Source organism: Kribbella speibonae, assembly GCF_004331375.1.
GTDB classification, from domain to species: Bacteria; Actinomycetota; Actinomycetes; order Propionibacteriales; family Kribbellaceae; genus Kribbella; species Kribbella sindirgiensis.
The window spans coordinates 1,361,779-1,477,121 of sequence record NZ_SJKC01000003.1 but is presented as its reverse complement, the minus strand read 5'-3'; the positions used below and the strand labels follow the sequence as shown (position 1 = coordinate 1,477,121).

Annotated in this window: 91 protein-coding genes and 2 pseudogenes (2 of these 93 only partly in view); 33 read left to right on the top strand and 60 right to left on the bottom strand. The window is 65.6% G+C overall.

Annotated features, from left to right (window positions below):
- The 21 genes from E0H92_RS28130 to E0H92_RS28030 all read right to left on the bottom strand — a co-directional run.
- Window positions 1-397 carry the 5' portion of a hypothetical protein gene (locus tag E0H92_RS28130; protein WP_131498319.1) on the bottom strand. Its footprint begins 110 nt before the window's first position, so only the first 397 of its 507 coding nucleotides appear in the window; the start codon lies at window positions 395-397; its stop codon lies beyond the left edge, outside the window.
- Window positions 394-6,924, bottom strand: coding sequence for a DUF6531 domain-containing protein (locus tag E0H92_RS28125; RefSeq protein ID WP_202873855.1), 6,531 nt, complete (start codon window positions 6,922-6,924; stop codon window positions 394-396). Before E0H92_RS28125 ends, E0H92_RS28130 begins: the two co-directional genes overlap by 4 nt.
- 860 nt (window positions 6,925-7,784) lie before the next feature.
- Complete coding sequence (locus E0H92_RS44315; RefSeq protein WP_165550071.1) at window positions 7,785-7,949, bottom strand: hypothetical protein; 165 nt, start codon at window positions 7,947-7,949, stop codon at window positions 7,785-7,787.
- A 211-nt stretch (window positions 7,950-8,160) separates the two neighbouring features.
- Window positions 8,161-8,580, bottom strand: coding sequence for a recombinase family protein (locus E0H92_RS28115; RefSeq protein WP_131498318.1), 420 nt, complete (start codon window positions 8,578-8,580; stop codon window positions 8,161-8,163).
- Window positions 8,581-8,746: 166 nt separating this feature from the next.
- Window positions 8,747-9,115 carry a hypothetical protein gene (locus tag E0H92_RS28110; RefSeq protein WP_131498317.1) on the bottom strand — a complete coding sequence of 123 codons (369 nt, stop codon included), beginning with the start codon at window positions 9,113-9,115 and terminating at the stop codon, window positions 8,747-8,749.
- Complete coding sequence (locus E0H92_RS28105; protein ID WP_131498316.1) at window positions 9,112-10,860, bottom strand: type IV secretory system conjugative DNA transfer family protein; 1,749 nt, start codon at window positions 10,858-10,860, stop codon at window positions 9,112-9,114. Before E0H92_RS28105 ends, E0H92_RS28110 begins: the two co-directional genes overlap by 4 nt.
- A 4-nt stretch (window positions 10,861-10,864) precedes the next feature.
- The gene (locus tag E0H92_RS28100) at window positions 10,865-12,268 is read right to left on the bottom strand and encodes an ATP-binding protein (RefSeq protein ID WP_165550070.1); all 1,404 of its coding nucleotides are present in this window, start codon (window positions 12,266-12,268) and stop codon (window positions 10,865-10,867) included.
- Window positions 12,265-13,704 (bottom strand): SCO6880 family protein, encoded by a 1,440-nt coding sequence (locus tag E0H92_RS28095; protein WP_131498315.1) that lies wholly within the window; start codon window positions 13,702-13,704, stop codon window positions 12,265-12,267. Before E0H92_RS28095 ends, E0H92_RS28100 begins: the two co-directional genes overlap by 4 nt.
- Window positions 13,701-14,897 (bottom strand): TrbL/VirB6 family protein, encoded by a 1,197-nt coding sequence (locus E0H92_RS28090; protein ID WP_131498314.1) that lies wholly within the window; start codon window positions 14,895-14,897, stop codon window positions 13,701-13,703. The genes E0H92_RS28095 and E0H92_RS28090 overlap by 4 nt, the downstream gene beginning before the upstream one ends.
- A gap of 13 nt (window positions 14,898-14,910) precedes the next feature.
- Window positions 14,911-15,237: a DUF6112 family protein gene (locus E0H92_RS28085; RefSeq protein WP_238173619.1), complete on the bottom strand. Its 327-nt coding sequence runs from the start codon at window positions 15,235-15,237 to the stop codon at window positions 14,911-14,913.
- Window positions 15,234-15,824: a CHAP domain-containing protein gene (locus E0H92_RS28080; RefSeq protein ID WP_131498313.1), complete on the bottom strand. Its 591-nt coding sequence runs from the start codon at window positions 15,822-15,824 to the stop codon at window positions 15,234-15,236. The genes E0H92_RS28085 and E0H92_RS28080 overlap by 4 nt, the downstream gene beginning before the upstream one ends.
- Window positions 15,821-16,585, bottom strand: a complete 765-nt coding sequence (locus tag E0H92_RS28075; RefSeq protein WP_131498312.1) for a hypothetical protein — start codon at window positions 16,583-16,585, stop codon at window positions 15,821-15,823. Before E0H92_RS28075 ends, E0H92_RS28080 begins: the two co-directional genes overlap by 4 nt.
- Window positions 16,586-16,621: 36 nt before the next feature.
- Complete coding sequence (locus E0H92_RS28070) at window positions 16,622-17,347, bottom strand: hypothetical protein (protein WP_131498311.1); 726 nt, start codon at window positions 17,345-17,347, stop codon at window positions 16,622-16,624.
- Window positions 17,348-17,396: 49 nt separating this feature from the next.
- A complete protein-coding gene (locus tag E0H92_RS28065; RefSeq protein WP_238173618.1) occupies window positions 17,397-18,467 on the bottom strand; it encodes a toprim domain-containing protein in 1,071 nt (356 codons plus the stop codon).
- Window positions 18,464-19,357 carry a hypothetical protein gene (locus E0H92_RS28060; protein ID WP_131498310.1) on the bottom strand — a complete coding sequence of 298 codons (894 nt, stop codon included), beginning with the start codon at window positions 19,355-19,357 and terminating at the stop codon, window positions 18,464-18,466. Before E0H92_RS28060 ends, E0H92_RS28065 begins: the two co-directional genes overlap by 4 nt.
- Before the next feature lie 88 nt (window positions 19,358-19,445).
- On the bottom strand, window positions 19,446-20,273 hold the full coding sequence (locus E0H92_RS28055) for a hypothetical protein (RefSeq protein WP_275670107.1): 828 nt from the start codon (window positions 20,271-20,273) through the stop codon (window positions 19,446-19,448).
- 158 nt (window positions 20,274-20,431) lie between these two features.
- The gene (locus E0H92_RS28050) at window positions 20,432-20,719 is read right to left on the bottom strand and encodes a hypothetical protein (protein WP_131498308.1); all 288 of its coding nucleotides are present in this window, start codon (window positions 20,717-20,719) and stop codon (window positions 20,432-20,434) included.
- 246 nt (window positions 20,720-20,965) lie between these two features.
- Window positions 20,966-23,641, bottom strand: coding sequence for a GH116 family glycosyl-hydrolase (locus E0H92_RS28045; protein WP_131498307.1), 2,676 nt, complete (start codon window positions 23,639-23,641; stop codon window positions 20,966-20,968).
- A 77-nt stretch (window positions 23,642-23,718) separates the two neighbouring features.
- On the bottom strand, window positions 23,719-25,221 hold the full coding sequence (locus E0H92_RS28040; RefSeq protein ID WP_131498306.1) for a glycoside hydrolase family 43 protein: 1,503 nt from the start codon (window positions 25,219-25,221) through the stop codon (window positions 23,719-23,721).
- Window positions 25,214-27,625: a beta-glucosidase family protein gene (locus tag E0H92_RS28035; protein WP_131498305.1), complete on the bottom strand. Its 2,412-nt coding sequence runs from the start codon at window positions 27,623-27,625 to the stop codon at window positions 25,214-25,216. The genes E0H92_RS28040 and E0H92_RS28035 overlap by 8 nt, the downstream gene beginning before the upstream one ends.
- A gap of 72 nt (window positions 27,626-27,697) precedes the next feature.
- Entirely contained in the window at window positions 27,698-29,746 is a 2,049-nt protein-coding gene (locus E0H92_RS28030; RefSeq protein WP_202873854.1) for a PKD domain-containing protein, read from the bottom strand.
- Window positions 29,747-29,990: 244 nt separating this feature from the next.
- Between E0H92_RS28030 and E0H92_RS28025 the strand changes: the two genes are divergently transcribed.
- From E0H92_RS28025 to E0H92_RS45820, 6 genes are all read left to right on the top strand, one after another.
- Complete coding sequence (locus tag E0H92_RS28025) at window positions 29,991-31,280, top strand: ABC transporter substrate-binding protein (protein ID WP_131498304.1); 1,290 nt, start codon at window positions 29,991-29,993, stop codon at window positions 31,278-31,280.
- Window positions 31,274-32,203: a carbohydrate ABC transporter permease gene (locus E0H92_RS28020; RefSeq protein WP_131498303.1), complete on the top strand. Its 930-nt coding sequence runs from the start codon at window positions 31,274-31,276 to the stop codon at window positions 32,201-32,203. Before E0H92_RS28025 ends, E0H92_RS28020 begins: the two co-directional genes overlap by 7 nt.
- Window positions 32,203-33,066, top strand: a complete 864-nt coding sequence (locus E0H92_RS28015) for a carbohydrate ABC transporter permease (protein WP_131498302.1) — start codon at window positions 32,203-32,205, stop codon at window positions 33,064-33,066. The genes E0H92_RS28020 and E0H92_RS28015 overlap by 1 nt, the downstream gene beginning before the upstream one ends.
- A gap of 47 nt (window positions 33,067-33,113) precedes the next feature.
- Window positions 33,114-35,411, top strand: a complete 2,298-nt coding sequence (locus tag E0H92_RS28010; RefSeq protein WP_131498301.1) for an alpha-L-rhamnosidase — start codon at window positions 33,114-33,116, stop codon at window positions 35,409-35,411.
- A 67-nt stretch (window positions 35,412-35,478) separates the two neighbouring features.
- Window positions 35,479-36,519, top strand: coding sequence for a LacI family DNA-binding transcriptional regulator (locus E0H92_RS28005; protein ID WP_131498300.1), 1,041 nt, complete (start codon window positions 35,479-35,481; stop codon window positions 36,517-36,519).
- 164 nt (window positions 36,520-36,683) lie between these two features.
- Complete coding sequence (locus tag E0H92_RS45820) at window positions 36,684-36,923, top strand: acyl-CoA thioesterase family protein (RefSeq protein ID WP_165550068.1); 240 nt, start codon at window positions 36,684-36,686, stop codon at window positions 36,921-36,923.
- Window positions 36,924-37,309: 386 nt separating this feature from the next.
- On the opposite strand, the gene E0H92_RS27995 is transcribed toward E0H92_RS45820, so the two are convergent.
- The 6 genes from E0H92_RS27995 to E0H92_RS27970 all read right to left on the bottom strand — a co-directional run bounded on the left by E0H92_RS27995 (window position 37,310) and on the right by E0H92_RS27970 (window position 45,266).
- On the bottom strand, window positions 37,310-37,945 hold the full coding sequence (locus tag E0H92_RS27995) for a TetR/AcrR family transcriptional regulator (protein ID WP_131498299.1): 636 nt from the start codon (window positions 37,943-37,945) through the stop codon (window positions 37,310-37,312).
- Between the two features lie 132 nt (window positions 37,946-38,077).
- Window positions 38,078-39,859 carry an ABC transporter ATP-binding protein gene (locus E0H92_RS27990; protein WP_131498298.1) on the bottom strand — a complete coding sequence of 594 codons (1,782 nt, stop codon included), beginning with the start codon at window positions 39,857-39,859 and terminating at the stop codon, window positions 38,078-38,080.
- Window positions 39,852-40,745 carry an ABC transporter permease gene (locus E0H92_RS27985; protein ID WP_131498297.1) on the bottom strand — a complete coding sequence of 298 codons (894 nt, stop codon included), beginning with the start codon at window positions 40,743-40,745 and terminating at the stop codon, window positions 39,852-39,854. The genes E0H92_RS27990 and E0H92_RS27985 overlap by 8 nt, the downstream gene beginning before the upstream one ends.
- Window positions 40,746-40,747: 2 nt before the next feature.
- Window positions 40,748-41,695: an ABC transporter permease gene (locus tag E0H92_RS27980; RefSeq protein WP_131498296.1), complete on the bottom strand. Its 948-nt coding sequence runs from the start codon at window positions 41,693-41,695 to the stop codon at window positions 40,748-40,750.
- Between the two features lie 2 nt (window positions 41,696-41,697).
- On the bottom strand, window positions 41,698-43,218 hold the full coding sequence (locus E0H92_RS27975) for an ABC transporter substrate-binding protein (RefSeq protein ID WP_165550067.1): 1,521 nt from the start codon (window positions 43,216-43,218) through the stop codon (window positions 41,698-41,700).
- 482 nt (window positions 43,219-43,700) lie between these two features.
- Window positions 43,701-45,266 (bottom strand): long-chain-fatty-acid--CoA ligase, encoded by a 1,566-nt coding sequence (locus E0H92_RS27970; protein ID WP_131498294.1) that lies wholly within the window; start codon window positions 45,264-45,266, stop codon window positions 43,701-43,703.
- 526 nt (window positions 45,267-45,792) lie between these two features.
- Between E0H92_RS27970 and E0H92_RS27965 the strand changes: the two genes are divergently transcribed.
- Window positions 45,793-46,134 (top strand): hypothetical protein, encoded by a 342-nt coding sequence (locus tag E0H92_RS27965; RefSeq protein WP_131498293.1) that lies wholly within the window; start codon window positions 45,793-45,795, stop codon window positions 46,132-46,134.
- Between the two features lie 45 nt (window positions 46,135-46,179).
- On the top strand, window positions 46,180-46,764 hold the full coding sequence (locus E0H92_RS27960; protein WP_131498292.1) for a TetR/AcrR family transcriptional regulator: 585 nt from the start codon (window positions 46,180-46,182) through the stop codon (window positions 46,762-46,764).
- 200 nt (window positions 46,765-46,964) lie between these two features.
- Here E0H92_RS27960 and E0H92_RS27955 read toward each other — a convergent pair whose 3' ends face one another.
- A complete protein-coding gene (locus tag E0H92_RS27955) occupies window positions 46,965-47,381 on the bottom strand; it encodes a hotdog family protein (protein ID WP_165550066.1) in 417 nt (138 codons plus the stop codon).
- A gap of 370 nt (window positions 47,382-47,751) precedes the next feature.
- Here E0H92_RS27955 and E0H92_RS27950 point away from each other — a divergent pair, with 370 nt between their 5' ends.
- Window positions 47,752-48,117: a cupin domain-containing protein gene (locus E0H92_RS27950; protein ID WP_131498290.1), complete on the top strand. Its 366-nt coding sequence runs from the start codon at window positions 47,752-47,754 to the stop codon at window positions 48,115-48,117.
- A gap of 154 nt (window positions 48,118-48,271) precedes the next feature.
- Here the strand turns inward: E0H92_RS27950 and E0H92_RS27945 are convergent, their stop codons facing one another.
- Window positions 48,272-49,546, bottom strand: a complete 1,275-nt coding sequence (locus E0H92_RS27945; protein WP_165550063.1) for a flavin monoamine oxidase family protein — start codon at window positions 49,544-49,546, stop codon at window positions 48,272-48,274.
- A gap of 545 nt (window positions 49,547-50,091) precedes the next feature.
- Here E0H92_RS27945 and E0H92_RS27940 point away from each other — a divergent pair.
- From E0H92_RS27940 to E0H92_RS27925, 4 genes are all read left to right on the top strand, one after another.
- Window positions 50,092-51,219: a thiolase C-terminal domain-containing protein gene (locus E0H92_RS27940; RefSeq protein WP_202873853.1), complete on the top strand. Its 1,128-nt coding sequence runs from the start codon at window positions 50,092-50,094 to the stop codon at window positions 51,217-51,219.
- Window position 51,220: 1 nt separating this feature from the next.
- Window positions 51,221-51,643, top strand: a complete 423-nt coding sequence (locus tag E0H92_RS27935; protein WP_131498287.1) for a Zn-ribbon domain-containing OB-fold protein — start codon at window positions 51,221-51,223, stop codon at window positions 51,641-51,643.
- 250 nt (window positions 51,644-51,893) lie between these two features.
- Window positions 51,894-53,684, top strand: a complete 1,791-nt coding sequence (locus E0H92_RS27930) for an ABC transporter ATP-binding protein (protein WP_238173617.1) — start codon at window positions 51,894-51,896, stop codon at window positions 53,682-53,684.
- Complete coding sequence (locus E0H92_RS27925) at window positions 53,684-55,531, top strand: ABC transporter ATP-binding protein (RefSeq protein ID WP_131498286.1); 1,848 nt, start codon at window positions 53,684-53,686, stop codon at window positions 55,529-55,531. The genes E0H92_RS27930 and E0H92_RS27925 overlap by 1 nt, the downstream gene beginning before the upstream one ends.
- A gap of 548 nt (window positions 55,532-56,079) precedes the next feature.
- Here E0H92_RS27925 and E0H92_RS27915 read toward each other — a convergent pair.
- From E0H92_RS27915 to E0H92_RS27885, 7 genes are all read right to left on the bottom strand, one after another.
- The gene (locus tag E0H92_RS27915; protein ID WP_131498285.1) at window positions 56,080-56,538 is read right to left on the bottom strand and encodes a hotdog family protein; all 459 of its coding nucleotides are present in this window, start codon (window positions 56,536-56,538) and stop codon (window positions 56,080-56,082) included.
- Window positions 56,535-58,343: a dipeptide ABC transporter ATP-binding protein gene (locus tag E0H92_RS27910; RefSeq protein WP_131498284.1), complete on the bottom strand. Its 1,809-nt coding sequence runs from the start codon at window positions 58,341-58,343 to the stop codon at window positions 56,535-56,537. The genes E0H92_RS27915 and E0H92_RS27910 overlap by 4 nt, the downstream gene beginning before the upstream one ends.
- Window positions 58,344-58,354: 11 nt before the next feature.
- Window positions 58,355-58,951 (bottom strand): ABC transporter permease, encoded by a 597-nt coding sequence (locus E0H92_RS27905; protein WP_202873852.1) that lies wholly within the window; start codon window positions 58,949-58,951, stop codon window positions 58,355-58,357.
- Window positions 58,952-59,208: 257 nt separating this feature from the next.
- Window positions 59,209-60,264, bottom strand: a complete 1,056-nt coding sequence (locus E0H92_RS27900) for an ABC transporter permease (RefSeq protein WP_202873851.1) — start codon at window positions 60,262-60,264, stop codon at window positions 59,209-59,211.
- A complete protein-coding gene (locus E0H92_RS27895) occupies window positions 60,257-61,816 on the bottom strand; it encodes an ABC transporter substrate-binding protein (protein WP_131498282.1) in 1,560 nt (519 codons plus the stop codon). The genes E0H92_RS27900 and E0H92_RS27895 overlap by 8 nt, the downstream gene beginning before the upstream one ends.
- A gap of 8 nt (window positions 61,817-61,824) precedes the next feature.
- Complete coding sequence (locus tag E0H92_RS27890) at window positions 61,825-63,306, bottom strand: amidase (RefSeq protein WP_131498281.1); 1,482 nt, start codon at window positions 63,304-63,306, stop codon at window positions 61,825-61,827.
- On the bottom strand, window positions 63,303-64,946 hold the full coding sequence (locus E0H92_RS27885) for a class I adenylate-forming enzyme family protein (protein WP_131498280.1): 1,644 nt from the start codon (window positions 64,944-64,946) through the stop codon (window positions 63,303-63,305). Before E0H92_RS27885 ends, E0H92_RS27890 begins: the two co-directional genes overlap by 4 nt.
- Before the next feature lie 159 nt (window positions 64,947-65,105).
- On the opposite strand from E0H92_RS27885, the gene E0H92_RS27880 reads away from it, so the two are divergent.
- The 4 genes from E0H92_RS27880 (at window position 65,106) to E0H92_RS27865 (ending at window position 71,107) form a co-directional block, all read left to right on the top strand.
- Window positions 65,106-65,777, top strand: a complete 672-nt coding sequence (locus E0H92_RS27880; protein ID WP_165550061.1) for a TetR/AcrR family transcriptional regulator — start codon at window positions 65,106-65,108, stop codon at window positions 65,775-65,777.
- Between the two features lie 1,218 nt (window positions 65,778-66,995).
- Entirely contained in the window at window positions 66,996-67,871 is an 876-nt protein-coding gene (gene purU, locus E0H92_RS27875; RefSeq protein ID WP_131498278.1) for a formyltetrahydrofolate deformylase, read from the top strand.
- 87 nt (window positions 67,872-67,958) lie between these two features.
- A complete protein-coding gene (locus tag E0H92_RS27870) occupies window positions 67,959-70,430 on the top strand; it encodes a GcvT family protein (protein ID WP_131498277.1) in 2,472 nt (823 codons plus the stop codon).
- 71 nt (window positions 70,431-70,501) lie between these two features.
- Entirely contained in the window at window positions 70,502-71,107 is a 606-nt protein-coding gene (locus E0H92_RS27865; RefSeq protein WP_165550059.1) for a TetR/AcrR family transcriptional regulator, read from the top strand.
- Window positions 71,108-71,169: 62 nt separating this feature from the next.
- Here E0H92_RS27865 and E0H92_RS27860 read toward each other — a convergent pair whose 3' ends face one another.
- Window positions 71,170-72,516, bottom strand: coding sequence for an NAD(P)/FAD-dependent oxidoreductase (locus E0H92_RS27860; RefSeq protein ID WP_238173616.1), 1,347 nt, complete (start codon window positions 72,514-72,516; stop codon window positions 71,170-71,172).
- A 298-nt stretch (window positions 72,517-72,814) separates the two neighbouring features.
- Here E0H92_RS27860 and E0H92_RS27855 point away from each other — a divergent pair, with 298 nt between their 5' ends.
- The 4 genes from E0H92_RS27855 to E0H92_RS27840 all read left to right on the top strand — a co-directional run bounded on the left by E0H92_RS27855 (window position 72,815) and on the right by E0H92_RS27840 (window position 77,576).
- Window positions 72,815-73,138 (top strand): cupin domain-containing protein, encoded by a 324-nt coding sequence (locus E0H92_RS27855; protein ID WP_238173615.1) that lies wholly within the window; start codon window positions 72,815-72,817, stop codon window positions 73,136-73,138.
- 13 nt (window positions 73,139-73,151) lie between these two features.
- Window positions 73,152-74,579, top strand: coding sequence for a gamma-aminobutyraldehyde dehydrogenase (locus E0H92_RS27850; protein ID WP_131498273.1), 1,428 nt, complete (start codon window positions 73,152-73,154; stop codon window positions 74,577-74,579).
- 31 nt (window positions 74,580-74,610) lie between these two features.
- Window positions 74,611-75,633 carry an LLM class flavin-dependent oxidoreductase gene (locus tag E0H92_RS27845; RefSeq protein ID WP_165550057.1) on the top strand — a complete coding sequence of 341 codons (1,023 nt, stop codon included), beginning with the start codon at window positions 74,611-74,613 and terminating at the stop codon, window positions 75,631-75,633.
- Window positions 75,634-76,013: 380 nt separating this feature from the next.
- Complete coding sequence (locus E0H92_RS27840) at window positions 76,014-77,576, top strand: ABC transporter substrate-binding protein (protein ID WP_131498271.1); 1,563 nt, start codon at window positions 76,014-76,016, stop codon at window positions 77,574-77,576.
- 642 nt (window positions 77,577-78,218) lie between these two features.
- Here the strand turns inward: E0H92_RS27840 and E0H92_RS27835 are convergent.
- The 8 genes from E0H92_RS27835 to E0H92_RS27805 all read right to left on the bottom strand — a co-directional run bounded on the left by E0H92_RS27835 (window position 78,219) and on the right by E0H92_RS27805 (window position 88,325).
- The gene (locus tag E0H92_RS27835) at window positions 78,219-79,067 is read right to left on the bottom strand and encodes an LLM class F420-dependent oxidoreductase (protein ID WP_131498270.1); all 849 of its coding nucleotides are present in this window, start codon (window positions 79,065-79,067) and stop codon (window positions 78,219-78,221) included.
- 110 nt (window positions 79,068-79,177) lie between these two features.
- Window positions 79,178-80,743 (bottom strand): N,N-dimethylformamidase beta subunit family domain-containing protein, encoded by a 1,566-nt coding sequence (locus E0H92_RS27830; RefSeq protein ID WP_131498269.1) that lies wholly within the window; start codon window positions 80,741-80,743, stop codon window positions 79,178-79,180.
- Between the two features lie 59 nt (window positions 80,744-80,802).
- Window positions 80,803-82,284: a N,N-dimethylformamidase beta subunit family domain-containing protein gene (locus tag E0H92_RS27825; RefSeq protein ID WP_131498268.1), complete on the bottom strand. Its 1,482-nt coding sequence runs from the start codon at window positions 82,282-82,284 to the stop codon at window positions 80,803-80,805.
- Between the two features lie 117 nt (window positions 82,285-82,401).
- A complete protein-coding gene (locus tag E0H92_RS27820; RefSeq protein WP_131498267.1) occupies window positions 82,402-83,916 on the bottom strand; it encodes a N,N-dimethylformamidase beta subunit family domain-containing protein in 1,515 nt (504 codons plus the stop codon).
- A 135-nt stretch (window positions 83,917-84,051) separates the two neighbouring features.
- Window positions 84,052-85,284 (bottom strand): flavin monoamine oxidase family protein, encoded by a 1,233-nt coding sequence (locus tag E0H92_RS27815; protein ID WP_131498266.1) that lies wholly within the window; start codon window positions 85,282-85,284, stop codon window positions 84,052-84,054.
- Between the two features lie 73 nt (window positions 85,285-85,357).
- Window positions 85,358-86,119: a 3-oxoacyl-ACP reductase FabG gene (fabG, locus tag E0H92_RS27810; RefSeq protein WP_238173614.1), complete on the bottom strand. Its 762-nt coding sequence runs from the start codon at window positions 86,117-86,119 to the stop codon at window positions 85,358-85,360.
- Entirely contained in the window at window positions 86,116-86,244 is a 129-nt protein-coding gene (locus E0H92_RS45585; protein WP_275670106.1) for a hypothetical protein, read from the bottom strand. The genes fabG and E0H92_RS45585 overlap by 4 nt, the downstream gene beginning before the upstream one ends.
- Window positions 86,245-86,249: 5 nt before the next feature.
- Entirely contained in the window at window positions 86,250-88,325 is a 2,076-nt protein-coding gene (locus E0H92_RS27805; RefSeq protein WP_238173634.1) for an acetate--CoA ligase family protein, read from the bottom strand.
- A gap of 475 nt (window positions 88,326-88,800) precedes the next feature.
- Between E0H92_RS27805 and E0H92_RS27800 the strand changes: the two genes are divergently transcribed.
- Both E0H92_RS27800 and E0H92_RS27795 read left to right on the top strand, forming a co-directional pair.
- Entirely contained in the window at window positions 88,801-89,403 is a 603-nt protein-coding gene (locus E0H92_RS27800; RefSeq protein ID WP_202873850.1) for an NUDIX hydrolase, read from the top strand.
- 427 nt (window positions 89,404-89,830) lie between these two features.
- Window positions 89,831-90,313, top strand: a complete 483-nt coding sequence (locus tag E0H92_RS27795; protein ID WP_131498262.1) for a MaoC family dehydratase — start codon at window positions 89,831-89,833, stop codon at window positions 90,311-90,313.
- A gap of 129 nt (window positions 90,314-90,442) precedes the next feature.
- Here E0H92_RS27795 and E0H92_RS27790 read toward each other — a convergent pair whose 3' ends face one another.
- Window positions 90,443-91,024: an AMP-binding protein gene (locus E0H92_RS27790; protein WP_131498261.1), complete on the bottom strand. Its 582-nt coding sequence runs from the start codon at window positions 91,022-91,024 to the stop codon at window positions 90,443-90,445.
- Between the two features lie 8 nt (window positions 91,025-91,032).
- Between E0H92_RS27790 and E0H92_RS27785 the strand changes: the two genes are divergently transcribed.
- Entirely contained in the window at window positions 91,033-91,302 is a 270-nt protein-coding gene (locus tag E0H92_RS27785) for a hypothetical protein (RefSeq protein ID WP_131498260.1), read from the top strand.
- A gap of 224 nt (window positions 91,303-91,526) precedes the next feature.
- On the opposite strand, the gene E0H92_RS27780 is transcribed toward E0H92_RS27785, so the two are convergent.
- A complete protein-coding gene (locus E0H92_RS27780; protein WP_131498259.1) occupies window positions 91,527-91,973 on the bottom strand; it encodes a pyridoxamine 5'-phosphate oxidase family protein in 447 nt (148 codons plus the stop codon).
- 1,009 nt (window positions 91,974-92,982) lie between these two features.
- Between E0H92_RS27780 and E0H92_RS27775 the strand changes: the two genes are divergently transcribed.
- A complete protein-coding gene (locus tag E0H92_RS27775; RefSeq protein ID WP_165550054.1) occupies window positions 92,983-93,507 on the top strand; it encodes an MFS transporter in 525 nt (174 codons plus the stop codon).
- A 298-nt stretch (window positions 93,508-93,805) separates the two neighbouring features.
- Here the strand turns inward: E0H92_RS27775 and E0H92_RS27770 are convergent, their stop codons facing one another.
- The 11 genes from E0H92_RS27770 to E0H92_RS45815 all read right to left on the bottom strand — a co-directional run bounded on the left by E0H92_RS27770 (window position 93,806) and on the right by E0H92_RS45815 (window position 102,210).
- Complete coding sequence (locus tag E0H92_RS27770; protein WP_131498257.1) at window positions 93,806-94,588, bottom strand: LLM class F420-dependent oxidoreductase; 783 nt, start codon at window positions 94,586-94,588, stop codon at window positions 93,806-93,808.
- An 18-nt stretch (window positions 94,589-94,606) separates the two neighbouring features.
- The gene (locus tag E0H92_RS45580) at window positions 94,607-94,864 is read right to left on the bottom strand and encodes an FAD-dependent oxidoreductase (RefSeq protein ID WP_275670105.1); all 258 of its coding nucleotides are present in this window, start codon (window positions 94,862-94,864) and stop codon (window positions 94,607-94,609) included.
- A gap of 11 nt (window positions 94,865-94,875) precedes the next feature.
- Entirely contained in the window at window positions 94,876-95,997 is a 1,122-nt protein-coding gene (locus tag E0H92_RS27760; protein ID WP_202873883.1) for a flavin monoamine oxidase family protein, read from the bottom strand.
- A 93-nt stretch (window positions 95,998-96,090) separates the two neighbouring features.
- Window positions 96,091-97,323, bottom strand: coding sequence for an acyl-CoA dehydrogenase family protein (locus E0H92_RS27755; protein ID WP_131498254.1), 1,233 nt, complete (start codon window positions 97,321-97,323; stop codon window positions 96,091-96,093).
- Window positions 97,323-98,336 (bottom strand): phosphotransferase family protein, encoded by a 1,014-nt coding sequence (locus tag E0H92_RS27750; RefSeq protein ID WP_238173613.1) that lies wholly within the window; start codon window positions 98,334-98,336, stop codon window positions 97,323-97,325. Before E0H92_RS27750 ends, E0H92_RS27755 begins: the two co-directional genes overlap by 1 nt.
- Window positions 98,333-98,494 (bottom strand): hotdog family protein, encoded by a 162-nt coding sequence (locus E0H92_RS45270; RefSeq protein ID WP_238173612.1) that lies wholly within the window; start codon window positions 98,492-98,494, stop codon window positions 98,333-98,335. The genes E0H92_RS27750 and E0H92_RS45270 overlap by 4 nt, the downstream gene beginning before the upstream one ends.
- A complete protein-coding gene (locus tag E0H92_RS27745) occupies window positions 98,491-99,162 on the bottom strand; it encodes an HAD family hydrolase (RefSeq protein ID WP_131498252.1) in 672 nt (223 codons plus the stop codon). Before E0H92_RS27745 ends, E0H92_RS45270 begins: the two co-directional genes overlap by 4 nt.
- On the bottom strand, window positions 99,159-99,917 hold the full coding sequence (locus E0H92_RS27740; protein WP_131498251.1) for an SDR family oxidoreductase: 759 nt from the start codon (window positions 99,915-99,917) through the stop codon (window positions 99,159-99,161). Before E0H92_RS27740 ends, E0H92_RS27745 begins: the two co-directional genes overlap by 4 nt.
- The gene (locus E0H92_RS27735) at window positions 99,914-100,333 is read right to left on the bottom strand and encodes a thiolase family protein (RefSeq protein WP_131498250.1); all 420 of its coding nucleotides are present in this window, start codon (window positions 100,331-100,333) and stop codon (window positions 99,914-99,916) included. The genes E0H92_RS27740 and E0H92_RS27735 overlap by 4 nt, the downstream gene beginning before the upstream one ends.
- Window positions 100,334-100,667: 334 nt before the next feature.
- Window positions 100,668-101,867: an MFS transporter gene (locus E0H92_RS27730; protein ID WP_131498249.1), complete on the bottom strand. Its 1,200-nt coding sequence runs from the start codon at window positions 101,865-101,867 to the stop codon at window positions 100,668-100,670.
- Window positions 101,868-102,015: 148 nt separating this feature from the next.
- A complete protein-coding gene (locus E0H92_RS45815) occupies window positions 102,016-102,210 on the bottom strand; it encodes an FAD-dependent oxidoreductase (protein ID WP_420843841.1) in 195 nt (64 codons plus the stop codon).
- 244 nt (window positions 102,211-102,454) lie between these two features.
- On the opposite strand from E0H92_RS45815, the gene E0H92_RS44310 reads away from it, so the two are divergent.
- Both E0H92_RS44310 and E0H92_RS27720 read left to right on the top strand, forming a co-directional pair.
- Window positions 102,455-102,619 (top strand): hypothetical protein, encoded by a 165-nt coding sequence (locus E0H92_RS44310; protein WP_165550052.1) that lies wholly within the window; start codon window positions 102,455-102,457, stop codon window positions 102,617-102,619.
- Window positions 102,620-102,637: 18 nt separating this feature from the next.
- Window positions 102,638-104,050, top strand: coding sequence for an NAD(P)/FAD-dependent oxidoreductase (locus E0H92_RS27720; RefSeq protein ID WP_131498248.1), 1,413 nt, complete (start codon window positions 102,638-102,640; stop codon window positions 104,048-104,050).
- A gap of 250 nt (window positions 104,051-104,300) precedes the next feature.
- Here E0H92_RS27720 and E0H92_RS27715 read toward each other — a convergent pair whose 3' ends face one another.
- Complete coding sequence (locus E0H92_RS27715; protein WP_238173633.1) at window positions 104,301-105,752, bottom strand: PucR family transcriptional regulator; 1,452 nt, start codon at window positions 105,750-105,752, stop codon at window positions 104,301-104,303.
- An 86-nt stretch (window positions 105,753-105,838) separates the two neighbouring features.
- On the opposite strand from E0H92_RS27715, the gene gabT reads away from it, so the two are divergent.
- Both gabT and E0H92_RS27705 read left to right on the top strand, forming a co-directional pair.
- A complete protein-coding gene (gene gabT / locus E0H92_RS27710; protein WP_131498247.1) occupies window positions 105,839-107,179 on the top strand; it encodes a 4-aminobutyrate--2-oxoglutarate transaminase in 1,341 nt (446 codons plus the stop codon).
- A complete protein-coding gene (locus tag E0H92_RS27705; RefSeq protein ID WP_131498246.1) occupies window positions 107,176-108,615 on the top strand; it encodes an NAD-dependent succinate-semialdehyde dehydrogenase in 1,440 nt (479 codons plus the stop codon). Before gabT ends, E0H92_RS27705 begins: the two co-directional genes overlap by 4 nt.
- Before the next feature lie 233 nt (window positions 108,616-108,848).
- Here the strand turns inward: E0H92_RS27705 and E0H92_RS45260 are convergent.
- A pseudogene (locus E0H92_RS45260) lies at window positions 108,849-109,033 on the bottom strand (DUF6444 domain-containing protein); the annotation flags it as partial.
- A 575-nt stretch (window positions 109,034-109,608) separates the two neighbouring features.
- Between E0H92_RS45260 and E0H92_RS27700 the strand changes: the two are divergent.
- The 4 genes and pseudogenes from E0H92_RS27700 to E0H92_RS27685 all read left to right on the top strand — a co-directional run.
- The gene (locus E0H92_RS27700; protein ID WP_131498245.1) at window positions 109,609-110,958 is read left to right on the top strand and encodes an NAD(P)/FAD-dependent oxidoreductase; all 1,350 of its coding nucleotides are present in this window, start codon (window positions 109,609-109,611) and stop codon (window positions 110,956-110,958) included.
- Window positions 110,955-112,106 (top strand): epoxide hydrolase family protein, encoded by a 1,152-nt coding sequence (locus E0H92_RS27695; protein ID WP_131498244.1) that lies wholly within the window; start codon window positions 110,955-110,957, stop codon window positions 112,104-112,106. The genes E0H92_RS27700 and E0H92_RS27695 overlap by 4 nt, the downstream gene beginning before the upstream one ends.
- Before the next feature lie 434 nt (window positions 112,107-112,540).
- A pseudogene (locus E0H92_RS27690) lies at window positions 112,541-113,600 on the top strand (IS630 family transposase).
- A 782-nt stretch (window positions 113,601-114,382) separates the two neighbouring features.
- A protein-coding gene (locus tag E0H92_RS27685; RefSeq protein WP_165550050.1) for a zinc-dependent alcohol dehydrogenase crosses the window boundary here: on the top strand, window positions 114,383-115,343 show its 5' portion. Its footprint extends 71 nt past the window's final position; only the first 961 of its 1,032 coding nucleotides appear in the window; its start codon is at window positions 114,383-114,385; the stop codon falls past the right edge of the window.

The window sequence follows — 115,343 nt, the reverse complement described above, 5'->3', positions numbered from 1 at the left end:
CGATATCCGTGGCCGAGTCGTCGTCCAGGTCCTCGGAGAGGACCTCACCGCGGATTCTGGTCCGGGATTCCAGCAGCTTGCGAGCTTCCCACTTGTTTCGCACCAGCAGTCGATATCGCGCCTCGACCCGCACGATGTCACCCTTGCCACCGACGCCCTGGCCGACGGAATCACCACGGTCCTCGTCCTCATCTGCGCCACCGAATGGGTTGCCCCACCCGGAAACGTCGAATACCGCATCGGCGTACATTCGCGCAGATTCTTGCAGCTCGCTGACGGCCGCCATCACGTCCTCCGGAGACTGAGTTGCTCTGCCCACCGATTCCGCATGCACCTTGATAGCGCGAATCAGAGCATCCGCCGACTTATCCAACTGTTTCCGAGAAGATACCATCATCGACGCCCACCCTTTTTGGGAAACTCATAATGCCTGGTGTGCAACAATTCACCATTCTTGTTGTAATAGTCTACATGGACATGGTTTCCCTTGCTGCACACCCCTCGATAGCGACACCTACCGCCAGCCTTCGCGTCCGCTTTCGCCGCAGCTTCAGCCTCTTTGCGAGTCTTGTATCTCGTTCCAGAGTTTTTGTTGCTTCTGGCCTTCCGCGGCCGATTGAGCCGCCTGTCGACGGACGCCCTGCGGCTCGCGTTGAACGCGGGATCTGAGCGGCCACCCCCTCTATATCCACCGCCCCGCGCACTCTCCGGGTATTCAGAGCGGCCCCTTACCTGCGCGCGGCTCCAGGAGAAATCTGCCCCGCGCCCCCTGCCACCCCAGTTTTCTACATTGATCCGGCCGTCGAGATCCAACCTGCCGATCGGGTCGCCGGGGTAGGTATATGCGTTGTTGTTGCCATCCGGGATCGGGTCAACCGCGGTAAACAACCCTGTCGCAGCGTTGTACAGACGGACCCCCATCAAGATGAGGTCGGCACCGGTGACGGCGCGTTCCTTCGCGCCCAGCCACCCGTAGTCCAGGATGCCGGTGTCAGCGGTGGAGCCCGTCACGTTCCCGTATTCGTCGTAGCCGTTCCAGCCGCTGATGCCACCGGCTGCAGTTCCCGCTGAGGGCAGGTCTACCGTGCTGACGATGTCGCCGTGCGGGTTCGCGAGTGTGAGAGCGGCTGCTCCCGCCTGTTCGACGGTCAGGGACAGGTCGGATCCGATGAGTTCGGCATAGCGCTGGCTGGTGGTGCCTGCCGTGATCCAGGCGGGGTTGTCGCTGGTGTCGGTGTAGTGCCGGATGGTTTGGGTGGTGCCAGATGTGTTCGTGGCCGTTTCCGTCGAGCGGCGGTCAATGGCGTCGAGGCTAAAGGTGGTTGTGGTACCGGCCTGCGTGATCGTGCGGGCCAGATCGTTGTGGTAGTACGACAGTGTGACGTCGCCGTCGGCCGGCCGAGGCGCGTCCGAGGCCGGCAACGTCAAGGTGCGCCCCAAGGCATCGTATGTATAACTGCCGGCTCCGCCAGCACCGGTAACTGGGCGATCGGCGGTGTCGAAGGCTCGGGTCACCGTGGTGGCGCCGGTGGTGCTGCAGGCGCCGTCGGCCGAGGCCGGTGCGGTGGCTTTAGTGAGCCTGTTGTCGTTGGTATCGAAGCCGTAGATGCGGGTCACGCACGCTGGTGCCTGGGCGGGGCCGGTGACGTCGACGCCGGAGGATGTGGCAGTGCGGTCGTTGACTTGATTGAGTCGGCCGGCATTGTCGTAGCTGTAGCGTCGGTCGTAGGGGATGGCGCCGCCGGTGGCCGTGGTGAAGGCGTTGCCGTCGGGAGTCCATTCGTGGGTGACGCGGCCAGAGGTGTCGTTTTCGAGAGACCAGGACAGCCAGGGCCCGTTGGGATCGATGCTGGTGGAGCCGTCACCGTTCACCGTCGTGACTTGGCCCGTGTAGCGCAGGCCGGTGGGGTCGCCGGTGTTGTCGAGATCGTTGTGCTGGGTGACGCCGCCGGGCAGTCTCTGGGTGATCAGGGTGCCGTCGGAGTCGTAAGCGCCCACCGAGGTCCAGGTGGAGCCGCCGCTGGTGACGTCGATCTTGGTGACTTGGCCGCGGTGTTCGGTTTTGCCGTTGGCGTCGGTGCCGTCATAGGTGTAGGTCGTGGTGCCGTTGGGGTCGGAGACGGTGGCGACGTCGCCTGCGGCGTTGTAGACCGTGGTAGTGGCCGCGTCACCGGAGGGCTGGTAGGAGACTTGGCGGCCCCAGGCGTCGTAGCCGGTGGTGATCGAGCCCGCGACGGTGGTGTCGGCGTTGGTCGCGGTGACAACTGTCGGTTGGCCGGTGGCCGGGTCGTAGGTGGTGGTCTTCTTGGTGTTCGGCGTCGACCCGGTCAGGCCGGTGACGGTAGCCGCGGCGGACTCGGTGCGCCCGTCGGTCTTGTAGGTCGTGGTGGTGGTGCGGGTGACGGCGCCGGAGGTCTCGGTGACTGTCTTGGGCGACAGCAGGTACGTGAAGGCCGAGGTGGCCGTTGAGGGCATGGCCGGCCCGGAGCTGGGTGCCGCGCCTGGGTAGGTCCTGCAGACCAGGCCGGCCCATTGCGGATTGCTGCCGCACTCGGAGAATCCAGTGTTAGGTGTCGTCGTGTAGTAGACGGTCTTGGTGGTTCCCGCGTCGGCGCCGTTGGAGGCGGGTTGCCGGGTCTCGATCACGCGGCCTTCAGCGTCGTAGCGGGTGAGTCTGACGATGTCGCCTGCGCTGTTGGCACCGTTGAGGTCGAAGTCGGTGACGGTCTTGCCGGGCAGGCTGCGGCCCCAGCCGTCGGCGTCGCCGGCCACGGGTGGGTTGTAGTCGGTCAGAGTCTGGCCGGTCATCTCCAGATCGCTTCCGGTGCCGGGATCCTGCGCGTACGACGTCTCGGTAGTGGCCAGCCGGTACGGCAGCGACGTGTCGAGGTTGATGCCCGCGTTCGGCGCGCCCTCGTCGAATTTCGTGTGGGTGTGGGGCCGGACCCAGGCGATGGTGCCGCTCTTGAGCGCTGCCCATCGGGCCGGGCCGTAGGTGTCGGTCACCAGCGTCCCGGCCGGAGTCACGATCGCCCCGTCCTTGGTGATGTCCGCGTTGTAGACCGTGAGGGTGGCGAGCTGGTCGGCGGATGCGGCGGTATCGATCACCTGTCGCAGGGCGCGTTCGTCGAGCTCGCGGACCGGGTTGCCTTGGTCGTTGTAGTCGGTCGCCGTGTACTGCCAGTCGCCGGCGCCGTACTTGGCGGTGTTGATTGTGTAGCCGGCGGCGTCGGTATATTGCAGGTCGGCGTACTGCCAATCGGTCGAGCCAGGTGCGCCGGTCAGTGGGTGGTCGGGCCCGAAGACCGCGAACCCGTTCGATGGCACGGCCTTCTGATTCCACCGAGCCACCGAGGTCGACGACAGATCGGGCAGCCCGGTGCCGGACAGCGGCACGTCGTACACATACTTGCCCAGCGTCGCGGTGCCACCGGCCGGGTCACCGGCGGGGCGGGCCCTGGTGACCGAGTCGAGCTTCTCGCGCTGGTCGACAGTGACGTAATTGAACTGGTACGGCACCAGCCCGGCGGGCTTGATCGAGGTCAGGTGGTTGGCGGCGTTGTAGGTGTACTCGGTCGACAGGCTGTTGCGCGGGTCGGTGACCTTGGTCAGCAACGCGTTGGCGTCGTAGGTGTAGGCGGCGACCTGAATGGAGTTCATGCCGGCACCACCGGCCTTGTCTGGGTCGTAGATGTCGAGCCAGGCCGCGCTCAGCCGGACCTTGCTGGAGCCGATGGTGGTGTAGTCGAAGTGCAGTGCCCGGCAGCCCGCGTTCAGCCCGGACAGCGGGCTACCCGGCAGATAGGCGCCGCAGGTGACGTCCGGTGCAGGCGGGGCGAGGATGCGCACGACGCGGCCGTTGCCGTCGTAGGAGAACGTCGTCTTACCCGCGACGCCAGGTTCGGAGATCCCGTCCGCGCGGAACAGCGTCGCGGCGTTCGCGGCCGGTGCGGCGGCAGGCTTCCAGGTCGTGACAGTGCCGTCATCCTCAATGTAGGAGAGCACCGTCGAGGTGCCGGTGCCGGTGATGTTCAGCCGGGAGCCGTCTCCGGTGGTGTCGTCGTCGACCGGGACCCAGTCGCCCTGTTCGTAGGTCGCGGTAGTGCGACGCCGACCCGATGGGGCCCCGTAGATCAGGCTGGTGCCGTCGCCGTCTTGCAGCACGAGCGTGCCGTCGACGCGGGTCTGGTCGATGACCTGCATCCCGGCCGCGCCGGCGTCGGCGCCGTCGAATTGCGCGGTCCATCCCTGCCCGAACGCGCCGTTGATCTGATCAGTCGGGGTCTCATACGTCATGTGCGACCGCGAGATCGACAAGTCACCGGTGTAACCCGGCACCGAAATGTCGGTGGCGGACGCGTTGAACTCGCCGGTCCACAGCGCGACCTGGCCAGGGCCCGCCTCAGAGGTGGGGAACCCATTGCCGAAGGCATGCGGCAGCCGCTGGATGGTGGTGTCCGGGGTCTCCGACCACGTGCACTGGACGGTCGCGTTATAGCTGAAGCAGACCTGGATGTCGAGCTTCACCGGCACCCGGTCGCTCAGCACCGTTTTCTGGACGTCCGGGGTGTTGGGGTCGGAATCCAGGTAGATGTCTTCCTTGGCCAACGTGGTGTCCCACAGGGTGTTCACGCTCACGCCGCCGACGCCGTTGTCGACCACCGGCAACTCGGTCCCGTCCTCGTTCCAGCCGATCAGGTCGTCGGCGCCGCCGTACCCCGACACCCGCCAGCGGACCTTCGCTGTGACGGACGGAGCAGTGCCCTTGGGTGGGCCGGCCGCGGTGATCCGGATCGTGTTCGCCGTCGTGATCCGCGCGTCTGCGGTCGGTGACGACAGTGACGCGCTGCCCCAGCCGAGCCGCTGCGTCGCGGTCGTCGAGTAGTTGCCGCCCGGTGTCTGGGCCTCGGCGACGATCGTGTGCAGGCCCGGCTCGGTGTGCTTGAACGTCACCTCGTACTTCGCCACCGCAGGGTCACTCGAGGGGGTGATTTTGACTGCGCCGCTCGTGTCGTTCGCCGTCGGGCGTTTGCCGTCGATGAACATCCACAGGTAACCCGGCGCGCTGTACCCGGTGCCGGTCGCGGTGACCGTGCAGGTCACGTCCGCGGTCGGGGTGGTGTCGGTCCAGGTGTTGTTCACGTCGTACGGCGCCGGACACGACACCACCGGCTGAGCCGGCGCCGCCGCACCGGTCCGCAGCCGGGTCTGGTAACTCGTCCACGCACCGTCCACACGGCCGTCGTTCGCCTTCGCGCGGATGTACAGCTGGGTGTTGTCCGGCAGATCACTCGACGGCCGGCAGCCCGCCGTTGTGCCGGAGGCGTACACCGACGACGTACACGAGCCCACCACCGTGCCGCCGCCGGTCATGAACTCGAACACGTACTTCACCGTGTTCCCGTCCGGGTCCGTGGCCTTGGTCCGCACCCACGGCCGCAGGCTCTTCGAGTACATGTACGACGTCGTCTCACCCGGCGCCGCGTACGCGGCCGCTTCGGTCGTCTCCACCGTCGCGGGAGCGTTCGGGGTCCGGTTCCAGGTGAACGAGATGTAGGGGTCGGCTGGGCCGCCGGAGGCGTAGAACCGTTTCCACGAGTTCACGTCCGTCTCGTCGGCCGCGACCAGCGCCAAGCCACCGGTCGTGTACGAGGCGTTCGACCACGCCTGCGCCAGGCTGGTCATCGGGATCTCGATCCGCCCACCCGGACACGCACTCGAGAAGCCCTTCGTGGCATTCAGCGACCCGTACACCGAACCCAGCGTCGGCTGGTTCGACCACCGCGTCGCTGTCGACACCGGCTGCACGGCCCGCACATTGACAACCGCCGGCGTACACGAAACTCCGCCGTACTGCCACACCGACAAGAACGAAGACAGAACGTCCTTGCCGGTGAGCGGCGCGGTCGCGAAGTTCATGAACGTCCGCTCAGTGTGCGTGCCGTTCTTGCCCACCCGCAGATCGATCGTGCCCGACAGGTCATCGGGGTAGGCGGACTGCACCCAGGTGTCGAAACTCGGCAGCGTCGTCGACACCGCGTATACAGGGTCGACCGTCACCGGGAATTCCCGGACCGGATCCATCAACCAGGTCGCGTCCGGCGCGATCACAAGCGTCGCCTTGCCCGCCGAGACCTGCTCCACCGACAACTTCACCGACACGTTGTTCGCAGGCATCTTCGTGTGCTCGTCGGTGACCGCGTCCCACATCTGCCCCACCGGGATCCGCGACCGCACCACGTTCTTCGCATCGACGAACTCGATCCCGCCATCAGCGGTTTGCCGCGCCGTCAGCCCCTTTGTACGCAGCGGGATCCGCCACACCGGCGCCGTCAACGGACGCTGCTTGACCACCAGGTCGGTCTCGAAACCGGTCCGCCGCGCGTCCAGCCTCAGATCCACCCCCGGCTGTACATCGGCGTACGTGGCCTTCGTCCCGTCCAGGCTCGGTTCTGGCAGCTTCCACGGCGCCAACCACTCCACCTGACGGCCCGTCCCGGCCGTCGCGGATGCGAACACGCCCCCGGCTGCGGCGGTTTGCTTGCCCAGCTGCAGCCCGTGGCCGTGACCGCGCGGCGCGACTGTACCGTCGGTGGCCTTGGCCAGCGTCAGGTCGATCGACTGCCACGCGCCTTTGGCGTCCTTGAACCGGATCGGCGCCATGTGAGACTCGGTCGTCATCGTCCCGTCCGGGTTCGCCCACGTCGTCGACGTCTCCGACCGCAGCGACTCGACCTCGACCCGTGAACCCTGCGACCGCGCCGTCACCGTCGCCGACACAAGATCCGGCTGCGAGTCCACCTTCGCCGCTGGGGGCTTCGGATCCGCCGCGGGCGCGGCAACCGCCCGCTCCCGGGCCTCCAAGCCTGTCGTCAGCAACGCGAACGACACCAGCACCGCCACGAACCGCAAGAAGAACTGCATGCGGGCACGCCGAGAACGAGACATGACTTCCCCCACCTCACGCCGGCCCAGGACAAGCACCGATGACTAGGCGGGTCACCGAGCTGGCCAGCGACCGCTACATCGGCCACCCATACGAATGCGTTACAGCGACTGCAACATGCTGCATTCGGCAGGCTGCCGCTTGACACAGTGGGCGGAGTCGTGCGGTCCGCGCCAGCTTCGTTGGACCGTCCCATGTCGACGCTCGGCAAGGCCGACCGTGGAGCACGGCCGCGCTGATGCGATCGATGCCAGCGGGAGCCCCAGACATGGGGTCAGCTACTTGTCGCTTCACGGCAGCTTTAGGAGACCCAGGCCAACAACGCGGCTCTCCTCCGGGATTGCCCGCTCGTGATACGTCACTTCCGGGGCGTTGCAGACGAGTACGAACCTCCGTGCAGACATCTTCGACCATCGACAGGAACGCTTGCTTGTTCAGCCGTCGAGGCGGTTCTGACGTCATGGCTCACCTTGCTCGACCTTCCCATGTCAACCTGCACGCCGGTAGGCCGTGACGCAAAGGCGGGATGGTCGAAGCGGGCTCTACGGCGCAAACACAGCGTTGGGTATCGCACCGTCGCCGCATTGGAGTCGGTGTGGCCCAAGCAACCGAGACCACCGCCGAAGCGGGGATCCCGGCTTGACGCCTACCGGGACGTGATCGACGCCTGGCTGCGCGACGACCTGCCAGCGCGTGCACGTTCACCTTCCTGGCAGGCGCCCGGCCGTCGTCGACCCGTCGAACCTGCTGGGGACCGCCATCGCCCAGATCGGCGATCTTCGCGCTCGACCAGCGACCGGGTGAGGGTCTCGCCCTGCGCGGGCCCCACTCCGGTCCGTTAGAGCCGGTCCAGCAGCTCGTCGTCCCGTCGTACCGGGTCGGGGTCCGGGTGCGGTGTCGGTGGGCGAGTGACGATGGCCAGCAGGCCGCGCAGCCGGCGGACTAAGTCCGCGGTGTACGGATCGGGTAAAGCCGGCCGGTGCCGGAAGCGGCGTCGCGTCACAGCCTTCAACTCCTCCCGGAAGAGATATCGGATCGCGCTGTACGCCGTTACGCCGCCCGCTTCCACGTGGCCGGGGTGAGTAGGTGATCAGGGCTTCTTGTACCCGAGCACGCAGCACGACCATCGATCCGAACGCGATCACCGTGACCACGAGGATCCAGACGATCAGGTTGTGCGGGGATGGTGGCCTGCACGCGGTCGATGTCTACGCTCATGAGGACAGTGGCTCAAGCGCACAGACAACCCGAGCTTGTGTCGCAGCTTCGAAGTGTTCTTTGAAGGAGTTGAACGACCCGAGGCCCGCGAAGTGCACCAGGCTCGGCACGATGACCACTTCAACGCGGTCGCGGAAGATGGCTTGGACGAGCCGCTCGAAGGCCACAGGATGCGGCCACTTGCCGCACTCTTCCACGAACACCGCTGCGATCTCGTAGCCCGATGTCTTGGCGAACCGATCGATGCGTTCCTTGGTGCGGTTGACCTCCGACTCGACGGGCAGCAAGTCCTTGCGCAGGTAGCCATAGGCGCGTTGCCGCTCAGGTGCAGGCGTCCGCTGCCTCACCGGCAGTGTGGCGAGTACGGGCGTCGCGTGCGCGCTGATCTTGGCCGCTTTCCCAGTACTGCGGTCCAACGGCGCTGATGGTGAGCTTCAGAGATCGACACGGCGTACCTTCCGCTTGGTTGCTCTGCATGTCTGCGCCTTCGAATAGGCCGACAGCCTGGATCAAGCCTTTGCTGCGTCGGCGAGACATCGCGACCCCGTCAACGGACGTTTGCGGACATCTGGTCCGGCTGGCTCAGTCCGCGCGGTGGATCGTCCGGGTGCATCCGAGAAATGAGGTCCAGTCGCGCAAGCGACGCAGGGCCAGCGTTAGATCGCGCTGGAAGGCGAGCGGTTCGGACGGTGCAGAGTCGAGTTGGTAGCAGGATTCCCAGAAGGTGCGGAGGGCGGAGAGTTCTTCGACGATGGCGCCGTGATGGCGCCAGCAAGGCGGGATGACTTTGTGGTCGAGGTTGTAGCGGATGGTGGCCCAGGTGACCCAGTCGGCGAGGCGCTCTAGTTCCTCGGTGGTGCTGGTGGGGTCGAGGTCTCGCCAGCAGACCACGTACGGGTCGGTGGGAGGGGCGAAGGCCAGTGCGCGGGCGAGGTCGTCGTCGGGGTTCATCGGCGGATCGACCGACCGATGCTGTTGCGGATCTCGTCTGAGTCAGGACGGTCGGTCCATGGGGTCATGGTGAGGAGGATGGGTGGGGCCGTGCGGGCGAGCAGGATGCCGGTGCCGAAGGGCAGGGTGCGAATGACGTCGGGCGGGAGGATGGGGATTCGGCGGGTGCTGGTCGACGTGGTGCGCCCACCGTCGGGGCCGCGGCTCCAGTTGCGGATCTCTTCGTCGCGTTCGCCGCAGACAGCGGCGAGGTCTTGGAGATCGCGGGGTTGGGCGGAACCACCGAGGATGAGGCGAAGCGTGGCGGCGTCCCACATCGCGGCTGCAGCCTGTTCGCCCCAGCGCTCGCGGGCTTGGGCGAGAGACTGGATGACTACGTGGGTAGAGATGCCGGAGCCGCCGCCATCGGCCATGAGACCGGGCAGCGACGGGACGGCGCACAGGTTCGCGATCTCGTCGAGGACGAGCGCGAGGGGCGGTTCGAGACGGCCGCCGGTGTTGTGGGCCGCGAGTTGGCGGGCTGTCTCGGTGATGTCTTCGAGCAGGGCGGCGATGAACGCTGAGGTGGCGCTGGCGCCAGCTCCTGTGCCGAGGAGATAGATGGTTCCGCGTTCGCGGATGAACGAGGCCGGGTCGAGTCCTTCACCGGGTGGTGGGTCGAAGGATCGTCGTACGGCGGGGTCGGCGAGCGCGGACAGGGCGGAGCGGACGCCGGCCCAGATGGCGTCGCGGGTACGGCCGTCCATCCGGACGATGCCGTCGAGGGTGTCGCCCCAGCCTTCGGCCGCGTCGTCGGAGCGGTTGAGGATGGTGACGGCTTCGGTGGCGGAGGCTGGTTCGAGGCTCCAGCGGTAGAGCTGTTCGATGCCGGTGTCGTCGAGGGCGGCTGCGTGGAGGAGTCCGCGGAGCGCCATTTCGGTTTGGCCGTGCCAGAACGCTCCGTCGGTGACCCCACCTTTGGTGAATCCGGCGCCGGCGGCTAGGCCGCTGGCGCGGACCATGGCGGTGGTGGGGTTCTCGCAGCCGCGGACGGGTGACCACCGGATGCCTTCGACGCGGCCAAGACCTTGCGGGTCGAAGACAGCCACTGGACCGGTCTTGCGGCGGAGCTCGTTGGTGGCCGCGAGGTTGTCGGGCCGGGTCGAGGTGGTGATGACCGCTCCGGGCGCGTCGATGATTGCGCCGATGATCTGGTGCAGGCCTTTGCCGGAACGCGGTGGGCCGACGTCGATACGCGAGTCCTCGACCGAGGCCCAGCACTCGCGGCCCCGGGAGCGGCCGAGGAGTGTTCCAACCTCGCGCGGGGATCGGCTCACCGCGTGCGGGCGGGCGACAGTTCCGCGCCGTACGACCTGCCGACGACCGACCGCGGACTCTACCTCCGCTCCGGTCGCCAGCCCGGGCCGCGCAGCGAGGGCACGGCGCCGGCGTTTCAGCGTCGACCGGCCACGCCACCACCATGCGCAGAGCAGTCCGACTCCCACCGGAACAGCCACCACGACGGCCAAGGTCATCCAGAACGCCACAGGCCCGAAGTCCGCACTGGTCAGGCCGAACGCCACTGCCGGGTCTCCAGGATGCAGAACGACCCACAGGGCATCGATCCACGGCGATGTGACCCAGTGCCCGGCTGACAGCAAGCACGCGAGACCGCCTGCGACGTAGAAGACTCCTGCAATGCAGAACAAGACACCGGCGCCGGTGATCAGGACCTCGTTGAAGTCTCGGGACGGTCGTTGATTCATGGGGCTACATCCGGGCGTCGGTGTCGAAGAGTTCGACTTCGCGGGCGTGGCGGATCAGTTGGACGACGAAGGATCGGTTGGGCAGGCGCCAGAGTGCGCGGCCTTTCGGGAGCTTGGCGATGGTGGCGATCTCGACGTCGGTCAGGCCGAGGAGGCTGGCGGTTCGCGCGAGTTGGTCGGGTTCCTGGCGGAGCATGATCCTCGTTGAACAGTCGGCGAGCAGACCTTCGGCGAGTGCTCGAGCTTCGGAGCCGAGGTCGCCGACGGCGGCGAGGTCGGACAGGCGGTGGACGATCAGGATGTTCGAGACGCCCCAGGCGCGAGAGAGCTTCCACTGCTCTTGCATGCGGCGCAGTAGGGCAGCGTCGCGCATGACTCGCCAGCCTTCGTCGTACACGATGTAGCGGTTGCCGCCGGCGGGGTCGGCGACCGCGGCTTCGAGCCACGACGACGCGCAGGCCAGGGTGAGGCGGAGCGCCTCGTCGTTGCCTCCGCTCCCAAGCCACGACGAGTCGAGCGTCACCATCGGCAGGGTCGGGTCGAACTCGGTCGTCGAGGGTCCGTCGAACATCCCCGACAGGTCGCCGTGCACGAGCCGGCGGATCGCGTGTGCGACCTGACGGCCGTCGTCGGTCAGGCTCGTCGTTCGCAGTCCGGCCCGCTCGGCGAACGCTGAGTCGGGAGTGAACAGCGCGACCACGACATCGGGGATCGTCGGTATCGCGACGTGGCAGGTCACCGTTTCGAGCGCCAGGTCGAGCGCGGTGTGCTCCACGGCGACCAGCGGACGGCCGAGTGTGGATTCGGCCAACGTCCCCAGAAGGGCACGTCGGCGGGACCAGACGATCCGCTGCCACTCGTCGGCCTGGACACTGGACGGCTTGCGGCCGGCATCGAGGGGGTTGAGGCGAGTCGGCAGTCCCGGTCCGAGTTTTATGGTGGCTCCGCCCATCGCCTCGGCGACCGCGGTCCACTCCCCCTTCGGGTCGCACGGCACGTAGGCCTTGTGGCCGAGAGCAAGGGAGCGGGTGATGAGTGCTTTGGCCGTTGACGACTTGCCGCTGCCGATGACGCCTGCCAGGAGCACGTTCGGGTTGGTGATGACTCGGGCTTGGTACAACACCCACGGGTCGTAGACGAACGATCCGCCGCTGAACACGTCGGATCCGATGTAGGTGCCGTCGGCACCCAACCCACCTTCGGCCAGGAACGGGTACGCGACCCGGAGCACCCTGGTTGTAGCCCGATGCGCGTCGACGCGCAGCCTCCTGGAGCGACCGGAAGCCGGCTCGTCCTCGACGGCAGCGGGCAGCGACGTTCGAGGCTTGTTGGTCGCCGTCTGCCGGTTGACGCGCCTGGTAGCGCGGTCTGTGCCCTCAGGTTCGTAGTACGCGGATACTCGCCTCATCCGAGTCCAACTCCAAACGGCAGCGCAGCAGCGATGAAGCCTTCCAACTGCTGACCGACGAGCCGGCGCAGATCGAGGAGCGCTTGTGTGGCTGCGATCTCGATCTCCATGCACGCGTCGTCGAGCGCCTCCTCGTTGTCGGCTGACACGACGAGCAGTCCGAGCCACCGCACGTCCCCGTGGCCGGCTGCGAGGTCGCGTTCGCGTTGCGCAACGTCGGCGTCAACCTGGCGATCCTGCTCGGTCTCCAATTGCCCGATCCGGGAGCGGGTGGCTCGATCGCTGACACGCTCGACCTGGTGTCGTCGCGCGTCCCGCAACGCCTTGGCCATCGGAATCGGTTGCAGGACGAGCGTGAACGTACGACGGATGCCCGGCTTCAACAACAGCGGGCTGAGGAACGACGGTGTCGCACGGATCCGCGGCCACTCGGTGATGACGTACACCCGATGCAGCGACGAGTCCGTCCGCAGCCGATCCCAGGTCGCGTCGACCGCCAACGGCCCGGCATCCGCCGCGAACAAGGTCTCCGGGTTCGGGACCGTCCGCGTCGCAACAGGATCGAACGCCGTACGCAGGCTAGATGCGATGTCTCCAGCGCCCAGCCAGGTCCCAGCCACTCCGGCGGCGGCCAGCGACGTCTGAAAGGCACGGGCCTCGGATTCGAGAACCGCAGTCGCACCGATCAGGCCGCCGCCGTGTTTGCGGACCTCGCGGGACACCGCGTCGAGGTTCACGGCGAAGCTGAACAGCGTCTCGTGCCGCGCCGCGGTCGGCGCCGCCTGCGCCAACAGATCAGCGTAGATCGCGCCCGCCGGCGTCTGCTGGTCCAGCTTCCGTCGGTTCGCCCACTCCCCCAGCTCGTCCGCAGGGTCCGGGAGCGTACGTTCCAGAATCTGCGCTCGCGCGATCCTGTTGCCCTGGCACAGTCCAGCGATCAGCCGTCCGTACGCCGCAACGCGCCGATCCTGCTCGTCCGCGTTCTGCAGCAAGTGCGCCGGTCCTTCGATCCGTGCAACTGCGATCAGCCGTCGCCGCCGCGGGTCATGGACGACGCCCACGCCTGAGGCAGTTGTGAGGATCCGCATCGTTCCGCCTTCGCCTGGCAGTTGGAGGCGACCGTGCCTGCGTGGCTCCAAGACTTGCGCACGGCACGACTGCTGCCCTCGCATCGATCTCCAGACGTGGACCGCGCGGAGGATCAGCCACCGGTACAAGGGCAGCTCCTCGGCTCGAGCAAACGCCACAGTGCCGCAGGCAGACGCGGTCACCAGTCCACCCAGCCTCGCGACCCCGGACGTCTGCGCGACGAACGACAGCGTCACCACCCCGATCGCGGTCAGCAGCAATGCGATCTGCACCGGTCGCAGTCCTAGCAGGACGGCGTGCTGCTCGGGCCGTGGAAAGCGCGTCGACAGCGCATCGGGCCCCGTCATCGCGTCTCACCGTCCCGACCGCTGGGATTCGCGCCAGGCTCGTGTACCTGGTCCTGACTGGCCGAGCGATCGACCGACGTCTGCGCGGTGGCCGCGGTATCGGCCGGCGCGGTCGCCGGTGACGACTCTGGTCCGACGTCGCTCCCGGGCTGCTCCTGCGTGGAGTGGCTGGTCGACGCGTCGGTGGTGTTGCCTACACCCGACTCGTCGCCCCCACCAACAACAAGCGGAGAACTCGACTGGCCGCGCGAGCCGGTGAAGTCGAAGGCGGCCCAGCGTTGAGCCTGTTCCAGCCGCTCCTTAATGGCCGACGTACCCGCGGACCCTTGCTGTACGGCGTACAACGCGGACTGTCCCTGGTCACCGGCCCAATGAATGAACGAGTACGTCGCCAACGGTGCGAACGCCGCCATCGCGAACAACAGACTCCCCGCCAGGAACGTTCCGAGACTCGAGTCACCGTTCGGACCTGTGTTGCCGATCGCCGACAGGCCCAGGGTGAAGATGACGGCCATGACGACCTTGGAGAACAGCAGCGCACCAACAACCTCGATCCAGCGACGCAGCCAATGCCGCGTCGTCGACCAAGTCCAACTAGCCATGGCGATCGGCGCCAGCACCACGAAGGCGACCAACGCCACCTCGCGGATCAGCATCACGAAGTACAACGCCATCGTCGCAAGGATCGCGAACTCGATCGCCATGATCAGGAATCCGCCATTGGTCGCGTGGTACAGCACCCTGGTGACGTCGACGATCCGCCGAAACCCCTCCGTCACCGCGGGGGTCCTGCCGAGGATCCCTGTGGAGATCTCGTCAACCATCTTGCCGCAGGCAACGACCACCGCGATCGCGAACGGCACTCCGGCCGTCCCCAGGAGGGCGCCGAGGACCGCCTGTCCGAGCCGGGCGGGTTCGCGCCGGATCGCCGCAGACGCACATTGCAGCACGAACGCGATCACCAGCAGCGGCAGGGAGATCGTGACGATCAGGTCGAGATTGTCGCGCCACCAACGCTGGTTGAAGTCGGGCGTCGTACTCTCGCTGAAGTTCTTGAACACCGACGTCGCCGTCTCCGTCAGGCCCTTGGCCATCCAGTTCGCGACAAGGTTCCACGCCGTACCGTCGATCGCTTCCTTCCCGACCGACTCCACGCAGGCCTTCGGGTCGAGCAGGCAGTTGATCCAAGACATCTGCGACTCCCGCTCAGCCGATGATGATGCCGCTGAAGAAGCGGATCAGGCTGTTGGCCGAGCCGATCAGGATCGCCGCACCCAGCGAGGCGAGCACTCCGATGCGGCCTTTGCCGGCGACATGCGGGTTGCCGTTGATGTTACCCAGGGCCCATGCGGCTGCCGAGATGATCAGGGCCGCGACGCATGACACCAGTGCGAACGTGATCGTCGCGCCGGCCAGGCTTCGTACTTCGGGGAGACCTGGGAGCCCGTTGCTGTTCGGCTTGACACCGGGGTCTTGCATGATCACGAACCTCGGGATCAATGCGCTGCATCTGAACACGTCGATGTCCTTCACGTAGTCGAGTAGATGGGCGGTGCCCAGCCGAGGTAACGAGCGCCCCACTGGGACTCGATAAGCTCGAAGTCGACGAGGTACACGCCGCCCTCGCCGGAGACGGCGTCGCCGATGTCGTTGGAGACGATGCGGCCGTCGCCCACGTACACCGCGACGTGGCCGTACGGTCCGCCGGTCTCCCAGAACACGAGCGCACCGGTAGGCGGCTCCCGGTCGTCCGGGTGGGCCTGGTTGGTCGCGACCATCTGGCGCCACTGTTCGGCGGCCGAGAAGTACCCGGCACGCGGTCGGCCCCAGATGTTCGCGGCCAGCCGGGCGCACAGCTGGTAGTAGCCATGGCTGCCGACCAGGCGCAGAGCGCGGGCTACCGCTTGCTCGGCGCCTGGGAGCCTCTCGCTGGTTTCGACCGGCGTCTTGCAATCGGCCTCAGACGGCGGGCGGGGCGCCGCGTTGGTCTGGTCAATCGCGCCGCTTGACTCGGTAGGCGCCGCGCCGCACGTAGCGGTGCCGCCCGCCAGCGCGATCGGTGCGATCAACCCGACCGGGGCGGCCAGGAGCGCGGAGGCCAGGATCGCTTTCACGATCATGGAGAGACCTGTGATGTCGCAGACCAGAACTTGCAGGTCGGCGTACACACGACCGCGACCGCGGCCCACCGGTCCAGGAATCTGGTGTCGGTGTCGGTGATGACGGTCTGCTTGCCGTGGACAACGTACGCGTGCCAGCCGCGCGGAGCCTGGCTACGGTTCACCATCGCCTGGAGCTCCGGCGTCACCTCAGCCGTGATACCGCCAACTACAGCGCGAGCCTCGCGCGACTGGAGCTGGTCCCATTCCGTCCACTGCGGCAGCAGGCTCTTCGCGACCTGCAGCGCGGCCGATGTCGGATCGGCGAACAGGCCGACCGCGTTCTGCCAGTCCACGTAGCTGTGTTCGGCGGTGTCGTAGGTCCAGATCGCCCGGGCATAGGCGATCGCGTACTCGCGCGGGTCAGTCGTCGTCGGAGGCCGCCACGCTTCCAGCTGCACGGGCGTCTCCCCAGGGATGACGGTGCCACCGGAGTTCGGCGTACCCGTCTGGCGGTCTGGGCTCTGCCACCGGGCAATCAGGATCCAGACCAGCGCGATCACACCGACGATGACCAAGATCGCGACGACGATCTTGGATCGGCTCGATGGCTTCACAGGGGTTCCTCTCTTGGAGTACGTGGTACGGCGCATGCAGACGGCCGCGATCAGCTGCGGGATGATCCACGCCGCCGCGAGCACGTGGAACGCGAAGCTGACCGGCAGACGGCAGCACTGAACGAACAGATGGTGTCCGGGTGACCGGAACTGAATGTGGGGCATACCGGGCATCAACGGTTGAGCCCCGGAGACTTTTCGTCAGGCAGCCTGAAGCCACTCGACGCCGACCGCCTGGCGGTGGCCGAGGCGGCTTGGTCGCCCGAAAAACCGCTGGTCACGACCCGCTACGGCCAGGATCCAGCGCCGTACGACGGGGTCCGCGAACACGCCGCCCGGAGACTCTCCGACCGCTAGCCTGGCCAACGCCGACGGTTGGCCGGCGCCACCGCGCAGCAACCAGGCCAGCGCCTCAGCCTGCGACCTCGTCGCCCCGGCCCGCCGCACCCGGGCCGCGATCCCCGCCCGGTAGAACGGCGGCCCATCCGCGGCTGCCCTGATGAAGCGGCGGCCAGCGGCCGGCGACAGACCCTCAGAGGCCAGCTCCAGCGCGATCCGATCCAAATGGTGCCCAAGCACCGGCCGGTACGCCGCCTCGCCATCGGGCAGCCGCTGTGTCAGCAGATGGCGCCGCCGCCGAATCACTTCCGCCCGTACGGCATCCTGCAGCCGCCACCGCACCAGGTTCGCCAAGTACCCCCAGCTCACCCCCGCCTCAGGCCGATCGATCGCCAACTCGAGGCACCGCTCCCAGGCGATCACCCGCGCCAACTGCGCCGCCTCGTCAGAACCGAGTGCCGTCCGAAGCCGGCTGGACAGCGGTACGACGATCCGCGCCTCGATCCCGTCCGCCAGCCGCCGTGACGGCCCGGGCGCCCAACCCGACCGCTCCGCGTCGGCGATCAGTACCTCCAGGTCAACGTCCATGCCCCAAATCTGCTGTCCAGCCGCTCATCCCAGAACCTGGATCACGAATTCAAGGACTCCTGGAACAGTCCGGCGGATCGATCTCCGACACAGTGACACCGGCACGTGGACGTCTGTGGCCCCGCGGACGCGGACCCCGGGGGCGCCCGACCGCCGCAACAACCTCCTGCGACACAACACGCTCGTCGAGGTGGACTAACCGCGCGAGCTTCGCGATCTCCCCGGCAACGCGACCCGCCGGCAGGCTCGCGACGAGTGGCGCGACAGCCCGGACGGCGTTGACCTGGCCGCTGAGGTGATCCAGCACTTTGGTCCACTTCGACAGCTCGACCTCGATCGCATAGTCGACGAGCGGACGCGCCGAGCTCAGCACGTCACGCAGCAGACCTCGACCGGCCGCGTGCAGAGCCGCTGGGTCCTGTTTGTCAGGAAGCTGCGCGAACAGCACCTCGTCGAAGACCTCCGCCAGCACCGGGAAGCTGCGTACAGCGCCAGCCCGTCCACCGAGATCACCGTCCAAAGCGACGACGACCGTGCCCGTCCGGGCGTGCCTTCGCGCGATCAACGCTTGCTCAGGACTGATCGCCGTACCGCAACTGGCTGCACCTGCCCAGTCCTCACCTGCGAGGCAGACGGCCAACGCATCCATCGTTCCCTCCGCGAACACCGGAACCGCGCCCGCGCGCAAGCGGTCGACCTGCCCGTCGAGACCGACCACCGTCCGTGCCTTGGAGTAGAGCTCGGTGTTCCGAGTGTTCAGGTACCGCAGCCGGCTGCTCGCGGCACGGCCGATGAACCCGACCGGGCGCAGCTCCTCGTCATGGGCCGCGAACATGATGCGGTCTCGAAACCGATCGACCAAGTAGCCGTTGCTGGTGACGAACGCGAGACCGGCCGCCACGAGCTCTAGGTCGTCGAACCCGCCGCGGCGTAGATGACCGACCAGCTGCGACCAGCCGTCGGGTGCGTAGCCAAGCCACCAGCCCGAGTCCGGCGTGAGGATCGCGCCCAGCCCACGGCTCCGCAGATGCTCGGCCGCCCAACCGCCTGGCCGATCTTGGAGTTGCTGTCGATAGAACGACGCCGCCTCGACCTGAATCTCGTACAGCCGGGACTTCACAGACCCGGCCCGGGATCCGGTGGCTCCGGATCGAGGATGAGTTCAGACGGACCAGCTCCACCGAACCTGTACCTCAACACCGGACGCGCTGTCGTCAGCAACTCGTCCATGAGTTGCGCACCGCCGTCCATCGACTCGAACGTGCGCGGGCTATATGGCGTCAGCACTGCACGGATCCGGTCGTAATACAGCGCCAGATCGAGCAGGTATCCCGAGGTCAACTTCTGGTGGTGATCGTCACCGGTCAAGATGACGATCGCCTGGTCTCCCAGGCTGAACTTCCGCAGCATCCGCGCCTGCGCCGTCGAGAGCCCGGCACCACAAACGGGGATCCCGGCCCACTGACCGTCCAGCTGCCGGCTCATGTTCGAAACCGCGATCGCGTCCACCGGATGCTCCACAAGCACCGGAATCGCACCATCGCGGAGGAGGTCGATCTGTTCATGGATCCCGACAAGCCCGTTCGACGGCTGATGAAACCCCGTATCAGAGTCGAGCAGCCGGGCTTGTCCATCGCTTCCGATGCCCACGAAACCGGTTGGAGTCAGCTGTACATCTCGCGTCACGAGCACCAACTGATCCTGGAAGCGATCAACAGCCTCCCCGTCATCGGTCCACGCCACAAGCCCAGCCCGGACCATAGTCGAATGCTGGAACTTCTCGGCCCGCAGATGATCGACCAGCGCTGTCGCGGTGGGAGGCGCATACCCGACCTGCCATGTCGAGTCGACCGACAACACCTGCTCGATCCGCGCGTCCTTCACATACTCCAACGGCCAACCACCCGTTGCCCGAAGCAACTCCCGCCGAAAGAACCGGGCCGCGGAAGCATTTGCCTCCAGCAACCGCCGCCGCTCCTCCATGCCGATCGCAAACCCAGGATCATTCACCGAAACCTCCGTATGCCGACTACATCCGGCCTCGAAGGTCCCGTCAGATCACCCACAACCGAACCCGGATCAGGACTTCCAGGAGGATTTAGAGCCCTGGTCCCGGGGGATCCAGATCCGCGCTTTGCAACGCAACGAACCCACTCCCCGTGGTCCGGTAGGTCATCAACGGCCGTGTGTTCCGCAGAGCGCCGCTCAGCGTCCCTTGCTGCCCCAGACCGGCCAGCGACTCCCCGGGGCGCAGCACAACCGCGCGCACGTGGTCGAAGTAGAAGGCGAGGTCGAGCATGTAGCCCGCCGACTGGTTCCGCTCAGCCTCGCTGCCGCCGAGAGCAACGATCACCTTGTCGCTCGCGCTGAAGTCCCGCAGCATCTTCGCCTGCGCCGTCGACAGCCCCCGACCACACACCGGAATCCCGGCCCACTGCCCGCCAGCATTCGACACAGCGATCGCATCCATCGGCTCATCCACAATCACCGGAACAGCACCACCAGCCAGCAGATCCCGCTGCTCCACTGCCCCAACCAGGACGTTGGCCGGCCGATGAATCGGCGTCACCGGACTCGCCGGCCGCACCACACCATCCGACCCGATCCCCACAAACCCAACCGCCGACGACCGCCGATCATGAGCAACCAGCATCAAAGTGTCCCGATGCCGATCAACCGCATCACCATGCTCAGTCCAGGTCAGCAACCCAGCTCGCGCCAACGTCCCATACCCGAACCCCTGCTCCTGCAGATGATCAACCAGGTTCGACCAGGTCCGCGGTGCGTACCCCACCTTCCAAGGCGACTCGACCGACAGCACCGACTCCGCGCCGTGCGCCTTCAAGTACTCCAACGGCCAACCATCCGTTGCCAGAAGCAACTCCCGCCGAAAGAACTGCGCGGCCGCAGCGCTCGCTTGCAACATCTGCCGCCGCTCATCCATCGACAGCCCAAACCCCTGAGAACTCACCACAACCTCCGAAGCAGCATCCACTGACTGCCTCGAAGCTCACCGCGACCACACCACCGGCAGAACCTGGAACCAAACATCCAGGACCTCGACCCATCAAGGAGGTATTCCGATCACATCGGACCTATCTCGAGATCCCAGTCCGGCTCTTCCGACAACGACCGCGCCGGCAGCGACGTCGGCCGCCGGCGCACCGCGCGCTCACGCTCGTCGAATGGAGTTGGCAAGTCCGCCTGGAGCCCAGCCGAACGAGCCAACTGTGCGCCAGCCGTATCGATTGCTCCGTCGAGCACGTGAATCACCCTTCGAATGCTCCACGCAGAATCGCTCTGCTGCTGTGGTTCGACAGGCCTCGGCACCAGCAGCTCGTCGGCCGCTCCGTTCGGCTTCACAGAATCCATGCCCTGAAGCTCGCGCGTCTATCCGTCCCGCAGAACCAGGATCACAGGATCCAGGACCCCAACTCATCGGAATCCCGGGCCTTCGGCTGCGACATCTAGCGCGCGAGTATCCAGCATGAAGCCGTTTCGTTCACATCATCGGCCCTCCTGCTGGCCGAGAACTCCTACTCGCCCGTACCTGCGACCACAGCTAGATCCAGCCACCTTCAAAGTGTGTATCCCCCGTCATGCCGCGTTGGTCGACATCTAGACGCTCGGTCTGACCAGCGGCTTGATCGCGTTCATGAGGTCCCAGATCGAGAGGAATTGTGAGTACGCCGGATACGTGTAGTTCTGGGTGGTATCCGCGGCCCAGAACTGTGGGGGATCGAACGCGAAGCCGTTGTCTGGGTTGAGCCAGATCTGCTCGGACATCGCGAGAGCGACCTTCAGGCCGTAGTCCTGCAGCGCCGGCAGGTTGTACCGCTTCGACGCGGCCACATAGTCGGCGGCCGCGGCGTAGGCGCTGGGCACCCAGACGCCGCCGATACCCTCGCCCGGCACGGCGTTCGACGCCAACTCGGCCCCGATGAGGTCGCCCGCGCTGTTGTACCGCAGGGCACTGTCCTGGTTGGCCAGCAGTTGGGCCTTGTGCCGGTCGGGGTCCACCAGGTCAGGCAGGCCGAGATCCTCCGCCATGTGCTGTGCGAAGAAGGTGTCGATGAGCTTGTAGGCCGAGAGAGGGCTGGCGGAGGAGAACCGGTAGAACTGTTGGACCGGGTCCCAGAGCAGCAGCTCGATCTGCTGCTTCGCCGCCGCAAGGTCGGTCTTCAAGCCCGCCACGTAAACCGGGTCGACGCCGAGCTGCTCACCGGTGGCGATGCCCATGGTCAGCGCGAGGAGATACAACTGGGAGTTGTATATGCCTGGACCTGCCTGCGGGATTCCGTTGTAGATGTTGGCCATCACCCCCGGGTCGTCGGGCAAGGCGGTGCCCGGCGCGATCGTGCCTTGCAGCCACGTGATCTGATTCTTGATCGCCGGCCACGCCTCCCTCAACAGCCCCGTGTCGCCGTTGATCTTGGCGTACGCGTACCACTGGAGGACGAACTTGCTCGGGCTGTCGAGCCACTGCGAGACGCCTGGCTGAGGTGGTCGGGAGTCGGTTCCGGGCTGAACTGGCTGCGCCGTGGTGTCCGTCGAGTTCCCGAACGTGATGAACGGATCCCCGGACTGCGGACTGTAGAGGTCCACCCCGTTATGGTTGCCGATGATGGAGACCGCTTCGATCTCGGCAGAGAGCCGGTCGCGGAACAGGTTCGGTAACAGCGTGAAGTAGAGCCGATAGTTGTACGACTGGATGTCCCACGTCTCACCCATGCCGGACTGACCGCCGGCACCAGTGTCCTGGATCGCGAACATGTGACTGTTCGGCCTTCTCGCATTGAGGTGCTGCCCGGGCCCAGCTGAGGTGAACCCGGTCGGGACCACGGAGTTCCGGACCAGCCCGCCTTCCCAGAATGTGTTGTTGAAGAAGAGCGTGGACAGCTGGTTCAGTGCCGCTGTACGAAGCAACTGTGGATAGGCCAGGTCCGTGGCCAGCGGGTTCCACCAACGCTGAACCGCTGCGAGTGCCGCATCGTGATCCAGCAGCGCGTCCCGAGCAATCGGGAACGACTGGTGGAATGGGTAGCTCCCGTCGACATAGTCGTTCGACGTCGTCTCCTGCGCACCGTAGAAATTCGTGTACCGCTTCATCCAGATCGTCTGATTGTTGGCGAAGCCGATCTGTGGGAAGTCCCAGGCGAGCGCGAACGGGATCGTCACAACCTGGCCCGGTGACAGCTTTGCCTGAACGTTGATCGCGCCCGCGGACGCCGACCCGTCAATGCCGACGTTCGGGAGGCCCTTGCCCCTCTGGAAGTGGGCGTAGATGTCCGACCCGTCGCCGTCGGCGTTCCACGACGTGACGTACGAAACCTTCTGCCCGGGACCTGGCTTGGCAGCGATGGTCCACTCGGACTTCGCCGAGTCCGGCGTGTTCGTCGGATCGTCGGCACTCAGGGTCACTGCTTGGACGCCATTAGCACTCGTGTAGCGGCTGCTGAAGCCCGTGCGAACCGAGTCCGGCCCGAAGCCCACCGTCGGATCGGTCTGGGTTCCGCTCACATGCGCCGGGGCATTGGGCATTGTGAACATCACCGACAGGTCGGTGGATGACGTGGTGTGGTTTGCGATCCGTACGTCGAAGTAGGCGACCGGCAGCGACGTGCGCTTGTCCTCACCCGCAACGATGGGCGAGAAGAACCTCATCGACACGTCGGTCTTGAACGGCTTGTAGCTCATCCAGCCGAACGGGTAGAGCGCGGCATAGTCCGCGTCGCCAACGTTCAGCTTGTTCCACGCAGGCAGCGGAGAGCCCCACGACCGTGCCGCGACGACGCCCGACGTACCCACATTATTGGGCCCGTCGGCCGCGAGGGTCCGCACCGTCGCCGGGTCCGAGCCCACCTGCTCCCGCACATGGAACGCGGCCTGCGGCAGGATGCGCGTCTCCCAACTGGTGTCCTGCTGGCCGCCGAAGTTCCACGGGCCGAACGTCCCCGACTGGTTGACCATGAACGCGCCGGCGCCTGCTCCTCCGAGCGGCACACCCAGCCCGGGGACCGACATCGGGAAGTTCCCCTTCGCGGCGTCGATCGCACTCGGGGTCTCACCCTGACACGCCTGCGCTTTCGGCGCGGGCGAGCAGGGGCCCTTCGGGATGTCTCCCAGCGACCGAACCAGCGCCGAATCCGGGACGGCAAACCAATCCCGGCCGGTCGCGGCGGCGGTGTCTGGCGGTGCGACCGCCTGGCAGACGCCGAGCGTGGCTGCGGCCGCGACAACCAGCGCGACGAGCTTGGACGTCGCGCGGCGACGGCTCAGTTCTGGCCTGTTCATGAACGGCCTCCTAGATGTCCCATCCGGCACTCGACCGGAGGATTGATACCTGATGAGAAACGGCGGGGCGACGGCAGCTAGTGGTCCGGTCGATATGTCATTCGACGTACGACCGCGGGACTGTTGGTGGCGGTCAGCGCGAGCATGCGCCCGGTGAAACCCGAGGCCACTTCTGTGGACAGGTACCGGCCGTCGAGGCGGGCGAGCTCACGCGGACCGTCGGGCTCTACGAGCGACAGAACGATGGTGTCCGGGCCGGCGTCGCCCAGCGGTACGTTTGCCTCCGCGGGGTCCTGCGCTGCCAGGCGGAGGACGGTCGGCCCATCGGGCGCCGGTGCTGTGGCCAGAACGACGTCGATGTCGCCGATCGTGGCAGACGCTCGCACCGTGCCGTCGACCACAGTCAGCTGATAGTGGTGCCGATGATCAAGGCGAAGCTGGAAGCCACCGTTGCCCTCGATCGTCGCCTCGGCTGTCCAGCGGAGATCCCGCAGCCGGGTGCACAGCAATCCGGCTGAACCGCCTGATCCCGGACTCCGAGGTAGGATCCGGATCCCGCCGTCCGGCAACAGGTCGGTCGTCGTGACCGGCTCGCTGCCAGGAACGAGCCACCGCATGTGCAGGACTGGTTCGTCGAAGTGATCATCGAACTCGGTCAGCACCGGGGCCACCTGATAGCGGTCTTCGGCGAAGACCGGCCACCCGTCGTTCCAGTCGATGCCCGCCAGGAACGTCTCACGGCCCAGCACGTGGAAGCCGGGCGTCGATCCTCGTGGGCGGGCGCCTAGATAGACCGCGGCCCAGCCGCCGGTTGGCGTCCGTACCAAGTCGGCGTGCCCGATGTTCTGCGTCGGGTGGATTGTGCTGCGATGGGTGAGGACTGGGTTGTGCGGGCAGTCTTCGAACGGCCCCCACGGTTGGGGGGACTTGGCCACGGTGGCTGTGTGGCCGCGTTCGGTGCCGCCTTCGGCCAGCACGAGGTACCAGGTGTTCTCGACGTGATAGAGATGCGGGCTTTCCACCGCGCCGAGGCCACTCCCCTGCCACACGGGCCACGGGGTTTCGATGTGCCCGGTCTTCACGTCGAGCCGGCTCTGCAGGATGCCCACCTCGCCGTCGGTGAAGGACATGGCTTTCCAGGTCAGGTAGCAGTGCCCGAGCGCGTCCCAGGCGATGTCGGGATCGATGCCGATCGCATCCGGTACGCGTACTGGCTCGGACCAGGGACCGGCCGGGTCTTGGGCGTGCACGAGGATCTGACCGCGGTCGTAGTCGCTGGCGTTCGTGGTGACGTACCAGAAGCGGCCGTCGTGATGGCGCAGTGTTCCCGCGTACAGACCGGTGGACGGTCGGGCATCGCCTCGGGCGAATTGTGAGCGGCGGGTGAAGATGTGCCCGATCTGGGTCCAGTCGCGCAGGTTGGTGCTGTGCCAGATCGGTGCTCCGGGGAAGTATTCGAAGCTGGAGTGGGCCAGGTAATAGTCCTGCCCGACCCGGCAGATCGTCGGGTCGGGGTAGAAGCCAGGGATGATCGGCACGGTTGCTGCGTTCCCGGTGTCCGGCTGAGCAGTGTCAGACATCGGCCTGCTCCAGGTCGGAAACCAGCACCTCGGACAAGAAGGTGCGCTGCGCGCTGTTCAAGACCCGGGCCGGGCCGGTGATTTGGAAGGAGCCCTCGAGCTGGCGGTCGTGGGCATCGAGTCCGACGAAGGCATCGACCCGCGCCGGTTCGACGGCGAAGTCTCGTGCCAGGTTTGTGTAGCCGAGTTGGGAAGCGGCGACCTGGAAGCTCACGCGTCGGGCACCGCCGGACGGCAGGTGCAAGCGCGTGAAGCCGGCGAGTTGCTGGGCGGGTCGGGTTACCCCCTTGGTGTTGACGCGCAGATAGAGCTGCACCACAGGGGTGCCGACCGTGGTTCCGGTGTTGGTGACCGTTGCGCTGACGACGGCGATCCCCTGGGTGTCGACGTGCGAGTCGACCTGCAGGTCGGACAGGGCGAACGTGGTGTAGGTCATGCCGTGCCCGAAGGGGTACAGAGGTGTGGCCGGCATGTCGAGGTAGTGGTTCTCGACGCCGAGTGGCAGCGGACCGCGGTACCCGGATCCGGCCTTCTGGTGGTGGTACACGGGTATCTGGCCGCCGTGCCGCGGGATGCTGTAGGGCAGCTTCCCGCTCGGCTCGGTCCTGCCGAACAGGACTTCTGCAACACTGTCGGGGCCGTACGGCCCGCCGAAGGACGCGACAACGATCGCGGCAGAGTCCTGAACGACGGTCGGGAGCGTGTACGCGCGTCCCTGGAACAACACGACGATCATCGGCGTACCGGTGACCGCGATTGCCTCGGCGAAGCGTACCTGCGCTGCGGGCAGGGCGATGTCGGCACTGTCGGAGCCTTCGCCCTCCGTGCGCTCACCGTTGAACCACAGACTGGCTCCGCCCAGGGCGAGGACTACGACGTCGGCCGCACGGGCCGCCGCGACAGCGCGCTCGAGTTCACCAGGCTCGAGGTCCCGGATCAGCCCGCAGCCCGGGGTGACGCTCACAGACCCGGCATCGTCGCTCAGCGCCTGTGCCAGCGACCGAGCGTTGTACCGCGCACGCACGAACTCGTCTGTGGCGACTGGTGGCAGGGCGGTGCTGTTCCACACGGCCATGTCCGGGTCGACCCCGACCGCGTTGCCGAATCCTCCGGCGGACATGATCGTCGTCATCTCGCGGAACGCGGGATAGGTGTAGGTGGGGAACTGCAGATCGACCGCGTCGGCGTGCGGTCCGACGACCGCCAGGTGCCGGCCTGGGGACAGCGGCAGGACGCTGTCGTTCTTCAGCAGTACGACGCTGCGACGCGCCAGCTCGCGGGACAGCTTCCGGCCCTCGGCCGCGATCTCGCGCACCTCGATCGTCTCCGCCGGGTACGGGTCTTCGAACAGGCCCAGTTCGAACTTGGCGCGCAGTACCCGCCGGACGGCCGTCTCGAGGTACGCCGGGTCGACGGCGCCACGCTCGATCTCGCCCGCCAGCACCTGCCCGTATCCCCACGCAACGGGGTTCTCGGTGTCGATACCCGCCGTCAGAGCCTGACGTCCCGCCTCCGCAGCATCTGCTGCTACCGCCTGCCGCTCCACCAGGTGGTTGAGTGACATGTAGTCCGAGGTGACGAAGCCGTCGAAACCGAGTGTGCCGCGCAGGAGATCGGTCAGCAGCGCTCGCGAGGCTGTTGCCGGCACACCGTCCACGTCCGAGTACGAGTTCATCACCGAGCGCAGGCCGGCCACCTGGATGGCCGCCTCGAAGGGATAGGCGAACAGGTCACGCAACATGCGCGGACCGATCTCGGCCGCGGAGAGGTTCACCCCGCCCTGCGGCAAGCTGTACCCAGCGAAGTGTTTGCCGGTGGCAATGACCCCGTCACGCAGGTCCTCGCCTTGCAGCCCGCGGGTGTAGGCCACGCTCATGGCCGCGGCGAGATATGGATCCTCGCCGTAGGTCTCGTGGACACGGCCCCAGCGCGGATCCAGGGCGACATCCATGTTCGGCGACAGTGCCTGCCTGATCCCCAACCGGCGCATCTGCCGGCGGATCAGGTCGGCCATCTCGAGCACCAGATCCGGGCTCCAGGCCGCCGCCAGGCCGATCGCTGTCGGGAACACCGTGTGGCCGCCGGCGAGGAACCCGTTGAGCGCCTCGGCATGCAGCAGCAGCGGAATGCCGAGACGGGTCCGGGTCACGGCCAACTGCTGGATGCGCCCGACCACACGGGCTGTCTGGGCCGGATCGTCGAGGGCGAAGTTGCAGATGTGACCGGGCGCCTTGGCCAGGACGTCGTCCAGACCGTCCGGATCACTGCTGTCCGGCATCGCCAGCGCCCACGGCGCGACAGCTGTCAGCTGGTAGCACTTCTCCAGCGTCGTCATCTGCCGCGCGAGCAGGTCCGCGCGGGTCGCGGCCGGCAGACTCACGTCGAGGTGGTCCTGATTGGTCATGGTCGTAGCTCATTCTGAGTCTGCCGGTCCACGCGGCCGGACTTGCGATCGGTGTGCGAAGAAACCTTGCAGTCAGGGCGCGCAGCCGCTACCTGTCGCCGAGACGACTACCCGGGCTCGGCCCAGGTTCTGTGCCAGGGTGTATTTCTCGGTGGTGTCTCCGTCGCGTTGCGCGGTCACTCGTACGGCCGGGAAGTAGGTTCCCGCCTTGGCGAACGAGTGGGACGCGTGCAGGGCGAGAGCAGATCGGGGCGTGCCGGTTCGAGCGACGGCGTAGCTGCCGTCACCATCGAAGTCCCACTCGACGCGCACGATCTTCCCGGCGCCCGGAGGAACCTGCACGGTCGCGGTGAAGTCGACCGTGCGCCCGACGCGTACCTGCGCCCGGTCGCCACCGCAGACCCTCAGGTCGGCCACTGGCTGGATACCGAGACGGTTGGTTGCTGTCTTCGGAACGATGATCTGGGAGTCCGAGACGGTGTAGTTCGTCGTCCCGGGCGGCGCGACGCCCTTCTCGGCCCAGGCCGCCACGTCGACGAGCGCCTGGTAGTAGATACCGTCGTACTGGATGATTTTCGCCTGGTCGGCGGGCGCAACCGGGCCGTTGAGGTGCTCGGCGTTGTCGTTGTACCAGAGCCGGAAGCTGTCCTGGTAGTTCTTGCCCAGCGCCGCCCGAACCTGGGATCGGTACCAGTCGGCATTCCATGGCAGAGCGCCGGTGTCGAGGAGGTTCTGCACCAGGATCGTCTTGGTGTTGATCCGCCCGGTGTGCGTGCCGCCGCCCGCCGTCCCCGCTGCGATGAGCGGACCGATCTCGAGCGCACGCTGCGGATACCGCGGCGTGCCGTCCGCCGTGCGGAACTGGTCCCAGGGGTAGTAGCCCGCTCGCTGCGGAACCTGGTAGCGGTGATAGGCGTGCAGCGCGAGGAACCAGCTGTTGTCGAAGGCAACTTTATCGCCCGCCTGGACCTTGCTCAGGACGTCAGCGGACGCGTCGGCGGCAGGCGCGAGGACTCCCGTCGCGGCATCGAGCGAGCCCGTCAGGGGCCCGAGCGCCGACCCGTCCGCGGCCGTCACCGAGAAGTCCATGCCCAACGTACGTGCACCTGCGGGTACGCCGCTCAGCGTCAGTGAACTGACCTTGCCGGACGCGTCACGAGCGACGCCTTCGACGGTTGCGGTGCCGGTGGCGCGGGCAGCCCGGAATCGGCGCCCCAGGTCGGAGGCTTCGGCGCCCAGGTAGCCGGGCTTGTTCCAGAAGTCGTCGACGTACGTCGGATCGAAGGCCTTGATGATGCTGCTGAGCGCACGCAGAGTGCTTGTCGCGATGACGTAGTTGTAGCGCTCCCAGCTACGCAACGGCATGCCCAGCGAGGTCACCTCGTGCAGGACCGCGCGTTGTGTGGAGTCGAGTACGGTGTACGGGTCTCCGCTGCCACCTGGAGCGACGGCATCGGCCACCTTCGCGAGCTTGTCCCCCAGGACGAATCCGCCGAGCGCGGCCGCCGACCAGCTGTTGGGGATGGTTGTGGGGATGGCCGCAACGAACGGGACCGCGCCCTGCCACACACCGCTGGTGTTCTCGATAGCGCCGACGGTGACGTACGAGCCACCGCTGCCGCCGTAGACGTACCCGAAGATGTTCTTGGCGCTGACGCCGTAGTAGGCGGCGGCGACCTGGCGGGAGAACTTGGCCGTGGCTGCCTCGTGCCGGTATCCCGGTGCGCCGGTGGCCTGCACGGTGTAGCCGCCGTGAGCAGCTCCGAAGGCGACGTCGACCGGCAGAGCGTTCTCCGACTGTGTCGGGTAGACGTACTGGTAGAACCGCCCCTGCCATTGCGCGGCTGGCGGTAGGTAGATGGTGAAACGGATCGACGTTCCCTTGAAGTGGCCTTGCACCTTGTGCAAGGCGATCGGGTCGGTGACGTCGCTTTCATGGTCGATGACCGGCTGGTCGTAGTCCGGGTCGACGCACGAGGCGTCCACCCACACCGGGCCACCAGGCTGGTCGGCAACACAGGGCTGAGCTGCCGGCGCGGCAACGCTCGCCTGCACCGGCAGTACGCCGATGCCCAGCAGGAGGACTGCGGCGACCACGCCTAGTCGTCGTGCACGGTCCACGATGTGTCTCCGTCCTTGAGCGGGATGAGCCGACGCGGTACTCGCTGTCAGCGGCGGCAACAGTATGAATAGAACGTTCTCTAGTCAACAGTCTGTTAACAGATCCGGAATATTCGCTGCTCCAGCGCCGGATCTGGCCATCAATGTTTCCGGCGCCAGAGCATTGACATGACATAAAAGAGAACGTTCTACTGATTCCGCGCCGCCCACCACTTCTGAACCCGAACAACTCTGGAGCGTCCCCGTGAGCAAGTACCGTCGCGTCGCGGCAGCGGCCGTCGCCGCCGCCCTGCTGGCCGTCTCAGCCTGCAGTTCGAGCTCCGGCTCGGAAGGCGGCAAGGCCGACAGCATCACCATCTGGCACAACGCCGCCGACCCGCAGGCGATCACCAACCTGTACCAGAACTTCACCAAGGCGACCGGCATCAAGGTCAACCTCGTACCGTTCGCCGCCGATGGCTTCGAAACCGCGGTGCAGACCAAATGGGCGACCGGCGATCGTCCGGACATCCTCGAGTACCACCCGACCACCAGCGCGGCCGCGCAGCTCAACGCCAAGCAGAACATGCAGGATCTGTCGAAGCTGAGCTTCGTCGGCAAGTCCGGAGACCTGTACAAGATGGCCGGCTCGTACAACGGCACCGTCTACGCCGCGATCACCGGTCTGCCGAGCATCTTCGGCGTGTTCTACAACAAGGCGGCGTTCAAGAAGGCCGGCGTCGCCGTACCGCAGAACTTCGACCAACTGCTCACTGCCTGCGGATCGCTCAAGGCGGCCGGTGTGACGCCGTGGTACGAGTCGGGTCAGAGCCTGTGGCCGACCCAGATCCTGCCCGCCAACTTCATCGCTGACCAAAACGTTGGCGCCGCCTACAGCGACAAGCTGCGCACGAACAAGCAGGCGATCACGGATCCAAGCGGTCCGCTGATGCAGGCGCTCAAGGCCTACGAGAAGGTGCGCGACGCCTGCTTCCAGAAGAACTACGCGACCGGCACCTTCGAGAAGGGCATCGCACAGGTGTACGGCGGTCAGGCCGCGATGATCGGCCTACACTCGGACACCTACAACCTCTGGCAGGACGCCGCCGGCGGTGACGAGACCAAGCTGGCCGCCGCGGTCGGATTCACCGGTATCTCGGCCACCTCGCCGAAGACCTGGTTCGGCCCCGGGCCGCTGGGCTCGTACTACGCGCCCAAGACGGGCGACAACGGCCGCGAGGCCGCTGCGATCAAGTTCATCGACTACGCCACCGGCGCCGGGTACCAGCAACTGCTCGACGACAACAAGGCGTTCCCGGTCATCGACGGCTTCAAGACGCCGACGGGCATCAGCCCGCTGAAGCAGCAGTTCAAGGATGCCTACGACCACGGCTCCACGATCGGCTTCGCCACTGACGTGATCGGCTTCGGCGACGTGTTCCCGACCCAGATGGGCAAGTTGCTCAACAAGCAGGCCACACCGGAGGACGTGGCGAAGACCGTCGAGGCGAACGTCAAACGCGCCTCCAAGGCCGCCGGAGTCGACGGATGGTGATTTCGGCCGTCGAGGCCGGCCAGGAGCCCCGGACCCGCCGCACGCGGCGGGTCCGGGCCCTTGGCCGTTCCCGCATTCGGTGGCGGTGGTTCATCCTGCCGTCCCTCGTGCTGCTGCTGACCTTCTTCGTGCTCCCCTTCGTACTCAACATTCCCTTCGCGTTCTCGGCCTGGTCGTCCTACAGCGACGGCATACCGTTCGTAGGGTTCGACAACTTCACCGCGCTGTGGGAGGACGGCACACTGCGAGGCGCGATGCTGGTCACGCTCGCGTACGCCGTCATCGCGATGCTGGTGCAGAACACTGCTGCACTCTCACTCGCCCTAGCTCTACAGCACACGAACCGCATCAACACGTTGTTCCGCTCGGTGTTCTTCGTCCCGGTACTGATGTCACCGCTGGCCGCCGGCTATATCTGGCGCGCGATCGTGGCACCGGACGGGCCGCTGAACCAGTTCGTCGGTCTGTTCTCGTCCGGCTTCGACTTCGCCTGGCTCGGCCACCCCGTGTCGGCGCTCGTCGGAGTCGCCTTCATCGACGCATGGAAGTGGAGCGGCTTGGCCACCCTGGTCTACATCGCCGGATTGAACAGCGTGCCGACCTCCCTGCTGGAAGCCGCGGAAGTGGACGGCGCCGGCCGCGCCCGCCGGTTCTTCAGGATCCAGTTCCCGCTCCTGGCACCTGCGTTCACCTTCAACATCGCTACCACTCTGATCGGCGCGCTCAGCGCCTACGACATCATCGCCGCAACCACCAGCGGCGGACCGGGAACCGCCACCACCACGCTCAACGTGGCACTGCAACAGCAGTTCAAGGCCGGCTTCCTCGGGTCGGCCAGCAGCCTCGGCCTGGCCGTGACGGTGCTGGTCATCGGCATCGCCGTACCGCTGGTGGCCTGGCTCCGCAAACGAGAGGTCGCCTGATGACCACGATCAAAGTGGTTCCCGCCCGCCGCAAATCATTGCGCCCAGGCACGATCGTCAAGTACGTACTGCTCACACTCTTCGCCGTCCCCTGGGTCGGCGTCCCGCTCTGGCTGATGCTGATCAATTCGGTCAAGCGTGAGGGCGAAGCGGCGCTGCTGTCGGTCGCGCTGCCGAAACAGTGGGCGTTCTCGCACAACTACTCGGCGGTGATCCACGAAGGCCACTACTTCACCGGCCTGCGCAACTCTCTGCTGGTCGCGGTGCCGACGGTGCTCGTTGTGGTCCTGCTGGGCTCCTTGGCCGCCTGGGGGTACGCACGGAGCCCCAAGAGACGCAGCCAACTGTTCTTCTACATCAGCGCCCTGTCGATTCTGCTCCCACCCGCTGTCATCCCGACCATCTATCTGCTGACTACGTTCCACCTGGACGGAAGTCTCTGGGGATACTCGCTGATGGTGGTGGGCACGCGGCTGGGATCGGTAATCTTCCTGACCACCGGCTTCATCCGTGGCATGCCGCTGGAACTCGAGGAGGCGGCCGAGGTCGACGGTGCGTCGCGAATCCGCACGTACTTCTCGGTGATGCTCCCCCTGCTACGGCCGATCCTGTTCGTCAGTGGCGTGCTGCTGCTCATCAACATCTGGAACGACTTCTTCTTCGCCCTGCTGCTGCTCCGTGGCTCCGAGAACGCCACCCTGCCACTGACGCTGTACTCGTTCGCATCCTCGTCATTCGTCGGAATCAGGTGGAATCTCGTCTTCGCCCACGTCGTCATGACCAGCCTGCCGCTTGTCCTGGTCTACCTGGTCGCGCAGCGACGGGTCCTGGCGGGCCTCACCGAGGGAGGACTGAAGGGTTGACGCTCACCCAACCTTCCCCATCGCCCTCCGCGTCTCCGCATTCCCTGATGCCCGCAGCCGGGAACGCCCGCTTCATCGTCCCCGACGCGCCGTGCCAGGCAGTTCCCGTGTTACGTCGCCACTTCCGCCTGACGGTCCCGCCTCTGCAGGCAAGGATCTTCGTCACCTACCTCGGAATCGGACGGCTGTGGCTCAACGCCCAACCGGTCGGCGAGGACGTCCTCGCGCCAGGCTGGCAGAGTTATAAGCATCGGCTGGTGTACGACGCGTACGACGTCACCGAACTCTTGCGGTCCGGAGACAACGTGCTGGAAGCCCAGGTAGCAGACGGTTGGTACGCCGGTAGGCTGGGCTTCTTCGGCCAGCGCGCGGTGTACGGCGCCGATCGTGCCGTCTGGGCTCAGCTCGAGATCCTGTACGAGGACGGCTCTCTGAGCACAATTGCGACAGACGCCGACCGGCGATGGCGTCCCGGCCCGACCCTGCATGCCGATCTGTACGACGGGGAAACTCACGACGCGCGCCTGGAACACGTCACCGCCGACGACAGGCCTTGGCGTCCGGTTGCGTTCCAGGACTTCGACGTGACGCGGCTCGAACAACGTGTCGGTCCCGCCGTACGCCGCACCGAGATACTCCCGCCGCACGGCATCTTCACCACGGCGTCCGGCAAGGTGATCGTCGACTTCGGCCGCAACATCGTCGGATGGGCCCGCATCCAGGTCAGCGGGCCGGCCGGGACCGAAGTGACGCTGCGCTTCGCCGAAGTTCTCGACGACGGCGAACTCGGTGTTCGTCCGCTGCGCAGCGCTGCGGCCACGGACCGCTACGTCCTCGGTGGCACCGAAACCGAGACCTGGGAGCCGTCGTTCACCTATCACGGGTTCCGCTACCTGCAGGTGGACGGATGGCCCGGCGGAATGCCGCGGCCGGATCAGGTGCAGGCCGTGGTGGTGCACTCAGACATGGGCAGGACCGGATGGTTCCGTACGTCGCACCCTGAGTTGGCCCAGCTGCACGCGAACGTCGTGAACAGCATGCGCGGCAACTTCGTCTCCATCCCCACTGACTGCCCACAACGCGACGAGCGGCTCGGCTGGACCGGCGACATCGCCGTCTTCGCGCCGACGGCAACCTTCCTGTACGACTGCACCGACCTGCTGCGCAGCTGGCTCATCGACGTCGCACACGAGCAGCGGCCGGACGGTTCGCTGCCGATCTTCGTTCCGCAGGTCCCTTTTCCACCGTCGGCCGCCGACGATCCACAGTTCACGGCCCGCCACGTAGCGGTGTGGGGAGACGCCGCAACGCTCGTACCGTTCGCACTGTACGACGCCACCGGTGACCGAGCGATCCTGGCGGAGCACTACGAACTGATGCGCCTCTGGGTCGACGGCGTCGAAAACGAGGTCGGCCCGTCCCGGATCTGGGACCGGGGCTTCCAGTTCGGAGACTGGCTCGATCCAGTCGCGCCATCGGACGACCCGGCCGGCGGCGCGACCGAACCGGCCCTGGTGGCCACCGCCTATTTCGCGAACTCGGCCCGGCTGCTCTCGCGGGCCGCCGCCGTCCTCGGCCGGCCCGACGACGAACGTCGTTACGCGAAACTGGCGGCAGAGGTTGCCGACGCTTTCCGGCAAAGGTTCCTGAGCGACGACGGGCACTGCACCAGCCATTCCCAGACCGCGTACGCGATCGTGCTGTGCCTGGACCTGGCTAACGACGACCGACGGCGGGCCGGGGTGTCGGAGCGACTCGTGCAGATGGTCCGCGAGGCAGGTCACCGGATCGGAACCGGCTTCGTGGGCACCCCGTTGATCTTGCAGGCACTCACCAGCGCGGCAGCGATCGACGACGCCTACGAACTGCTTCTTCAACACGATTGCCCATCCTGGCTGTACGCGGTGTCGATGGGCGCCACCACCATCTGGGAGCGCTGGGACAGCATGCTGCCCGACGGCTCGATCAACCCCGGCGAGATGACGTCGTTCAACCACTACGCGCTCGGAGCCGTCGCCGACTGGCTGCACTCGACGGTGGCCGGCCTCGCCCGCGACGCTCCTGGTTATCGCCGGATCCGCATCGCTCCCCGGCCGCGCGGGCCGCTCCGCGACGCTGGTGCGACCCACCTGACGCCGTACGGCCCCGCCTCGGTGGACTGGCGGATCGAGGGCGAAACGCTCGTCGTCGAGATCGTGATTCCCGTGGGCACCACTGCAGTCGTCGACATCGAGGGCAGCGCCCCGATGGAATGCGGCGCCGGTACCCACGCTTTGCGGTTTCCCTACCCGGCATCCGAGCTACCCGGTGCAACACGTCGTCAGGAGATTCACGGGAGGGCCTGAGCAATGCTTCTAAGATGCAGGAAACATCCAGCCGGATCGATACGCTCACGCGAGAGGAAGGTGCGTCGTGGCTGCTGAGACCTCGCATGATGCTGGCCGGCCGGCCAAGCGTGCCACCATCGTCGACGTCGCCCAGCACGCCGGCGTGTCCACCGCCTCCGCATCGAAGGTGCTCCGTGGCGTGCAGGGCGTCAGCCCCGGGATGCGTGCGCGGGTCGAAGCATCGATGCAGGCCCTCTCCTACCGGCCACACCGCCTGGCCCGCGGCATGCGAGGCAGCACCTTCACCGTCGGAGTCATGCTCTCCGACATCGACAACCCGTTCTTCGGCGTCCTGGTCAGAGGCCTGAGCGAAGTGTTCGCGACACAGAAGTACGAGCTGCTGATCGCTCCGGCCACCAGCGGGGAGACCTCGCAGGAGGCCGTGATCGATTCACTGATCGACCACCAGATGGACGGATTGGTGCTCATCGCCCCGCGCAGCCACGAGGAGCACCTCGAGGAGATCGGCAGACAGATCCCCACCGTCGTCATCGGTCCCCACGGACCGTCACAGCACTACGACACCGTCTCCGACGACGACCAACTCGGCGCTGAACTCGTAGTCGACTACCTGGTCGCCCTCGGACACCGGCACATAGCCTTCCTGGCGAACCGGCATCCCTCCAACCTGGTCAACCTGCCAGAAGTGGCTCGCGGACGCGGTTACGAAGAGGCAATGACCCGCCGCAGCCTCACCCAGGAAGTGACCTTCATCGAAGGCGACTGGAGCCACGAAGGAGGACGCGCAGTCGGCCGGCACCTCCTGGAGTCCTATCCGAGGCCGACAGCGATCTTCGCCGGCGCGGACGTCGCCGCGCTCGGCGTCCTTGCCACCTGCTGGGAGGACGGCGTCCGCATTCCCGACGAACTGTCGGTCGTCGGTTACGACAACTCCCCGACCGGTGCCCTGACACCGATCTCCCTGACGAGTGTCGATCAAGCCGGCCACGAGATGGGAGCGACCGCGGGACAGCTCCTGCTGGAGCGCATCCACGGCCGCTCAGAAGCGCGCAACGAAGTACTCACCCCACGCCTCGTCGTACGACGTACCACCGGCCCAATCTGAACCGCGCCTCGGACCACAGCTACGGCTGGTCCGAGGCAGCCTTCGATGGCGCCCCCGATGTGCCCGTGAGCCCGAGCTGCGCTTCGGCTTCGAGCCGTACGGCGTGGACGGCGTCCGGCTGACGGTGGTGTTTCTGAGCACAGACAAGTCTGGAGATCGGCCTTGTGGTCGCCTCCTCCTGCCGATATCTCAGGCCGACTTCATTCCCGAGCGCGCTGGAGATCGGAATCGTCATGATCCGGCTGGGCCGATCCAGTGTGAGGTATCAACTCGCAGCCTTTCCCCGCGGGGGCGATCGGCCGCATGTCGTCGGCCGCTTCGTCCACGTGTACGCCGATCGTCATCCCGCCGACCAAGCGCTGTACCACCCGCGGTGGCGGCAGCAGTGTCAGAACTACCCGTGACCATCCCGATCGCCGATCACAGGCCGGGGAGAAATGCCCGAGCTGGCCAGGCCAAGATGTAGGTGCGTCATCTGACTTGCGCGACTCGGGAGGAGCCAACGATGGTCGAGCCAGGACGGCTACCAGCGTCACCGACGTCGCCGTGGAGGTCGGGGTCTCGCCGGCGGCATCTACCACCGCTTCAGATTATGGGCACCCTGTTCGGCCGCCCCGCAGTCGCTGGCGGAGGTATCGAAGGCGCCCCTGTCTCGCGGCACGTTCGACGGTTCGATAGCCTCGAGCGAGCGGCGGCGAGGGTCCACGACCTGCTCGCTCCGACCGCCGATAGATCGGTACGGTCCAACGCGACGAAGGAAGCCAGGTCGTATCCAGTGGTCGGACGGCCATCACGAACGGCTGACTGCACCTGCCTTGACATGGCCGCGCGGCTTGTGAGCCCCGGCAGGCGCGATGCCCAACGAGTCCGTCAGCCAGTCCAGGATCGCGATCTGTCGCTCCGGCGGCCACAGGTCCGGGTGCTCGAGCACTGAGAGCACCAGACCGTTCGTGGTAATCCGGAGCAGCTCGACGGTGCGCTCCACCTCGTCTGGCGGGACCAAGCCGGTCACGTGGTTGCGAATCAACTCTCGGATCTTCGTCTCCGTCGCTTGGAGGATCGCCCGGTTCTCCTCACCGAGCAGTTGGCCGGCCAGTAGGTGAATTCGGTTGCGCTCCTCCTTGAGGCCCTGCTCGGTGAGCGGCACCAGCCAACGCAAGAGAGCCTGCAGTCGGACTGCCGGGGTCTGTTCCTGGGCGTCGAGCTTCTTGACGTCGTCGTCCCAGCCGGCCAGCACCTGCGTCGTAACTTCGTCCAGGAGCTCCCGTTGCGTCGGGAAGTAGTGGGTGATCAGGGTGGTTGAACCGCCCATCTCGTTGGCGACCGCCCGGAATGAGAGTCCTCGCGTTCCCGCTTCGCTCAGCACATTGAGCGTCGCCTCGACGATCTCTCGCCGACGGCGGACATGATCGACCTGGCGCGGCACATTTCCTCCTCGAGCCCTTGTGAGGCAGACGTTCTCCGGCAGCGGTGCACAGTGCGATGGGAGACTACTACCATTCCGCAACGCCCGTTGTATGACACCCTGTGAGAGTACCCGCCATCGCGAGGAGGGCGTCTATGTAGCTAGATCGGGGGCGGCCTCCAGCAGCTGTTGTGTGTACGCGTGCTGAGGTGACGACACGATGTCGGCGGTGGCGGCGTCCTCGACGACCCGGCCCTGGTTCATCACCAGCACGCGGTCGGTGACGGTGTTGACGAGAGCCAGATTGTGCGTGATGAAGAGCAAGGCCAAGCCGTCGCCTCGCAGCTCCTCCAGCAAGGACATCACGGCCGCCTGGACTGACACGTCCAGGGCGGAGGTCACCTCATCGCAGACAATCATGTCCGGCTGTGCGGCGAGGGCGCGAGCGATGGCCACCCGCTGCTTCTCACCGCCCGAGAGCTCGCCCGGATACCGGTTGATGTAGGTGTGGGGCAGGCGAACCTTCTCCAGAAGCTCTTTGATGTGCCCTTGTAGCGCGCCTTTGTCGGCCGTGCCGAACAGCGCCAGGGGGCGTGCCAGGATCTGGCCAACCGTATGCCGCGGGTTCAAGGACCGATCCGGGTTCTGGAACACGATCTGGATCGTTCGGCGCTGCTCGCGTGAGCGTTTGGCGGCATGCGCACCCAACGGTTCCCCTCTCAGTAGAAGCGCACCAGCGTCGGGAATGTGCAGGCCGGCGATGCAGCGACCGAGTGTGCTCTTGCCGCTGCCGCTCTCCCCCACCAGCGCAAGGCACTCGCCTGGCGCGAGTTCCAGAGAGACGTCATGCAGAACCACCACGCGATGATTGCGCGAGCCGTAGGACGCCACGAGGTCGCGAACGCCCAGTAGCGGCTCGCGGTCACCGGCTACGGTCGGCTCATTGAGTACGAGCTCCAGCGCCGGAAGCGGTATGTCAGGGCGAATGCACCGCACCAGATGTCCAGGACTCAGCTCGGCGTAGTCGGGCTCGTCCGTCCGGCAAGCGTCAACGGCCAGGCTGCAGCGCGGGCTGAACGCGCATCCAGGCGGACGGTGCCCCGGCGCCGGCGCTGATCCCGTGATCCCGCTCAGCGGCTCTCTGGTCCGGAGTCTGGGGATCGAGCGCATGAGCATGCGGGTGTAGGGGTGACGCGGGTTGGTGAAGGCCACCTTTGCGTCCGCGTATTCGACAGCGCCCCCGGCGTACATCACCAACAAGGAATCCACGAGTGACTGGACGACGGCGAGGTCGTGGCTGACGTAGACGAACGCGGTGGAGTGCGCCCGGCTGAGGCTGCGGAGCAGCTCGAGGATCCGCGCTTGAGTGGTCACGTCCAGGCCAGTGGTTGGCTCGTCCAAGACCACCACGGCGGGTCGAGCGATGAGCGCCATCCCGATCGCCACCCGCTGCTGTTGTCCTCCGGAGAGTTCGAACGGATACCGCCGCAGGAACTCCTTGTCACTGGGAAGACCGACCTCGGTGAAGGTCTCGCAAATGCGTTCGCGCGTGGCGTCGCCGATCCTGTGATGGACGCGTAGCACCTCGGCGACCTGCGCCCCGATCCGTTGCCGGGGATTGAGGCTGGCAGCGGGGTCTTGGGGAACGTAGGAGATCCGCTCGCCACGGACTCTGCGGAGACCCTCGGGACTAAGACTCAGTAGGTCGACACCTTCCAACTCGACTGTCCCGGCGACGACGCGACTTCCCGACCGTGCCTTTCCGAGTAGCGCATGAGCTGTCGTGGTCTTTCCACAGCCCGACTCTCCGACGAGTCCGAGGACCTCGCCGGCAAACATTTCGAACGAGAGGTCCTGGACGATGTCGGCCCCGGCATCGGTCGCGATGCGCAGGCCGCGCACGCGCAGCACCGGCGATTTTTCATGGCTAGACATAGTCGTCACCCACCGACCGGCCGAGGCTTCTGGCATAGGCGTCGCCTACCAGGTTCACCGAGATGGTCAGCGCGGCGATCAGGGCCGCCGACGCGACGACTGCCCACGGGTTCTGGAAGAAGCCAAGTCGGTTCTCGTTGATCATCGTTCCCCAGTCGGCGGCAGGTGGTTGGCGGCCGAAACCGAGGAATGCGAGGCCCGCGTAGATCCCGACGGAGTAGGAGATGCGGATACCGAAGTCGGCCATGAGCGGCGTCCAAAGGTTGGGAAGGAGCTCGCGCAACACGATGAAGCGCGACGATTCGCCACGGGCGACCGCGGCCTCGACGAACTCGTTGGTGACGACCTCGCGGGCAGCGGCCCTCGCGATTCGCACCACTCCGGGCATCAGGACAACCGCGATTCCCACGGTGACAACAGTGAAGTTGGGCCCGGAGCCCGCGAGCAATACGAAAATGAAGATGAGCGGAGGCACCGACAGAAGAATGTCGATGACGGCGATGACCGCGAAATCGATACGACCGCCCGCGTAGCCGGCGAACACACCAATCGAGACACCCACGAGGTAGGCGCTGAACGCCGCCAACAGAGAGGACAGCAGCAGCGTCGTTCCGCCGGACAGCACCCGGCTGAGTACATCTCGGCCAAGTTGATCGGTTCCCAGCCAGGCATCGCCACTCGGCGGCTCGTACGGGAGACCGACGACCGCTGTCGGGTCGTGGGGACGGATCAGGAAGCCGAACAATGCCGCCAGCACGACAAAGAAGAAGAGGACGACTCCCGCGGTCCCGGTGCGGGACCGGAGAATGCGGCGCACGAACTGCACGACAGCCGGCTCCGGCCGTCCGTTCACGGCCCCCAGCCCGATTGCGGAAAAACTGACCATGCCTAAGCCCTCCTTCGCAATCGCGGATTGAGGATAATTGCGCCTATGTCTGCGGCCAGAATGAGCAAGACATACAACGCGGTGCCTAACATGACCATCGCCTCGACGGTAGTTAGATCACGAATGCGCACCGCGTCGACGAAAGCTGATCCGAGGCCGGGATAGCCGAACAGAATCTCGACGGTGATCACACCGCCGACGAGGTATGCCAGTGTGAACGCGAAGATCTGAAGGGTCGGACCCATCGCGTTGGGCAAGGCGTGCTTGAACAGGATCCTGCGTCGAGGCACACCCTTCAGTTCGGCCATCTGGACGAACTCGGACCGAAGAACGTCGATCATGGTGGCCCGAATCATGCGGGTCGCCTGCGCCGCAGACGTCAAGACCAGCGTGATCACCGGGAGAGCCAGGTTGTTGAGCTGTGCGAAAACGGACTGATAGGGATCGATCAGTGAGGTTGCCGGGAAGACTCGTACGGCAACGGCCAGCAGCGCAATCAGGAAGGCTCCGATGACGAACTCGGGCATTGAGATGAAGGTCAGCGTGGACAGGCTGATGATCTGATCGGTGGGCTTCGTAGCCCGTGTCGCCGACCAGATGCCGAGCAGCAGGGCCAACGGGATCAGAATGGCGGCGGTCCCCACAGCCAGCGCGAGCGTGTACCCGAATCGAATCCCCAAGACAGTGGTGACCGGCTCACCTGAGACCAGCGAGGCCCCGAAATCGCCGTGGAGCAATCCGGTGAACCAGTCGCCGTATTGCTGCAACAGGGGACGGTCCAGGCCGTGCTCAGCCCGGAACTGGGCCAGCAACTCCGGTGTGGCCTGCCGACCGAGAACCGCCCGCGCGGCGTCACCGGGCATGGCCGCCATCCCGAAGAACACCAACACAGAAACGACAAGCAGAATGCCGACAGCACTGAGGACACGGACCAGAATTGTTCGCAGCATTGTCAGTCCTCGATCCAGGTGTACCGGAAGTCGCTCAGCGCACCTGAAGAGGGCGTGGACTTGAGGCCGGCGACCTTGGAGCGGGCTATGTCGGAGTGGTTGGTGAACACCGGGATGATGTAGCCGCCCTCGTCGTGGAGGATCCGTTGCGCATCGACCATGAGGCTCTTGCGCTTCGCCTCATCACCGCTCGCCAGCACCCGGTTGTACAGCGACGACCATTCGGCGTTGTCCCAGTGAGTTTCGGGATACGGTCCCCCGGGGGTGAAATTCTTGTTGAACATCTGAGCAATAGTGTTACCCCCCTGTTGCGTGCTAAAAAACGGAACCTTGAGGTAACTGGTGGAGTAGTAGGTGTCATATGGAACCTGTTTCACCTTGAGGTTGACCCCGGCCCGGCCCGCAGACTCTGCCAGGAGGTTCGCGCTGGCGACCACGCCGGGCACACCATTGGTGGTGTGCAGTTCGAAGGTGGCTGATTCCATTCCGGCTGCCTTGAGGAGTGACTTGGCTTGATCGGGGTCGTAAGAGATCTGGGGCAGGTCCTTGGCGTAGTACGGGTCAAACCACGAAAACAAGTCGTTGGCGACTTTACCCTGACCGTTGACCCCGTTACTCAACTGCTGCTCGCGATCGACCAGCAGACGCAGCGCCTTGCGCACCCGCGGATCGCTGTACGGCGCGGTCTGCGTGTCCATCGCATGCGCATTACAGTTGCTCGACAGGCTGTCGTAGAGAGTGAACTCAGGGTTGTTCTTGAAAGCCGCGACCTGCGCAAAGTCGACGTCGGACACAGCGTCCACCTGACCGGAACGGACAGCGTTCACCAGCGCGTCGGGACCACTGACTGACACGATCTCCAAGCCATCCAGATAGGGTCCCTCACCCCAATAGTTCCGGTTGGCACTGAACACCGCCCGCTGCCCGGCCGCGAAGCGATCTAGCTTGAACGGCCCAGTTCCAATGAACTTCCCGCTAGCACCCGGGTGGGTACCGTCCTGGAAGATACACAGCTGAATCTGTGAGAGCGTCTGATCGAGCAGGAAGTTGGGCGCACTCAACTCGACCACAACCGTGGTCTTGTCCAGCGCCCTCGCCGACTTCACCCGCCCGCCGAGCAGGATGCCACGACCGTAGGCACCGTTCGCGACATCCAGGTTCCAGTTGTACGTCCACGCCACATCAGCCGCAGTCAGCGGTGACCCGTCATGGAAGGTCACCCCTTCGCGGATCCGCAGCTTCCACTCGGTCGCCTTGGGTTCTGCCTCCTTGACGAGCCATGGGATCGTCCGGCCCTCAGCGTCCTGGATATAGGCCGTGTCATAGATTTGCTCGACGCGCGTGTAGTCAATGTTGTTGAAGAGCTTGCCGGGATCGAGGGACTCGCTCGCCCCGCCCCCGGTCGACCCGAGCTTCAGAACGCCACCCTTTTTCGGCGTTCCTCTCGACTGTCCAGGAGCAGACGCCGGCGATCCGCTGCAGGCGCCGAGAACCGACATCGAGCCCACAGCGAGTGCCGCCATTCCGACGAAGCCTCGTCGAGTCATCACGGCCGACTCACATGACAACAACCCTGACGGATCCTGTGACGAACTCACCACGGCAAACCTCACATCGTGATCGGGAATGATTCGACAGACAATCCCCCGGGTTCGTCTCGACGACCGCCTCTGACCTATGCCCCGGATCTGAACCTGTTGTTGTATAACGCCCGTTGGGGGAACGTTAATGGGCGGGTACAAGGCTGTCAATGGTTCTGTGCTAGGAGCGCGGCACCCCGCCCGTATGGGCGCGTGGCCGTGTGAAGCGCGCCAACCGCAGTGGCGCCGGCCGACGCCCATGCTGGGGTCTCAACGGGGTGTGCCCGGCGCCAAGAGACTCGAGGCTGGGCCTTGGCGCGATGCAGGTTCACTCGAAGAATCACGCGGTGGCAGCACCTTCGTCCGGCAGACAAGCCGAGCGCCGATCACGCTGGCCGGCATTGAACTGCCACTCTGCGAGCAAGCTAGCGCTCTCCCCGCAGATCGGCAGTTCTATCTCGAGTAGCGAGGTCCTGCCTCGAAGGTTCCGCCAAGCGCGCAGCCGAGTCCGGCCACTCAATCTCGCGTTTGAGAATCTTGCCAGTCGGCCCCTTCGGCAGCTCGTCAACGAACCAGACGATCCGCGGATACTTGTAGGCGGCGATCCGCTCCTTCACGTAGCTGCTCACCTCCTTCGCCTCCAGCCGCTCCCCCTCATGCAGGACGACGGCGGCACCGATCTCCTCGCCCCACTGCTCATCGGGGATGCCGATAACGGCGGCCTCGCGGATCTGGGGATGCTCGTAGAGCACCTCCTCGACCTCGCGTGGATAGACGTTGTAACCGCCGCGGATGATCAACTCCTTCTTGCGGTCGACGATGTAGAAGTAGCCGTCCTGGTCAGTCCTTCCGAGGTCGCCGGTGTGGAACCAGCCACCGCGGATCGCCCGCGCGGTCGCCTCCGGTCGCCTCCAGTAGCCCTTCATCACGTTGTGACCGCGAACCACGATCTCGCCGACCTCGCCCGCCGGCAGCGGTTGGTCGCCGTCATCGACGACTCGTACCTCGACCCCGTCGATCGGCGTCCCAACCGAGCCTGCGCGCCGTTCGCGACCGGCGTGGTTGGTGGTCACGACCGGCGAGGTCTCCGAGAGACCGTAGCCCTCCAGGACTTCGCAGGAAAAGGCCCGCTCAAAGCCATGCAGCACCTCGACAGGCATCGAGGCACCGCCGGTGACGCAGATCCGCAGCGTCGAGGTGTCATAGCGCTCCCGACCGGGGTAGTGCAACAGCGCACCAAACATCGTCGGGACGCCATAGAAGTGCGTCATCCGATTGGCCTCGATCGCCGCTAGTGTCGCCTCGGGGTCGAACTTTGGAAGCAGGACCAAGGTCGCGCCGGCGGCCAGCGAGGCGTTCATGCCGACCGTCTGGCCGAAGATGTGGAACAAGGGCAGAGCTCCGAGGATCACGTCACCCTCGCGGACGTCGGTCGCGGTCATGGCAACCACCTCTGAGTTGCGCAGCACGCTCCGATGGGTGAGCTCGGCGCCCTTCGGCTTGCCGGTGGTGCCTGAGGTGTAGAGAATCACCGCCGTGTCATCGTCACCAACCTCCGCGACGTCCGCCATCGGCGGCACACCTGCAAGCGAATCCGCAAGGTCGGCCGGTTCCACCGGGATCAGCTCGGCCCGAGCGTCTTCGGCGCCTGCCCGTGCCTCAGCCTCGAAGCCATGCCAGGCAAGCAGAACCTCGGCGCCAGAATCTCTGAGGTAGAAACCAATCTCGCGCCGCTTGAGGAGCACGTTCATCGGCACGACTATGCCGCCCGCCCGCAGGATCGCATAGTAGGCGAGCGGGAACTCGACCACGTTCGGCAGCATCACGCCAACCCGGTCACCGGGCCGCATGCCTCGCTCACGGAGAAGAGCCGCGAAGCGTGCCGTCTGCTCGTCGAGGTCTGCGTAGCTCAGTACTCTCGTTCCGAGGCGCACGGCCTCCCGCTCGGGGAACCGCTTGGCTCCGTCGCGCGCGATCGACCCGAGATTCATCGTTGCTCCCGTCCCTCCAGAGACGCGGACGGCGACGTCCGCTCGCCATCAGGCGATCAGCGTCCGTCCGGACAGGGGCCATACTCAAGCGCCCCGCGGTGCTCATCGTTGATGATCGGCCCGACCTACTGCTTGGCCGCGTCACGAGGTGAGGTCATGGGCTACTCACCTGTAGTACACGTCGGCAGCGGGAGCCACATTGTTGTGAAGCGCTCATTATATAACAGGCGTATGACGCGGTCAACCGTCGCGCCGTCGCCGTGCTGAGCGGGCATGGCACGGGACCTCGTGCCCCGAGCGGATCAGTGCACTGCGGGACCGGCACGCGGCTCGATGCGCGGCAAGATCGCAGTGGTGCTGTAAGAATCTGACGCCCGAGCGGGGCGATGGACTGGCGGACCTGGACCGCAATGCCACGGCCGAACTGAAACGGCCTACGTGGCGGCGAGGTCGCCTTGTTGTGAATGGAGTGCGATATCATCAAGGGCCAGGTGGTCCTGTGGGTGAAGGAGGCGATGAAGTGAGCATGGCACGCTTCATCGCCGACCAGAGGACCTTCTTCCTCGTGCCGTACACGTCGTGCTGCGCGATCCTCGGGGCGAGCGTCTCGTGGTTGCACAAGTGGCGGGCCGGTGACGCCGTCGCGATGGCACGGTGGACGCGACGATGCGCGAGCCGTTCGATGTGTTCGGGCGCATCTCCTGCTCGCCGCGTATCCACCGTGACATTGGTCGAGGCGGGCTGGTCGCTGAGTGTGAACACCGTCGCCGACGCGTCGCCAGAGCCTGCAGAGCCGCCAGCCGCATTGCCACCGCCAACCGACTTCGAGAAAGGCGCCGCTGTCCAACCGGCCAGCGGCACAACGTAACCCTCTACAATTCGGGAGGGAGTTCGAGCTTAGAAAGGCCGCCAGATGCCAAAGCAAGTCGATGCTGCACTCCGTCGGGAGGAAATTCTCGCTGCCGCCTACAGGGTCCTGCAGGACGAAGGGCTGGCCGGCATTTCGTTCCGATCCGTGGCGACCAGGATGGGGGGATCGGCGACACTGGTCACCCACTACTACGCATCTCGACAGGCTCTGGTCGACGACCTCGTCGTGTTTTCGCTCAATCGGTGGAGAGAGGATCTCGAGGCGCTGGAGACGGGTGTCAACGATCCCCAGAAGCGATTGCGCATCTTGCTCGAATGGTTGGTGCCGGTCAGTCCGGAGGGCCTGCGGGAGGAGCGGGTTCGGCTCAACCTCCTCGCCAACCACTACCACGACAGTGATACGCAGGCCATGCTCAGGCAGTGGGATCGGCATACCCGCAGCGTCGTGCGCAAGCACCTTCAGCCCTTGATCGCCAAGGAGAACCTCGAGGACGCCGTCGAGATTCTCACGTTGACGCTCGATGGAATCTCGCTGTCGGTGGTGGAGAGCCCCTCAGCGTGGCCACGGCGCCGTCAGCTGAAAGCTCTCGAGATACAGCTGTCCCTGCTCGGGCTGGGCGGTAAGTGACTCCATCGAGCTCGCGCAGTCCTGTTCTAAACCACCAGAGTCCGTATGCGGGTTGGAGCCGCGGTTCGTGGTAGGGCTCGACCATACAGCTGCATGGATGGCGCCTGGTGTCCCATGGAGGTCGGGGCGCTCCTCCTGCTAACCCCGTAGAAACCCCGTTCGCCGACGCGGCGCCGTGGCAGTAGCGCCGGCACGCACAATCAGGAATCCGCGGCGTTGATCAGCAGGACTGTCCCTGTCGTGACGGCAGGGCCACCGTCGGCCGGCGCTATCTCGACGCGCGCGAACGCGTGCCGCTTGCCGATCCGCTCGGCTGTTCCGCGGATCGCGTAGCGCTGCGCCGCCGCGACGCGCAGCAGCTCGACCTGAAACGAAACCGGCCACCACTCCGTCCCGTGAAAGCCCTTGCGGTGCGCCTCGAGCTCCACCGCCCGATAGCCGAATATCTCGACGCACGTTCCGAGCGCGCCGCCTTGAACGAACGAATCCTCGCTGCTGCCCTGTGCCACCGCAGTGGGGTCGAGATATCCGAGGATGTCGCCATCGGGCTCCTTGAGCGGCGTGATGCCGAGGGCAGTGAGCAGGAGATCGCTGTCCGGCTCCGCAATTTGTGTCATGTTCATCGCCTCTCGGGAGTGCTATCGATTCTCGACTGCGCCTTGCCGGTCGACAGGGGGTACACCGTTCGGCATACTCGGCCGGCAGCCTCGCGGGTCGCCTGGTGGTACCGTCCGGATCGCTTGCAATATATAACAACCATAACATAAAATTTGGTGTACGACGGCGCTCGCTTGTTCGGCGCATGACGACGGCTCTCAGGTGGAGACTTGAACGAGCAAGTGACAGCCTCGGGCAGGACGTCGGCACTTTCAAGCCCGTCGTCATGAGTGCGTCAGGGCCCGCGGTCCTGGACGTGCGGGCCTCGCTAGGACCACTGCCCAAGCAGCGACTTTCAGTGCGGGCAACGAACACAATCGGAGATAACGCATGAGCAGTAGCCCTAGTCCCGAGATTCAGATCGTCAGCGCCGGAAACGTGACACCCGTCATCCTCGGCGATACCGGTGCGATGAGGAGCAAACGCCTTATCCGGCGCGACATGGGGTCGGAGCGAGTGTCCCTCAACTTCACCGTAACCGAGGAGACGACCGAGGAGTACGAGTCCGACTACCCCGAACATGACGAGCTGATCTTCATCGTCAGTGGCGTCGGCGAGATTGAGTGGGAGGGCTCGGAGGCGACGAGGGTGTCGGCAGGAATGGCGATCTTCGTCCCACAAGGATGCGGCTACCGTTATCGCGTCGTCGAAGGCCCTCAGGAGGCGGTCATCGTGTTCGGGCCGGCTTACTCGTAAGTCAGAGTTCCAGCCGCTCGAGTCGTTGGCGCAAACTGTACCCGCGGGTTTGCGGCCGGACAGCGACCACCAGGCGCCCGCTCAGCCGTCGGTGCCGGTCGCTGAGAATGACCGCACCAACGGCTGAACTACAGCTCAGCGCTCGCGCGCCGGCTCATCTCACAGACAAGACGCGTGCCGCGCGCAGTCCGGACTCGATGGCGCCGTCGATGTGCCCGAAGTATCCGGTTGCTATGTCGGCACCTGCAAAGGCAAGTCGACCTAGCGGTTTCTGCAGGTCGGCGAGGTATCGCAACTGTCCGGGTCGGTGGAACGTATTGCCGCCGCGGGAGTACTCATCGGCCGCCCACGCATGGCCACGGACGTCGAGCACCTCGTCGATCTCGGGGACGTGGCGGCGGATCGTCTCGGCGACTTGCTGCTTGTCACTGATGTCCAGCGAAGGGTTTTGATTGGTGCCGACAATGATCTGTGTGTCTCCGTCGTACTTCTCCGTGAGAAAGTAGTTGAGCGGCTCGGGTGCCGGCAACTCCGCGAAGACTCGCCCGATGTCGCCGCGAACGTGAATGAACACCTTGTCGTAGTGGGGCTTCCCCATGCCCTCTTTTCCCGCGTTGCGATGGCTCGGCGGCAGAGCCGGGCTGAACTCGATTGTCGGCCAGACGTTGACCGGGGCAGCCATCACTCCGAGCCGGGCGGCGATCGTCTCGCCAGAACGCGTCGTCACCCGCACTCCGTCGTCGGAAACCTCGACGGCGCGCGCCGGAGACGACAGTCGCACGTCTACCCGTCCGTCGGACAGCATCGCCTGGAGGATGGCGGGCGTGCCGCCGACCGGACGGTATCCCCCGAACGTCCTGTCCATGTCCCCCCAGCCGCCCAGCGCCATCCACCGCAGGACCGGCATCAGCCCGGACTCGTTGAGAGGTGAGCCGGCCATTGAATACAGCAGGCCGCTGACCCACACCCGGTCGGCCTCCGAGATCCCCAGCTCGTCCAGGCGGTCCTCCATCGAGAGCTGATCGATCTCGAGTGCTGCGGCGTCGTACAGCGGATCATAGGGCCGCGGCAGCGCCGAACGGTCGGCGGCCGTCGCATACCGGTTGAAGACGCCAGCCACCTTCGCAAAGGCCTCGTCGGGGGGATAACGACGAGGTGGACTCCCCAACAGGCCGGCATCGAAGGTCAAGACGTCTTCCTCGATCGCCAGGCCGTAACGCGTCATCTCGGCCCAGACGTGAGGCTGGCTCCAATGGATCCACGTGCCGCCCAACTCGACACTGCGCCCAGCGAAGTCCACCAACCACGTTCGTCCCCCGAGGCGGTCTCGCGCCTCCAGCAGAATGGTACTGAGGCCCCTACTCGCCAGCTCTCTCGCCGCCGTCACCCCGGCAAAGCCACCACCAACCACGACTGCGTCGCAATCCACCACAACCTCCTTCTGAAGCTGATCACGGGCGGACCCGACACTTCAAAGGGCCACCGGCTTAAATGAGCTACCGCCTTGTCGGCCGCGGCTGCAAGCGGGTCGACCGCTTCGCGCCGCCCCTCACACAGACCAATGCCAGGTCGGGCCAGCTCCTGGCCCTTGACTCCCGGTAAAGATGCAGGTCTTGACAACCTCCTGCGCAATATATAACACTCGCTTCATCAAAATCAAGGTGGACAGTGCCGCTTCGCCGCCCGCGCATCACCAAGATGTGCTAGACGTTATATTTCCGTCTACGACTCGACGCTCGGACGTTCTTGGTCGGCAAGCTTAGGTAGTTCATTGAGGAGCCGAATGAATTCCGTCCGCAGATGCCGATTCGCCGAGATTCCCAAGCTAGGCCGGGAGCAGTTCGTCGAGGTGTCAACTCGCAGGCTACGAAGCGATGTCGTGATGACCGCGTCTCTTGCCGGCAGCCCGCCGGCGTCGATCACTGTGGGGGTGCAGGTCTGATGCAGGGATTCCCAACCGGTGAGGTTGCGGTCGTGGGCGCCTACGAGTCGCCCAGGCGCAAGGCACCCGGCATGCATCCGTACGAGATTCAGGCCGAGTGCGTGCGCGGCGCGCTCGCAGACGCCGGCCTTGAGCCGGGCGATGTTGACGGCCTCTGCACCGCGGCCACCTTCGGCTCAGAAGGTGGAGGACAGCTCGAGATCATCGACCTGGCCGAGTACCTCGGCATACGGCCACGCTGGTACGACTCGACCGACACCGGCGGCCCGGCGTTCATCTCCCACGCAGGACACGCAGCAATGGCCATCGCGGCGGGACTGGTCGATGTCGTCGTCGTGACGTACGCCGCCCTCGGCCGCTCGAGCGAGATCCCCGAGTCCGACTATGCGAACACCTGGGGCCCGAGCCAGTTCGAGATTCCATTCGGTCCGACCCTGGTCGCCTCTTACGCGCTCGCCGCGCAGCGACACATGCACATGTACGGCACGACCCCCGAGCAACTGGCCGCAATCGCCGTCCAATGCCGCGCGAACGCAGCATCGAACCCGGACGCGATGTATCGCGACCCACTCACCGTCGAGGATGTCGTCAACTCACCGCTGATCGCAAGTCCTCTGCACCGATTGGACTGTTGTGTGGTCTCCGACTCCGGCGGTGCATTCGTGCTCGCATCGAAACGGCGGGCCGAGCGCCTCTCGCGCAAGCCGGTCTACCTCCTCGGCTGGGGCGAGGCGATCGGCCAGATCCAGATGAATCAGATGGATGACTTCACCGAAACGTCCGCAACGCGCTCCGGCGCCGACGCATTCGCCACCGCCGGCATGAGCCCGGGCGACATTGACTGCGCCCAGATCTACGACTCATTCACACCGACCGTACTCCTGACGCTGGAGAGCCTCGGCTTTTGCAAGCGGGGCGAAGGTGGCCCGTTTGTCGAGGGCGGAGAGATCGCCCCGACTGGGAGCCTGCCGATCAACACCGACGGCGGAGGGATGTCGTCGAACCACCCCGGGCGCCGGGGCGCGCTCGCCGTTGTCGAGGCCGTTCGTCAACTGCGGGGCGAGTCCCCCGGCGTTCAGCTCGACGCGCCTCGCACCTGCCTCGTCAACGGTACGGGTGGTGCGCTTTCTGCGACCGCGACGATGATCCTGGGAGTTTGAGATGACCGCCCCTTCTCGACCGGTTCCGTGGCCCGACAGCCGCACGGCAGAGTTCTGGGAGGCGGCCGCGGACGGGCGGCTGCTCGTCCAGGCGTGCGGGGACTGTCACGCGCTTCAGTTCTACCCTCGCGGGCACTGCGTTCGATGTTTCGGCTCGGACGTGGGCTGGCGCGAGGTCTCGGGTCGCGCAACGCTGCATACCTTCAGCGTCGTGCACCGGACGTGGAGTGAGGCGTTCGCCGCCGACGTGCCGTATGTGTTCGCCATTGTCGATCTCGAGGAGGGGGTCCGGATGACCTCCCGCGTGGTCGACGTGGAACCTGAGCGAGTCCGCTGCGACATGCCGCTCCAGGTGGTCTTTCGCAAGCTGGAAGACGGAGGTGCCGTGATGCCGTTCTTCATCGAAGCTGTAAACCCTTTGTGAAGCACTACGTCGATCTTGAGCAGCCGCGATTAGCTGCGCCCAACTCGAAGGCCGCGTGGTGATGGTCACCCGCGCGGGCTCCGGAGCCGGCGTCGGCTGGAGGGTGTCTCGTTAGTCAGGGTGGGGTCAGATGTTGTCGGGGTGTCGCGGTTCCAGTCGCTCTCGGATGCTTAATGAGCGTGATCGCGGGGTTTCTCGCCTGGGCCGACGACTAGTCGGACGGGGCGTCCGTTCGCTGCGGCGAGGGGTGGTGGTCGAGCGGATCTTCTACCGGTATCGGTGCGGCCCGCCGTCCAAGCGTTCGCTTCGTCGGCTCCTTCCCTGGATTCGTCCCTACTCCTGGCAGCTCGCGCTGATGCTCGTCACGGCGCTGCTGGGCACACTCGTCGGTCTCGCCGTGCCCTTGATCGCCCGGCAGGTGATCGACGGACCGATCGCAGCCGGCGACCGGTCGGCCCTGCTGCCGCTTGCGCTGCTGGCCGTCGCGTTCGGAGTCGCCGAGGCACTGCTGATCCTGATCCGCCGGTGGGCGACGGCCAACTCCTCCCTCGGGATGGAGAACGACCTGCGCAATGACCTCTACCGGCATCTGCAGCGGTTGCCAGTGGCGTTCCATGACAAATGGCAGTCCGGCCAGTTGCTGTCCCGCGCCACGACCGACCTGGCGATCATTCGGCGGTTCGTCGGATTCGCCGCAGTGTTCATCATCACCGACACGCTGACGTTCCTGGTCATCGCGATCATGCTGCTGGTGATGTATTGGCCGCTCGGCGTCGTCACGCTGGTGTCAGGCATCCCACTGGTGATCTTCATGCTGCACCACGAGAGGATCTATAAGGTGCTCGCCCGCCGCGTGCAGGATCAGACGGGTGAGCTGACCACCGCGGTCGAGGAGGCAGCGGTCGGGATCCGGATCATCAAGTCGTTCGGTCGGCGGCAGATGTTCTACGACGGCTACGACGAGCAGGCCCGCACCGTCCGCGGCCAACAGCTCGACAAGATCCGAACGCTGGCCAAGATCTGGTCGGTGCTCGACGCCTACCCGCAGATCGTGCTCGCGGTCGTCGTACTGATCGGCTCGATCGGCGTCGCCAAGGGCGCCGTCACGCTCGGCACGCTGGCGGCGTTCGCGGCGCTCTACCTCGCCGCGATCTGGCCGATCGCCGCGCTGGGGTGGCTGTTGGCCAACGCCCAGGACGCTGCCGCGGCGGGCGACCGGCTGATGGAGGTGCTCGACACCCCGACAACGATCGTCGAAAGCGAACGTCCGTCGCGGATCGAGCATCCGCGCGGGCAGATCCGGCTTGAGGGAGTCGGCTTCGCCTACCATGACGCGCCGGATGCGCCGGTGCTGCGCGACGTGAACCTGACCATTGAGTCCGGCGAGACGCTCGCGGTCGTCGGCGCCACGGGCTCAGGCAAGACCACGCTGACCGCGCTGGTGCCCCGGTTGTACGACGTCACGGCCGGCCGGATCACGATCGACGGCGTCGATGTCCGCGACCTGGCGATCGCCGACCTGCGCACGATCGTGGCCACGGCGTTCGAGGAACCGACGCTGTTCTCGGCGAGTGTCAGGGAAAACCTCACCCTCGGCCGGCCCCAGGCCACCGACGCCGAGGTGGCTGAGGCGCTGTCGGTCGCCCACGCCGAGTTCGTGCACCGCCTACCGTGGGGCCTGGACACCCGGATCGGCGAGCAGGGGCTGAGCCTGTCCGGCGGGCAACGGCAGCGGCTGGCGCTGGCCCGCGCCATACTCGGCCGGCCGCGGGTCCTGGTGCTCGACGACCCGCTTTCGGCGCTCGACGTCCACACTGAAGAATTGGTCGAGACCGCGCTGCGCAGCGTGCTCAACCAGACGACCGGCCTGGTCGTGGCGCACCGCGCGTCCACTGTGCTGCTCGCCGACCGGGTCGCACTGATGGAGGACGGCACGATCACCGCAACCGGGACGCATCAGGAACTGCTGGAGACCGTTCCGGCATACCGGGAGATCCTGTCACAGGAGGCTGAGCTGGACAGCGATCTGGATCCGGTGTGATGAGCGTTCGGACTAACTCGACCACGCCGACCGGCCAAGCGAACTGGCGCGGTGTCGCCACCGAGGACATGGACGATCTCCCGACCCGCCTCAGCGGTCTGCTGCGGGCCCGGTCGCGTCGGCTGTTCGGTTCGCTGGTTCGGCCCCACAAGCGGGCACTGTGGACGGTCGTCGCGATGGTGGTGGTGCAGAACTTCGCGGCGACGTCCGGCCCGTGGCTCGTGGCCGTCGCGATAGACACCGGAGTGCCTGCGCTGGCCGACGGCAACTGGACTCCGATCCTGAGTGTCGTCGGCGGCATGGTCGTCGCCGCGCTGCTCGGCGGCTGGCTGCGGCGCGCCTACCTGCTGCGCATGGGCCGGGTCGGCCAGGACCTCCTGCTCAGCCTGCGGCGGCGGATCTTCAACCACTTCCAGCTGCTGTCGCTGTCGTTCCACGACAAGTACACCTCAGGCCGGGTGATCTCGCGGCAGACCAACGACGTCGAGTCGATCAACGAGCTCCTCGACGCCGGGCTCGACGGCCTGGTCAATGCCTTCGTCTCGGTGCTCTCGATCGGCGTCATCCTGCTGATACTCGACTTGCCGCTGGCCGTGGTGACGCTGCTCGCGCTCCCCTTGCTGTTCTTGTTGATGGCGTGGTTCCGCAAACATTCGTCGGTCGCCTACCGGCGTACCCGCGAGACGGTGGCGCTTGTCATCGTGCAGTTCGTCGAGACGTTCGGCGGGATCCGCGCGGTGCAGGCCTTCCGCCGCGAACGCCGCAACGAGGAGATCTTCGGCGCGCTGTCGGAGAACTACCGGCAGGCCAACTACCGGGCGATGAGCCTGCTCGGCTACTTCGTGCCCGGCGTCGCGCTGATCGGCAGCCTCACGATCGTCGCGGTGCTGCTCTACGGCGCGATCCGGGCGATGGACGGCGACCTGCAGATCGGCGTACTGACCGCGTTCCTGCTGTACGTCCGGCGGTTCTTCGATCCACTGCAGGAGATCGCGATGTTTTACAACAGCTTCCAGTCGGCGCTGGCGGCGTTGGAGAAAATCTCCGGCGTACTGGATGAGACTTCCACCGTGCCCGAGCCGGAGCGGCCGACGCGGCTGCGGCACGCCAAGGGCAAGGTCGACTTCAAGGGCGTTCGGTTCGCGTATCGGGCCGAAGGCGACGATGTACTGCCCGCCCTGGATCTCCAGATCCCGGCTGGGCAGACGGTCGCGCTGGTCGGCGCGACCGGCGCCGGGAAGTCAACGTTGGCGCGCCTGCTGGCAAGGTTCTACGACCCGCGCGAGGGCACGATCGGCATCGACGACATCGACCTGCGCGATCTGTCCGAGGAGGATCTGCGTCGCGCCGTGGTCATGGTGACGCAGGAGAACTACCTGTTCTCGGGCTCGGTCGCCGACAACATCGCAGTGGGCAAGCCGGGCGCGAGTCGTGACGAGATCGTCGCGGCAGCGAAGGCCATCGGAGCGCACGAGTTCATCACCGCGCTGCCCGACGGCTACGACACCGATGTCCGAAAGCGAGGCGGGCGGCTGTCGGCCGGGCAGCGGCAGCTGGTGGCGTTCGCCCGAGCATTCATCGCCGATCCCGGCGTACTCATCCTGGACGAGGCCACGTCCTCATTGGACGTGCCGAGCGAGCGGATGGTGCAGCGCGCGCTGCGGACGATCTTGCGCGACCGGACCGCGGTGATCATCGCACACCGTCTGTCCACTGTAGAGATCGCGGATCGGGTCCTCGTCATGGACGCCGGCAGGCTGGTCGAGGACGGACCGCCGGCGAAGCTGGTCAGCGGCAGCGGCCAGTTCGCCGCCCTGCACGCGGCCTGGCGCGACAGCCTCGTCTGAGCACCTCCGATCCGCCGCGCGGCCGGCACGTCGTCCAGGCCGCGCGGCTGGCCGGATTCAGCGCCGTCGTGGCCGATCCTCGGACTCGACGTACTCGGACGACAAGCCCCCAGCCGCGCGGGCGGCCGGATTGCCTGGCGTGATCGACCGGAGGTGTTCGGTTCGTGACAGCCGGTGTGACGGTGGCATCGGCGGATGGCCGGTGACGCCACGTGGGATCGGGTGCTGGGTGTGTTGACGGCGAATGCGGATGTCAAGGGCGGGTGGACTGGTCGGTCTCGGTCGACTCAACGATTGCTCGCGCGCACCAGCACGCCACGAACGCCGAGCGCCTCACAGGGGGCTTCATCGAACTTGGGACAGCCAGACTTCAGTTGACTGTGGACGGGCGGCAGCAGACTGTCGAGCCCTTGGAATGCGGGAGACCCGGACCGTGTGGTCCGAGCCTCCGTGGTGGTAGCCGCCGATCGCACCTTCGATCAGCGGCACCAACTTCTCGGTCCCTTCAAGCTCGTGCCCCGCTCGTTGGTGAGGCCGACAACGTTGCCTCATGCTTGTTCGCCGGAGGATGAAGGCAGGAGCAGCAGGAGTAGGTCCATGACGGCGACGACAGCATCGTCGCTCGTTCTCTCGACGGTCGCGGTGCGTCGCACCAGGAACCCTCCGCCTCGTGGGTGGACGGACAGAGTCTGGAAGTGCGCATGGACCTCGTCGCCGATGTGCACCTTCTCGACGAAGCGGACGCGGTCCAGCCCGTAATTGAGAGCGTAGGTACCGTCCACGCGCAGTTCCGGTGTCATCACGCCAAGTGCGTCGATGAGCGACAGCGTGAGGAAGCCCGGCACCATGTCGCTCTCGTAACCGGCGTCGGAGTCGTCGACGTATGCAATGTCGAGGAGTGTTCCGCGCTCGAAGTGCCCGAGCATGTCCGGCGTTACGCTCACGTCAGGGGAGCGAATGGTGCGCCCGACGTGGTCGGCCAGTTGATCGGCGAGAGGACTGTTCACGCGGTCACTTCCCGCGCGGCGCCGACCAGGCGCCGTGTGAAGTCTGCTTGCGGGTCACCGATCAGTGCGTCCGAGTTGCCTGTCTCCACGATTCGCCCCCTGTCGAGCACCACGACGCGGTCGGCGAGAGAGGACACCACCCCGAGGTCATGGGTGACGAAGACGGTGGCCAGATCGATCGAGGTCTGCAAGGAACGCAGTAGCTCTACGATCCCCGCCTGCACCGACACATCCAGTGCCGAGGTCACCTCGTCACATACCAGGACCCGAGGCTGACAAAGGAGGGCCCGCGCTATCGCAACTCGCTGACGCTCGCCCCCGGACAGCTCTCTTGGTAGTCGCCAGCGGGCCGTCGAAGCGAGTGAGACACGGTTGAGGACATCGACGAGTTCGTCCTCAGTGACGGTCGGCGATACGCGTCGTGCCGAGACCAGCACCTTGCGCAAGATTTGGTCGACCGTCTTGCGTGGGTTGAGCGAGCCGAACGGGTTTTGGAAGACGTACTGGATGGCGAGGCGATGGGGTTGCCTCCGGCGACTGGACTGCGGATCAAGGGTCTCGCCATCAAGTTCGATCGTGCCCGCCGTCGACGCCTCCAGACCCGCTATGGCCCGACCAAGCGTCGACTTTCCGGCACCCGATTCTCCAAGCACTGCCAGACACTCTCCTGGGGCGACGTCGAAGGTGATCCCGGAGAGGACGGTTCGGCGGCCGTAACCGACCTCGAGGCTGGTGACCCGGAGCACCGGCGTAACGCTGTCGCGCTGAGCGGCCGCCTCCAGCAGTTCCGGTCCCGCCGATCTCGCCTCGACGTTGTGGTGGCACGCGACGACCTGAACATCCGAAATCGCCCGGAGCAGCGGCTCCTCGGTGGCACAGATCTCCGAGCTCAATTCGCAGCGGGTACGAAAGGCGCATCCGCTCGGCCGGCGTCCGGGCAATGGCGGCTCTCCAGCGATCACCTCGAGTCGGCGTCGCTCGGTGACCGAAGGTTGGGCGTCCACGAGGCGCGCGGTGTATGGGTGCTGTGGCGCGCTGAGAACTTGCTGGGCGTTGCCGAGCTCGACTGCCCTGCCGCCGTACATCACCAGCACTCGGTCGGCGGAGGCACGTGCGACGGTGAGGTCGTGCGTCACATGGAGCACCGCGGCGCCGCGGCGCCGGCACACGTCCTGGAGGAGATTCAGCAGGTGAGCCGTGCTGATCGCGTCCAACCCCGTCGTCGGTTCGTCCAGCACGACCAACGCGGGCTGGAGCATGAATGCCATCGCGATGAGGATGCGCTGTTGCTGACCGCCGGAGATCTGATATGGAAATCGCCGCAGGAAGCGCTGGTCGCTTGGGAGGCGCACATCTTGAAGGGCTTCGACGATGCGGTTGTCCACCTCGTCGTTGGCGGCCGCCGGCTCGTGCACCTCGATGAGTTCGCGGAGTTGGATCTTGAGCCGCAATGCTGGGTTCAGTGCTGCGCTCGGGTCCTGGGGCACCATGGCGACGACCGCCCCTCGCTGGGCGCGAAGTTTGGCCGAGGACAGCCTTAGTAGGTCGGTGCCAGCGACGAACACCGAGCCGTCAGAGATTCGTGCCCCGGGCCGGCAGTGACCGAGCAACGCGCTGGCAACGGTCGATTTGCCGCTTCCTGACTCCCCTACCAGCGCAAGGACCTCGCCTCGTCCGATGGTGAACGAGATGTCGTGAACAATGTCGTCGCCGGTCTCCGTCAGGCGAACTGTCAGCCCACGAACGTCCACTACCGCGCCCTCGTCGCGGGTCCGGCTCACGTCGTCTTCGATCGCTCGACTCATCTCGATTCCTCCTACACCGTCGACCCGGTGCGCAGCAGAGCACGACTGAAACCTTCAGCGACGAGGTTCGCGCCTATGGCGAAGATCGCGATGCACAGTGTCGGGGCCACAACCCCCCAGGGTTGGAGTGCTACTCCGCCCCTGTTCTCGTTGATCATCAGTCCCCAATCGGCCGCAGGAGGCTGCACTCCGACTCCGAGGAAGCTCGCGGCTGCGATCACAGCGATGGACCAGGAGATCCGCAGGCCGAGCTCTACCAAGAGCGGAGCGGTCAGGTTGGGCAGCAGCTCGTCCAACAACACGTTGGAGCGTCGATAGCCGAGGGCCTCTGCGGACTGGATGAACTCGCGGCCACTCAGGGCGAGCGTGGCGCCGCGCATGACGCGGGCGACACCAGGGATCCAGGCCACGCCGGTAAGCGCAACGATGAGCATCGGCGAGCCGCCGATCATCGAGACGACCACGAGAATGAGCACGAGTTGAGGAAAGGCCAGGACGACGTCTGCCAGCCGCATGACGATGGCGTCCAGCCGTCCCCCGGCGTACCCGGCCAGGATGCCGAGCAGCGCTCCGCAGACCACCCCTGCGGTGCCGGCCAGCGCCGACATCCAGACAACTGACCATCCCCCGTAGAGAGTGCGCGACAGGACGTCTCGGCCCAACTGGTCAGTCCCCAGCCAAGCAGATTCGGATGGTTTGGCGAACGGTATTTCGACGAACGCGGTCCCCGAGTGCGGAGCGAGAAGTGGGCCCACCGCGACAACTAGCAGCGTGATTACCAGGAGGAGGCCGCCGACTTGCGTCTGTCTGAGCCCCCAGGCGCGGCCCCAGGCTGAGCGCGGGGACGGGTTGCCTCTTCGCCAGCTCATCGTCCCGCTCCTCGGAGCCGGGGCGTCAATGTGACCGTAAGAACGTCAGCAATCAGGTTCATCAACACGACGCCCGCGGCGAAGATCACCGTGATGGTCTGGATCATCGGCAGGTCGCGGTTCGAGACGGCGTCGGAGAGAGCGGTCCCCAGCCCGGGATAGCGGAAAAGGAACTCGGTGACGACGGCGCCGCTCAACAAGTAGGACATCACCAACGCCGACGCTTGGATCGAGGGAACGAGGGCGTTGCGCAGGGCGTGTCGCCTCAGCACGAGCCCCGGCGGAAGGCCCTTGAGTCGTGCGGTCTGCACGTAGTCGCTGGCGAGCGCCTCGATCATGGAGGCGCGCATCATCCGGTAGAGGTACGGGACGGTGGCGATCGTCAGGGTCAGGACCGGCAGCAGGAGTTTGTCGAGGTGAGCCAGCGGCGTGCTATCAGCGGGGATCATCGAGACGGCTGGGAGCACCTGAACTGGTCCAGTGGACAAGAGCAGCAACAAGCCCACTCCGATGACGAACTCGGGCACGGCGCTCAGCCCCAGGGCGAGTGTGAGTAGGGCTCGGTCCAGATGCCCGCGCTGGCGCGCTGCCGTCACGATGCCCAGAAGGAACGAGAGTGGAATAGCGATCCCGGCGGCGCAGAGCAGGAGCACGAGGGAATTGCGGAGCCGAGGCGCGAGCTCCTCGAGCACCGGGCGCCCACTGGAGATGGAGTCACCAGGATTGCCGCGCACCAGATTCCAGGTCCAGTCACGGAACTGTTGCCAGGCGGGCTCGTCCAGGCCGAGCTCGACCCGCAGTGCCGCCACGCGATCTGGGGTGGCGTCGCGCCCGAGCATCGCCTCGGCCGGATCGGAGGGTAGGGCCTGGGTCGCGAGGAACACCACCACGAGGACCGCCGCCATGACCGCCACGCCAGCTGCCAGGCGGACCAGGACCATGCGCACGAGGCCTAGCGAGGATGACCCGCTCGAGCCCCCGGCCTCCACCGTGAGCTCGTCCACCTCGAGTGCCGCGACGGGGTCGGTGGAGATGTCGAACTTGCTAGTCACCGAGATACACGCTCTCAAACGCCATGTTGTTGAACGGTCCGGTGGTCTGGGTGTTGGACTTCAGACCGCGCACCCTGGGGTTGACACATTCGAGGCCATCCCTGTGACACGGGATGATGTAACCGCCGCGTTCGTGTTGGATCGCTTGCAGCCGGTGAACCAGCCCTGCTCGCTTTTTCTCGTCCAGCGTCTTCATCACATCGGCGTAGATCGCGTCGTATTCCTTGTCGCCCTGGCCGGTGGTGTCGTAGGGCGCCCCGGGGGCGACTGCCTCGGAGGAGATCGCCAGGTAGCTCCAGTTCGGCCAGTTGTCGATACCGATCGGGGCGACGCCGTAGTACTTGGAGAAGAGGGTGTCGGCGTCGACCGTTCTCAGTTTCAGATCGACACCGATGTCCTTGAGCTGTTCGCAGAAGACCTCGGCGACCTCAACCCAGCCGACCCCACCAGGGCCGGTCACGAACTCCATCGTCAGTCCCTCTTGTCCCGCCTCGACAAGTAGCGATTTGGCCCGTTCGACGTCCCGCTCGCGCTGAGGAATGTCGGCGGCATAGAGCGGATCGTAGGCGGCGTAAAGGTCGTTGCCGATGGTGGCGGCCCCGGAATAGGCCTGCGTGATCATGCCCTTGCGGTCCACCCCAAGGCGGAAAGCCTCACGCACTCGGGGGTCGTCGAACGGCGGCTTGTCAGCGCGCATCGTAATCGGCACGAAACTACGCTTCGGGGTGACGATCGTCGTCATCCCGGCCGCCTCGAGGATCCGGGAGTCTGCTTTGGTGACGTCGGCCACGGCGTCGATCTGGTCTGACTGCAGAGCGTTGACCAATGCGGTGGAGTCCTTGAAGTCGATGATCTCCACACCGTCGAGGTAAGGCACCTGGTCCCAGTAGTTCTCGTGTCGGACGAAGACACTTCGGTCGCCGGGCTTCAGGGACTGGAACTTGAACGGCCCCGCCCCGATCGGTCTGGCGGGGTCGAAGTCCTCGGGCACGACGTAGATCAGCGAGCTGCCGAGTAGCTCGGGAGCGACTGAGACCGGACGGGCCAGTCGAAGTCGCACGCTCAGATTGTCGAGCTTCTTCAGGCCGTCGACATCCACCGGGAGCTTGCTAGCGCCGAGGCCCGGCTTCTTGGGGTTCCAGATCCTGCGTAGGCTGGAAAGGAGGTCGTCGGCGGTGACAGCCTTGCCGTTGTGGAACTCCACTCCCTGCCGGAGCCGTAGGACCCACTCGGTTGCGTCGGTGTTCGGTTCGGCGGACTCGACGAGGCGGAACCGAGGTGCGAAGTCGGGTCCGCGATCCACGAGAGCGCTGTACAGAGGCGAAGCTCGCAGATAGTCGGGGAGGCTGATGAGAGCGTTGGGATCCAGTGTGTCGGTTGCGCCACCACCGCTAACGCCGATGCGGAGCGTTCCACCGCGAGAGGGTTTACCGCCTGATTCGGAGTCGCTACCACTGGAGGAGCATGCTGCCAGCAGCGAGCCAGCGCTCACGATTGCAGCGCCCGCGATCCCCGCTTTGAGGACTCCACGTCGGCTGTACAGATTGCCCATCTCGACTCCTAGAGGGTTGGACGCGAAGCGTGAGGGGGGCTGAGCAGGAACTCGGGCCGTGCCAGGTGCCACGGAGTGGTTGCCTCGTAGGCAGCTGCCGCGCGGAGGACGCCGCGGTCGTCGCGCTGACGGCCCATGATCTGTAGCCCGACCGGCAGGCCAGCGGCGGTAAAGCCGCACGGCACGGTGATGGTTGGGTGCCCACTGTGGCCCGACGGCTCGGTGAAGCGGAAGAAGTCGAAGGTGGGCCACTCGACCTCCTGTCCGTCGATGACCCGCGGACCGTTCTCGCCGTCGTGCGGCCACGCGGCGACCGGCATCGTGGGCGTGAGCAAGATGTCGTGGCGAGCCACCGCCTTGTTGAGCCCATCGAAGGTCCGCTGCTGCGCGTCGATCGAATAGGCCCACCAGTCGTCCGCGTGTACGTCTGTCGCGGCGACTACGAGGTCGCGCATTCCCGGATACCGGTCAAGGTGGCCTTCGACGAACTCGGGGTCCACCCGCCTGAGGTGGCTGATCGTTGGGCCGTAGAATCGGACGAAGAACTCATTCACGTCGGGGATCTCGATGCTCACCTCCTCGACGTCGGCGCCCAATGTGTCGGCGAAGTGACCGACGGCGGACCGGACGAGAGCGGCGACCTCCTTGTCCACTGGCCCCTGACCAAGATCGGGGCTGAAGGCCACTCGAAGCCGGGCGGCTTCCTCGATCTGGAACCCGGCGAGGTAGTCAACGTCGCCGGCGTCCAGCATGTAGGGCTCTCCGGGATGAGGCCCGGCCATGACCCCGAGCAGAAGCGCCGCGTCGGCCACCGTGCGTGCCATCGGTCCGAGCGCATCCACGGTCTCGAAACCTGGCGACTCCGGCCCGCGAGGGACTCGACCATGCGAAGGCTTGTGTCCAACAACCCCGCACAGGGAGGCCGGCACTCGTATCGAGCCGCCTCCGTCGCTTCCGGTCGCCAGGGGCCCGAAGCCACTCGCGACAGCGGCGGCAGACCCTCCACTCGATCCGCCGACCGTGTGAGTGAGCAGCCACGGGTTCGAAGTCCGTCCGTGCATCTCCGTCTCGGTGGTACCTAACCAGCCATGGGCTGGGGTGGCGGACTTGCCCACGATTGCGGCACCAGCAGCACGAACCCGTGCTGCAACCGGATAGTCCTCGGCCGGGACGTAGTCTTCGTGCGCCTTCAAGCCGAAGGTTGTCCGTAGACCTGCTGTGGCAGTGAGATCCTTGATCGACAAGGGCACACCCGCCAGGGGGCCAAGAGCTGCTGCTCCTTGTTCCAACAGCGTGCGTTCAGCCTTGACCGCAGCATCTCGAGCGAGGTCCGCCGAGAGCGTGATGTAGGCGTTGACGGCTCCGTTGCGCTCGTCGATTCGCCGCAGCGTGGCATCGACCACCTCGACCGGGGAGAGCTCCCGGCGTCGGATGAGATGGGCGATATCTACGGCGGTCAGGTCGTGGAGCTCCGTCTCCGACTCGATCATGCTGTTCGCCCCTCCTCTCCTGCGCAAGTGTCTTCCTCGGATTCCCAGGCGCCGGCGACGGCGTCGAAAGCGCCCAGGCGATCCCCGCCGTAGCGTTGTTTCAGAAGTGCCTTGTCCACCTTGTCCGAGGCCAGCCGCGGCAGTTCATCGACGACGTGGATGAAGCGTGGTTGCTTGAAAACAGCCAGCGTGTCTGCGAGTGCATCTCGGATCAGCATCGGATTGCGGCATAGGTGGTCGTAGCCCTCCGCCACAGCGATGAACGCCTTCACCTCTTCCCCCCGAAGCACATCGGGAGTCGGCACGACCGCCGCTTCGGCGATCCCGGGAATCGCCGCCAACGCCGACTCCACCTCGAAGCACGAGATGTTCTCACCGCTGCGCCGTACAACGTCTTTGATCCGCCCGACGAAGTACCAGCATCCGGCCTCGTCGACCGACCCCAGGTCGCCTGTCCGAAACCAGCCACCGTCGAGGAAACTGTTGGCGTTCGCCTCGGGCCGGTTGTGGTATCCAGAGAACATGCCCGGTCCACGGACGCAGATTTCTCCTTCGACACCCGGCTGATCGATGTCGACCAGATCCTCGTCGACAAGTTTGAGTTGGCGGAATGGGGCAGGGACGCCGATCGAGCCGGATCGTGCCATGTCATCGCTGTCGAGTGGGACGAACGTACCGAAGCCAACCTCCGTGCTCGCATAGCAGTTGCGCACCTTGGTGCCGAATCGCTCCTCGTAGGCATCCACCAAGTGGCCGGGGATGTCGTCGGTGAAGGCGTAACGCAACTCGTGGTCCCGGTCCTCGGGGCGACGCGGTGCCTGCAGGTCATGGACTGTTGCCCACGCCGACGTGACCTGGTGATCACGCACCCGTGTCAAGTACTTGCTCAGGCTGGGACGGCGCGGGAGTACGACGGTCCCGTCGAGCTCAAGCGCGGTGACCGTCATGGACAGTCCTGACATGTAGAAGTACGGCGCGTCAGCCAGCCCGCGGTAAGGACCTCGACTGGTCACGCGGGAGGCGGCGGCCAGGCGTGTCCAGTATTCGTGCGTATGCACACAACCCTTCGGCATGCCGGTCGAGCCCGAGGTGTACATGATGGTCACCGGATCTGACGGCGCGACCTCCGGGAGCAGAGGCGAGTCAGCGCCGCGGACGTCTCGCCACCGAATCCCCACGGCGGTGTCTTTTTGCCCCGTGACCATCAGAGCGCGCCCCAGCCCCGAGGTGACGGCGTCAGCTTTAAGCACTCCAGCGAGCAAGTCCCTGTCTACGACGAGGCCAACGAGTTCGCAGTCGCGCGCGATGAAGTCCAACTCAGTCGGTGTGCTCCGGGTGTTGATGGTGACAGCCACGGCACCGATCCGAGCCGCGGCGAACAGAGCAATGGGAAAGTCACGCACGTTCGGCATCAACAGACCGATCCGATCGCCCTTCACGAACCCGATCGACAGGAGGCCGGCAGCGAACTGCCGGGATTCGCGTTCGAGCGCGCCGCGGGTGAGCACGTCGTTCTCGTCGACGAACTCGATGAGGGGCTTGTTCGGGGCCTCAGCCGCGGCTGTCGCCAGAAGTTCTCCGATCGTTGCGGCCGACGGCGGGGCCGTGTCGAAGCTAGGAGGGGAGCCCGTCGGTCGCATGAAGAAGCCACTCCTTGTTAATCGGCAATGCGTTGCATAACGTGGTGCCCATCTACTCACTATTCCGTCCTACCGTCAAGGGGCGAGGTAGATTGCCTCGTTCCCTGCGGTGGGGCGAGGCCCAAGACACGTCCGGTCAGGACAGAAGGAGCGAAGTGGATGCCCAGGCAGGTCGACCATCACCAGAGACGGCGCGACATCCTCGAGGCGGCGAAGAATGTGATCGCGGAACAGGGGATGGCCGCGCTGAGCTTCCGCGAGATCGGCCGTCGACTAGGCGGCTCCACGAGTCTGATCACCCACTACTACCCGGCACAGGAGGATGTACTCCGCGATCTGGTCGATAGCAGCGTGGAGGAGTACGAAGCCAACCTTGTCGCCATCGGCAACGAATATTCCGATCCTCAGGCACGCCTCGAGCACATCATCTTCGAGTGGTGGCTACCGATCGCTGACGATGACCTACGAGACGAACGGATGCGCTTGAACGTCGTAGCTGCCGGCAACCAGGGGGCACGGGTGCAGGAGCTGCTCGACGCCTGGGAGAGGTTGCTGCGCGGGGTACTGCATGGCGCGGTGACCCAACTCGTACCTGAAGACGAGGCCGACCACATCATCGATGTCTTGCGCAGCACTCTGAACGGAATAGGGCTCAGTACGGTCGAACACCCCGATCATTGGACCCCGGAACGACAGCGTGCAGTCGTGCGAACGGTCATGTCAGGCCTGGGACTCGTGCCGACCAGCCGTCCACAACCTGGTCGGAGTGATCGAACTGACCGGGATCGGGCCCTTCGTCGACTTCAAGTCGACGACACGAATCCAGGATGAGGACTTCATCCGAGACCAGCTCCACCTCTACGCCTTCGGGTACGAGGAGCTTGCGGGCGAACGTCGCGCTCACCGGCTCGGTCCGCGCGTGCATTGAGGTCACCAAGTCCAAGGTGTAGTCGCTCACCGCAGCCACCGACGCGACCAGCACCGAGAACGGCCGGGACGCTCGACGATCACTCCGCCACGCCCTGCACGTCTCCGACACGCCACAGTCACCGCGCCGATCGTGCTAGCCACCCTCCGGCAGCCGCTGATCTGCACGGACACCCCGCGACAACGATCACCACGACCGCGTCCGCCACATGGACCTCAGAAACCCTTGAGTATTGGCATGTCGTGACCTGCACAAGCGTCCAGATTAGCCGGTTAAAGGGAGGCGCCGAGGCGTCCCCTGCAGCCGCGCAACTGGGCGTGGCGCAAAGGCTCGAAGGTAACTATGTGAACGGAATTGACTGCCCCTGTCGGAGCGCGCGATCGTGCCCACTGCGCAGCGTGGGGCGTCGGGCAGCGCGGTGACCGTGAGTTCGGAGGTCATGCGGGCACCGATGGAGTTTCCGACGATGCGCTGGAGCAGGCGTCTTGCACCGCGCAGAGGCAGAGCTTGCCCTCGCTGGTGGGATGCTCAGTGATGTCGGTCAGCCAGAGCGGGTCGGCCTCGGGCAGTGAACCGGTGCATGACCAGGTCGTCGTGCACCGGCGGGCCGGGCGGTTCAGCCCGCGTTTGCGCGAGTGCAGCGATCACAGACGCTGCCGCGTGCACAACCGGTTCACCCTGTTGCGTCTGGCCACGATGCCGTGGCAAGCCAGATCGTTGGTGATGAACCGGTAACCGAACTCCGCGTCGTCGTGATGGATGTCGATCGCGGCATTGATCAGATGCGCGTCGTTCCAGTCCAGGTCGGTGCAGGATCTCGTTCTCCTGCGCCAGTTGCTTGGCGCGCTGACGCAGCTCGCGGGTCTCGACCTCCAGGTCACCGCCGGCCGTGCCGGCCGCAGGCGGCGAGGGCTCACCCGATAACCCGGCCTCACGGTCGGTGATCTTCAACCAGCGTTGCAGGCAGAACTCAGAGATCCCGAACCTCCTCGCGACCTGAGCGATCGAGGGGCAGACCCCTTAGCTCATAGACGCCCCCAACCCGGGTCGCTGCCGCACCGGTAAGGGAAGCCCGCGAAACCAGTTGTGCGGCGACCGCAATAAAGGCTTATTGTGGCTTCATGGATCCGGTTCGCACCTCTTCGTCGAGTTCCGATGTCGTGTTGGCTCTGGCCTGCCCAGACCGCGGTGGGATCGTGCACGCGGTCTCGGGCTTCGTGTGGGAGCGAGCGGGACTGATTCGGGAAAGTCAGCAATATGCCGATCCCACCAGCGGCCGGTTCTTCATGCGGGTGAACGCCTCCCTGCATCAGCCGCTACCGCTGGATGAGCTCCGCGAGGAATTCAGCCTGATCGGCGACAGATTCAACATGAGTTGGACGCTCACCGACTCAGCTGACCGTCCGCGCGTCGCGATCCTCGTCTCGAAACTTGGACACTGCTTGAACGATCTGCTGTACCGAGTGAGTACCGGTCAATTACGGGTTGAAGTCGCTCTGGTGGTTTCCAATCACGCGGACTTGGGAGCCCTGGTCCGCTCACATGGCATCCCGTTCATTCACGTTCCGATCACACCTGATTCCAAGCCACGCGCAGAGGCCAGACTCATGGAGCTACTTGACGAGTACCGCGCAGACTTCGTTGTGCTCGCCCGCTATATGCAGGTGCTCTCGGATGCTGTCTGCGCGCAGTTGTCAGGGCGCATCATCAACATCCATCACTCGTTCTTGCCGAGTTTCAAGGGCGGGCGCCCGTACAACCAGGCGCATGAGCGGGGCGTCAAGCTCGTCGGTGCGACTGCGCACTACGTCACTGCCGACCTCGACGAGGGTCCCATCATCGAGCAGGAGGTCATCCGGGTGGACCACCACCTCGAACCGGCAGACCTGGTCGTGGCAGGTCGCGACGCGGAGATGCTCGCCCTTGCCCGGGCGGTCCGGTGGCACGCGGAACAGCGCATCCTTCTGAACGGTCATCGAACCGTGGTCTTCAGGTGATCCCCGCCGTCATCGCATCGGCAGACGGCCGCCGCGTCATGCACGTCGAGACCCCTCCTCCCACTCCTCCTAACCCTGAGAGAAGTCATGGATCGACTCGTCGACAAGAGCTTGACTGCTCGTAGGTTCGCACCCGATGCCGGCAGTCGGCCGGTGCCCTCCAGGGCACGGACAGTCGTGGTCGGTGGCGGCATCATGGGCGCCAGTACGGCGTATCACCTGGCTGTGAACGGGGACGACGATGTTCTGCTTCTGGAGCGCAATGTGATTGGAAGCGGAACGACCTGGCACGCGGCGGGGTTGGCGGCCAGCGTCCGTACTACTCCACCGCTTACTGAGCTCGCAGGTTATGGCATCGCGACGTACAAACGATTGCAAGCCGATTCGGGCGTCGACGTCTCGTTCAATCAATGCGGCTCCATCTCCCTGGCCCGGAGTCGCGGCCGGCTTGACGAGTTGCGCTACGCGGCGGCAGTGGCCGAGCAGATGGGCCGTCCTGCGGAGTTGATCGATGCCGAGGAGGTCGTGAGGCGGTTTCCGCTTGCGGTGTCCGACAATCTGCTTGGCGGCCTGCACCATGCGGAGGACGGACACGTCAACCCGGGACATGTCGCGTTGGCGTTCGCCAAACTTGCCTATGAGGCCGGCGCCTTGGTTCGCGAGAATGTCTCGGTCACCCAAATCACTTGTCATCGGGGGGCCGTGACTGGAGTCGACACTGCCGTTGGACACATTGAGTGTGAGCGAGTCGTCGTGGCTTCCGGACTGTGGAGTCGCGAGCTCATGGCTCGAAGCGGCGCGACACTTCCGTTGTATGCGGCGGAGCATGTGCACGTGCGCACCGGTCCGGTCGAGGGTGCTCACGCTGGTCTTCCGATCCTGCGCGATCTTGACGGATACCTGTATGTGCGGCACGAGGCAGGTCGGCTCCTCGTCGGCGCGTTCGAGCCGAATGGGCTTCCGCGCAGTCTCGCCGAGATCGGCACCTCAGGGTTTATGGAGTTTCCGGCCAACTGGGATCACTTCGCGCCGATTCGACGCACAGCTGAGGAACGTGTGCCGATACTCAGGTCGGCGGGTTACAAGCGGTTCCTCAACGCACCGGAGGCGTTCACCCCCGACGGCCACTTCTGCCTCGGGGAGTCGGCCGACCTACGGAATCTCTTCGTCGGAGCTGGGTTCAACTCGCAGGGGATCATCTACGGCCCCGGCGCTGGACGCGCACTCGCGGAGTGGATGATCGGCGGTGGTCCGACCTTCGATTCCTCAGCGGTCGATGTCCAGCGCTTTGCCAAGGTTCAGAACAATCAGCGCTACCTGCGCGCCCGGACTACCGAGGCGCTCGGGCGCCTGTACGCGATGCATTGGCCGAATCTCCAGCCAGTCACCGCACGCGATGTCCGCCGGTCCCCACTCCATCACAGACTGATCGACGCGAATGCGTGCTTCGGCGAGCGAGTGGGTTGGGAACGGGCGGACTGGTATGCCGAGCCGCTTGCTTCGGCGGCGTACGAGTACAGCTACGGGAAGCAGAACTGGTTCGACAACGTGCGTAGGGAGCATGAGGCCGCCCGCACGGGGGTCGCGCTGTTCGATCTCAGCTCGTTCACGAAGGTCGAAGTGGCCGGAGCTGACGCGCTCGACATCCTTCAGCACATGTGTACCGCGGATGTGGATCTCAAAGTCGGGCGAGTCAAGTACACCTTGATGCTGAACGGAAACGGCGGGATCGAGCTGGACGGGACAGTTGTTCGCCTGGGCGAGGATCGCTTCTGGGTCATCACGCCGGCCGCAGCTCAAACCAAGACACTGGCGATGCTCAAGCACTTGACCCGGGGTCGCGGCGCCGCGGCGTTCGACGCCACCTCGGCGTACGCCACGATCGCCGTCATGGGGCCGCGGAGCCGGGAGCTCATGACGCGGGTCTCAGCGGACGGCTGGTCGAACGAGGAGCACGCCTATGGGCACGCGCGAGAGGTCGAAGTGGGTGATGGCACTGCCTTGGCTCTGCGGATCAGCTTCGTCGGCGAGCTGGGCTACGAGCTTTACGTGCCCAGCGACCAAGCAGTGAACGTCTACGACGCGATTGTGTCGGCAGGGACGGACCTCGGGCTTCGACATGCCGGCTACCTCGCGCTGGATTCGCTTCGGTCGGAGAAGGGGTTCCGCCACCTCGGCCACGACATCGGCCCTCACGACGATCCGTATGAGGCCGGGCTGGGCTTCACGATCTCAAAGCGCAAGGCAGCAGATTTCAGCGGTCGGTCCGCGCTGGCCGCGCGAACCTCGCGGTCGAAACGGACTGTGTTCGTGGCACTCCGCGACCCGGATGTCGTTTTCGTTCACGACGAAACGATCTTCTGCAACGGGCTGCCAGTGGGACGCGTGACGAGCGGGAGCTACGGATACACGATCGGCCGCGCCTGCGGCATAGGCGTCATCGATGCCGACACGCCCGAGGCCGGCGACTTCCACATCGATTGCGGAGGCGTCTGCGTTCCGGCCGACGTGTCAGCGCGCCCCTTCTACGACCCCGACAACCAACGATTGAGGGGCTAGCATCGGTCGCGGCAGGTGAGGTTTCGGCGCCGTGCCAGCTTTCGGAAGACGAAGTCAGGGAGTCCAGAACGTTGAAGACATCAGCGCACACCGCGCCCGAGGGTCTGGCGGAGCAGCGGAGGCGCGAGATCCTGGAGGCCGCCGAGAAACTGCTTGCCACGTACGGATACGACGCCTTGCGATTGAGGCAAGTCTCTCAAGCGGCCAACGTCTCAATTGGGCTCATCCAGCACTACTTCGGTACCCGAGACGACCTGCTGCGAGAAACGATGCACGTCGCCGGTGAACGACGAGCCCAACAGTGGAAGAAGCTGGGCGAGAACAAGCTTTCGCCGGCCGACAGGTTGATGGCGCTGATCGAAGGCGCGATCGGCGACCACCACCGGTGCGTGATGTGGATCGAAACGTGCGCAGCAGCGACGCGACATCCAGAACTTCGGCCCGGGGTGCGTGCCACTCAGAACGCGTGGCGGGACATCATCCTCGACGCTGTGTCCGCGGGCATGCGGGACGGGACGCTGAACCCGGTGCTGCCCAGCGATCAAACGGCTGAGTTGCTGATTAGGTTGATCGACGGGTTCATGCTCGATGACGCGGCCGGGGTCTCGAGCAAGGCCGCGCGGAAACGGCGTGGCGACGCACTCGTCATCGGGGCGCAACGTCTCATCGGGATCTGAAGTCTCGCTTCCTTGGGCGGACTCCAGCAAACCCGTCGATTCGGGGCCGACGCCGTATCTGTTCAGGAGGCGAATCCGAGCCCAGCTGCGTCGAGCGCACGGAGGAATGCGTTTCGCCGGCCCTGCCGGTTGTCGGCGCGCTCGAGCGACCACCTCGTGAGGTTGATCCCGATGCTTGCCAGCGGCTCCGGTGGGAATGGGAGTGGGCGCTTCTGCACCATCTTCAGCCCTGTCCTCTCCGTATCGCTCCCGGAGAGGAGGTCGAGCAGGACGTTGGCCGCGAAACGTGTTGCGCCCACGCCGAGGCCGGTGAATCCGGCGGCGTAGGCAACCCGTCCATGGCGGGCAATGCCGTAGAAAGCGGCGAACTGCGTGCAGGTGTCGATCGCGCCCGCCCACCGGTGACCGAATCGGACCTCCTCCAACTGCGGGAACGTGGCGAAGAAATGGCTCGCGAGCTTGTTGAACGACTTTTGACGATCCTCGTACTTCTCTTTGACGCTACGGCCGGCGTGATAAATGGCGTCAATGCCGCCGTAGAGGATGCGGTTGTCCTTGCTCAGGCGTGAGTACGCGAAGAAGTTGGGCATGTCGCCCCAACCTTGGCGGCCCTGCCAGCCGATGGAGGCCATCTGGTCGGTGGTGAGTGGCTCGGTCATCAGGACGTGGTCGTAGACCGGGACGGTCATGAGCCGGTTGCGACGAAGCAGGGGCCGGAAGGCATTCGTGGCGAGCAGGACGCGGTCGGTGGTGATGACGGCTCGCTCTGTGCTCACGGTGGCGGTGCCGGCTCGGGGCGTGCTCAGGCCAACGACCCGGGAGCCCTCGTGGATCTGCACGCCGAGCTCGGTCGCGACGCGAGCGAGCTCTTGGGCGAGCCTGGCCGGCTGAACCAGCGCGCCTGGTTCATCGGGGTCGCTGCGCACACCGCCGAGAAACAGCGGGCTGTTGAGCTCGCTGCGGATCTGCTCGGCATCGAGTACGTGTCCTGAATATTCCTTGTTGCTGAGCAGCGACTCCAACTGGTACTCCTCGACAGCGACGGAAAGACCCCCGGTCCTTTCCCAGTGGCAGTCGATTCCGAAGGTGGCGACGTCACTCTCGAACTCGTCGAAGTTCTCCTCCCCAAGGCGTACGAGTTGGTCGTACTCGTCCGGCCAATGCCTTCGCCCGTTCTCGTCGCTGTGGGTGAGCGATGCCGAGCACATGCCGCCGTTACGTCCCGACGCCGCCCATCCGATCGTCTCGGCCTCGAGAAGCACGATCCGCTGGCCGGGGTTGCGGCGCTGGGCGTGTACGGCGGACCACAGTCCGAGGAAACCGCCGCCGACGATGGTCAGGTCGGCATTCGTCGACTCGGTGAGCGGTTCGTAGGTTGCCGGCTTCCCGGCTTCCTCGATCCAGTACACACCGCGCCGGGTCTTGCTCAGCGCTCGTTCCACGATCCGGGGGTCCGGGGCGTGGCGTTCATACGCGGTCTTGGACGCGGTAGGCACGGAAATCTCCTCTGCAGTCTCACTCGATGCGATCGGCGAGTCATCGACCTACAGGCAAGCCTCGCACGACTCTTGAGTATGTACAACATCTGTTATAGCTTGCGTGTACTGTAACGAGGAACATACATACGCCGGACTCGGGAATGATCACGGCCCGGGGCCGGAGATGAAGTGTGCTCATGCAGGTCCGAGACCGTCAGGGGGTGTGGCCGTGAACCGCGTACTCGACGCGGCGAGCGAGATCCCGACGGCCCCGCTGGACCCGACGAAGATTGTCCAAGGCGCCCCGCTGGCCGGCTTTCGATTGCTGGCCGAGGTGGGCGGCGCCGAGGTCGGGGTCTGGGAGATGACGCCAGGTATCGCGACTGACGTCGAAGTCGATGAAGTCTTCGCGGTCCTCTCCGGTTCGGCCACCGTCACCTTCGACGACGGTGAACGCGTCGAACTGGTGCCGGGATCGATCGTTCGTCTCCGTAAGCACGAGCGCACCACCTGGGCGGTTCACGCGACGCTCCGCAAGCTCTACGTCGCGTGAGGAGAGGCGTGGCATGACCGAGACCATCAACAATTTCGTCGATGGGCAGCTCGTCGAATCCGCGACGGATTCCTTCATCGAGCTCGTCGATCCGTCGACCGGGGACCCGGACGGCCGCTCCCCGATCACGCTTCCATCGGAAGTCGACCGGGCATACGAGGCGGCTGAACGTGCGCTGGAGGGCTGGAAACGCCTCTCGCCCAGACGGCGCCAGACGTACTTGCTGGATCTGGCGGATGCGATCGCCGCCTGCCGCGACGAACTCAGTGTGCTGCAGGCGCGCGACACCGGGCAACCCCTGCGCTACATCGCGAGCGAAGAGGTCGACCAGGGCGTCGACCAGCTCCGGTTCTTCGCCGGTGCCGCTCGTCTCCTCGAGGGCAAGGCAACGGGCGAATACCTCGAGGGGCACACGTCCAGCATCCGCCGCGAGCCCATCGGAGTGGTCGGGCAGGTGACGCCGTGGAACTACCCGTTCGCGATGGCGATCTGGAAGATCGCACCTGCGCTGGCCGCAGGTAACACCGTAGTTCTGAAGCCGAGCGATACCACGCCTCGCTCGACGGTGCGCCTGGCCGAGATTGCCGGCACAGTACTTCCGCCTGGGGTGTTCAACGTCGTGAACGGCGACGCGACGACGGGCCGATATCTGGTTGAGCATCCGGTGCCCGGCCTGGTGGCGATCACGGGGTCGGTTCGGGCGGGCATCGAGGTGGCGACCTCGGCGGCGCGGTCGTTGAAGCGAGTGCATCTCGAGCTGGGCGGGAAAGCTCCGGCGGTGGTCTTTCCGGACGCCGATCTTGCCGCGGCCGCAGCGAAGATCGCCGGCGCGGCGTATTTCAACGCCGGCCAGGACTGCACTGCTGCGACCCGGGTCATCGCGCACGAGAGCATTCACGATGCGCTGGTCGATCTTCTCGTCGAGGAAGCCCAGAGCACGAGGCCGGGACACTCCGCCGACGAGCGCGCCGACTATGGTCCGCTGAACAACGGGAGTCATCTCGCCAAGGTGGAGGCGTTCTTCACGGAGCTACCCGCGCATGCCAAGGTCGAGACGGGCGGTGGCCGGCACGGGAACAGGGGCTTCTACTTCGCACCCACCGTTGTGAGCGGGGTCAAGCAGAACGACCGGATCGTCCAGGAGGAGGTCTTCGGCCCGGTTCTCACCGCTCAGCCCTTCGCCGATGAAGCGGAGGGGCTCTCACTTGCGAACGGGGTTCGATACGGGCTGGCCGCCAGCGTGTGGACGCGCGACCACGGCACCGCGGATCGGATGACACGCGAACTCGACTTCGGATGCGTATGGGTCAACGCCCACATCCCCTTCGTGTCGGAGATGCCGCACGGTGGATTCGGCTCCTCTGGATACGGCAAGGACCTGTCCGGCTACGGATTCGACGACTACACGCGCATCAAACACGTCATGAGCGCGCACTACTGATCCGCGATATTCCGATCCGATGGGGCCTCTGATGAATCTTGGGAACACGTCCGTACTCCTGGGTGCGGAGAACGTCGAAGTATCCGAGCTGCGGCGCCTTGCGAAGGTCGTTGAGACGGCGGGCTTCCACGCGGCCTGGACGGTTGACGGCGACGCGGACCCGTCGGTGTTCAGTCACGAGATCCTCGCCCAAACCACGGGACTCGTCTCGGGCAGTTGCGTTGTAGCTCGCTGGAAGCGGCATCCGATGCTGATGGCGCAGACCCTGGCATCGCTCGATCACCTCTATCCTGGCCGCGTCAGCATAGGGATCGGATCCGCCGCTTGGATGAGCCACCCGCGGGCATCCTGGGGCGCGCCGCTGGATCACCTCGTCGGGCGCATGAGCGAGTTCGTGGAGATCCTGCGGCGCGCTCTCGCGGGTGAGCATGTCGACGTCGATGGGCGGTACTACGTCGCGGAGGGCCGGGCCGCCCCGACGCCGAGCCACCACGTGCCCATCTATGTGGCGGCCGCCGGCCCGCAGATGGCTGGGCTGGCGGGTCGGAAGGCTGACGGCGTGTTCCTCCATGTTGGTACGGCGGCGCGGATCGGCGTGCTTGCCGAAGCCGCGAGATCAGCTGCCGAGCGGGTCGGTCGGGACCCGGACGGATTGCGCGTCGACCAAGTGGTTTACGCGTGCGTGGACGAGACGCGGGAGCTTGCCGCCGATGCGTTGCGTCGGCTCATCGCCACCGGGCTGAGTGACGACCAACTGACAGAAGCCGTTACCGAGCTACGCAGCGCCGAGACCGCGGCAGCGGTGATTACTCAGCGGACCGCAGGGGATCACGAGGCAGTGGCGGCAGCGATTCCCGATGAATTCCTCGATCAAGTCGGAGTGGCGCTGGCGCGCTCTGAATCGGCCGCCTACGTCGACGAGGCGCTCGCGAGGGTGCGTGCTCCCGGCGTCTCGGCACTGACGCTGTACCCGCTCCCCGCCAAGGCATCCGACTTCGCGGGTAGTTACGCGGCCTTCGCCGACCTGTTCCAACGCTTGGCCGAGGCGAACTAGCCGCAGGCAATCAACAGTCCCGCAGCGCTTGGCCACGCCCGACCGCGGGTCGAAGTAAACGAAGGTGTTCTGTGGGTGTTCCTCCGCCGCTGAGTTCGCCCTTCGACAATTCGACTCGGAGGCTGCGCTCTCGCCTTCACACCTGTCTGGCTAAGGGCAAAGCGCTCGTAGCACAGAACCATTGACAGGCTTGTACCCGGCCACTACCGTTCCCTTAACACTCGTTATATAACAAGCAGTTCAGATACGGTATCAGGCAGGGTCCGTGGTCGTGATGACTGCGGGGTTGTTTGTCGAATCATTCCTGATCACGATGGGAGTTGGCCGTGGTGAGTTCGTCACAGGGTCCCTCGGGGTTGACGTCAGCTGAGCCTTCGGGGATGACTCGGCGAGGTTTCATAGGGCTGGGGGCTCTGGCTGCGGCCTCGATCCCGGTGTTGAGCGCGTGCACCGGGTCGTCGTCGCCGGGTGCCCAGCGCGCGTCGGGGCCGCCGAAGAAGGGTGGTGTTCTGAAGCTCGGGATGCTCGGCGGCGGGTCGAGCGAGACCCTCGATCCCACCAGGCCCCTTAACAACATTGACAGCTCACGCTCCGGGCAGATCTATGACCTTGCCTACTCCCAAGACCCTGAGGGTCGGACGATCCCGTGGCTGATCCAGGAGGCAACCCCGGGCGCGACCGCGTGGAAGTTGCGGGTCCGCGATGGGGTGACTTTCCACGACGGACGACCGCTGACCGCGGCCGATCTGGCGTGGTCGTACAACTGGGCCCTGAATGCCTCCAACGGTTCGTACGGTCGTGGCGCCCTGCTCAGCGGGCGGGTGAAGTCAGTGAGGGCGCTGGACAAGACCACGGTGCTGATCGAGTTGAGCCAGCCCAACTTCCTGCTCGATCAGACGCTCTCGACATTCTCGCTGGCGATATTCCCGAACGGTACCCACCCGGGGGCCGGGGGCAAGTTCATCGGAACCGGTCCGTTCAAGCTGGATCGCTTCGCGGCCGGGCAGCGTGCGGTGTTCAGCGCCAATCCGAACTACTGGGGCGGCTCCGGCGACTTCGTCTCGGAGGGGCCCTATCTTGACGGCCTTCAGATCGTGTCGATCACCGATGCCGATGCGCTGGCGAACGCGGTCCGGTCCGGTCAGGTGGACGCTGTGACCGGCATCGCCTTCGAACATCTCGCGGCTTTCCAGCAGACCCCTGAGTTCACCGTGTACAACAGCCCTTCTGGCAACTGCAACGTTCACGCGATGGACACGCAGGCCGCGCCGTACAACGATCCGCGGGTGCGCAAGGCGCTGCGCCTGCTGGTCGATCGCGAGCAGCAGGTGTCCAACGGGGTCAGCGGCCAGGGCAAGGTCGCCAACGACCTGTTTGCATGGTTCGACCCGTACTACGCCGCGGACCTGCCGCAAATCTCCTACGACCCCGACCAGGCCAAGTCACTGCTCAAGGCCGCGGGGATGGAGACGGCGACCTTCGAACTTAACTCCACCAGCGCTACGCCCGGTGTGCTCGCCAGCGCCAACCTCTTGGCAGAATCCGCGGGCCGGGCCGGGGTCAACGTCAAGGTCAAGCAGGTCCCCTACGAAAGCTACTTCTCTACCACCTACCTCAAGAAGCCGTTCTTCGGCTCGCAATGGGCCCTCGGTCTTACTCAGACGTGGAACAACGCGCTCACCTCCGACGCCCCCTACCCCGAGACCCGCTGGAAGAATGCTCAGTGGTCGTCGCTGTACAACCAGGCGCTCGCGAGCAGCGACGAGGCGCGCCGCAAGAGCCTGCTGGCCGACGCGCAGAAGATCCTGCACGACGAGGGCGGCTACATCATTCCGGTGTTCACCAACCATTCCGACGTGGCCCGCTCCAAGGTCGCCGGCCTCGTCAAATCCGCACCCTTTGCAGGTGCGCTGAGCGACTTCCGAGGCGCCTGGATCGAGTGACATGCAGTTGCCGGATTGGGTCCGGGTGCGTGGGTATGGAGCGCCGTAACCGCGAACCCAAGATGGAACTGTCCTTCTGAAAAGGCCGCAGCGCACTTTGCGAAGGAGCATCGGTGAGCGACATGTACACGTTCGCCGACGCAAAGTGCGCCGCCGTCCGCACTGCCCTCCGTCGAGACCGTCGAATATGTGCCTATCTCGGTCGGGGTTCCACGAATAGCGCATCAGCTCAGGCAGCGCGACCGCCGAGCTCCAGGAGTTGCTCAAGATCACGGCACTGTCCGACGCCGCCCACGGCATCCCCAGGAACCGGGACATGCACGCCGCGCCGGCCCGCGGCGACAAGCAGAGCCGGCCTCGAGCTGGTGCGCGAGCGACGCTCAGGTGGATTGCGGTGGCCAAATCCAAGCTCCTCTTCGGCCTGCCCGACCTCGGCCAACCTCGGCATGGCTCGGGCTGCTCTGCCTCGGACACCGCGAACAGGCCGATCAGATCGCGGGTAGCGTGTCCCGGACCGTCATCGCAGCGGGGTTGCACGAGTACTGTGCCCCCGTACATCGGCCGCGGCATCGGCACCTCGCCGTTCGCCTGGTCGACGCTCATGACCGGACTCACCGAGCAAGATTCCGTGGCCGAATGCAGCTACCTCTGGTAGGCCTCCAGGCCCGCGACGGAGTCGTCCATCGCCCGCTCGACTGCATCACGGCCGTGAGCCGGCAGCCAGCACACCAGTCGGTCGACGCCGGCTTGCTCTAGCCGCTCGAGTCCTGCCGGATCCCGCATCGACCCCGACAGGGTCACCGGTATGTGGGAGCGGCCTGCCTCTGCGGCGGCGCGCCGCAGCTCGCCAATCCTGCTCGCGAGGTCTTCGTCGTCTCCGCCTTCGTTGGGAATCCACCCGTCGCCATACGCGACGACGCGATTGATGACCCCGCGTCCGTTGCCGCCTACCAAGACCGGTGGGTGGGGCAACTGTATGGGCTTCGGCCAGCACCAGATCCGGTCGAAGCTGACGTGCCGGCCGGAGTAGGTCGCCTCGTCCTCGGCCCAGATCGCCTTCATCGCCTCGATCCGCTCTCGCATCACCCCGAAGCGCTGGGCGAGATCCGTTCCGTGGTTGCGCATCTCCTCTGCGTTCCAGCCGGCCCCTACGCCGAACAGGAAGCGGCCGTGCGAGAGACGGTCGATAGATGCGACCTCCTTCGCGGTGATGATCGGGTCGCGCTGGATCACCAGGCAGATCGCGGTTCCGATCCGGATCCGCTCAGTCGCCACCGCCGCGGCTGCCAGCGCAACGAACGGGTCGTAGGCGCGGCTGTATTCGGGCGGTAGCTCCGCCCCGTCGCTCGAATAAGGCGATTCCCGGCTGGCCGGGATATGCGTGTGCTCAGGAAACAAGAGGGACTCGAAGCCGCGCTGCTCCGCCATCCGGGCGAGCTCCGGCGGATCCTGCACGTCCTCGGTGGGGAAGATCGCGACTCCGAATTCCACGATACGTAAATCTCCTCAAGAAGTCTGGGGTATGTGCCCGTAGCAACAATCCTGGGCGCCCGGCTCCGATTGCTGAGAGTTGATGCACATTGAGGATCGCTCGGCGAGGATCACGCTCGTGATGCGAGCATCTTCGAGAGCACGTTCTCGGTGATGCGCTGGACTCGTGCGTCAGGCCGCGCGCTCGGCATGTCCTGGAAACTCGGACGCTGGTAGCCGGGCGGCTGCGCAAGCCCTGAGGACCACCAGCACGTAGATGCATTGAAGACCACGTTGCCCCGCGGTCCGGGATAGACCGTCGCGATGTACTCGCCAGGCCCCACCGAGGGATCGTGAGTCGTACCCCTCGACACGACCTCCAATCCCTCGATGTCCGCCAGCAGACCCTGCCACTCGTGCCCGACGAGATTGGGAATCGCGTCGCCCGCGCCCATCCCAGTTCCCTCGAACACCCAGTGGTCAGGCAAACTGCACACCCAGTCCGCACAGCCGGACGACGGCAACTCATTGCCCGCGCCGATCAACTGCCCCTCGGCCGGCGCCTCACCCGGGACGGGCCACTCATTCCTGGCGACGGCCCCGATTGGATGGTCAGGTGGGTAGCGTTCGAGGAGTTCCTGTTCGCCGAAGCGGTCGATACGGGAGAACACGCGGTCCGGTCGTCTCGAGGCGCCCGACCGAAGGCCAATCGAGAAGTTGGCGATGTTCCCGGAGAAGAAGCCGAGGCTGACGCCGGCGTCGACCGCAGCGCGCAGATTGTGATACATCTCGACAGTCCAGTACTCATCGTGACCGATCGACAGAAACCCGGCTGCCCGAGACATCGCGGCGGTGCCCAGGTGGGTGTCGAGATTCGAGCAATACGTCACGTCGTAGCCCATTTTCTCGAGCCAGTAAGTCATCGGGAATTCGAACACGAAGAACTCACCACTACCCGGGATCGCTGTCGACCAGGCCGGCAAATAGGGCCGCTCGAAGCTCACAGCCAACTCAGTCCCGTAGTAGGGATCAGGCCCGCCGTCCGAGTACAACGAGTACGAGGTCGGCCAGCCGTTATAGGCCTGCCAAGTGAAGTCCGAGGTCTGCACGATCAACTCGGCTTCACGCTCATCCCGCACCACAAACACGATGTAGTTCTCGGTACCGTCATCGACCCTCGTCAGCTTCCCCAAATACACACCGCTGACCCAGTCCGCCGGAATCAAAAACTCATACGACGGCGACCACGCACACTCCATCAAACGCTCAGCATCAGGCCTAGGATCCGGCTGCACAACGCCACTGATCGGACCGACACTCAACACCTGCCGCGCACCCAAACGCTGGTAATACCCCATCCGAAACACATCCAGCATGAACTCCCCAGCAGGAGCCATACTCACAAAAACCTGCAGCAATTCACAAGCCTTCACGCTCGCACGCGAGCACCACCCCTCGATCCTCTCGGACCGACCCGAGTCCCGGTCGCCGTCGTTGTCTCCGTAATGCCCGACAGGGAGATAGGTCTCGTCGTCCGGCCCGGGAGTGTCGCTGAGCGACGTGCCCGGTGTATGGCGCGGACGCTCCGAAGCCCATGACGACGTGGTTGGGGCGAACCGCAGACGCTCCGGGAGCCATGACAGGGTTCCCGGCTTGAGATTCTCCGCCACAATAGGATTGTTACGCGACGCAGTCATCTACACCTCTCCTCTGAGGTCCACCGGATCGGATGGCAACTCATGTGCCTCGGCGAGAATCACGCTCGTGATGCGAGCATCTTCGAGAGCACGTTCTCGGTGATGCGCTGGACTCGTGCGTCTGGCCGCGCGCTCGGCATGTCCTGGAAACTCGGACGCTGGTAACCCGGCGGCTGCGCAAGCCCGGTCGCCCACCAACACGTACTGGCGTTGAAGACCACGTTGCCTTTGGGTCCGGGATAGACCGTCGCGGTGTACTCGCCAGGGCCTAGTGAAGGGTCGTGGGTCGTCCCCCTGGACACGACCTCCAGACCCTCGATGTCCTCGGCCGGGTGACCGTGCCATTCATGCCCGACGAGATTGGGAATCGCATCGCCCGCGGCCATCCCAGTTCCCTCGAACACCCAGTGATCAGGCAAACTGCACGCCCAGTCCGCACAGCCGGTCCACGGCACTGCACTTTTGGCGCCGATCAGCTGCCCTTCGTCCGGTGCATCGCCCGGAACAGGTTGCGCCCTGTGTTGGGCCCCGATTGGATGGTCGGCGGGATAGCGAGCGAGGAGTGCCTCCTCTCCGAAGCGGTCGATTCGGGAGAACACGCGGTCCTCTCGTCCCGAGGCACTCGGCCGCAGGCCAATCGCCCCCCAGCAGACGTTTCCGGAGAAGAAGCCGACACTCACCCCGGCGTCGACCGCGGCGCGCACGTTGGCATACATCTCGACTGTCCAGTATTCGTCATGGCCGACCGACAAGAACCCTGCAGCCCGAGACAGCGCGGCGGTGCCCAGGTGCGTATCGAGGTTCGAGCAATACGTCACGTCATAGCCCATTTTCTCGAGCCAGTACGTCAACGGGAACTCCCACACGAAGAACTCACCAGTACCGGGGATCGCTGTCGACCAGGCCGGCAAGTAGGGCCGTTCGAAGCTCACGGCGACTTCAGTCCAGTAGTAAGGGTCGGGTCCGCCGTTCGAGTACAGCGAGTACGAGGTTGGCCAACCGTTATAAGCCTGCCAAGTGAAGTCCGAGGTCTGCACGATCAACTCGGCTTCACGCTCATCCCGCACCACAAACACGATGTAGTTCTCGGTACCGTCGTCGACCCTCGTCAGCTTCCCCAAATACACGCCACTGACCCAGTCCGCCGGAATCGAGAACTCATACGACGCCGACCACGCACACTCCATCAAACGCTCGGAGTCAGGACTAGGATCCGGCTGAGCAATGCCGTTAATCGGGCCGGCGCTCATTACCTGCCGCGCACCCAGTCGCTGGTAATACCCCATCCGAAACACATCCAGCATGAACTCCCCAGCAGGAGCCATACTCACAAAAACCTGCAGCGAATCACCCGCCGTCACACTCGCCTGCGAGCACCACCCCTCGATCCTCTCAGACCGACCCGAGTCCCGGTCGCTGCGTGCCCAGGGAGTCTCGTCGTACGACATGGTTGGTGTGAAGCGCTGGCGCTCCGGGAGCCATGACAGGGTTCCCGGTTTGAGATTCTCGGCCACGATGGGATTGTTACGCGACGCAGTCATCTACACCTCTCCTCTGAAGAAACTCAGAAACCGATGCCAACTCACCTGGCCTCCATGCCCGCCGACCTCCCGACCATGAGCGCGTTCGCCGAGATCACATTGAGGGTCACTCGGCGATCACGCTCGTCGTGCGAGCATCTTCGAGAGCACGTTCTCGGTGATGCGCTGGACTCGCCCGTCAGGCCGCGCGCACGGCGCGCTCGAACTCGGACGCTGGTATCCAGGCGGTTGCGCAAGCCCTGAGGACCACCACACCGTTGCCGCGTTGAAGACCACGTTGCCTTTGGGTCCGGGATAGACCGTCGCGGTGTACTCGCCAGGGCCCACCGAAGGGTCGTGCGTCGTCCCCCTGGACACGACCTCCAGACCCTCGATGTCCTCGGCCGGCGCACCATGCCATTCATGCCCGACGAGATTGGGAATCGCATCGCCCGCGGCCATCCCAGTTCCCTCGAACACCCAATGGTCAGGCAAACTGCACGCCCAGTCCGCGCTGCCAGACCACGGCGGATCATTCCTCGCGCCGATCAGATACCCCTCGTCCGGTGCCTTGCCCGGAACCGGAGTGTGCCTGTACGCGGCTCCGACTGGATGGTCGGCGGGGTAGCGAGCGAGAAGTGCATCATTCCCGAACTGGTCGACGCGGGAGAACACGCGGTCCGGTCGGCCCGAAGCACTCGGCCGCAGGCCGATCGCCGCGCAGACGGAGTTCCCAGAGAAGAAGCCCACGCTGAGCCCACCGTCGATCGCGGCGCGCACATTGTGGTACATGTCGACGGTCCAGTATTCGTCATGGCCGACCGACAAAAACCCTGCAGCCCGGGACAGCCCGGCGGTCCCCAGATGCGTGTCGAGATTCGAGCAATACGTCACGTCATAGCCCATTTTCTCGAGCCAGTACGTCATCGGGAATTCGAACACGAAGAACTCACCAGTACCGGGGATCGCTGTCGACCAGGTCGGCAAATAGGGCCGCTCGAAGCTGACAGCCACGTCCATCCCGTAGTAGAGGCTGGGCCCGCCGTTCGAGTACAACGAGTACGAATTCGGCCAGCCGTTATAGGCCTGCCAGTTGAAGTCCGAGGTCTGCACGATCAACTCGGATTCACGCTCATCCCGCACCACAAACACCAAGTAGTTCTCAGTACCGTCGTCGACCCTCGTCAGCTTCCCCAGATACACACCACTGACCCAGTCCGCCGGAATCGAGAACTCATACGACGGCGACCACGCACACTCCATCAAACGCTCATCATCAGGGCTAGGCACCGGTTGCACAACGCCCTCGATCGGACCGGCGCTCATCACCTGTCGCGCACCCAGGCGCTGGTAATACCCCATCCGATAGATGTCCAGCATGAATTCGCCAGCAGGTGCCGTACTCACAAAGATCTGCAGCACATCACCGGCCTTGACACTCGCATGCGAGCACCACCCCTCGATCCTCTCAGAGCGACCCTCGTCCCGGTTCCTGTACTCATCACGCTGGTACTCCCCAAGCGGGGAGTAGGTCAGGTCGCGCTCCCCAACGGACGGCGGGCTCGGCGTAAAACGCAAACGCTCGGGGAGCCATGACAAGGTTCCCGGCTTGAGATTCTCAGCCACGATGGGATTGTTGCTCGACGCAGTCATCTACCTCTCCTCTGAAGAACTCCGAAACCGATGCCGACTCACGGGCTTCCGTGCCGGCCCACACTCCCCGTCCATGCGCGCGTATCGCCGCGACCACCTCCGGCTCCCCGATGCGCGACAGCCACCCGGGCTGACCTACCGAGGTGCGGTGGATGCGCATTGACCGCGGGCGGCGGCAAGCGCCTCGCTCGCGGCGCGTTGACCGCTACGGATCGCGCCCTCCATGGACCCATGCCAGCCTTCGCCGGCCGTGTGTTCTCCAGCGAAGCTGAGTCGCCCGACGGGGCGTGCCACGGCCTCGTCATCCACCGGACGAGCGACCGAGCGCGCTACCTGGACGGCTCGAATCCATGGCTGGTCATGCCAGGTGCAAAGCATCACGGCCGACCGGTCCAGTCGCAGATCCGGCCGCAGCTGCTCGAGCGCATCCAGCCAAAGCTCAGGACCGTTGTCGATGTCAAGCCCCGCGAGTCCCGAGTCGGTGTTAGCGAGTGCGGAGAGCATGTGACGGGGCGCGCCGTCGCGGTCCAGCTCGGTGTAGCACCAATAGCGTCCGGGAACCGACAGCGTCGCGCTCGGCGGCACGGGCTCCACGAGGCGCACAAACAGCTTCACGCCGTGCGCATACAGCAGGCTCTTCGTCTGCTTGGCGGCCGGCAGCGCGGGCTCGAACGTGATGTCGTCGATGAGCCGCGCCGGCACCGCGACAACCGCCGCGTCTGCAGATATCTCGCCGCTTGCGGTACCGACCACGACGCCGGTGCCGGTCTGCGAGACCCTCGTTACCGGCACGTTGAGGTTGACGGGGCGCTCGAGCGACGCGGCCAAGCACTCGGCCAGGCGCATGTTGCCACCAACGATGGTGTGCGAGTCGGAGTCGTCGAATCCCGCACTCGTGAGCTCACTGACGCTGAGGTCATCAGCGATGTGGCCACAACTGATCTCGACGCGAGCCTTCAGAGCCTCAGCGACCGCCGAGGGCACGCCAGCGATGCGAAGGGCCTCCGACACAGTGCAATCGTCAGTCACACCCATGTCAGTCAGATCCGTCTCGAGCCTCTCCACAGCCGCCTTCATTTCCTCCGAAGACGTCGGCTCGCCCCCCCGCGGCTCACGAACCCCGTACGGCATCCCCTTACGGCGAAGCTCCAGGCTGAACCGGTCGATCAGCCGACGTTGTTCGTCATAACCAGGAAACACGAACTCCGCTCCGCGTTCGACCGTGCCCAGCTCGCCGAAGGGCACCGACCATACCCGACCGCCAACCCGTTCAGAGGCCTCGAAGACCTCCACATCTGCCCCGGCCCGATGGAGTTCGTCTGCTGCCGCAAGACCGGCCAACCCCGCTCCGATGACCGCAATCCTCATGATTACTCGCCTCTCTCGCCTCTGACGTCATGGCTCGCAGGGTGCACGCTTCTAGCAACAATCTGTCTGGCACTCAGCTCGCGGGTCCGCCGGTGACGTAGACGGTCTGACCTGCGACGTAGCTGGCATCGTCGCTGCACAGGAACGAGATCACGGCCGCTACGTCTTCCGGCTGGCCGATGCGCCGCATCGGAATCTCGTGTAGCGATGATTCCTTGACCTCGTCGAAGGGGACGCCGATACGCTCAGCCGTCGCTCGGGTCATCGCCGTCTCGATGAAGCCTGGAGCCACCGCGTTCACGTTGATGTTGAACGGTCCCAGCTCGATCGCGAGAGTCTTGGTGAATGCTTGAATTCCAGCCTTCGCAGCCGAGTAGTTGGCTTGGCCGCGCGCGCCCAGAGCCGAGCTGCTGCTGAGGTTCACGATCTTGCCCCAGCGCTGATCGACCATCGACTTCTGTGCCTCCCGAGCACACAGGAAGCTTCCGCGCAGGTGCACGCCCATCACGGTCTCCCAGTCATCCTCGGACATTTTGAACAGCAAGTTGTCCCGAAGCACACCCGCGTTGTTCACGAGTACGCCGACGGGGCCGAGCTGGGTCCGGATCGCCTCGAACGTCTTCTCAACGGCCGCCGAGTCAGACACATCGCACGGGAACCCCGCCGCCGTCGCGCCGCCCTTCACGAGTTCGCCGACGGCGCCTTCTACGTCACCCTCATTCAGGTCGAGCACTGCCACCGCAGCTCCATCGGCCGCGAGCCGCGCCGCGGTCGCGGCACCAATGCCGCGGGCTGCACCGGTCACGACAGCGACCTTGTTCGCCAGGAAGTTCACGACGGTTCCTCCGTTGTATTGATCAACAACGCATCCAACTGGTCCTGCATGACTTTCTCGAGCACATTGCGGATCACGGGCGCGAGGTTGTTGCCGTAGCTGCTCGCGACCGTGTCCGAGATCATGGCGTCTAGCCAGGTTCGGTGACCTCGCGGAGCGTGACGCGGACATCCAAGATCGAAGGCCCGGACGCAGCTAGCACAACCGGGTTGAGGTCGAGTTCGAGCAGATCATCCGAGCCCAGAACCAGTTCGCCCACCTTGGCGACCAGTTCGATCAGGTGATCTCTGATCGCTGGCGCGGCGCGGCGCGAGTTGACGATGCTGCCGAGCACGCCGAGGCGGTCGATGGCCTCCTCAATGTCGGCGCGCTGGAATGGTGGAAAGAGGATCGCTCGGTCACCGATGTCCTCGGCGTAGACGCCGCCGGCGCCGACCATCACCAGCGGCCCGAGCGGTGAGTTCTTGAGTGCGCCCACCAAAGCTTCGACGGCCGGATAGACAAACGGTGTCACGAGCGCGGCAGCCTCGGTGCCGTGATCTGCACAGATCGCGGCCATTCGCTTCCAAGCAGCGCGCATGTCCTCGGCGCTCTCGATGCCGACCACGACGCCACCGACATCGGACTTGTGGCTGACGGGATCGGACAGGACCTTCATCACCAGCTGGCTGGCAGTGAAGTCGGCTCGCGCCGCAAGGGCCTCGTCTTCACTCGCGACGACGAGCGCTTGCGGAAGCCCGATGTCAACGCGGGCGTCGAACCAGGCCCGAGCGGCGTCCTCACGCAGGGTACGGCCGACCTGGCTCGCCGCCGATGCGCTGCGTTCGACCCAGCCGGTCCGGCCCTGACCGTGAAGCGCGTTCCGGTCGGCTTGGTAGACAAAGACGGCTAGCGCATCTTCTATCAACTCGATCACCGGCACGTTGTGCGCACGCAGATAGGCTAGACTCTCGGCCCCGCTGTAGGGGAAGTAGGTCTGCAGCACCAACGGCTTACCAGCCGCGTCGCGAGCCGCAACCATCTGCTTCGCCCACGTCAGCTGGTCCTCTAGATGCTCGGGCCCACCGAATGCCCCGGGATAAACCACTGCATCCACGTCGGGTGACTGCAGGGAGATCTCGATCGTCCGCGGGAGGACATCTGGGGAGTTGACGCCGACGAAATCGACGGGATTGACGACCGAGGCCTGAGGAAGGACGACCTCGCGCAACGCCGATTGGATCTCTGGCGAATGGGGCTCCAGCGACAAACCAGCGCGCACGGCCGCGTCGGCGCCCATCACAGAGTACCCGCCGCTCTCGGTGAGGATCCCCAGGCGCTTACCCTGCGCCAGCGGCTGGCCGCTGAACGCCTGGGCGACGACAATGAGCTCGCGCATCGACCTGGCATCGATCACACCGGCCGCGCGCAGCCCCGCGGAGATCACCGCATCGTCGCTGGCCATCGCCCCGGTATGCGAAGCCGCCGCCCGCGCGCCCGCGTCTGTCACCCCTCCGCGCAGGACCGCAACCGGCTTCTCGCGTGCCAGCCGACCGGCCGCGTCGAGAAACTCGGCCGGCTCAGCCATACCTTCCAGGTACACCAAGACGCTGTCGACCTCTGGATCCTCCGCCAAGTAATCAAGCACGTGCGCGGCCCTGACCATCAACTGGTTGCCAAGGCTGACGAAGCACGACAGGCCGAGATCGCACACCCTGAGCGCCTCATAGATCGCCATCCCGACAGCGCCGCTTTGCGAGACGACAGCCACCCGGCCGCTCGGGATTCCCTCCCCCATCGCATTGAGGCTGGCCGGCGCGGAATAGATGCCCATCGTGTTCGGGCCGATGACGGTCATTCCCGAGTCGGTCGCACGGGCGAGCAGCTCATCGCTCAGCTCGACGTTCCCGGCCTCAGCGAAACCATTCGCCAGGATCACCGCGCACCCTGCCCCGAGCTCCCCCGCCTCCGCCACGATGGCGGGACAAACATCCGCTCGAACCGCGACCAAGACAAGGTCGACTGGCGAGCCGATCGCCGACAGCGATGGAAGGATCTCGTGCCCGCGGTACGTACCACCTGACGACCCGACCAAATGCAGCTCCCCGGCGTAGCCGCCCTCAATGATGCTGTAAGCAAGACTTGACCCGTACCTGTCCTCCCTGGAGGAGGCCCCAACCACGGCGACGGAGCGGGGACGAAGAGCGCTGCGAAGCGCCCGAATCATGCTCGCCGTCTTGTCGATGCCAGTTGCTTGCGGGTTCAAGAGCCCTCCAAAGCCAAAAGGGGATTTCACACAGGCACGGTGGAACACATGCACGCCTACACGGTGTGCCGCAGTGTACATATCAGGTGTTGTATATTGCAAGGTACACAACGTGCAGCCGGCCTGCGAGACCCCGCGCCAGTGGGCACCTGGCGCCGGTTGCGAAGTGCTGGCGATCGATGCTCACGCAGCGTGGGCTGGGGTCTTGATGGGAGTCTGGCCGATGAGGAGTGGAGACGAAAGACTCGGTCGGAGCCCCGAAGAGGTTCGCCGCCGAGGAGCTAGCCGAGGGCCGGAGGACGTTGGGCGTGCTCGCGCCTCTGGGCCCCTCGAAGGCGCGCGAGACGATGCGCGGACAGAAGGTGCGTCGGTGCGGGCGGTCGACATCCCACCGCCGCCGGCTGCGCCACCGGGTGGCGACCGGTGGGGTGGTTCGTTGGGTGACGAGCTGCGGTCGCTCGTGCGCTCGAACCTGCGGCGGTTCGAGCGACGCCGGATCCGACTGACCGGCGGCCGCCGCCGGGCCGCCGTGGCGATCGCGCTGCTCGACGCCGACACGAACCCGGCGATACTGATCATCAAGCGTGTCAATAGGGGACGTCACGCCGGTCAGTGGGCCTTTCCTGGTGGCGTTGTGGAGCCCGGCGAGCGCGCCGCGACGGCGGCGCTCCGCGAGGCGTTCGAGGAAGTCGGTCTCGAGCGTGCCGACGTCGTTGGTCCGCTCGATGACATCCTCACCGGGACCGGCTTCATCATCACCCCAGTAGTGATGTTCGCCGCCACCACCTCGCGGCTGAGGCGCAACGCCGATGAGGTTCATTCCCTCCATCGGGTTGGGCTGACGCGGCTGGTCGCCGCCGGCATGCCGCGCTGGGTGCGCGACGATTCGGGCCACGAACTGCTTCAATACCCGCTGCGCCACGACATGGTCGTCTACGCACCGACCGGTGCGATCCTGTGGCAGTTCGCGGAGGTCGCGCTGCGGGGCCGGACGATACGGGTTGCCGACCTCAGGCAACCAGCCTTCGCGATGCAGTAGTTTCGACATGGATGCGGACACCGACTCGGTACGTCTTGGTGGGCGTCGAGCACTGCGTTCGCCGCGCTAGGCGAGACGGTGTCCGTAGCAACATCTCTGAGCAAGGGGGGATGAGATCGCTGCCCTTGCGAAAGGCGCCGCGGACGCGAGGCTCACGCCGGGACGCAAGATGCTGGACATCAACCGCACCGGCGGTTTGGGCACGAAGGTCATCTGAAGGATTCCGGCGACCATCCGCGGCGGCAGATCGCTACGTTTCGCGCCGCTCGCCGAGACGCTGTGGCGGGGCGATTCTCATAGCTCCCGCCCAGGACGAGCCCTACAGCCAGCCGGAGGCTTTGTCGCTCGTCTGCCAGAGCGGCACCGGACACCGACAGCCGGGACCGGCGGATTGCGACGTGGCTTTTTTTGTGACATGCTTTTTATTATGACTTCAGGAGACCCCATCGCACGTCTGCGTGAGGCGATCGGTATCGGCCGCGGGCCGTCGCCCTGGCGCACGGTCACGCAGGAAGAGATCAATACCTTCGCAGACCTCAGCGGCGACCACTACTGGATTCACGTGGACCCCGAGCGCGCAAAGCGTGAGTCCCCGTTCGGCACCACGATCGCGCACGGCAACCTGACGCTCAGCATGATCGACGCGTTGGTGGAGGCCATCGAGAACGGGGAGGTGTTCGACGACGCGGACGTCGAAGTCGGGGTCAACATGGGCTGGAACCGGGTGCGCTTCCCATCTCCGGTGCCCGTTGGTAGCCGCATTCGCGCGACCGCTGAGCTCGTTTCCGTGGAAGAAAAGGGCAACGGCTGGTGGGAACTCGTGGACCGGGTCACGGTCGAGACCGAAGGAAGCGAAAAGCCAGCTTCCGTGGCCGAGAAGGTCGGCCGCCTGCAACTCAGGAGGCAATAGAGGACGGCCGGGCGGTCCGGGGGCTTCGTGCGATCAGCTTGGTCCCTACTCCCGGACGACCCTGACCTATCGCGGGACTCCTGCTGGCTGGCGGTACGTCGGCGATCACTCCGGCCGCCGCGGGTCGGCTCACCGCCACCGAGCGGGCCCTGGTGCGCGGCGCGACGACCCGGCCGCGGTGTTCTCCGCGCTCTGGAAGGTGCGCAGCTCTGCCGACAGCGGCGCAGAGCCGCACCCGGCCCGCGCGATCCGGCAGCCTAGGAACCTCTCCCGCAGGTCGGTCTTCACATCGTTCTCGATCGCGGCCCGACTGTCGGAGTGGGTGGCGCTGGCGTCCGCCTCGCTCAGGAACCGCTGGCAGATCATGTCGCAGATGCGCGGCACCAGCTGCAACTCGGTCAGCCGGACTAGGGCGATGTCCTCGAACAGCGTCGACATGTCGCTGTTCGCCACGAAGTACGAGGCGCCGCCCTGCATGATGGTGCCGATCGCCATCTCACGGCCGTAGATGTGGCTCAACGGCACGTAGTCGATGCCGATGACGGGCGGGTTGTCCCCTGCCGGCGAGTATTGGCCGCGCAGTCGCGCGGCCAGCCAGTCGGGTACATCGCGCCCTTGGGACGTGCCGGTGCTGCCTGAGGTGTAGCTCAGCCGGTCGCGGTCCGCAGGGGGTTCTGGCGCGGCCGGCAGGGAAGCGCACCAGTCGAGCACGGCGGCGAGTGTTCCAAGGTGATCGTGTTGCCCTGCTCACCAAGCCGGCGGCCGGCGGCCGCCGCCTTCTCCCGTCGGTCGACGACATCGTGTCGAAGCAAGGCAGCAGTCGTAAGGGCGAGCGGCCGGTCGCTGGATCGGTGACCACCTCCCTGGCGCGTTCGCCGAGGACGGGCCGGTCCGCACAGTTGGTCATCGGCGTCTCGATCATCCGCGGGAACGACACCTCCGGGTCGCTGGACGCGTCGGCCCCGCTTGCCGGTGGCCGCGCGTCGTGAACCTGCGGGTCGGTGGCGTACAGCTCGTCGGCTCGATGCTCCTCCCGATCGTCGGTGCTGAGGTCGTTGATCCCCTCGTTCTCACCATCGTCACCGTCCCCGCTTGGGGATCGAGCGATGTCCCATCGACAACTCACTCCTCATGCTCCGGTGCGCTCGCCACTATGCAGGCAGTCTCGTGCGTCTCGCCGAGGAAGTGGATCGCTGGCGAACACCGCGTGCCGCTATGACTCGGCGGCCGCTTCCTTGCTGTAGTCGGTGCTCAGCCACTTCTGCGGACGCATCCGCACGAGAATCATCGCGGCATCTTCAGGTGCGCTGTCCAGGTAGGCCGCCGCCTCGTCTTCGGATTCGTAACGGCGCACGATCTTCAATACCTGCGCGCGAGCAGGCGGCTCGGTGTCGATGACTGCCGGCCCTTCGGCAGTCACGTACTTGTACGGCGGCTCCTCCTGCTGCACCAGGAAGCTGAACCGCCCGGCCTGGCTGATCGACCTGTGCTTCACGCTGCCGCGTGCTATCCAGATCACCACCTCACCGCCGGGCTCGTAGTCGTACCAGACCGGCACCGCGAGCGGTGACCGTCCGGCGCGCTCTACCGCGAGCACGCCGATGTGCGATTCAGCCAGGAACGCCTGGCGTTCTTCGAGGGTCATGACTAGCGAAGGCATCTCATCACTCGCTTACGTCGATCGTCGGCACGTCAAGTTCGGTACCCGTTCGGGTCACCGAGCCGCGGGCCTTGGGTAGTGGAAAGCTTGTGCTGCAGGAGGCAGTTACCGGACTGGCCCCGGTAGGCGTTGTCATACAGCGCGAGCTGCAGCCGCCCGCCAGCCTTCCAGGTAAGGGCAGAGCGGCCCCTGGGAGTCCGACAAGTCGTCCCGCCGGGGTGCATGCCCTGAAGCTTCATGTGAACGTGCGTCGACGGGCCGCCGAACGCCATATCGCCGGTCAACACGGGCTGCCCGGCGAAATCCAGATCCTCGGCCAGGGCTCGGCGCGGACCGTGAGCAACACGGCACTGTTCGGGAATCTGGCCTCTCCCTCATGGAGCACCTCAGTCACCGACGTCCGGGGACACCTCCAGGTCGGCACGGGATCGCTCGGCCACACCACTGGCCGGAGATCCGAGGTACCTGCACTCATCAGCGCACCTGCTCGAGTTAGCGGCTTTCGGTATCGACCTTTGTACAACGTTCGTACTACGATAAGCAAGTCCTGTTGTTCCCACGAACGTAAGCGACGTCATGTGCCGACCGCTGCCACGACCCGCTGCGGTCGTTCCGTCTCGTCGGGCGGTTATCCGGCGAGACGCGGCGGTTGACGACCGTGCTTGCCGTGCAGGCGTTGGGCACGGGTATGACACAGCCGTTCCTCATGACCTACCTGCACGAGGTGCGTCACGTCGAACTTGCGACTGCCGGCCTGCTCGTCATGATGACTGGGGTCGCCGGGCTGCTAGCAACGGTTCCGCGCGGCGGCTCATCGAACGCTTCGGAGCCTGGGCAGCATTGCTTACCGGAACCGTCGCCATGTGCGGAGCCACGATCACTATGACCTTTGCCGCCACGCCGATCGCTGCGGCTTGCGGCTGACGCTGGCCGGCCTCACCACTGGGCTGTCGCTGCCGTCGCGGAACGCGCTCATCCCGTCGAGCACAACCGGGCACGACGTCGCGCCATGTATGCGTTGAATTTCGCGCTGGCGAACCTCATGTGGGGACTCGGAGGAGTTATCGGCGGGTTGTACTTGGACGCCCACCGGACCGTCACGTTCGTCACGATCTTCCTCGCCAACGCCGCTCTGATGATGAGTGCCGCCGCTGTCCCTTCTCGGGCCCTGAGAGGCATGCGCCCCCAACGGTCCGCTCCCCCCAAGCAGACCGGCACCAGCTCGGGCCCTCAAGCGCTCAACGCGCCGGGGATGGTCTGGCTCTGCGTGCTGACCTTCTTCGTGACCTTCATCGGTTACGGTCAGCTCCAGTCGGGTATCCCGGTGTTCGCGCGAGAGGTAAGTGAGATTTCGATCCGGACCGTCGGCTTCGCGTTTGGCGTCAACACGCTGCGGATCGGCAGCCTGCAGGTCTGGGTTGTCCGCAGGATCGATGGTTTCCGCCGCACCCGGGTCATCGTCAGCTTCGGCGTCATTTGGGCCGGCGCGTGGGCATGCTGGGCCGCGACGGGCATGTTTCCGGCAACGGGCTGAGCCGACCTCGGGTTCTTTCTGTTCGTCATCGCGTTCGCTTTTTGGCGAGATGCTCATGATGCCGCCCAGGCCGGCGGGATCGTCGGGCCGGCGGTAGCCGGCTTTGGCCTCCAGCACGAGCTGAACGTGCTCTATGTCGCCTTGATGGCAGGCGGCTGTTTGGCGGTGGTGGTAGCGGCGCTCTCGTGGGAGAAGTCGATCGAACCCGAGGTCAACGGACTCTGATCTGGGTCAAGTGCGCCACCAGTCGCAGAGCAGGATCGGGTGCCATGCCCGCAGCCCGGTGACGGTGGCGGCCTCAGAGCGAACGACGCCAGTTCACCCAGCTTTGCAGTCCGGTAAGATCGTAGTCAGGACCATCGACACCGACCGTGAACAGAGTCGCGCCGGCATCGAGGAGGGCTGGACCGGCTTGTGCGGGGTCGGCCTCGGGTGCGCCGACCGACACTTCGATGTCGGCAGGGTCGCGGCCGACGTCGGCGCAGTGCCGGTGCAGGATCTCGGTCTTGCGGTGAAGCGTGTCCACGTCACTGTAGGAGTGCCAGATGTCGGCGTGCCGGGCCACCATGGGCAGGGTCTTCTTTTCTCCGTCGCCGCCAATCAGCACCGGAATCTTGCGAGTCGGCACCGGGTTGAGCTTGGTCCACCGCGACTCAATACGCGGCAGGTCGACGGCGAGCTGGTCCAATCGGCCGCCCGCCGTACCGAACTCGTAGCCGTACTCGATGTAGTCCTTTTCGAACCAACCCGAGCCGATACCGAGGATCAGCCGCCCACCGCTCAGGTGGTCGACGGTGCGAGCCATGTCAGCCAGCAGGTCGGGATTGCGATAGCTGTTGCAGCTCACCAGCGCACCGATCTCTACCCGGCTTGTCTGCTCGGCCCAGGCGCCGAGCATCGTCCAGCATTCGAAGTGCTTGCCGTCCGGCTCGCCGTAGAGCGGATAGAAGTGATCCCAGTTGAATATCACGTCAACGCCCATGTCTTCGGCGCGGCGAACGGTGTCGTGGATCGCGGCGTAGTCGGCGTGCTGAGGTAGCACATGAAGTCCGATACGGACCGGACGCGCGGGAGTGGTCACGGCTTCTGCTCCTCGATGCTATTTGATGAGTTCGATGATGTTGGCGGCGATCCGGTCGCCAGATTCGACCGCGCCGTTCATGGTCAACGCCCATCGAGTGCCCTGCTCGCTCGAGCACCAGTGAAGCGGCCCCTTCGAGGTGAGCATCGAAGACCCCGCTTCGGTGATGAGTCCGGGCGGTACAGCGGCTTGAACGCCCGCGATGAAACGCTCGTTCATCCAGTCCTTCTCCACGAATCTGACCGGGTCGGCAGCTCGGCTACCGAACGCCGCCACCGCCGCTACGGTCAGCGCCTTCCGGCGAAGCTCGGGCGTGTCGAGCGTTCCCCGCGGGGTTCCCATGGCACCCCCTCCGGCAGGGGACAGACGAAGCTGTTGAGGACGCCGATCGACCCGTCCTCCGGCGAGCTGTCGTCGATGTGTCCACCCGCGGGCAGGTCAGTCGCTGCCGCGCCCGACAAACCCTCCTCGCGCCAGAACGGTGTGCCGTAGACGAGGAGCGAGATCACGCCGGACCCCATCTGGAAGTGCCGGTGGAACTGGTCGCGATCCCACGGGAGGCCGGGCTCGTAGCTGATCCAGTGTGCGTCGGCCGGACTCATTGCCACGACGGCCTGACGGCATCGGAGCACCACATCGCGGGAATGGACCGTGACGCCGCCGGCGCCCCATTCGATCCGCTCGACCGGCGATCCGACATGAGCCCGCTCCCCCAACTCTTCGGCCATTGTCTGGCACAGGCCGGAGCCGCCGCCGACGATACGCACAGGACCGAGATCTGTCGCGACTCCCCCTTTTGCTGCGATGGTCGCCGCGACATGAAGCAACGAGACACGCCAGGGCGGGGTCACGAAGGCGATGATCAGGTCGAGCAGAACCGCCCATCGGGCCCGTTCGTCGGGAACATGCTCCAAGAGCCAGGATTCGAAGGTGACCTGATCGAGCATTGCGGCGGCAGGAGCGTTCCACGGCTCTCGTGGCGAGACCTGGGCGGCCAGTGCATCGAGGTCAGCGATTGCTTGTTTGTAGCTGTGTCGCGACGCCTCTGACATCGGTAAGTCGCCGCCCACGGTCCTCACTCCGCCCAGGTGCCAGACCGTGTCTCCGCCCCACGTGTAGTGGTCGAAGGTCTTCGCCCCCAGCTCCTCCACCAGGGCTCGGACGTGTTCCTCGCCGCCGATGTAACGGCCGCCCACTTCGAGTTCGATGCCCGGTGCGACCTCAGCGTTGAGCAGCCGGCCGCCGACCCGATCGGAGGCCTCGACCACACAGACGTCGACTCCCGCCTGGTGGAGGTGTCTCGCCGCTACGAGGCCGGAGATACCAGCACCGACGACCGCGACGTCAGCATTGATTCGGCTTGGCACCGGACCTCCTCGTCGTGGTTCGCGCGACCGCTTCGGAAGCATAATACAAGAGGCGTAATACAACTACTACAACATCTCCTCGCGCTCCGCCAGACTTCATACGTTGGCCGGGAGGCCAGAACTCCCAACAGCTTGTCAGGCTGGGCGCCGTGCCTCTCGCCGGCGACGGAGCTCAGCGCGGGCGAGGGCGTTCTTGTGGACCTCATCCGGCCCGTCGGCGAAGCGCAGCGTGCGGATGCTCGCGTAGGCGTTCGCCAGTGGGAAGTCCTGCGAAAGGCCGGCGGCGCCGTGCACCTGGATCGCCTTGTCCAGGATCCATTGCACGGTGGCCGGGGCGGCGATCTTGATCGCCTGGATTTCGGTGTGCGCACCCTTGTTGCCGACCGTGTCCATCAGCCACGCGGCTTTGAGGGTGAGTAACCGAAGCTGCTCCACCCGAACCCGGGACTTCGCGATCCAGTCCCTGATGACCCCTTGCTCGGCCAACGGCTTGCCGAAAGCGATCCGCTCCTCCGCGCGGTCGCACATCAGCTCGATCGCGCGTTCGGCGACGCCGATGCTGCGCATACAGTGGTGGATCCGTCCAGGGCCGAGTCTGGCCTGAGCGATCGCAAATCCGTCGCCCTCGCCGGCAATCAGGTTGCCGACCGGCACCCGGACGTCGGTGAACGACAGTTCGGCGTGTCCACCGTGGTCGTGATCGTCGTAGCCGAGAACGTGCATGCCGCGGTGGATCTCGACGCCTGGCATGTCCCGCGGTACGAGGATCATCGACTGCTGCCGGTGCCGGTCCGCGGCCGGGTCGGTCTTGCCCATCACGATGAAGATGCGCGCGTTGGGGTTCATCGCCCCGGTGATCCACCACTTGCGTCCGTTGATGACGTACTCGTCGCCGTCGCGCTCGATTCGGGTGCTGATATTGGTCGCGTCGGAGGAGGCGACGTCGGGCTCGGTCATCGCGAACGAGGAGCGGATCTCGCCGGCCAGGAGTGGTTCCAACCATTGCTTCTTCTGCTCGTCGGTCCCGAAGAGCGTGAGCACCTCCATGTTCCCGGTGTCCGGCGCCGAGCAGTTCATCGCGGCCGGTGCGAGGTGCGCGCTGCGGCCGGCGATCTCGGCGAGCGGTGCGTACTGCAGGTTGGTCAGTCCGCCGCCGTGTTCGCCCGGCAGAAAGAGATTCCAGAGCCCGCGCCTCCGGGCCTCGGCGCGCAGCTCGCTCAGCACCGGCACCGAATCCCAGGCCCACCGATCCTCCAGCGCAGCGAGCTGCTCGTGAACAACCTTTTCGGCCGGATAGACGTGCGTAGCCATGAAGTCAAGCAGCTCCGCGCTGAGAGCCTCAGTCCTGGCGTCGTACTGGAAATCCATCAGCTGTCCTCCTTGATTGCTGTCAGTCCGCCCTCGAGCAGTGGCTCGATCGCCTCGCCGAGATGACTGACGTCCGCACCGACGGCATGGCCCTGCACGTAGCGGTAATGAATGCCCTGAAGGATGACGGCCAGCTTGAACGAGGCCAGCCCCAGATAGAAACCGAACCGGGACATGTCGCGCGGGCTGGCGGCAGCGTAGCGGCCGACGACCTGGCGCTCGGACAGGTAACCGGGTGCCGAAGTTACGTCGGCGACTCTGCCGGGAAGCGCGTCGGCGAGTCGGCCGTAGACAACCATCAGCGCCAGGTCGGTCAGCGGGTCGCCAAGGGTGGCCATCTCCCAGTCGATCACCGCGACGAGGCGATCGGACTCATCGACAAGGGCATTGTCGAGCCGGTAGTCGCCGTGCACGATGCCGGTCGCCGACTCGGTCGGGATGTCCGCGGCCAGCCGGGCATGGAGCTCCTCGGCGGCAGCCAGCTCCTGGGTGTACGACGCGTCGAGCTGCTTCTTCCAGCGCCTGACCTGCCGCTTCAAGAACCCATCGGAGCGTCCGAAATCGGCCAGACCGACCGCTGCCGGGTCGACGTCATGAAGCCTCACCAGTACGTCGACCAGCGACTCCGAGATCGCGCGGGTGCGCTCCGGCCCGAGCGACGCGATGTCGGCGACGTACCGGTACGGTCTGCCCGTCACCTTCTCCATCACGTAGAACGGAGCGCCGAGCACGTCGGCGTCCTCGCAGAGCGCGAAGGCACGCGGAACCGGCACACCCGTCGGCCGAAGAGCGGATATGACTCGGTACTCCCGCGCCATGTCGTGTGCGGTCGCGAGCACGTGCCCCAGCGGCGGTCGGCGGACGATCCAGATTCCGGCGCCGTCAGTAACCTCATACGTCAGGTTTGAGTTGCCGCCCGCGATCAGCGTGGCGGTGAGCTCGCTCCCCGCGCCGGGCACAGCGCTCGGCAGCCAGGAGCCGAGTCGTTCGATGTCGAGTCCCGGAACGCTCACGGCACCAGCACACTGACGGTGTCCACCACGCAGGCCGCCTTGTCGCCGCCTTCTCGCTCGATGATCACCCGGGCGGCCATCAGGCAGCCGCCGCATCCCGGATCGACCGAGATGAGCTCGGCTCTGGTGACAATGGCGACACAACTCGCGGCGATCATGGCAGGCTCCTGTCGGCTCGAGCGCTCTGGGGTTCCGGCGACAGGCCCGGGAGCAGTTGGGCCAATGTCGCGCGCGTGCTGGTGGCGTCGGCGTGCAGCAGCGCCCGCAGGCCGGCAGCGCGGGCACCGAGCACGTTCGGCTCCGCGTCGTCGATAAACAGCACCCGCCCGGCCGGGAGACCGAGCCGTCCTACCGCCAGCTCGTAGATCGGCGCAAGGGGTTTGCGCAGCCCGATCTCGCCAGAGATCAGGATCGGGTCGAAGAGGGCGTCGATTCGCCCGCGCGGGTAGGTGTTGCCCCAGCTGTTGGACAGCAGGCCGACCCGGACGCCGAGGTCACGCAGCTCCGCCGCTAGGGCGAACATGGCCGGGTCGGGGTGCATCCCAGCGAAGAGCCGGGAGAGGACGCCACGCGGCTCGATCGGGCGGCCGTCGACGGTCGTCAGCTCCGCGGCGAGCAGCGCTTCGAACTCCGCCACCGGCAACTCGCCTGTCTCCAGCCGGTGCACCGGAGTGCCGTCCGGCGCATCGCGCGAGAGCCAGGCCCTCAGGACGCGTGCGACCGAAGCGGGCTCGATCCCGTCTGTCGCCACCCACGCGGAGATCGAGTGCTTCACCGGGTTGGTGAGCACCCCGCCGTAGTCGAAGAGGACCGCGTCGACCGTCACTCCGCACCCGCGGTGAGGCTCACTCCACCGTCGACGACAACCGTCTGGCCGGTGATCCAGCCCGAGTCGGGCGAGAGCAGGAAGGCCGCCACGCTGCCGATGTCATCCGGCAACCCGAGCCGCTTGAGCGGATAGGCGCGACTGGCCTCGTCCTCGCGGCCCTCGTAGAGCGCGGTGGCGAACCTCGTTTTGACGACGGCTGGGGCGACCGCGTTGACCCGGATGTTCGGCCCGAGCTCCACAGCGAGCAACTCTGTTATCGAGTTCAGCATCGCCTTTGTCGCGCCGTAGAAGCCGACGTTCGGCGCGGCTCGGATGCTCGACAGCGACGAGACGTTGACGATCGCGCCCCCGTGTTCCTTCATCCAGGCGCGATACGCCTTCTGCACCCAGGACAGTGCGGCGATGCAGTTGACCTCGACGACCTTGCGCGCCGCGCCGAGGTCGAGTTCGACCATCGGCCCGTATGTCGGGTTGATACCCGTGTTGTTGACCAGGAAGTCCAAACTTCCGAACGTCGAGATCGCCTGCTGGATCGCCTCGTCCTGGTGCGCCGGATTATCGGCCTTGCCCGCCACGCCCAGGGCGTGGTCCGTGCCACCCAGCAGCGCGACGGCCTCGGCGAGCGTCTCCTTGGTGCGCGCAGTGACGACGACCCGGGCGCCCTCGTCGACCAGACGTTGGGCGACGGCCAGACCGATACCGCGGCTAGCCCCCGTGACGATCGCGGTCTTCCCGGCAAGCCGTGAACTCACGAGAGTCGCTCCAGGACCATCGCCATCCGCTCGCCACCGCCGACGCACATGGACTCGATGCCGATCCGCTTGTCGTGCCACTGTAGCGATGCGGAGGTCCGGCAGCGCGCCAATTGTCCGCGGGTCGTGCCAGTCCGCCGCCCCACCCCCGCACGCTTCTCGGTGATCATTTCCGCGGAGGCAAAGATCGGGTCGCGAGCCTCGGGCTTGCTCAGGTTGTTGCCAGCCGCGCCAGCCGGCTGGCCACAGCCCAGGATCAAGTCGGCGATGCTGCTCGGAGCCAGCTCGGGGACCTTCGCCAGCACAGCCTGCACCATCTGCACGGCTAGATCGTCCGGCCGCCTCTCGTTCAGCGATCCATTACCGGCCCGACCGATCGGCGAACGGGCAGTGGCAACGATGACGGCTTGGAGCATTCGACCGACTCCTTGATGGTCTGTCACGCGCTCATTCACCCAGAGCACGAGGTTGTCATACAGCCTTTATACAACAGCGTCTATCTTTTGGGAACGTCCTTTGCCGGAGCTACGGAAGGCGGCCCTCACGGTCATCGCCAGACGTTCGCGATTCCGAACAACTCCGGCCCAAGCAAGGAAGCGGGCGGGTGGCAGCGGCTGCGAGCACGCGATGGTAGGAGCGCGGGTAGCGGTCGCGTGGGGAGTCAACCAGTACACGCAAGAAGGCCGGTCCCAAGCGGGCCGGCCGACGAGGCGCCCGAACTCACCGATGCCACTACACCCGGCAGCTGACCTAAGCGACGTCTCTAGCGTTTGGTCCGCTCGGCGGGTCGGAGCGGGTAGACGACGCCGTACTCTGCCGACCCGCTGGCGAAAGCGCCGCGGCGGTGAGCGCAGCGAGTAGCCCGACCAGGCCGAGCAGGCAGAACGACAGCCAAAGCGGGACGTGATCCGCGAGCAGACCGCCAGCGGGTGCCCCGATGGCCAGTCCGATCGTCAGAGCCAGTGTGTGCCAGCCTGTGAATCGCCCCCGAAGCGAGGGCGGCACGACCCGGGTGAGCCATTCCGACGAGGCAGCGAGTACTGGCGCATTCAGGAAGCCCGACGGTATTAGCAGCAGTGCGGTCTGCCACCACGACGACGCCAAGCCGATCAACATGCTGCAGAGGGCCATTACGCCGAGCAGGACTGTGGCGCCTCCCTTCAAGCCGCCCACGGCGAATATCAGCGCGCCGACGATGGAGGATGCGCACCAGGCGAGAACCACGATGCCGAGCTGGTCCATCTCGTTCCGCGATCGCATCAGCGCAATGAGAAGGACCTCGGTGGCTGCCAGCAAGGTCATTGCAGCGCCCACAACTATGAACGGTCCCATCGCGGCCCGCATCGCAGAGCGGGCTTGCGGCTCCGGCTGGGACGGAGCCACTGGCGTTCCACCAGCGGGTCGGCCAGGCTGAACACGTGTCATCCCCGCCGGCGCCAGATAGATGATGCCGACCAGTACGGTCATACCGGCGAGAACGGCAAGCACCGGGCGAGCGCCCCAGCTGCTGGCAAGGAGAACGGCGGCTGGCGGGCCGACCATGTAACTTGCCTCGCTGCAGATCGAATCCACGGTGTACGCGGCTTGGCGGGTTCGCTCGTCGAGCCGCGTGGCGATAGTCCACCTCGGCAGGGTGTGGGATGGTAGCGGAAACGCTGCCGTGGCTACTGCGACGAACAGCAGGGCGAGGTAGCTCAGATGGCCGGCAAACAGCCAGAAGGTGGCCTCGACCACCGCTGTGACACCCACGAGCAGTCGACCGCGGCCTCGGTCGAGCGCCCACCCTGCCAATGGGGCACCGACACCAAGGCCGATGACCAGGATGCTGGTGACCCACCCGGCCTGTGAGTAGGAACGGTCCAGTGTCGTCACCACATAGAGCGTGATCAGCATCGGGCCGCTCGAACCCACCAGTCGAGCAAGGAACGTCGAGACGTAGAGCGAGGGCATCCCCGACACGGCGAAGACGGCTCGGAGGCGACTTCCCGGCACGCTATTCCTCCATTGGAAGGTCAAACAGGTCCAGATCGCTCCTGGCAACTGACCACCTGCTCAGCACGTCAGAGCCGAGCGAGCTACACGTGCACTTTGATAGAAGTTACGTTGTATAAATGGTGTTTGACAACCTCTGGGTCGCCCGGGAGCATGGGCCCATGTCCGCGACCGCCGCTGCTACGTCAGACGTCGACGTCGCGGTGAGCGGCGCTGGAGTCACCGGTCCGCCGACGCGATCGCGCGCTTCCAGGACAACGACCGACCTACCCGCCTTTGCCAATACGGTCGCGGCTGTCAGACCGGCCTTCAGTCCCTACCAGCTGGTGCATGAGGCGTACGACAACACGAACTTCGGCGACCCCCACGGAACACTGGTCGGCTTCGTATCCGACGTACGAGCTGACCAATTGCTCGCGCTCGACGAGGCCGTACGGCGTTCGCGCGTCCTCGACTCACTGGCTGCTACTGCGGGGAGCAGGCGAAAAGCCAACTCGTCTACTACGAAAGTCAGTGGACGGCGGACGAGTGGACCGCGGGCGCCTATGCCACCAGCTTCGGAGTCGGCAGTACTGACCCGCTACTCCAGCCAGATCACAGAGTCCGTCGGACCGCTGGTGTTCGGTACCAGCGACCCGCCAGGACTGGGCTTCCAGCATGTCGACGGGGCGATCCGGGTCGGTCGCGACCTGGCCGGCCGACTGCTCTGACCTCCGGGAGACGACACCATGGCGACCAGACAGCAGACGTCCTACGAGCGGAACGCTCCCGATCCCGGTCTGGTGCGGCGCGCGCTCGCCGACAGCAAACCGGTGGTCTTCTGGCGCGAAGAAGCCGGGGCGGCAGCACGCTTCCCGCAACTGACGAAGTCCGCGCAGGCCGACCTGACAGTCGTCGGCGCCGGATTCCTCGGACTGTGGACGGCGATCTTCGCCAAGCGGCGAAACCCCGGCCAGCATGTCGTCCTCGTCGAGGCCGAGGCCGTGGGGTGGGCCGCCTCCGGGCGCAACGGCGGCTTCTGCGAAGCGTCTCTCACGCACGGAGACGAGAACGGCCGCGCGCGCTGGCCCGATGAGTTCGACACACTGGAGCGGCTCGGCCGACAGAACCTCGACGAGTTCGAGCGCGATGTCGCCGAGTTCGGAATCGACTGTCACTGGGAGCGGAACGGAACGCTCCGGGTCGCTGTCGAGGAGCATCAGGTCGCGTGGCTCGCGAACGTCCCGGACCGGCTCACAGCCGGCGAAGCCGGTGCTGAGATCAACAGCCCGCTCTTCCTGGGTGGACTGCGCGATCCGTACTGCGCGATGCTGCAGCCCGCGCGACTGGCGCTCGAACTCGCTCGGGTGGCGACCGAGCTCGGTGTCGAGATCTTCGAGAACTCTCGCGTCACCGATCTGCAAACGCCGCGCTCAGGCCAAGCCATCGTTCACACCGAGACCGCGACGATCACCACCGATCGCGTCGTCCTCGCAACGAACGTCTTCAGCCCGCTGCTGCGCCGCAACCGGCTGATGACAGTGCCGGTCTACGACTACGTGTTGATGACCGAGCCGCTAAGTCCGGATCACATGGCGTCGATCGGCTGGAAGAACCGTCAGGGTCTGGCAGACCTGGCCAACCAGTTCCACTACTCGCGTCTCACAAAGGACAATCGGATCCTCTACGGGGGGTACGACGCGATCTACCATGCGGGCCGCAAGGTGAAACCGCAGTACGAGGAACGACCGGAGACGTTCCAGAAGCTCGCGTCACACTTCCTCGCCACCTTCCCGCAACTCTCCGACATCAGCTTCACGCACCGCTGGGCCGGTGCCATCGACACGTGCACCCAGTTCGCGGCCTTCTACGGTCTGGCCCGTCGAGACCGGGTGGCGTACGCCGCCGGGTTCACCGGTCTCGGGGTCGGCGCCACCCGATTCGCCGCGAACGTCCTGCTGGACCTGCTGTCCGGCGAGCGCAACGAACGCACCGAACTCGAGATGGTCAGGCGGCGACCGCTGCCGTTCCCGCCCGAGCCGTTCGCCACCGCTGGAATCAACCTCACCCGCTGGTCACTCGACCGTGCCGATCACCAGGAGGGACGGCGCAACGCCTACCTCCGAATCCTCGACCGGGTCGGCCTCGGCTTCGACTCCTGACCCGCTGCGCTCGTGAGCTTCCCGGCATTTCCGGAGTGTCGCTGCGTAGCATGGATGATCGACTGGTGTCGGAGCTTCAGCGCACATGCGCGACCACGCGAAGCCGGGGGAGCCAGCAACGCCACGTCGGTTCGATCACGAGGCAGCGTCGGCGCGACGTCTGGTTCCGGACAGAGGCGTAGAAGTTCGGCGGCTCGACGACCCCTGAAGCGGCTGCCTGCGCGGGCGACCAAGGCCCGGAAGAAGGTTGCTAGGAAGGCGTCGACCGGCGGGGCAGAGCCTGGATGGCCAGCCATGCGGTGGCTCGCAATTGGGGGTCGTCCAGGGAACCGCCGATGGTGGTTTCGATTGCGGACAGGCGGTTGCGGGCGGTGTTGCGATGGATTCCCAGATCGTCGGCGACCTTGAGGACCGCGCCATGATGACGGAGGAACGACCGCAGCGTGGTCAGTTGCACGAGATCCAGGCCGCCGAGGAGTGAGGAGGCGAACGCAGCCGCGGTCTCAGGTGCGATCAGGGTCAGGAGGCCCTCGCCGAGAATGCCTTCCCACGGGACGTACGGCACGGCTTCCGTCGCCTGTGTAAGCGCGATGCCAGCGGTGTAGTGGCTTGTTCGAGCGTCCGCCAGAGTGGTGGTCTCGCCGAGACCGACCAGCAGGCCGGACCCCACCAGTTGCCGGGCAACGCGCTCCGCGCGATCTGCCGGAGCTGCGGCACTGAGCTCGGCATCGCCCGCTGTGACGACGCCGAGCGAGTCCAGCTGGGATCGTGCGTCGTCGAGTTGCTGGACCGTGCCGGCAGCTCGAATCATCCGGATCGTCGCAGCAAGACGCGATCCGGCAGGCTCAATCTCGAGGAGCAACTGAGCCGTGCCAGGGTCCCCCTCGACCAGCGACTGCAGAACCTTGGCGTGGAGGAGCCGCCGGGACTCGGTTCGACTGCGTTCTTGCTGGGCGATGAGACTGAGCAGGGCGGCCGCTGTGGTCACGGCACTACGTGATCCGTCGGTCGGTGGTCCGGGGACGAGTGCGGCGAGGTACGCCGAGGGACGTCCAGTGAGTCCGAGCGGTTGAACGGCGACGCCGGCGACGGATGCTGCCGCGCGTAACCCATGGCGCCTGATGCGCTCGATCTCCACGACGATCTGATCAATCGGTAGGGACTCGGGTCCGAACGGACCGGCCAGCACTTCGCCGGTGGTGGACAAGGTACATGCCGCGCCGGACAAGAGTCGCGCCAGCGTGTTCAGGATCGAGACAGTGGGATCAGGACGTGTCGCCGCCGCAGTCAGCCGCCGCTGGAGTTCGAAGCCGGCCCGGCTGGCTTTGGCTTCCGATTCCTCGAGCAATTGCGCGGTCTGCCGGCTGATCGCGACGAACGTGGTTCCGCGCGGCACTTCGATCAGGTTGAGTCCATGCCGCTCGCAGGCGGTCACCAGGCTTCGAGGAGGTCTGGCGTGGGTCAGACCAGTACCGATTCCGAGCGCCGCGACACAAACCTCCACGAGTCGCCCGACGTACGCGTCCCACTCAGAGCGCCAGCCCTTGGTTTCGAGACCGGTGGTGAGCAGGAGCTCTGATCCCTCCAGGAACGGTCCGGGGTCCAGCAGCTCACTGGTTGCCACCCACCGCACTGGCTCGTGCGGCGCCGGTAGATGGAGTGCGGTCAGCCGCAGTTGGTGCTGATCGAGGACGTCCGCCATGGTGACCACAATGCACATCGTAGCCAGGATCGATTGTGCATTGCTGCCCTATCACGGCAGGTACAGACTCTCCTAGCGTCACCGCCATGACCGTAGTAGGCGGGCCGACACTGCCCCAGGAACGACGTCTGATCACACCGATCCCCGGACCCGCCTCACAGGCGATCCATGCGCGAAAACTGAGTGCCGTGGCGCGAGGCGTCGGCACGATGTTGCCGGTGTACGTCGTCGCGGCGGGTGGCGGTGTACTGGTCGATGCCGACGGCAACTCCTTGATCGACTTCGGCTCCGGGATCGCGGTCAGCACTGTCGGCAACAGCGCACCAGGCGTCGTGTCCGCGGTCACCGATCAGGTCCACGCCTTCACCCACACCTGCTTCATGATCACGCCATACGACGGTTACATCGCCGTCGCCGAGATGCTCAACCGGATCACACCGGGTGCGCACGAGAAACGGACTGCTCTGTTCAACTCCGGCGCCGAGGCGGTGGAGAACGCGGTGAAGATCGCCCGCGCCTTCACTCGCAAACCGGCCGTTGTCGCCTTCGACCACGCCTACCACGGCCGGACGAATCTGACGATGGCGATGACGGCCAAGAGCGCGCCGTACAAGAGCGGCTTCGGGCCGCTGGCTCCGGAAATCTACCGAGCCCCCTTGTCCTATCCGTTCCGCGACGGTGGCCTTGACGGTGTGTCCGCGGCCCGCAGGGCGATCGACGTGATCGACAAGCAGGTCGGCGCGGACAACCTGGCCGCTCTCGTCGTCGAACCCATCCAGGGCGAAGGCGGGTTCATCGTCCCGGCCACCGGTTTCCTGCCGACGTTGCTCGACTGGTGCCGCGCGAACGACGTCGTCTTCGTCGCTGACGAGGTCCAGACTGGTTTCGCGCGTACCGGCACCATGTTCGCCTGCGATCACGAGGGACTTGTGCCCGATCTGATCGTCACGGCCAAGGGCATCGCCGGCGGCCTCCCCCTCTCGGCCGTGACCGGCCGCGCCGCGATCATGGAGGCACCTCAGGCTGGTGGCCTCGGCGGAACCTACGGCGGCAATCCGCTCGCGTGTGCGGCCGCTCTCGCCGTCGTCGACACCATCGAGCGCGACAGCTTGGCCGATCGGGCCGATGCCATCGGTAAGACGATGTTCGAGCAACTGTCGGTTCTGCGAGCGGAGGACGACCGGATCGGTGACGTCCGAGGCCGCGGCGCCATGATCGCGCTCGAACTGGTATCGCCGGGAACCACCGATCCTGACGCCAACCTGACCAAACGTGTCGCGGCGGCAGCGCACTCCCGCGGCCTTGTCGTGCTGACCTGCGGAACCTACGGCAACGTACTGCGCTTCCTGCCGCCCCTGTCCATGCCCGACCACCTTCTGCACGAGGGGCTCGAGGTACTGGCCGAGATCTTCCGGGAGATCCGATGACCATCCAGACGCTGATCGCCGATCTCGACCTCGCCATCAACAGCGGTAGCTCACGCCACGCGACCTTCCAGGTTTACGACCCAGCCACGCGCAATGCGATCGCCGAGGTTCCGAACGCAAGGGCGCTCGACGCGACTGCCGCAGTCAGCGCGGCCGCCGCAGCATTTCCGGAGTGGTCCGCTGCGGCGCCGCGGCAACGATCCGAAATCCTGCGGCGCTGCTTCGAACTCCTGGTCCAGCAATCCGACGAGCTGACCGCACTCATCTGCGCGGAAAACGGCAAGCCCCAGTCCGACGCACGAGCGGAGGTCACCTACGCCGCCGAGTTCTTCCGTTGGTACGCCGAGGAAGCGGTGCGCACCGACGGTTCGTACGGCACGGCTCCCGCAGGAGCTGCGCACACGGTTGTCACACACAAGCCGGTCGGTGTTGCGGCACTTGTCACGCCGTGGAACTTCCCCGCCGCGATGGCGACCCGCAAGATCGCCCCCGCCCTCGCGGCCGGCTGCACAGTCGTGCTCAAGCCTGCCGCAGAGACACCGTTGACGGCCATCGCGATCGCGCGCCTGCTCGCCAAGGCCGGTGTGCCGGACGGGGTCGTGAACCTCGTCCCGACCACGGACGCAGCCGGCATCGTCAGTACCTGGCTCGCCGACAGCAGAGTTCGCAAGATCTCCTTCACCGGATCCTCGGCAGTCGGGCGCAGGTTGCTCGCGCAGGCGGCCGGCCGAGTCGTGAACGCCAGCATGGAGCTCGGCGGGAACGCGCCCTTCGTCGTCACTTCCGACGCAGACATCAGGGCAGCCGTACAAGGCGCGATGATCGCGAAGTTCCGCGGTGGTGGCCAAGCCTGCACCGCAGCGAACCGCTTCTATGTCCATGCCGCCGTCTCGGACGAATTCGTGGCGCGTTTCGGCGCGGCCATCCAATCGCTCCGGGTCGGTCCCGCCTCCGATCCCGCATCCCAGGTCGGGCCGATGATCACGGCGAAGGCGGCCGACGACGTCCGTGCCCTCGTCGCAGGCAGCGTCGCCGAAGGCGCCGTCATCAGCCATCAGGCGCCGGCACCGGCCGACAGCTGGTACGTCGCTCCAACTCTATTGACCCATGTCCCGCCGAACGCTCGGATCCTGACCGAGGAGATCTTCGGGCCGGTCGCCCCAGTCGTTGCCTGGGACAACGAGGGCGATCTGCTCCACCAGCTCAACGACACCGAGTACGGCCTGGCGGCGTACGTCTACGCAGGACGGCTCCAGGACGCGCTCCGGATCGCGGCGGCCACCGAAGCCGGCATGGTCGGAATCAACCGCGGACTTATCTCCGACCCGTCCGCACCATTCGGTGGCGTGAAGCAAAGCGGCCTCGGCCGCGAAGGCGCCCGCGACGGCCTCCGCGAGTTCCAGGAAACGCAGTACTTCAGCATCGACTCGATGTGACCGGAGCGGGTCGCTGGTCACGACCTGTGTGCCTCCGCGGCAGGTGGACGTTGCACAACGCATGGATGGCCTGGTCGTTCACCACGCGGGTGCGGGACCGGATCGCCGCGGCGGACCGGCGGCAGGTCGAACACCTGGCGTCGTTCCATGACCACCTCCGGCGCACCTACCCAAGTCCTCGCCGCACCCCTCGCACCGGCCCGGCTCGCGCCCCAACGTCTCGTCCAGATTGGCGACCTGCGCTAGCGTCGACCCCGGATGCCCCTGCTGCCCGCCCGTCTTACGCCCGCTTGCCGCGCAACGAGCGCGGCGCGGGCTTGACGAACAGCGAATCCGACGACGGCGGCTTCGACGAGTTCCGCGAGTTCTGCCCCAACTGCCGCCGCAACTCGGCGACCTCGACCTCAAGCTGCGCGATCCACTTAGCCTGCGCCGCGACCAGAGCAGCAAGCTCCTCATACGACGGACGCGAACCAGCGAAGACTGCACCATGATCAACAGCCCGCCGCGGAGATCAACCAGGCGCGCAGAAGACCTGACCATTCACAACGTCGTGGCCTCGGTACTGATGCATGTGCCGCTCCAGCCCGGTCCTTTAACTTACGGCGGAAGGACGGTTTGACGCGAGACGAATACACCTAGGGTTCATGCATTTTTCGAGAGCCCCGTCATTGGGACCGCCCTTCGAACACACTTGCCGGATCCGACGTGCTGCCTGACAATCTCGTGAGGCACAGCCGGGATTTGAGTACGGAAGCCCGAAATTGGGCTAGATCGTAGACCCCGCTTCGGCGCCGCGCAAGACACGCGTGCCATTGACTTCGACTCCGACCGCAGGCCGACGTCTTCGCCGGCGTCGAGCTCCGGTGGGTGCCGATCAAGCGAACGCGATCGCGGCACAGAGCACGGACGGAGTCTTGTGCTCCTACCGCCGGGACGCTAGCGTCACCGTATCGGTACCCAGTACCGGAAATCGGAGATAGGAGGACCTCAATGCCGAGTCCGATCACCGTCGACTACGTCATCATCGGAAGTGGGGCCGGGGGAATCAATTTCGCCGACACTGTCGTCAGCGATAGCAACTACACCGCGGTGGTAATCGACCAGTACGACGCGCCCGGGGGCCACTGGAACATCTCGTATCCATTCGTACGGCTCCATGCCCCGTCGATCACCTACGGTGTGAACTCGCGTGCGATGCCCAGCGATTCTGGGCAGTGGCAGGCCATGTTGGCTTCGAGGCACGAGATCCTCGACTACTTCACGAAGGTGATGCGAGACACCCTGCTACCGTCCGGGCGCGTCCAGTACTTCCCGCGTCACGTAGCGGACGAGTCGGCCGGTTCGATGACGGTGCGCGCGCGCTCCCTGCTCACCGGCGAGGTCACCGAGTTCGTCGCTCGTCGGCGGGTCGTCGACTCGACGTACGCGCAGATCAGGGTGCCCGCAATGGGCCTGCGGAACTACGAGGTCGGCCCCAGCGCCAAGGTCATCCCTGTCGGCGAGCTCGTGGAGGCGGAGACCCCGGAGCGCTACACCGTCATCGGTGCTGGCAAGACGGCGATGGATGCCTGTCTGTATCTGCTCGACCGCGGCGTGCCGAGCGATCGAATTCAGTGGATCATGTCGCGTGCGGTCTGGATGCTCAATCGCGCCTCGGTGGAACAGGGAGACCCAACGATGATTCCAAAGATGGACGGGATTCAGAGCGTCACCGAATTCCTGGACTTCGCAGAGGGGGTCGGAATGATCGGGCGCCTGTATCCGGACGAATATCCCGAGGGCTTCCGTTGCGCGACCGTATCGCCGGAAGAGATGATCCAGCTCCGCAGCATCACCGATGTGGTCCGGCTCGGACGAGTGCGGGCCATCGATTCGACATGGGCCGAACTCGATCGCGGTCGGATCCCGTCGTCGCCGGACACGCTCTACATCGACTGCTCGTCTGAGGGCATCGGCCCCCGACCGTTGCGTCCGATCTACACTGCAGGCCGGGTCACGGTGCAGACCGTCATCACCTGCCTGCTCCCGATCGCTGGCGCTATCGCCGCCAAGTTGGACTTCGAGGACGATCTCGACGACCAGGCGCGCAACGAACTCGCCCAGCCGGTCATCGTGCCGTACACGTCCGCCGACACGCTCGACTTCTGGGCGAACCGTGCCGATCTCCTGGCCCGTTGGTCGGTGAACCCCCTCCTGAGCGAGTGGCTTCCCAGCACGCGGCTCGGCGTTGTCCTTCCGGGGCTGGCCGAGGCGAGCAACCCTGAGTTCAATGCGGTGAGTGCTCGCGTTGCTGCCAATCTGCGGCAGCTCCAGCACGAGGCCGCACTTGAGGTCGCATGAGCGTCAACGCGGACCTGCAACAGCAGGAAGAACTGGTGCACCCGTTCCAGATCGCGATCGCTGACAGCGTCCTCGAGGACCTCTCGGTGCGACTGACGGGAACTCGTTGGGCTGTGACCGACGACGCGGACAGCTGGTCAGATGGAGTTTCGCTGGCGCATCTCGAGGATCTCGTCGGGTTCTGGCAGCGTGACTATGACTGGCGCGAGGAAGAGACGCGGTTGAACGCGTACCCGCAGTTTCTCACGGAAATCGACGGGGACGACATTCACTTCGTGTGGCTGCGAGCGAAGAACGGCGCAAGCGATTTGCTGCCGATCGTGCTCTCCCACGGGTGGCCAGGATCATTCAGCGAGTTCCTCGAGGTCGGCGAGCTGCTGGCAACTCGAGGCCATGATGTCGTGATCCCGAGCCTTCCGGGATTTGGGTTTCCTGGGCCGTCAAAGCAGCGCTGGGATATCGTCAAGACCGCCACAGCGTGGGCGACTTTGATGAAGCGCCTAGGATACTCGAGGTACGTCGCCCACGGCTGCGATATCGGTGCATTGGTGTCACATGTCCTGGGGCTCATCGATGCGGCGCACGTCGCTGGTATTCACGTGACTTCGATCGTTGGCGGCATCCCAGATGTCAGTGGACGCAGGACTGACGACCTGACCACCAAGACCGAGATACAGATGCATCGGTACATTACCGATCTCAGCGCCTACGCGTTCCTGCACACGACCAGGCCGCTGTCGATCGGACATGCGCTCGCCGATTCTCCGACTGGTCTGCTCTCATGGATCGCCGAACGCTTCCACGACTGGACCGCCGCGTCGCAGACAGGTGTCGAGACCGTCGACCGTACGGCTCTCATCACCAACACGATGATCTACTGGCTCAACAACACCTTGGGCTCCTCTGTGACCTTCTACAAGTCCAGCCACCTGTTCGGCGGTGATTATCCAGCGCCCCCGGTATCGACGACGCCGGCGGCAGTGTCAGTATTCGCCTACGACTATCTGATCAGCGACCGTCAGCTTGCGGAGCAATACAACCAGATCGTCCAATGGACGGAGCATGGTGAAGGCGGACACTTCCCTGCACTGGAGGTGCCGCACCTGCTCGCTGACGACATCGCGAACGCCGCCGCGAAGGTGTATTGATCTCAGGCTGAGTGAGGTGTCACCGGGTGCGCGTCAGCACAACTGAAGCGCCGACTGTTCGGCACTCCGGCTGTTGCAGATTGCCGCACGCCTGGGCAACTACGTTGCCCGCTGTTTCGAGGCGTGGTCGGACCGGAACAGCGGGCGCCGCCCTGCACTTGACTTCTTCCAGCGCAGGTCTTAGAGGCCTCTGATCGCTGTCTAGCCAGGGGCATCGATCTGCACGGTCAATGGGCCCTATTTAATAGACGCCGTCAGCGGCTGCCCGGTCAAACGACGCGCGAGAGCGTTGGGGGTTCAATCCCACGTATTGAAGAGCGTCGTCGACCAATACCACATGAAATCTCTGACGCCGCTAGTGTCCTGAGTCAATAATTCGGTGTTAGTCGGTATGCTCCAGTGATGCCGAGCCCGAAGGTTTATCCTGTGGTGTTTTGTCCGACGAGGAGCGGTCGGTGCTGGCCGGGTGCACTCGGCGTCGGAAAACGTCGCAGGCGTTGGCGTTGCAGCGGTCCAGGATCGTGCTGCGGTGTGCTGAGGGCGGGACGATCGGTGAGGTCGCTGAGGCTGTCGGGGCGTCGCGGAACATGGTGTCGAGGTGGCGTTCGCGGTTCTTGGCCGATCGGCTGGACGGGTTGTCGGACGAGGCGCAGCCGGGCCGACCTCTGGTGATCGGTAACGAGCATGTCGAGCAGGTGATCACCAAGACGCTGGAATCGAAGCCGCCCAAGGGTGATACGCAGTGGTCGACCCGGTCGATGGCGACCGCGACGGGGATGTCGCAGAGCGCGGTGTCGCGGATCTGGCGGGCGTTCGGGCTGAAGCCGCACCTGATCGAGACGTGGAAGGTGTCGACCGATCTGCTGTTCGTGGACAAGGTCCGCGACGTGGTCGGGCTCTACATGTCCCCGCCCGAGAACGCGCTGGTACTCGCGGTGGACGAGAAATCCCAGATGCAGGCGATCGACCGGACCGCTCCGATCCTGCCGATCATGCCCACCACCCCGGCGCGGACGACCCACGACTACGTACGCCACGGCACCACCAGCCGTTCGCCACGTTCGACCTGGCCAGCGGCTCGGTGATCGCGCAGCTTTACCGCCGGCACCGGCACCAGGAATTCCTGCGGTTCCTGAAACTGACGACTCCGCGGTCCCGAACGACCTGGACCTGCACCTGGTCCTGGACAACTACGCCTCCCACAAAACCCCGAAGGTGAAGGAGTGGCTCACCCGCCACCCCAGGCTCCACCTGCACTTCACCCCAACCAGTTCATCATGGCTCAACCTGGTCGAGCGCTGGTTCGCCGAACCCACCAACCGCAAACTCCGCCGCTCCGCCCACCGCAGCGTCACCGAACTCGAAGCCGACGTCCGCCAATGGATCAACGAATGGACCGCCGACCCCAAACCGTTCGTCTGGACCAAAACCGCAGACCAGATCCTCGACACCCTCGCCGCATACTGCACCCGAATTGACGACTCACGACACTAGTGGGAGCGGGCGGACGGGGGATTTGAATTCCGCTCGACCACAGTCGAGGGGAGAAGCCGCCGCGATGCTCGGCCCGACGAACGATGATATTGCGGCCCCTGCATTGATGGCAGTCGCACGAGCGGTGCGCCTGCGTCTACAAGGTTGGGCCGACTCGCTCTGGCCCGGTGTGGCGAGTGGGCCCTGACCGGCTCGTTCGCCGTCAGCGAGTCTCCGCGCCCGGGCCACGCTCGACCGGGCGCGGGCGGCATGCCGCCATGCGAGTGCGGCGCGGATCGACTTCGGCTAGTGGCCGAGTGTCGCTGTCCAGTTCTGGCCCTCCTTGAGCGCGGCGTCGAGGCGTTCGGAGGTGAGTCGCGCATCCGCAAGATGACGAGTGCTGAACGTCCTGTCTGAGGCGATGACGCCCCCGGTCGGTGGTCGATGGTGCGGACCCGGGGCGCCCAAACAGCGCGGCGGCGGCGCGAGACCGTGCAGTCCCCGGCGAACATCGCTGCTGTCCCGTCGGCCATCAACTCACTCCTCGCCGAATCCGCGTCCGCCCGAGACCCTGAGCGATTGGGGCACCCGATCTCGATCGAAGGTCGGAGCGGAAGCCCTCATGTCGGACATTGCAGCCGGGATAGCCGGCATGTACAGTCAAATCAGTTTTCGGCACGGAGTACCGAAAACTGGTTCAACGAAGAACGGTTCGGACGACGAAGATGACGTGTGCAAGCGCGCCCCCAGGGCCCGTTCGCCGCTACATCTTCCGTCGGTCGGCGTCGAGAAAGGCGAGATCGATGACAATGCGCGCTCTGGAAGTCGTGGCGGACAGGCACTCCTTTGCGGTGGCGGAACAACCCGTGCCCGACCCAGGTCCCGGGCAGCTCCGGGTCAAGGTCGAGTATTGCGGGATCTGCGGCAGCGACCTTCACATGCTGGCGGAGTTCCCGACGTCCGGGGCGACGTTCGGCCATGAGTTCGTCGGCATCATCGACGCTCTGGGACCCGGCGTCGACCAGTTCTCGACGGGAGAGCGTGTCACCGCGGTGCCGGCTCTCGGGTGCGGTCACTGCGTCTGGTGTGTTTCCGGCGAACCGTCGCACTGTGCACAGTTCTCCGTGATTGGCGCGCCCAGCGGAGGCGCGTTCGCCGAGTACGTCATCGTCCAGGCCCTGTTCACTGTCCGGGTGCCGGAGGGGGTGAGCCCTCGTGCGGCCGCGGTCACGGAACCCCTCGCGGTCGGCTTGCGGGCCGTGGAAGCCTCCAACCTGGTGCCAGGCGATGACGTGGTCGTCTTCGGCGCGGGCCCGATCGGGATCGCGATCGCGATCTGGCTGCGTCAGCAGGGCGTTGGCCGCATTCTCGTCAGCGACCCGGTTGCTTCGCGCCGGCGCCTGGCGCTCGAGTTCGGAGCGACGGCGGTCGTCGACCCGCTGAATGAGACGCTTGCGGCGAGCGCGCAGGCGCTTTTCGGCGGGTTGCCGAGCGTCGTGATCGAGGCGGCGGGCCGGCCCGGCATGCTCGCGTCCGCGATCGACCTAGTCGCCCCTCACGGCCGGATCGTCCTCGCCGGTATGCACAGCGCGGACGAGGTGTTTCAGCGCATCCCGGCCATGATCAAGGAGCCCGTCGTCCAGTTCCCCCAGTTTTCCACAGTCGCAGGCTTCCAGCACACGCTGCGCATTCTGGCCCGGGGCGATTTCGATGCCGAGAAGCTCGTGACCCATGTGGTCGATTTCGGGAGCGCAGGCGAGTTCG

Coding starts and splice junctions, on each gene's coding strand:
- E0H92_RS27795 (WP_131498262.1), top strand. CDS start 89,831: ATGACTTCAGGAGACCCCATCGCACGTCTGCGTGAGGCGATCGGTATC.
- E0H92_RS27780 (WP_131498259.1), bottom strand. CDS start 91,973: ATGCCTTCGCTAGTCATGACCCTCGAAGAACGCCAGGCGTTCCTGGCT.
- E0H92_RS28075 (WP_131498312.1), bottom strand. CDS start 16,585: ATGCCCCACATTCAGTTCCGGTCACCCGGACACCATCTGTTCGTTCAG.
- E0H92_RS28020 (WP_131498303.1), top strand. CDS start 31,274: ATGGTGATTTCGGCCGTCGAGGCCGGCCAGGAGCCCCGGACCCGCCGC.
- E0H92_RS27825 (WP_131498268.1), bottom strand. CDS start 82,284: ATGACTGCGTCGCGTAACAATCCCATCGTGGCCGAGAATCTCAAACCG.
- E0H92_RS27775 (WP_165550054.1), top strand. CDS start 92,983: ATGTATGCGTTGAATTTCGCGCTGGCGAACCTCATGTGGGGACTCGGA.
- E0H92_RS28095 (WP_131498315.1), bottom strand. CDS start 13,704: ATGACGGGGCCCGATGCGCTGTCGACGCGCTTTCCACGGCCCGAGCAG.
- E0H92_RS27715 (WP_238173633.1), bottom strand. CDS start 105,752: ATGGCGGACGTCCTCGATCAGCACCAACTGCGGCTGACCGCACTCCAT.
- E0H92_RS45585 (WP_275670106.1), bottom strand. CDS start 86,244: ATGATCTCGGACACGGTCGCGAGCAGCTACGGCAACAACCTCGCGCCC.
- E0H92_RS28040 (WP_131498306.1), bottom strand. CDS start 25,221: ATGTCTGACACTGCTCAGCCGGACACCGGGAACGCAGCAACCGTGCCG.
- E0H92_RS27905 (WP_202873852.1), bottom strand. CDS start 58,951: ATGTCGGCGCTGGCCGGCACCGCAGGGGTGGTCTGCGGAGCGCTGCTC.
- E0H92_RS28010 (WP_131498301.1), top strand. CDS start 33,114: ATGCCCGCAGCCGGGAACGCCCGCTTCATCGTCCCCGACGCGCCGTGC.
- E0H92_RS28090 (WP_131498314.1), bottom strand. CDS start 14,897: ATGTCTTGGATCAACTGCCTGCTCGACCCGAAGGCCTGCGTGGAGTCG.
- E0H92_RS27910 (WP_131498284.1), bottom strand. CDS start 58,343: ATGAGTCGAGCGATCGAAGACGACGTGAGCCGGACCCGCGACGAGGGC.
- E0H92_RS27975 (WP_165550067.1), bottom strand. CDS start 43,218: ATGGCGGCACTCGCTGTGGGCTCGATGTCGGTTCTCGGCGCCTGCAGC.
- E0H92_RS27895 (WP_131498282.1), bottom strand. CDS start 61,816: ATGGGCAATCTGTACAGCCGACGTGGAGTCCTCAAAGCGGGGATCGCG.
- E0H92_RS27755 (WP_131498254.1), bottom strand. CDS start 97,323: ATGGATTTCCAGTACGACGCCAGGACTGAGGCTCTCAGCGCGGAGCTG.
- E0H92_RS27815 (WP_131498266.1), bottom strand. CDS start 85,284: ATGAGGATTGCGGTCATCGGAGCGGGGTTGGCCGGTCTTGCGGCAGCA.
- E0H92_RS27950 (WP_131498290.1), top strand. CDS start 47,752: ATGAGCAGTAGCCCTAGTCCCGAGATTCAGATCGTCAGCGCCGGAAAC.
- E0H92_RS27730 (WP_131498249.1), bottom strand. CDS start 101,867: ATGCCCTCGCTCTACGTCTCGACGTTCCTTGCTCGACTGGTGGGTTCG.
- E0H92_RS27990 (WP_131498298.1), bottom strand. CDS start 39,859: ATGTCTAGCCATGAAAAATCGCCGGTGCTGCGCGTGCGCGGCCTGCGC.
- E0H92_RS27720 (WP_131498248.1), top strand. CDS start 102,638: ATGGCGACCAGACAGCAGACGTCCTACGAGCGGAACGCTCCCGATCCC.
- E0H92_RS27960 (WP_131498292.1), top strand. CDS start 46,180: ATGCCAAAGCAAGTCGATGCTGCACTCCGTCGGGAGGAAATTCTCGCT.
- E0H92_RS27830 (WP_131498269.1), bottom strand. CDS start 80,743: ATGACTGCGTCGCGTAACAATCCTATTGTGGCGGAGAATCTCAAGCCG.
- E0H92_RS27845 (WP_165550057.1), top strand. CDS start 74,611: ATGAATCTTGGGAACACGTCCGTACTCCTGGGTGCGGAGAACGTCGAA.
- E0H92_RS27985 (WP_131498297.1), bottom strand. CDS start 40,745: ATGGTCAGTTTTTCCGCAATCGGGCTGGGGGCCGTGAACGGACGGCCG.
- E0H92_RS28125 (WP_202873855.1), bottom strand. CDS start 6,924: ATGCAGTTCTTCTTGCGGTTCGTGGCGGTGCTGGTGTCGTTCGCGTTG.
- E0H92_RS28110 (WP_131498317.1), bottom strand. CDS start 9,115: ATGAACCCCGACGACGACCTCGCCCGCGCACTGGCCTTCGCCCCTCCC.
- E0H92_RS27760 (WP_202873883.1), bottom strand. CDS start 95,997: ATGCTTCCGAAGCGGTCGCGCGAACCACGACGAGGAGGTCCGGTGCCA.
- E0H92_RS28045 (WP_131498307.1), bottom strand. CDS start 23,641: ATGAACAGGCCAGAACTGAGCCGTCGCCGCGCGACGTCCAAGCTCGTC.
- E0H92_RS27970 (WP_131498294.1), bottom strand. CDS start 45,266: ATGAATCTCGGGTCGATCGCGCGCGACGGAGCCAAGCGGTTCCCCGAG.
- E0H92_RS27885 (WP_131498280.1), bottom strand. CDS start 64,946: ATGCGACCGACGGGCTCCCCTCCTAGCTTCGACACGGCCCCGCCGTCG.
- E0H92_RS28100 (WP_165550070.1), bottom strand. CDS start 12,268: ATGAGGCGAGTATCCGCGTACTACGAACCTGAGGGCACAGACCGCGCT.
- E0H92_RS27840 (WP_131498271.1), top strand. CDS start 76,014: ATGACTCGGCGAGGTTTCATAGGGCTGGGGGCTCTGGCTGCGGCCTCG.
- E0H92_RS27705 (WP_131498246.1), top strand. CDS start 107,176: ATGACCATCCAGACGCTGATCGCCGATCTCGACCTCGCCATCAACAGC.
- E0H92_RS27955 (WP_165550066.1), bottom strand. CDS start 47,381: ATGACACAAATTGCGGAGCCGGACAGCGATCTCCTGCTCACTGCCCTC.
- E0H92_RS27965 (WP_131498293.1), top strand. CDS start 45,793: ATGGCACGCTTCATCGCCGACCAGAGGACCTTCTTCCTCGTGCCGTAC.
- E0H92_RS27850 (WP_131498273.1), top strand. CDS start 73,152: ATGACCGAGACCATCAACAATTTCGTCGATGGGCAGCTCGTCGAATCC.
- E0H92_RS45270 (WP_238173612.1), bottom strand. CDS start 98,494: ATGATCGCCGCGAGTTGTGTCGCCATTGTCACCAGAGCCGAGCTCATC.
- E0H92_RS27735 (WP_131498250.1), bottom strand. CDS start 100,333: ATGCTCCAAGCCGTCATCGTTGCCACTGCCCGTTCGCCGATCGGTCGG.
- E0H92_RS28055 (WP_275670107.1), bottom strand. CDS start 20,273: ATGTTGCAAGCGAGCGCTGCGGCCGCGCAGTTCTTTCGGCGGGAGTTG.
- E0H92_RS27700 (WP_131498245.1), top strand. CDS start 109,609: ATGCCGAGTCCGATCACCGTCGACTACGTCATCATCGGAAGTGGGGCC.
- E0H92_RS27820 (WP_131498267.1), bottom strand. CDS start 83,916: ATGACTGCGTCGAGCAACAATCCCATCGTGGCTGAGAATCTCAAGCCG.
- E0H92_RS44310 (WP_165550052.1), top strand. CDS start 102,455: ATGCCACCAGCTTCGGAGTCGGCAGTACTGACCCGCTACTCCAGCCAG.
- E0H92_RS27870 (WP_131498277.1), top strand. CDS start 67,959: ATGGATCGACTCGTCGACAAGAGCTTGACTGCTCGTAGGTTCGCACCC.
- E0H92_RS27890 (WP_131498281.1), bottom strand. CDS start 63,306: ATGATCGAGTCGGAGACGGAGCTCCACGACCTGACCGCCGTAGATATC.
- E0H92_RS28050 (WP_131498308.1), bottom strand. CDS start 20,719: ATGGATTCTGTGAAGCCGAACGGAGCGGCCGACGAGCTGCTGGTGCCG.
- E0H92_RS27980 (WP_131498296.1), bottom strand. CDS start 41,695: ATGCTGCGAACAATTCTGGTCCGTGTCCTCAGTGCTGTCGGCATTCTG.
- E0H92_RS28080 (WP_131498313.1), bottom strand. CDS start 15,824: ATGATCGTGAAAGCGATCCTGGCCTCCGCGCTCCTGGCCGCCCCGGTC.
- E0H92_RS27935 (WP_131498287.1), top strand. CDS start 51,221: ATGACCGCCCCTTCTCGACCGGTTCCGTGGCCCGACAGCCGCACGGCA.
- E0H92_RS28015 (WP_131498302.1), top strand. CDS start 32,203: ATGACCACGATCAAAGTGGTTCCCGCCCGCCGCAAATCATTGCGCCCA.
- E0H92_RS28070 (WP_131498311.1), bottom strand. CDS start 17,347: ATGGACGTTGACCTGGAGGTACTGATCGCCGACGCGGAGCGGTCGGGT.
- gabT (WP_131498247.1), top strand. CDS start 105,839: ATGACCGTAGTAGGCGGGCCGACACTGCCCCAGGAACGACGTCTGATC.
- E0H92_RS27695 (WP_131498244.1), top strand. CDS start 110,955: ATGAGCGTCAACGCGGACCTGCAACAGCAGGAAGAACTGGTGCACCCG.
- E0H92_RS28035 (WP_131498305.1), bottom strand. CDS start 27,625: ATGACCAATCAGGACCACCTCGACGTGAGTCTGCCGGCCGCGACCCGC.
- E0H92_RS27805 (WP_238173634.1), bottom strand. CDS start 88,325: ATGATTCGGGCGCTTCGCAGCGCTCTTCGTCCCCGCTCCGTCGCCGTG.
- E0H92_RS28105 (WP_131498316.1), bottom strand. CDS start 10,860: ATGAATCAACGACCGTCCCGAGACTTCAACGAGGTCCTGATCACCGGC.
- purU (WP_131498278.1), top strand. CDS start 66,996: ATGGATCCGGTTCGCACCTCTTCGTCGAGTTCCGATGTCGTGTTGGCT.
- E0H92_RS27925 (WP_131498286.1), top strand. CDS start 53,684: ATGAGCGTTCGGACTAACTCGACCACGCCGACCGGCCAAGCGAACTGG.
- E0H92_RS27880 (WP_165550061.1), top strand. CDS start 65,106: ATGCCCAGGCAGGTCGACCATCACCAGAGACGGCGCGACATCCTCGAG.